Origin of the sequence: Rheinheimera muenzenbergensis, from assembly GCF_036984005.1 — a bacterium.
GTDB classification, from domain to species: domain Bacteria; phylum Pseudomonadota; class Gammaproteobacteria; order Enterobacterales; family Alteromonadaceae; genus Alishewanella; species Alishewanella muenzenbergensis.
In genome coordinates this window covers 25,430-140,772 of the sequence record NZ_JALAAR010000005.1, presented here as the reverse complement: position 1 = coordinate 140,772, position 115,343 = coordinate 25,430, and the positions used below count along the sequence as shown (strand labels likewise).

The following is a 115,343-nucleotide window of genomic DNA, read 5'->3' as shown; positions in this document are numbered from 1 at the left end:
TGCAGGTTGTGCGGCCTATGCAGGCATACCGTTGACACACCGTGACTATGCCCAGAGTGTGCAGTTTGTTACCGGGCATTGCCGGCCGGATGGCGTCGAGCCCGATTGGCACAGCATGAGCAGAGCCAACCAGACACTGGTAATTTATATGGGCCTGATGAAAGCCGGCCATATTCAGCAACAGTTGCTGGCCGCCGGGCGCAGTGCAAACACGCCAGTGGCCATTATTGAAAACGGCACCCGGCCAGAGCAACGCATTGTCAGTGGCACCTTGCAACAACTGGCCGATTTGGTGGCACAACAGCAAATCAGCTCACCGGCCTTGCTGGTGATAGGCGAAGTGGTAGCACTTCAACAAGATTTACATTGGTTTGGTCAAAAGCCGCAAGCGGCGGTATTTGGCCAGACCCTGACCCGGATGGCATGAGGAACAAGAAATGTCTGAGTTAGCAGGTGCCTTGTCGCACTTACAGCAGTTGGAAGCCGAGAGCATCCATATTTTCCGTGAAGTAGCGGCCGAATTTAAAAAGCCGGTAATGCTGTATTCGATTGGCAAAGACTCGTCGGTACTGCTGCATCTGGCGCGTAAAGCCTTCGCGCCGGGTAAAATCCCGTTTCCGCTGCTGCATGTCGATACCGACTGGAAATTTCGCGAGATGATCGAGTTTCGTGACCGCTTAGCCAAAGAGTACAACTTTGAGCTGCTGGTGCATAAAAACCCGGAAGGCTTGGCGATGAATATAAACCCCTTTGTACATGGCAGTGCCAAGCACACCGATATTATGAAAACCCAGGGCTTAAAACAGGCGCTGAATAAGTACGGCTTTGATGCCGCCTTTGGTGGCGCGCGCCGTGATGAAGAGAAATCGCGCGCCAAAGAGCGGGTGTATTCGTTTCGCGATAAACACCACCGCTGGGACCCGAAAAACCAGCGCCCCGAGCTGTGGAATATTTACAACGGTGCCATTAATGAAGGCGAAAGCATCAGGGTGTTTCCGCTGTCAAACTGGACCGAGCTGGATATCTGGCTTTACATCCTGCAGGAGAATATCGACATAGTGCCACTGTATCTGGCCAAGCCACGCCCGGTTGTTGAGCGCAGCGGCACCCTGATCATGGTAGACGATGAGCGTATGCCACTGGAGCCGGGCGAAGTCCCGCAAATGAAATCGGTACGTTTCAGAACACTGGGCTGTTACCCGCTAACCGGTGCCATTGAATCCAGCGCCGACACGCTGGAGGGCATAGTAGAAGAGATGCTGCGCGCCCGCACGTCGGAACGGCAGGGCCGGGTGATTGACCAGGATCAGTCCGGTATGGAATTGAAAAAACGCGAGGGGTACTTCTGATGTCTGTAGTAAATTTAGCCTCTGTTACCTCGTTAAACGAGCAGTTAAACAGTCTGGGTATTCGTGGTTACTTGCAGCAGCATCAGGACAAAGGCCTGCTGCGGGTTTTGACCTGCGGCAGCGTGGATGATGGCAAAAGCACCTTAATCGGCCGCCTGCTACATGACAGCCAACAACTGTATGATGATCAGCTGGATGCGCTAAAACGCGACCATAAAGGCCGCAACAGCGAAGGCGAGTTAGAGCTGGCGATGCTGGTTGACGGCTTACAGGCCGAGCGCGAGCAGGGTATTACCATTGATGTGGCGTACCGCTATTTTTCTACTACCGAGCGCAAGTTTATTCTGGCGGATACACCGGGCCACGAGCAATATACCCGCAATATGGCTACCGGTGCTTCAACCTCAGATGTGGCGATACTGCTGATTGACGCTCGTTATGGCGTGCAAACCCAAACCCGTCGTCACAGCTTTATCTGTGCTTTGCTGGGCATTAAGCACTTAATTGTTGCCGTAAATAAGATGGATATTGTCGGCTACAGCCAGCAAACCTACAACGCCATAGTACAGGACGTGCAGGCGCTGATGGCACAATTGCAGGTGCCAACGGTAGATGTCATACCGATTAGCGCGTTAAAAGGCGAAAACATTTTAACCTTGTCGGCCAATATGCCCTGGTACAGCGGCACCGCTTTGCTACCACGGCTGGAAACCCTGCCAATACCACAACGTGGCGGCGCAGCTACGCGTTTCCCGGTGCAGTATGTAAACCGGCCGGATCTGGATTTTCGCGGTTTTGCCGGCACCCTGGTGAGCGGCCGTTTAGCGGTAGGTCAGGCGGTAACGGCTTATCCGTCCGGTAAAAAAAGTACTATTAAGCAAATCGTTACCTTTGCCGGCGAGCAGCCATCGGCAATCGCCGGTGAAGCCATAACGCTGACGCTGAATGACGAAATCGATATCAGCCGTGGCGACTGGCTGGTGCCGTCAGAAGACAGCGTAAACCTGACTAACCGGGCACTGGCTTATGTGGTGTGGTTTAACGATCAGCCGCTGCAAACCGGCCGCTTGTACGATTTAAAACTGGCGACGCGCAAAAGCAGTGTCAGCATTAACCGGCTGAACCACAAGGTGAATGTGAATACCCTGGCGCAGGAAACAGCTGAGCAGGTGGCAATGAATGATATTGCCCTGGTCGAGCTGGAACTGACCGAGACACTGCCGCTGGATACCTTCCGCACCCAGCCTGGCACCGGTAACTTTGTGTTGATCGACCGCTTAACCAATGCCACCGTTGCAGCAGGTTTAATTCAGAATGTACTGGCTGAAGAAAAAGCCGCCAGCGGCGATATCAGTGCCTTTGAACTGGAATTAAATGCGCTGATCCGTAAGCACTTTCCGCACTGGGGCGCACGCGATGTGCGCGAGCTGTTTAACGCCGAACTGTTTAACACCGAAATGGTTAAGGCTGCGCAGTAATGCTGTATCAGCAGTATGGTGTAGTCGCGCTGTTACTGGCGCTGGTGGCGGGGCTGATTTTCAGCAAACGCTCGCCAGCGCTATGGTTTGGCGGCGCTTTGTTGCTCAGCTATCTGATTGGCTGGCTGCCGCTGGAGCGCGCCTTGCAAAACTTCGCCAATCCGTCGCTTATTACGCTATTACTGCTGCTATTGGTATCCATTGGCATTGAAAAATCGCAACTGGTCAGCTGGTTAAGCCGCGGCTTTCAGGGCAAACATCTGGGTTCAGTAATTACCCGCCTAAGCCTGTCCAGCGCGCTGATGTCGGCTTTTATTAACAACACAGCCGTGGTGTCTACGCTGATGTCGTCGCTCAGGCATCACAACCATTTTGCTGCGTCTAAGTTGCTGTTGCCGTTGTCGTACAGTGCCATTTTAGGCGGCATGCTAACGTTAATCGGCACCTCAACCAACCTTATTGTGAATGGTTTTGTCGAGCAAAGCGGTGAACCGCTGCTGGGGTTCTTTGACTTTACCTTACTGGGCGCCCTGGTACTAACGGCCGGCATAGTCGTGTTGATCATTGGCAGCCGCTGGTTGCCAGACAATAGCAAAGACGCCGGCCAGAGCACGCCCTATTATTTAACCGCCCATGTTCGCGACGACAGCCAGTTAATTGGTAAAACGGTCGAACAAAACCAGCTGCGCGAACTACAAGCCCTGTTTTTGGCTGAAATTCAGCGCGGTAGCGAGCATATTTGCCCGGTCACGCCGGATACACTGATTGCAGCCGGTGACGAGCTGCGCTTTGTCGGCGATTTGGAGGCGGTGTCACGGCTGCAGCAATTTCCCGGTTTAGAGCTGCTGCGCCAGGATCAGCAACAGGGTGAACTGCTGGAAGCGGTGATCAGTTACAGCTCGCGTCTGGTTGGCAAAAGTTTAAAACAACTGCGCTTTCGCCATGAATACGATGCGGTGGTTATTGCCGTACGCCGCGGCCATGAGCGCTTGCAGGGTGGCCTGGGTGATTTGATACTACACGCCGGCGATGTGCTGATTTTATCGATAGGTAAGCATTTTCCCGGCCAGCATCAGCTAAGCCAGGAGTTTATCTACGTAAATGGCTTGGCTATTTCTACGCCACTGGCAAAAAACCGCAGCCATTGGGTGTTACTCGGCTTTGCAACCGCACTGGCCCTGTCGATTGCCGGCATAGCCCCGCTGATTAAAAGCCTGCCGTTATTGTTGCTGGCCTATGTCGCTGCCGGTGCGGTAACCGTCAATGAAATTAAAAACCGCTTCCCGCTGGAGTTGTGGTTAATTGTCGGTTCGGCTATAGGTTTAGCCCAACTGATGATCGAAACCGGCGTCGCCGGCCAAATTGCCGATGGCCTGATCCTGCTGGTTGATGGCAGCGGCGCTTATGGCGCTTTAATCGCGGTTTTTGTCGCTACCTGGCTATTTACCGAGCTGGTAACCAACAATGCCGCGGCCGCGTTAACCTTTCCTATCGCCTTTGCCATAGCACAAAATCTGGGCGTCGATCCGGTACCGTTTTTTATGGCAGTGGCCTTTGGTGCTTCGGCCAGCTTTATTTCGCCTTTTGGTTATCAGACTAACCTGATGGTGTATTCGGCCGGCAATTACCAGTTGCGTGACTATATTCGCCTCGGTGTGCCTATGGCGCTGGTATATTCGTCCGTAGTGTTGGTATTTTTACCGTTGATTTATCCGTTTTAAGTGATGCAGACTAATGACCCATAACGATATTAAGTGGCAACAGCACGATGTAAACGCTGCGCAGCGCGAAGCCTTATTTGGCCACCAAAGTGCGGTGATCTGGTTTACCGGTTTATCCGGCTCGGGCAAGTCGACTGTTGCCAATGCATTGGAGCAGGCGCTGGTTGCGCAAGGCAAGCATACCTATTTGCTGGATGGTGACAATGTGCGCCATGGCTTGTGCGCCGATTTAGGTTTTAGTGCCGAGGACAGAACAGAAAATCTGCGCCGGGTGGGTGCTGTGGCAGGCCTGATGGTAGACGCCGGTTTACTGGTATTAAGTGCCTTTATTTCGCCGTACCGTAATCAGCGCGAGCTGGTAAAAAGCTTTATTGCGCCGGGCAAATTTATTGAAGTGCATATCGCTACTCCGCTGGAGGTGTGCGAGCAGCGCGATGTGAAAGGCTTGTACAAAAAAGCCCGTGCCGGCCAAATCAGCCAGTTTACCGGTATTTCTGATCCGTACGAAGCGCCACAGCACGCCGATTTAGTTCTGGATACCTCAGTCACGTCGCTGCAAGATAGCGTGCAGCAATTGCTGGCCTTGCTGAAAAAAAGGCAGATTATTAGCTAATACGGCAACGCAGCGACAAGGTGTACTTTCGCAGCAGCGGCAGGGATGCCGCGCAGGCTGAGAGGGCACTCTTTTTTCAAGAAGCGGTGATGTGCTCCTTGAAGGCGGCGAAGAAAGTATTGCCTTGTCGCTGAGTTTACGCCTGGTTGAAAACTACGACAGCTAACAACACTCGGGGACGCCGTAAATATGTCCCTATAGGCTCCTCTCCAGCATCCATGCTGGAGACGCCCCGCTTAGCTGTTAGCTGTCTTCGCTTGGGATACCGGTGTAACATCAAATAAAATAATAGGACATCTGCATGAATTATTTGCCGGCCATTATCGATATCGCCGAACAAGCCGGACAGGCGATCCTGGCGGTATATCAGCAAGACAACGCGGCGTTTAATATTACCGGCAAAGCCGATGATTCACCGCTGACAGCTGCCGATTTAGCCGCACACCAGCTGATTGTTAAAGCGTTAACAACACTGACACCAGAGTTGCCGATACTGTCAGAAGAGGCGGCGGATATCAGCTGGCCTATTCGTCAGCAGTGGCAACGTTACTGGCTGGTCGATCCGCTGGATGGCACCAAGGAGTTTATTAAACGCAACGGTGAATTTACCGTGAATATCGCGCTGATTAATAACGGTGAGCCGGTGCTGGGCGTTATCCATGCGCCGGTACTGGGTAAAACATACTCTGCCGCCAAGGGTGCAGGTGCCTTTGTCAAAGCCGCCGGCCAAACACGCGCCATTCAGGTGGCCAAACCCGGCGCGACAATTCGCGTAGTCGGCAGTCGCAGCCATCCCAGCCCGGATCTGGCCGGTTATCTGGCACAATTTGCCCAACACGAAATGGTGCCGGTAGGCAGTTCGCTGAAATTTTGCCTGGTGGCTGAAGGCAGTGCTGATGTCTATCCGCGCTTTGGCCCAACCATGCAGTGGGACACCGGCGCCGGCCATATTATCGCCACAGAAGCCGGCGCCACGGTAAGCTTTGACGGTATCGCCAGCCAGGTGTATCAGCGTGAAAACCTGCGCAACCCCAACTTTATCGTGTCTGCGCTAACGCGGTAAAACGCCACTGAGTTAGCGACGAACCGGGCAATTTTGGTTACACTAAACGCAACAAAAGTAGGTGAATTATGCGTTTAGATAAATTTATATGTGACTGTACCGGCCTGACCCGTAGCCAGGCCGGAAAACTGGTGCGCCAGGGCCTGGTAACGCTAAATGGCGACCCGGTAAAACAAGCCGCACTGCAGGTAAAAGACAGCGACGTGGTGTGCCTTGACGACGAACAACTGCAGCTGATTGGCCTGCGCTATTTTATGCTGCACAAGCCGGACGGGTATATTTGCTCAACTGACGACCCGGATCACCCGACAGTGTTTACCTTAATGGACGAGCCGCTAATTGAACGGCTGCACACTGTCGGCCGGCTCGATTTAGACACTACAGGCTTAGTGCTGATAACAGACGATGGCCAATGGTCACACCGCATTAGCAGCCCGAAGCACCATGTCGCCAAAACCTACCGCGTCTGGACGGCAGATCCGATCCCAACTGCCGCTATCGCCCAGTTTGCGCAGGGCATTATGCTGCGCAATGAAAAAAACGCCACCTTACCGGCAGAACTGGAGATCATCAGTGACACTGAAGCTTTACTGACGATCCATGAAGGCCGTTATCATCAGGTAAAACGCATGTTTGCCGCCATTGGTAACAAGGTAGAGCGGCTGCACCGCGAAAAAATCGGCGGCCTGCAGTTGCCGGATGATTTAGCTGAAGGCGAATACCGTCATTTAACGCCGGCACAATTAGCCCTGCTAAAAGGCTGACGGCAATGCGTCTTTTACTCACGTGTCTGATGTTGTTCAGTGTGGCAATAGCTGCAGAGGAAAAGCCATGGCGGCTATATAAAGCAGTGGCTGAAACCCGGATAGAATATCGTCACAATGCCGATAAGCTGCTGCAAGTTAAAGCCCAGACCGAAGTAAAGGCTACGCCAGGCGCATTTTTACACCTGCTGGAAGATACCGCCAATATTACCAACTGGGCTGCCAATACCGAAAAAGCTGAGTTGCTGGGCCAGCCGGATGCTAAAACGCACTTAGTACACACTTATTTCAGCGCCATCTGGCCGGTGTCGAAGCGGGATATGGTAACGCAGTCAGTGTGGCAGCAAGATGCCAGCAGCGGTGTGTTAACTATGGTTGTTAGCGATATGGGCCAGCATTTCCCGGCGGTAAAAGGCTATGTGCGCATGCAGCAGGTGCAGGCTAGGTGGACATTAACGCCGTTACCCGACGGCCGGATGAAGATTGAGTACCAGGGCCAGGCTGATGCGGCCGGCAAACTGCCACACTTTATCGGTGACAAGGTGGCGTTAAAATCTTTATTTAAAACCTTGCTGCAGTTACAGCAGGTATTGCCGGTCTATCCGCAATCCTATCCGGGCTTAGTGTAATTATGCCGTCCACGTAAACAAAGCCGGCATCACAGCGCCGGCTTTATTGCGGTTTTGGACTGTATTCGCTTGCTGATTAAAACTTAACCAAATCGCCTTTCAGCGCTACACCAGCCATAATATTGCCGGCACCACACTGATACTCAGTAGCACTGCTGAACTCGTTGTTTTTGTAGTTCGAGCGGATATTTACCACGGCATCATAGCCGCGTTTTTGTGCCGCTTCCTGCAATGCTTTAATTGCTGACAACAGCACCCACTGGCAGGCTTCATCGTCTGATTTACCAACAGCGTTGGTTTTTTTATTAGTGCCAATCTCGCCCCATTTGCTTGTTACCTTAGCATGGCTTTGGCCGGCAAAATAAAACGGCACATCAAGTAATGCCTGTTTGGCTTTGTCGGTACCGATAATACTTTCCAGTGGTAGTGTCAGCACGTCGTTACGGGCCTGAGCGGCGCCACTTACTAACACGGCAGATAACGCCATTAGGCTTAAAACTTTATTCATCGAAATATCCTTGTTGGTTAAAAATCCATGCCAGTGCCACGCCAAAGCTGGCGTTATGCTGGCGTTGTAGTAAAGGGCTATCGGCAAAACTGACGCCCTGCAGATTGTCGTAACGGACAAAGGCCCCCAGCCACCAGCGTTTATGCTGCCAGCTAATGCCATTGGACCAGCGCCAGCCAGCATAACCGGCCCGCGCCCTGTACTCTTGCCGTGTCGCCGTGGCATATGCCGGCGCTACGCCATATAAGTACTGATGGTATTCTTTATCGCTCCAGTTTAACGCTAACTGACTGGTCCACTGCAGACTGTTGGCTAGCTTTTGCCGCCAACGCAGTTGTGGTTCCAGCCGCCAGCCGGCATCGTGCCATTGCCGCAGATCAGTGGCGATGGCTTTACGCAGCGGCAGGCGCAGCAATAATTGCTGCCGGTCATTGTTTAGCAGCTGGTAATCCGCCGTCGGGCCAATTTCGGTGAGCCACAGCAGATCCGGCATATCGCGACGGGCCTGGTTGTCGTCACTGTTTACCGGCAATGCCGCAGCCAGGCTTAAATTGAGCGACAGCTTACCGGCGCTGAATAACTGGCCCAAAGCTTCGGAACGGGTTAATTTAACCTTGTCACTGCGATAGGTAAAGTAAGGAAATGGTAACAAATAGTGTTGCTGCCCGGCAGCGCCGGGATAATCTGGCAATTGGCTGTAAGCCAGACCAACACCCAGTTGCCAGGCTGCTTCCTCTGCATTGGCCTGCCAGGGTGCCAGCATAAAACACAGCACTATAATGCCCAAGTAGCGCATCTAGCCGCGCCACCGTTTAAAGATCAGTGAAGTATTAATGCCACCAAAAGCAAAGTTGTTACTCATCACATAATCGGTATCCAGCTCACGGCCACTGTCACGGATATAGTCCAGTTCAGCGCAGGCCGGATCGACTTGCTGCAGATTTAGTGTCGGGGCAAACCAGTTATCGCGTTGCATCATAATGCTGGCCCAGCTTTCAATAGCGCCACAGGCACCCAGCGTATGGCCCAGGTAGCTTTTTAACGAGCTGATAGGCTGTTTGCTGCCAAACACCCGCGCCGTTGCCTGGCTTTCGGCGATATCGCCACGGTCGGTTGAGGTACCATGAGCATTGACATAACCAATAGCGGATGCCGGTAAGCCTGCATCCTGCAGTGCCAGCCGCATTGCGGTTTCCATAGTGCTGTCGGTCGGCTGGGTGACATGTACACCGTCAGAGTTGGTACCATAGCCAACGACTTCGGCGTAAATAGTGGCTCCGCGCGCCAAGGCGTGCTCCAGCTGTTCCAGAATTAATGTGCCGGCACCTTCGCCGATAACCAAACCATCGCGGTTGGCGTCAAAAGGTCTTGGCGTCAGCTTTGGCGTGCTGTTTTTCGTGCTGGTGGCGTACAGGGTATCAAACACCGCAGCTTCGGTTGGGCACAGCTCTTCGGCGCCGCCGGCCACCATCAGCACTTGCTTACCATACTTTATCGCTTCGTACGCATAACCAATACCTTGTGAGCCAGAAGTGCAGGCTGAGCTGGTGGTATGCACCCGGCCTTTAATGCCAAAAAACACCCCGACATTGACGGCCGTAGTGTGGCCCATCATCTGGATATAACTGGTGGCTGTAACGCCGGTCATATCACCGGTAGCCATCATACGGCCAAACGCCAGTACCGGTTCAGTGCTGCCGGTAGACGAGCCATAAGCAATACCGCAACGGCCGTCTGTCAGCGCCGCATGCCCCAGCAAACCGGCGTCCTGCAATGCCAGTTCTGTGGCGCGGGTCGCCATTAACGACACCCGGCCCATTGACCGGATTAACTTACGCGGATAGTGTGCCGGCTTAACAAAATCCGTTACCGGTGCCGCCAGCCGGGTACTCATGTTGCTGTACAGATCCCACTCTGGCATCACCGTTACTGCATTTTGGCCCTGTTGCAGCGCTTGCTTAAACTGAGGCCAGTTATCGCCCAGTGCGGTAACAACTGACATACCGGTTACAACGACCCGCTGCATCAGACTAACCCGCCATTTACAGAGATAACCTGGCGCGTAATGTAGGCGGCCGGCTCGGAACATAAAAATGCCACGGTGGCGGCCACTTCTGCTGCGCTACCGGCGCGGCGTAGCGGGATCATTTTTAACAGCTCTTCCTGCGCCACGTCTTGCAGCATATCGGTATCAATTAACCCCGGCGCCACGCAGTTTACGGTAATTTTGCGTTTCGCCAGTTCCAGTGCCAGCGCTTTGGTGGCACCAATTAAACCGGCTTTGGACGCACTGTAATTCACCTGACCACGGTTGCCGGCAATACCTGATACTGAGGCAATAGTAACGATGCGACCGCCGCTGCGCAGTTGGATCATCGGCATAACCAGCGGCTGCAATACATTGTAAAAGCCGTCCAGATTAGTGTGGATCACGCTGTCCCAGTCATCTTCTGTCAGTGCCGGAAAAGCACCGTCACGGGTGATGCCAGCATTGCACACAGCACCATAATAGGCACCATGACTGGCGATATCCTGCTCCAGTGCCGCCCGCGCAGCTGCTCGGTCAGCCACATCAAACTGTAACAGGCTGGCATGGCAGCCCAGAGCCTGGATCTCAGCCACAACTGCTTCAGCGCTGCTCCGATCACTGCGACAATGCACGGCAATAGCAAAGCCATCTTTGGCCAGTTGCAACGCTATCGCTTTACCAATTCCGCGACCAGAACCAGTGACTAATACTCGTTTCATCGTTACTCCGTTAACCAGATCCGGTAATCTTCCGGTTCAAATACATTAAGTTTGGCGTTTACCAGCACCTCGCCGCGCTGCGCAATCTGGCAATCAAAAACGCTTAGGCCTGATTCATCCATCACCACCTTAGTGGCGCTGATACTAAGTTCGGCCCCTTCAGCAAAGGCCGGCACCTGCGGCTGATATTTACGACAGCCAAGTAAAAACCCCAGCCGCACGCTGTCACCTGCCGCCAGCTTGTGTGCGCCGGCATAGGCGGCAACAGTTTGCGCCATATACTCGATACCGACATAGGCCGGTACTGAACGGCTGGCAGCATCAAAAAATGCACTGTCGGCACTGATATTAACTTTGCATACGGCATGCTCGGCACCGGCTTCGATAAACTCATCAAGCAGGATCATTGGCTGCGCATGCGGCAATACCTGCTCTATCGGATAACCCGTTATCATGCTGTGGTTCCTAAAATTACTGCAACGTTATTACCACCAAAGGCGAAAGAGCTGGATAAACAATAACGTACCTGTTGTTGCTGCCCCTGTTGCACCAGCTTAAGTTGTGGTAACTGCGGGTCAGCTGCGTTATCCCAACAATGCGGGATCAAATAATGTTGTGGATTATAGTCTGACAGCATCAGCCAGCAAAGCGCCGCTTCAAGTGCGCCGGCGGCGCCCAGTGTGTGGCCGGTCATACCCTTGCTGGAACTGGCGGCCACCTGCTGCAAGCCCAGCGTCGCCACAGCGGCGCTTTCCATACTGTCGTTAAGCGCTGTCGCTGTGCCGTGCAAATTAATATAGTCCAGCTGCTGTGGCTTAATACCGGCGCTGTGGCAGGCCTGGTTAATCGCTGCTATTGCGCCCAGCCCCTGCGGTTGTGGCGCCGACATATGGTGAGCATCGCTGCTGGCACCACCGCCAAGCAAAGCAATACCACTATTACCACGCTGCATAACAAATAAGGCGGCCGCTTCGCCGATATTGATGCCATCGCGGTTGGCGCTAAAGGGCTGACACAAGCCGGCAGATACCGCTTCCAGCGCTGAAAAACCGCGCAGCGTCAGCTGACATAATGAATCGACACCACCCACGATCACTGCATCTGCCAGACCGGCTTGCAGCAGGCTATGTGCACTAAGCAGCGCCCGGGCACTGGATGAGCAGGCAGTGGAAATAGCATAAGCCGGGCCGCTGACACCGGCCAGCCAGCTGATAAACTCGGCGGGGGCCACCATCTCCTGCATCTGATAATCAAAGCCGGCGGCAAATTGCTGTTGTTGCATCTGCAACGCCAGCGCTTGCTCACCTTCAGCAATACCTGAAGTGCTACTGCCGATAATAACGCCAATACGCTCAGCACCGAATTGGCTGCGTAGAGCGGCAACCTCACTGGCAATCTGATTAAAGGCTAAAGCAGCCAGCTGATTGTTGCGGCTGCGATACTGCGCCGGCCAGGTGCTGCTGTCCGGTAGTGCCGTCCTGACTTCACCGACGATGACACTCTGGCCTGCGGCCAGTAAATCGGTGCGCGGTTGCATACCGGCGCGGCTGGCGGCCACGGTATTGTGCCAAACTTCGCTTTTGCTGTTGCCTAAAGCGCAGCACAGGCCAAGCGCAGTTAAGCTGCTAAAAGTGGTCATAACAGTTCCTGCTGTAATGTGGTGATCTGTAACTGATAGCCGGTGCTGCTAAGCCCGATCTGACTGCCCGGCTGCAGCAGGCCTGCCTGCGTTATGCTCAGCACTACCGAGCCATCGCTACGTAACAGCCGACGCACACCGTCTTGCTGGCGCAGGCTGAGCTGCTGCAAACGGCCAGTCAGAAATGACGGCTGCAGCAGGGCCAGCTGCATTTCAGCCAGCAAACGGCGGGCAAACTGCGGCTGATTAAACGGCGGCATACCCGTTACGTTTAGCTGATGGCCACGGCTATACTGCATACGCCATATTTCATGCCCCAGCGGCGACAACGCCACCAGTAGGTAACCATCGGCCTGTAGCAACACCGTCAGTAGAAATTGCTGCTGGCGCTCGCCGTCTTGCCAGTGCAGCTGTTGCACCAGTTGCTGAGGCGCACCAGGCCAGCTGTCCAGCAATTGAAAATGGCCCGCATCCAGCGCCACCCAACCCGCCGCTGGCGGCAAGCGCCACTGCTGGCAGCCACTTAGCAGCAACAGGCAAATTGCCAGTATTACTCTGCGTCCAGACATAATTCCCTTAACACGTTTAAACGCCGCTCCGGCTCTGCCACATAAGGGTTGGCCTGATCCCAGGCATAACCGGCCAGTATTGAGCTGATCATCGCCGTGACTTTGGCCTGGCGCTGGCGGCTAAAAATCACATCCTGAAAGCGGCCGTCATACCAGGCCGTGACAAAAATCCGGAAGGTGTCGATGCCCCGGCGCAGGGGCTTGCTGTACTCGGTTTCCCAGTCTGGCTGCTCACCGTTAAGCTGACGCAGCACCAGCGGTACCGCCATCGCTGCTGAGCGCAGTGCTATAGTGACACCGGAAGAAAACACCGGGTCAAGAAATTCGCCGGCATTGCCCAATAAGGCAAAGCGGTTGCCGTACAAAGTACGTACATTAGCGGCATAGCCGGTTAAACTTTGCGCCTCATTTACCGGCTCTGACTGTGCCAGCAATTGTGCCAACTCGGGTGTTTGCTGCACATGTTGCCATAAGTTGTCCGCCGCACTTTGGCTGGCATCAAAGCGCTGTTGTTTACCCACTACGCCCAGGCTGGCAGTGCCATCGCTAAATGGGATCAACCAAAACCAGACATCGGCCAGACTGGAATGCACGGTGATCAGAATTTTATTGCGGTCAAAGCGCGGATCAGTGATGTTGTCGCGGATGTGACAAAAGCTGGCCTGCCGTACCGGAAAATCGGAGGCTTGTTCCAGTTGCAACAGTTTTGGAAATACACGACCAAAGCCGCTAGCATCCAGCACAAAACCGGCACTAAGCTGATACTGCCGGCCGTTATCATCGCTGACATTCAGCAAAGCCTGCGCCGCGCCGGATACATCCACCTGCTCTACCGTCACACCGTAGCGAATTTGCAGACCTTGCTCTGCTGCAGCATCGGCCAGTATTTTATCAAAGGCGGCCCGCTTTACCTGAAAAGTAGTACCGGGGCCAGGGCTGAATTTATCAGTAAAATCAAAGGCTGTCCGAAAATCATTTTTTAAAAAGGCGGCACCGTTTTTAAACTGAAAGCCATGCGCAGCAGCCTGTTGTTGCAGTGCGGTTTCCAGCCCGGCGTCTGCCAAAAACTGCATGCAATGCGGCAACAGGCTTTCACCGATACTAAAACGCGGAAAATGCTGCTTTTCGACACACAACACTGTTTTACCGGCCTTACTTAACATGGCACCGGCACAGGCACCGGCAGGCCCGGCACCAATTATCACGACATCAAAGTGTTCCACCAGAACCAGACTCCTTGTGGCTTAACAGGGTTAATAGTGGCGCTAATAATGCCGATAGCGCCACGCCGGAAAATACCGTAAAACCAAAGCTGGCAACTGCCGGCGTCTGGCTGAAACTTAACATACCAAAGGCCAGGCAGCTGGTGGCCGCTGATAACGTCACAGCTTGCAGCACTTCGGTTTTGCGCAGGGTTGAGGTATAAAACACGGCGTAGTCCAGTGCCAGCGCCAGCACTAAAATTGCCGCTACCAGATTAAACACATTTAGCTGTTGTTGCCGCCATAAACTGAAACACAGCGCCGCCCCTATCGCCAGCGTTAGCAGCAGGGCGCTGGCCAGTGCAGCCTTAATACCGCGGCGCCAGCTTAACACCACAATACTTAGCAGCAGCGCCAATGCCAGCCAGATTAACAGCTGAGCCCGCAGATGCTGCAGGCTGCTGTTGGTGTCGGCTATCGGGTCCAGCAGGTAAACCGCTGGCAACTGCGCTACCGCCTGTTGCAACAAGTCTGCGGCGCTGACATCACGCAACAGCACTACGGCGGCGGTTTGGCGGCCAACACTAAAATGTTGCTTTAGCAGCGGCGAGCTAAAGTTAGCAGGTGTTAAATAGTCACTGCGCACTGCCGGCACGGCTAACTGCAACTGTGTCAGGTAAGCCTGTACCGGTGCGCTTTGATAAGCCTGCTGCAATAACTGCTGGTGCTGCGCCTGTAGTTGTTGCGACGCCAGCTGCTGGCTTAAGCCTTGCCACTGCAAAAACCACCCCTGTTGTTGCCACTGCGCCAACTGAGCCTGCAGTGCCTGCTCCTGTTGCAGCGCCTGCTGCGGATTGTCGGCCAGTATCACCAGAAAACGGCTGTCCCACTGCTGAGCCCCAAGGGCGCGCACTTCCGCTTCCTGCTGTAGCAGACGGGCCGGGCTTTGACTAAACAGGCGCACATCGTCAGAAAAACGGCCTTGCAGCACCAATAGCGCCAGCATGACTGCGCTAATGCCGAGGCCTGCCAGCCAGACCGGTTTGGCCGGTAACCCCAGATAGCCCTGATTAATTCGCTGGCAGCCCTGCTGCAACCACTGGCTGTTGCGTAACTGCTGTGGTGCCAGCAGCAGCGGTAACAGCAGCCAGACACTGATAAAGGCCGCCAGCAGACCGGCGAGCATAAAGAGTGCGACCTGTTGCAGCAATCCAAATGGCAGCCACAGTAACGCCAGATAGCCAAGCAAGGTTGTAAGCAGGCCCAAGGCCAGGCTTGGCAACATGGCGCTAAAGGCCGCTTTGCCCTGATTAGCGGCTAACATACCGTGGAAGGAGTAATCGATCGCGATGCCGATCAGGGTGGTAGCAAAAACCAGTGCCAGCACATGCGGTTGCTCAAACGCCAGTAACAGTGCAGCCAGGCCGGCAATTACCGCAGGCAGCAGCACCAGACTGGCCAGCAACAGCGGCCGGGCGCTGCGAAAACTCAGCACTAACAACAGCAAAATCGCTAACAACGACATGCTGCCATAAAACTGCATTTCAAAACTGGCGTTATCCGCCGCATGCACAGCGTGAAACAAAACGCCGCTGCGCGCTATCTGCAGCGCCGGCCACTGGTTGCCAAGCGCAGAAAGTTGCTGTTGCAGCGCCTGCTGTAAGGCGCTGGCAGGTACCCGGTCGAACGGATCGGCTGCGGTTTCGCCGTACAACACTATGGCATCGCCCTGTCGCGTTTCAAACCAGTGCTGTTGCAATGTCAGGCTGCCCGCGCTTTGCTGCTCCATAAACTGTTGCGTCAACAACAACGGGTCCTGACTCAGGGCGTTGCTTAGCAAGGGCGCCGGGCTGTACAACCGCTGCCAGGCGGCGTCAACCAAGGGCTGATACCGGCCCTGTTGCAGCAAGTCGCTAGCTTGTGCTGACAGCAGTAAAGACTGATGCTGCTGATACTGCTGCTGTAGCTGTGTCAGCATGGCGCCCGGCTGATACCAGCTTAGGCCACTGATGTTGTGCTGCAATAACGCAGAGGCCGCAGCGCGCAGTTGTGGCAAGGGCAGGCCGGATAACTTAAGGGTCAGCTGCCGGCTACTGTTAACCTGTGAAAGTAATTGTTGTTGCCAGGGTTCGGCGGCCGCGGGTAACAAGGCGGTTATGCTGCTGCTCCACTGCCGTTGTGGTAGCTGCAGCAACAAGTAGGCCAGCAGGCACAGCACCAACACCAGCCAACCGGACGCCGCCAGTCTGGCCGGCTTAATCAAGGCCGGCCTCGTGCAGCAACTCTATGGTCGTGCTGTTACCGTTGGTTTCGTGCAGCACAATTTGCTGCAAGGTACTGTCACCACACAGGCGGATCTGCACAAACAATGTATTCAGCGGTGCCTGTAACGGTTGCAATAACTGACAGCCATCATCGTCGCTGAGGGCAAAGTGGCTGCTGATAAACTGATGCTGCTGTTGCAGTATGGCCAGCATTAACTGACCAACAAATTCACTGCCCGACACCGCCACATATTGTTGTTGCTGCCACTGGCTGACGCCGGCCGGGCTAACCTGCAATTTGCTGTCTACCGGCGTAGTGGTATGCCAGAGCAGTTGTTCAGCGGCAAGCTGAATATAACCGCTACTTTTCAGGGCCACCGGTAAACCCTGCAATTGCTTGGTCTGCTTGAACGCCAGCTGGCCCTGCAACGGCTTAAAGCGCAGTTGCGGGCTGTCGGCCGCCTGCGCCGGTATCAGCAGCAGACTTAGCAACAAGCTTACACCAAGCCGCATCATGGCTGCGGCAGCCCAAGTTTTTCAAACAGTACTGCCGGGCTTTCAAAGCACATTTCTTTGCTGTTTATATCGATAGCCACCTGGATGGTACTGGCTTTGGTCAGCTTTTTGCCGCTGGCCAAATCGGTGATCAGGTAGTCTATTTTCAGCCGGTTTTGCCATTCTTTCAGCGTAGCTTTAACCTTGATCTTGTGAGCGAATAACGCCGAACCGACATACTTAATCTGCATATCGACAATAGGCCACATATAGCCCGACGCCGACATATCGGTGTAATCGTAATTAAAGCTGCGCAATAGCTCACAGCGGGCAACTTCCAGATATTTCACATAGTGGCCGTGCCATACCACCTGCATCGCATCAACATCAAAAAATGGCACATCAATAATGATTTCAGCACTGTGCATCAGAGTTCTCCGGATATAGCGGCCAGTGTTGCTGCTGTAACTGGGCTACCAGCTGACGCAGCTCGGCCTCCAGCGGCCGGTCTTCGCTAACCAGCTGATGTTGTTGCTGCAGACTTTGCAGCATTTGCTGTAGTTCAGTGGTTAAACTGCTAAAACATAACTCGCCCTGCGCAATACGAAGCTGCACGGCTTGCTGTACCGCCAATAGTGACGCCGCCACCACCTGCTCGGTTAACTGCAGTACCCGTAGACAATCGCGCGCCGCTATAGTGCCCATACTAACTTTGTCCTGGTTATGACATTCGGTCGAGCGCGAGAACACGCTGGCTGGCATGGTCAGCTTCAGCGCTTCGGCAGTCCAGGCACTGCAGCCGATCTGCACCGCTTTAAAACCATGATTGATATAGCGGCGCTGCGGCGCTGCAGCAGATAAGTTTGATGGCAAACCATTGTTAAATTTAGTGTCCATCAGCAATGCCATCTGACGGTCGTGCAAATCGGCCAGGTTGGCCACCGCCGTTTTCATACTGTCCATTACCATGGCGATATGGCCGCCATAAAAATGGCCGCCGTGCAGCACATGCTCACCGATACCGTCGATAATAGGATTGTCGTTAGCGCTGTTCAGTTCATTTTCGATAGTTTGCTTAAACCAGGGCAGCGCATCGCGCAGCACGCCAATAATATGTGGCGCACAACGAATAGAATAGCGGTCTTGCAAGCGATCGGAATTGCGCGGGTGCTCATAGTGGTTTAAATCGTGGCGGATCCAGCCAGCCACTTCATTTTGTCCCTGGTGCGGCTTAACACTGAACAAAATATCATCAAAGTGATGACTATTGCCTTGCAGAGCCAGACTGGCCAAAGCCGTAATGCGGCTTGACATACGGGTTAAATATTCAGCACGTTGATAGGCCTGACAGGCCAGTGCAGTCATCACCGCAGTGCCGTTCATAATAGCCAGGCCTTCTTTTGGCCTTAACGTCACCGGGTTCAGACCATAAGCGGCCATCACTTCGGCTGATGGGCGGATCTGGCCCTGATGATAAACGTCCCGCTCGCCAATTAAGGCACCGGCAACATAAGACAACGGCGTTAAATCACCACTGGCGCCGACACTGCCTTCCTGTGGAATACAGGGCACAATATCGTTATTTAAAAACGCCACCAGCAGGTTAAGCAGTTCAAAACTAACACCGGAATAGCCCTGACTGAGTGAGCATAAGCGGGTAGCCAGAATGGCCCGGCCCTGTTCAGGCGTAAAGTTTTCTCCCAGGCCACAGCCGTGAAAGCGGGTAAGATGAATGGGCAACTCATACACCTGTGATAACGGCACCTTTACCGTAACACTGTCGCCATAGCCGGTGGTGACACCGTAAATTACGCCATCTTCCTGCAGCAGTTTGTCGAGAAAAGCCACGCCGGCATTAATTTTTTCTGCAAAGTGTGCGTCGTCGCTGAGGCCGACCGGCACTGCCTGACAGGCTATGGCATTGATTTGCTCGATGCTGATACGATCTTTACCAAAGCGAATGGCGGGTTTATCTGACTCGGCTGATTGCGATAAACCGGCTTCAAGTACTGCTGTCACCTGGCGCTTCCTTCTGTTGACTGTGTTGGCTGGACGCTGGCAATTGCCAGAAGTCGTAAAAATTAAACCATTGCAACGGGTAGCGACAGGCTACCTGCTCCAGTTGTTGTGCATATAGCTGCACGGCGCTTTGCAGTGCCTGTTGCCGGTCTTTACGTGGCAGTTTAAGCTGCCCGGCAAAGGGTTCAAACATCAGGTTGTAACCATCATCCTGCTGCATACAAAACATCAGGTAAACCGGACATTGCAGCACGCTGGCAAGTATCCAGGGGCCGATGGCAAAAGGGGCCGGTTTACCCAGGAAGTCAGCCAAGATGGCACGTTCCGGCGCCTGTACTGAAATACGATCGCCAACAATGACCACCAGCTCACCGCGGGCAATACAATCACTTAGCATCACACTAACGGCAGGCGTCAGTTCTGTCACTTCAATCAGTTGCAGATCCACAGCACTATTGCTGTCTTTCAATATACGGTTAAAAGCAGCAGCGTGACGGGTATGAGCCAGTACGTTAATTTTTATTGGGTATTTGCTGCGCACCAGGGCGCGACACACTTCCAGATTACCCAAATGGCTGCCAATTAATACTGCACCTGTACCGCGTTGCGTTATCGTGTCAAAACCAACACTACCGCCGTAATACACCTGCTTACCATCCAGCCGGCCAAGCCAGGCATCTATTTTTGCCAGCGCCGCCATGGCAAATTGCCAGAAGTGGCGAAAACTTTGCCAATAACCCGGCTGACGCTGAAACGGGCTTAACGGCCCTTTATAGGCGTGTACTTGTTGTAAAAACTGTATTGACGCAGTGCGGGCTACGCGATCTTTGACAAAAAAATAGGCCAACACCGGAGCCATGACCAATAAAATCAAATATTTACCACCAAACTTGTACAAGCCCAGCAGCAAACGGATGGCCAGATAACTGCCATTTTCGCGCTTCTGTGCCCAATGACTGCGTTTCGCAGTTGTCATGCCTGGCTCCATTTACGCCACAGCAGCACGGGTGCGCGCCATAACATGCCAAAAAACAGCCGGGTGTGCATTTTGCTGATCAACCAGTTGTCACGCAGCAGATTAAAGTGCGAGCGGCCACCTTGTGGGTACACCACTTTGGTTGCAATAAACTGCACCGGCACGGCTTGCCAGTATAGGCGCACCATAATTTCAATATCAAAATCCATTCGCTGTCCCAGTTTTACCCTGTCCAACAGGGCGACAGTAGCGACCAGCGGATACACCCGCAAGCCCAGCATAGAATCTTTGATATCACGGGACAGGGTTTCAATATGAACCCAAAAATGCGTTATATGCCGGCCAATACGACGGCTGCGCGGCATAGAGTCGTCATATAACGGCGCGCCGCTGATCAGCGCCAGCGGCTGTTGTGCTGATAACTGCCAAAATGCGGGTATATCCTGAGTGTCGTGCTGGCCATCGGCATCAATTTGCAGCGCATGGCTAAAGCCGGCGGCCAGAGCATGCCGCAGGCCGGCGCTTACGGCCGCGCCTTTGCCGCCATTTTCGGCCAGAGTTAGCAACTGCACTGACGGGTACTGCTGTGCCAGTTGCGCCAACACTTGTTTGGTGGCGGTATCCGAGCCGTCGTCGACAATAATCAGCGGTAATTGATAAGGTAACAAGGCCGCCAACGTTGCCGCTATGGTTTCATGATGGTTGTAAATTGGTATCAAAAAGCAATTACGCATCGCTTGTCAGGCTCCATTTTAAACGGCCAGACGCCACCTTTTCACCGTTGCGGCTGTAACTGAACAAGGATGTGTGTTCTGCAGTATGTTCCAGCGTTAACAGCAGTTGCTGCCCCGGTCTGATCATCTGCTGAAACTTCAGCACTTCAACCGCCTGTAGCTGCTGCAACGGAGCAAAGTACTGCCGGCTGAAGTGCACCGCCCAGTCCAGTTGTGCTACGCCCGGCAGTACTGGCGCGTCAGGAAAATGGCCGGCAAACCAGTGAATATCAGCACTGATATCCAGCAATAAGCTAATCTGCTGCTCTGTTTGGCTAAGCACCGTCAGCGTTGGTAATAACTTTGTCATGGCAAAAACAGTGCCTCCAGTTGCGCACGCGGTAATTTACCCTGCGCATTGTACGGCAGCGCCGTTAAATAACGAAACCGCTTTGGCAGTAACACCCGCTCAAAGCGTTGCAGCAGGTGCTGCTTTAACAGCTGATTCAGTGCCAGCTTACCCTGCGTCTGTAATACGGCCTGACCGGCTGCTGACAACACCACGACCAGGGCTAACTGAACCTTAGGTTGTTGCAACAACAGCGCCGCAGCTGCGCTAACCAGTTCACTGTGCTGACAAAACTGCTCCAGTTCCGGCAGCGATAAGCGCTTTTCTTCCAGTTTAACAATGCGATCCAGCCGGCCTTGTAACATAAAGCCGTTGTCCGGCAGTAACTGTACTTTGTCTTCTGTCTGGTAAGGACTGCTATCCGGCAGATGCGGCGATTGCAGCACTAAGGCACCTCGCTCGTCGCAGGCCAGCCTGACACCGTTAAAAGCCTGCCACCGGCCGTCACTATGCAGACGCTGGCGAAAACCAATACCACCGGTTTCAGTACTACCGAACACTTCTGTCGGTACCAGCCCCAGTGCCTGTTGGTAGCGCGGTGGCACCGCATCGGCTAAAGCACCACCAGAACTGAAAATCGCACTGATTTTGTCAGCTTGCGCTGCCAGTGTGGCGATATCATCAAAACGGGCCAGATGCGCCGGGCTGGCGATAAAAACCAGCTGCTGGTGCTGTAATAACGCCTGCCATTGTTCCAGATAACTAAGCTGCTCAGCGTAAAATGGCCGGTTATCGCACAGAGGCCACAACAAGCGAAACAACAAGCCGTAGATGTGCTGCATTGACACGGTGCCGGCAACCAGTGTCGCCTGTTGTAGCTGGCCAGCAAACTGCTGTTGCAGTGTCTGCACCTCGCGCAGCAGCTGTGACAGACTTTTGCTGATCAACTTAGGTGCGCCACTGGAGCCCGAGGTAAAAAAACTCAACCGGCACTGCACGCTTAATTGCAACTGCAACTTTGCCGGGGCTGCTGTTATGTCTGCAACGCCGCTAAATGTTTGCCCGGCCTGCCAGTCACAATGATGTGCTGCCAGTGCCAGTGTTGCCGGTTGGCCATCGGCAGACAGCACTATATGCTTGCCGGCTATTGCCAGTGCCACCAGCCAGATACTAAATTGCAGGCCGTCTGGCTGGTATAGCAACACATTGTCACCATCTTGCTGCAGGATATGCTGATAGCACTGCTGCACATTATGGTACCAACGCTGATAGCTATAATGTTGGCCGAGGTTATCCAGCGCTATAGTTTGCTCAGCCGATGTCCAGCTAAGCTGCCAAACGTTGTTACGTAGCTCTAACACGACGTCGTACCAGCCATTCTGCTGCCATTAATAAGCCCATCAGCAGATAGGCGATAAAGCCGTTGTATAACACCCACAGATCCCAGTCACCCCACCAGGCAGTGAGTGCTGCAATGGCGCCGTTTAACAGAAAAAAACCGCACCAGACCTGCGTCACTTTACGGGTATAGGCCACGCCTTTGGCGTCCAGCTCACCTTCAACCAAACGCGCCAGCCGCTCGACAACCGTCGGCGGATAACACAGCGACCAGCCAAACAGCGCTAACATGCCACCATTTACCCAAACCGGGTAATATAACATGGCTTGCTCGGCTTTACCCAACACACTGGCAGCCAACAGTATTACCGCGCTAAGCAAAAAGAAGCCGCGTTGTGACCACGGGCTTTGGCCAAATATCGCCTTCACCAGCGCTATCAGCGCCAGCGGCGTTAAGGCTGCTGCAGGATGCCAGTGACTGACCGCCCACCAGATATAAAATGGGTAAGCCAGCAGTGCAAGTTGCAACAGCACTTTAACCAGTGGATGTTGCAGCATCAGGCGTCGATCAGGGCGTATACTTCGTCCACTACGTTTGCCACAGTGCGTACGGCTTTAAATGCATCCGGCTCAATTTTTTTGCCGGTCAATTCACGCAGTTTTACCACCAGATCAACGGCATCAATGCTGTCCAGATCCAGATCTTCGTACAGGTGGGCATCAAGCTGTACCTGCTCGGGATCCAGTTCAAATTCCTTTACCATCAGTTGTTGTAAAACGGCAAAGATGTCTTGTTTTGTTTTCATTGTTATAGCTCCGGTTACTGCTGCTGTTGCTGTTGCTGTTGCTGTTGCTGTTGCTGCACATAAAGCGCCAGATTGCTGATGCTGGCGAAGTGCTGCTTATTCTGTTCGGCGTTGGCGTCTGGTTTAATCTGGTATTTTTTCTTTAACGCCTGGCCCAGTTCTAAGGCATCGATTGAATCAAGCCCGAGGCCGTCACCAAACAAGGGCGCATCATCGTCTATATCTGCGGCGGTAATATCTTCCAGCTCCAGCGTTTCGATGATCAGTTGTTTTAATTCGTGTTTTAAAGCGTCCATAGTTAACTCAATACCTGCTGATAAAAACTTTGCAAATCCCTTGTCAGCTGTCTGGCAGCCAGCGAAGGGGACGACAGATTACGGTAGCTATGCACCGCTATCGGTTTAATATAGTGAATAGCCAAGGTTGGCTTACGCTTAGGCACATTATACCAGTGTTCTTCTTTGGTCAGGGTGCTGGGCTGGCAACTGATGCGCAGTGCCAGATAATCACAGCCCGAGCGCAGCGCTATATTGGCTGCGCCGCGCTGAAACTGCAGCGGCTGGCCGGGCTTGCTGCGTGTGCCTTCCGGAAAAATAATCAGGTTGTTGCCCCGGGCCAGTGACGCCGCGCAATCATCCAGCAACTGGTCCGGATCAGCATTACTGATATAGCCGGTACTGCTTATCACACCGCGCATAAAGGGGTTGCGAAACAGCTGCGCTTTTACCACGCAATCAGCGTTGGGCGTCATGGCGATCAGGGCCACTACATCAATCAGACTGGGGTGGTTAGCAATAATAATCTGACCACGCGCCTGGCGCAGTGTTTGCTGAGCAGTAAAATCAAAATTAAAGATCTGTACCCACTGCATCAATTTAATAAAGCTGCGAAAAGTGACATGCACCGTATGACGGGCGCGACGTTTACGCTGTTCAGCATCACGGATAATGCAGCGCTGCAATGGCAAGACGGTGAGCGACAGGATAATGCCGCCGACACCAAAGGCAACAAAACAAAAGCCGGTGGCTAAAATGCGATACCAGTGATTCAGTGTTTGCATTTATCAGCCCCGTTGCCACTGCCACTGGCATTGACGACCTGCAATACTAACAGCGTGGCACTGCTGCTGCAGCCAGGGTAGCAACTGCAGCGTCTGTTGCTCAGACGCCAGCTGCGCCGGTGCACTGTGGCGGCTAAAGCAGACTTTTTCTCCCTGACTGCGGCTAAGCAACAACGCCAGAGCCACCGGCTGTGCCGGATCGTGGCAAAATGACTGATACACTTGCGGAACCGGCTCGTCTGCATACAGCACCAGCACCTGATCGAGGTCGGCTTCGGTTTGCAGCCGTGCAGCAGCTTCCAGCACCGCATAGTGCAGGCTGTCAGCTCCGGCGGCAATGGCGTTGCTGTCAGCGCGGTTTTGGCTGAATAAACTTAACTGGCCAATAATGGCATTGTGCACTGACAACGCAAATTGCGTTGGCGACAATTCTTCCTGTTGTGCTACCTGTTGCAGCAGGCCCAGAGTTTTATGCAGATCGCCGTGGCGGGAAGCAAAGATAGTACTTAGCTGCTGTTGCGCTGCCGGCGTATTATCAGACGCTTGCAGTTGCAAAGCGACGTCAAAGGTTAGCTTAGTCAGCTTACTTAAACGGCGGCGGGTCATTGCCGGTACCTGAGCCAGTTCGGGCGCGGCTAAATCCGGCGTCCATACTGCCCAGTCGGTTAAGAAAAATTCCATCACAAGATACTACCCGGCCGGTTGCAATTTAGACCATCAAAAACGGCGTATCATATATAACATGGTGACTAAAAGTAAATAAAGTCTTTACAACTGTCTGGTTTCCATCAGGATATAATCTGATCCCGCGTGGTAAATTATGTTCAAACAAATTTTATAGCTATGCAGGCTGTAACGTTTACCTTAAATAACCGCTGAGTTGTTGATTATGATCACCCTGGCCTATCGTTTAACCTTGCAGTCAGTTGAGCAATGCCAAAGCTGGCTGACGGCAACTGAGTGGCAATACTGCCAGGCCCTCAGCCGAAACCGACAGTTGGAATTCAGTAACGGCAGAGCCTTAGTCCGCCAGTTATTATCACAAAACCCTGCTCAGGCAATTGTAGATATTGCTATCGATCTGCCATCAGACAAAGCACCGGCATTACTGCTGCAGGGCAAGCCAATACAGTTGAGCATCAGCCATAGTGGCACAGCTATTGCCGTCGCGGTAAGTGAACAGCCAATAGGGCTGGATATAGAGCAGACTAAACTCCGCGACTTTACTGCGCTGGCACAACAGTTTCCTGCGCTGGCAAATGCGACGACGCTACAACAGTTTTACCAGCACTGGACAGGTTGTGAAGCCTACAGCAAATGTACCGGGCTCACTATCTGGCAGGTACTGCAACAGCCTTTACCAGAAGATATCTCTCTGTATTATTTGCCTTTATCGAACTATATGCTTTGCTTATGCTATCAGGATACTAGCCTGCCAATACAAAACCTTGGGGAATTGCGATGAACTTTATTTTGTTTTTAATCATAGGTGCCATTGCCGGCTGGCTGGCGGGTAAAATAATGAAAGGCCGCGGTTTTGGCTTATTGGGGAATATGGTGGTAGGCATTGTAGGGGCTTTCGTCGGCGGCTTATTGTTCCGCGCTATTGGCTTAGCATCCTATGGTTTTATTGGCTCTTTAGTTACTGCTACCGTCGGTGCTGCAGTGCTGTTGTTTTTAATCGGTTTGATAAAAAAAGCCTAACTTAAAACAACTCCAGCGACTCGCCGCTTTGTGGTGAGTCGTTATCCTTTTTCGCTTTAGCCGTTAATCTGGCACGGCGCTGGGTCAGCAGTTTTAAAATATGCGTGCGTTCGGCAACGGGCTTGCCATGCCAGTTAAAGCGTTCCTCGCGGGAGCGTAAACAGCCAATGCAATACCCGCGGCTGTTGCTTTGGCAAACACCGATACAAGGGTTGGGCAGGTCAAACAGCTCTAACTGATCCAAAGGTTACCACGCTGGTTGATGAATAATTTAAGTGTACGTTGCCTATCACTATAGGTGCAAACCGACTATTTTTTAGCAAATCACAAAAACCTGTTGACTTCAGACTGATAGACGGCTATTTCTATTAGCTAATTGCGCTGTTAAACAGTGCTACATAACAAATACAGATTTCAACCAAGCAAATAAGTAAGAATAAAATTATGCGTTTAGCTGCTGTTCTGAACATTATTGTCCTCGTGGTCGTGGTGATTATTAATCTCCGCGGGGGCGGTGTTTTGGAAAAAAAGTAGCGTAAAAAGCGAATTCCAACAAAACCCCCGCTCCGCAAGGACCGGGGGTTTTGTCGTTTCCGGGCCTGGCAAAAAGCGGTTTAGCATACAGAGGATACAACATGAAAGGCGCAGAATTGGTACTTAAGGTGCTGCAACAACACGGGGTCGATACTATTTTCGGCTACCCCGGTGGTGCCATTATGCCGATTTACGATGCACTGTATCAAAGTGACGTGAAACACTACCTGTGCCGGCATGAGCAAGGTGGCGCTTTCTCGGCCATCGGCTATGCCCGCGCCTCAGGTAAAGTGGGTGTCTGTATGGCCACCTCAGGCCCTGGCGCAACTAACTTGATCACCTCACTGGCCGATGCCATGCTGGACTCGGTACCGGTAGTGGCAATCACCGGTCAGGTATCGCAAGCGGTGATGGGCACCGATGCGTTTCAGGAAATTGATGTACTGGGTTTAAGCCTGGCCGTGACTAAACACAGTTTTATGGTACGCAGTGTCGACGAGTTGGCGGCAACATTAAATGAGGCTTTTGCCATTGCGCAAAGCGGCCGGCCGGGCCCGGTGTTAGTCGATATTCCTAAAGATGTGCAGCTGGCCGATATTGATTACCAGGCAGAATGTAGCGCCGCGCAGTCAGCAGCACCAATTTATACCTCGCTGGCCAATGCCGGCAAAGCGCGTGCGTTAATTGCCGCCGCAAAAAAACCGATGGCCTATATCGGCGGTGGCGTGCATATGGCCGGCGCGATGCTGCAGCTACAACAGTTTCTAGCCGCCAACCCTATGCCGTCGGTTACCACCTTAAAAGCTATGGGCTCGGTGGCAAAAGATAACGCGCACTACCTGGGTATGCTGGGTATGCACGGCACTCAGGCGGCAAATTTAGCCGTGCAACAGTGTGATTTACTGATCTGTTTAGGTGCCCGTTTTGATGACCGGGTAACCGGTAACCTGCAAAAATTTGCCCCGCTGGCCAAAGTGATCCACGTTGATATTGACCCGGCCGAAATTAACAAGGTGCGCTTTGCCAATGTGGCGCTACTGGGCGATATGAAGCAAATCTTACCAGCAATGACAGTGGGCACAGATTGTCCCGACTGGCTGGCACATTGTGCGCAGTTAAAACAGCAACATGGCTGGCGTTATGATCATCCCGGTGAGCGCATTTATGCACCTTTGATGTTAAAGCAATTAAGCGAGCGTATGCCGGATAACAGCGTAGTGTGCTGTGACGTTGGCCAGCACCAGATGTGGGTAGCGCAACATATGCGCTTTAGCAGCCCGCGTAATCATTTATCCAGTGGCGGCCTGGGCACTATGGGCTTTGGCTTGCCGGCAGCGATTGGAGCTAAGTTAGCCCGGCCGCAGGATACGGTCATCACGGTATCCGGCGATGGCTCTTTTATGATGAACGTGCAGGAGCTGGCTACCATTAAACGCTTTCGCCTGCCGGTGAAAATTGTCATTGTCGATAACCAGCGTTTAGGCATGGTGAAACAGTGGCAGCAATTGTTTTTTAACGAGCGTTACAGCGAAACCGATTTATCCGACAACCCGGATTTTGTCGCCCTGGCCGCTGCCTTTGCTATACCAGGCCACTGCATTACCCGCAAAGACGAAGTAGAAAGCGCGCTGGAAGCCATGTTTACCTGGCCCGGCCCTTATTTACTGCATGTATGTATTGACGATAAAGACAACGTCTGGCCTTTAGTACCGCCGGGTGCTGCTAATGAAGAGATGATCACGGAGCTAAAAGCATGAACCACGTACTGAATATCACCGCCACTAACACCCCGGCTGTAGTAGAGCGTTTGTTACAGGTTACCCGCTATCGCGGTTATGAGTTAGCCGGCTTACAGCTGACACCACGGCATGATGCGCAAAGTTTAACTATTACCTTAACCGTGCGTAGCGATAAACCTATTCATTTATTAACCAGCCAGTTGCATAAACTGTACGATATTCAGCAACTGGAGCTGGCCGGCAGCGAGCGGGCGGTACTAAGCGCCTGACGCCCGATATTAACAGCAGCTAACCCTATACTTTTTATTTACCGAATACACGGAGTACCGCAATGCCAAAGTTAAGATCCGCCACCGTTACCGAAGGCCGCAATATGGCGGGCGCCCGCGCACTGTGGCGTGCCACCGGCGTTAAAGACACCGATTTTGGCAAGCCGATTATTGCCGTGGTGAATTCCTTCTGCGAGTTTGTACCCGGCCATGTGCACCTGCGGGACTTAGGCAAGCTGGTAGCCAAAAGCATTGAAGAGGCCGGTGGCATCGCCAAAGAGTTTAATACCATAGCAGTAGATGATGGTATTGCCATGGGCCATGGCGGCATGTTGTACAGCCTGCCATCGCGTGAGCTAATAGCCGACTCGGTAGAATATATGGTGAATGCCCATTGCGCCGATGCCATGGTGTGTATCTCCAACTGCGACAAGATCACGCCGGGTATGTTAATGGCCGCCATGCGCTTAAATGTGCCGGCCATTTTTGTCTCGGGTGGGCCGATGGAAGCCGGTAAAACCAAGCTGTCGGATCAAATTATCAAGCTGGACCTGGTGGATGCCATGGTATCGGCCGCCGATCCTAAAGTCACCGACAGCGACAGCGAGCAAATTGAACGCAGCGCCTGCCCCACCTGCGGCAGCTGCTCGGGTATGTTTACCGCTAACTCTATGAACTGTTTGGTTGAGGCTTTAGGTTTAGGCCAGCCGGGCAATGGTTCCTTGCTGGCAACCCATGCCGATCGTAAACAGCTGTTTGTCCAGGCCGGTTTCAGAATAATGGAGCTGTGCAACCGCTGGTACAAACAAGATGATGCCAGCGCCTTACCGCGCAGTATCGGCAATAAAACCGCCTTTGAAAACGCCATGATGCTGGATATTGCCATGGGCGGCTCGACCAATACCGTGCTGCATTTATTGGCCGCGGCGCAGGAAGCCAATGTCGACTTTACCATGGCCGATATCGACCGCTTATCGCGCATCGTGCCGCATTTGTGCAAGGTTGCGCCGTCAACGCAAAAATACCATATGGAAGATGTGCACCGTGCCGGTGGCGTGATCGGCATTTTAGCCGAGCTAAACCGTGCCGGTTTATTAAACCCCAATACGCCGCATGTGTCTGGCAGTTCGCTGGCAGCCGTGCTGGAGCAATGGGATCTGAAAACCAATCCGTCTACCGACGTGCAGCAGTTTTACGCTGCTGGCCCGGCCGGTATCCGCACTACGCAGGCTTTTTCGCAAAATTGCCGCTACCCCAGCGTCGACGATGACCGGGTAGAAGGCTGTATCCGCAGTAAAGAACATGCTTATTCACAAGACGGCGGTTTAGCTGTGTTGTTTGGCAACCTGGCACCGCAAGGCTGTATTGTGAAAACCGCCGGCGTAGAGCCGGAAAACCTGGTATTTAGCGGCCGCGCCCGGGTATTTGAAAGCCAGGACGATGCGGTAGAGGCCATTTTAACCGGCAAAGTTGTGGCTGGCGATGCGGTCGTTATCCGCTATGAGGGCCCCAAAGGCGGGCCGGGTATGCAGGAAATGCTGTATCCCACCAGCTATTTAAAATCGATGGGCTTAGGTAAAGCCTGTGCCTTAATCACCGATGGCCGCTTTTCTGGCGGTACCTCGGGCTTATCAATTGGCCATGTGTCGCCGGAAGCCGCCAGCGGTGGTGCCATCGCGTTGGTGCAGGAAGGCGACAAAATTGAGATTGATATCCCTAACCGCAAAATTGGTATTGCCATCAGCGATGACGAGCTGGCACAGCGGCGTGCAGCGATGGATGCCAAAGGTAAGCTGGGCTGGAAGCCAGAGAACCGCCAGCGCGTTGTCAGCTCTGCGTTAAAAGCCTATGCCCTGCTGGCCAGTAGTGCTGATAAGGGCGCGGTAAGGGATTTAAGCAAGTTAGAAGAATAAACAGCAAGACTTTAAGCGATGGGCAAGGTGTGCTCTTGCAGCAGCGGCAGGGATGCCGCGCAGACTGAGAGGGCACAGGGATGTGCTCCTTGAAGGCGGCGAAAAGAGCATTTCCTTGCCGTGAGCTTTAACATGAGTCGCAGGCTACAACAGGTAACAACACGCGGGGACGTTGTAAATACGTCCATGTAAACTCCTCTCCAGCATCCCTGCTGGAGACGCCCCGCTTAGCTGTTACCCGTCTGCGCTTGATACTTAAGCTTTGCGGATGGTACAAGCAGCATAACTTGAGACGAAGGGACAAGGTGTACTTTCGTAGCAGCGGCAGGGATGCCGCGCAGGCTGAGACAGCACAGGGACGTGCTGTTGAAGGCGGCGAAGAAAGTATTTCCTTGTCGCTGAGTTTGAACCTGACGCGTTTGATGAATTAACAGCAGTGGAGCAACAATGAACAACCTGGCAACAGTACAAACAACACAGACAGATACCGAGTTAATGCAGCAGTATCTGCGTGAGATTTTGCTGTCGCCGGTATATCAGGCTGCGGTAGAAACCCCGCTGGATGCCATGGCAAAGCTCAGCCAGCGACTGGGCCACAATGTGCTGCTAAAACGTGAAGATAAACAGCCGGTGTACTCGTTTAAACTGCGCGGTGCTTTTCATAAACTGCACAAAGTGCAACAGCAAAGCCCAGATGCAAGCGTAGTGTGCGCGTCAGCCGGCAACCATGCCCAGGGTGTGGCGTTATCTGCCAGCAAATTAGGCCTTAACGCCACTATCGTTATGCCGATCACCACGCCAGAGATCAAAGTCGCGGCAGTAAAAGCTTTGGGCGGCAATGTGGTGCTGCATGGCACCGCTTTTGATGAAGCCAACAGCTACGCCATTAACCTGGCCAACACCGAAGGCGCGGTGTATATACCGCCGTTTGATGACAGCGACGTGATTGCCGGCCAGGGCACTGTTGCCAAAGAGCTGCTTAGCCAGCACAACCAGCTAAACGCCGTGTTTATTCCGGTTGGCGGCGGTGGCTTACTGGCCGGTATGGCGGTGTATATCAAAGCCATACAGCCGAATGTCAAAGTAATAGGTGTAGAGCCGGAAGATGCCGCCTGTTTAAAAGCCGCACTTAATGCCGGCGAGCCGGTAACGCTGGAGCGGGTTGGCTTATTTGCTGACGGCGTAGCGGTAAAACGCATCGGCACAGAAAATTTTAATCTGGCCAGACGCTTTTGCGATGAAGTTATTACGGTTAGCAGCGATGAAATCTGCGCCGCGATTAAAGATATCTTTGATGACTTACGCGCCGTAGCAGAGCCCGCCGGCGCACTGGCACTGGCTGGGCTGAAAAAATACAGCCAGCAGCTGAAAAACAGTACCTTAGCCAAACCGCAGCAGTTTGCTGCGGTATTAAGCGGCGCCAATTTAAACTTTGATACCCTGCGCTATGTGTCTGAGCGCTGCGAGCTGGGCGAGAAAAAAGAAGCAGTGTTTGCGGTAACTATTCCGGAAGAAAAAGGCAGTTTCCGCCGTTTTTGCCAAACACTGGGCGGCCGGGCCATTACCGAGTTTAACTACCGCTACGCCAGTGATAATAAAGCCCATATCTTTGTCGGCATTAAACTGCGCCATGGCCAGCAGGAGCTAAACACGGTAAAAGAGCTACTTAGCAAAGCTGGCTATGATTACCAGGATCTGTCCGACGACGAGCTGGCCAAGCTGCATGTGCGGCATATGGTAGGTGGTATGCCACCACGCCAGTTACAGGAGCAGGTGTATCAGTTTAACTTTCCGGAATACCCGGGAGCCTTGATGAATTTTTTAAACACCCTGGGCGAACACTGCAACATCACGCTGTTTCATTATCGTAACCACGGCGCAGCCACCGGCGACGTGCTGGCCGGTTTTGAAGCCGCCAGCCATAACGATATAGCGGCTTATCTGGATAAGTTAGGGTATCAGTATCAGCAGGTTAGCCATAACCGAAGCTATCAGACGTTTTTAACAAGCGGCTGATGGTTTTTCAACCGCTGCCTTAGGTCAACGTGCATACCACCTTGGAGCCGGGCGCCGACTTGGTGCATACTTAGTGCTATGTCTGTTTACATTTTGGCTACCGTGCACGCACTGAGCTCATTTTTATCGCAACCCAGCCGCTGGCGCCACTGGTCGGTGTTACTATGGCTACCGTTGTATAGCGCGTTGTTGCCAGCCCAAGGCATAGCCCAGGCCGGTGGCAAAACCGCGGTACACTATCCTGGCCATCCAAGGCAGGATTACTATGTTGAACTGTTGCAACTGGCGCTTAGCTACCCCTGTGCGGCGCAGTATCAATTACAGGCATCTGGCCTGGATTTACCGAAAAAGCGCGCCTTTGATCTGATGAATGCCAAAGCAGGCATTGATATTATGTACGGCAGCGCCAGCACCGAACGGCTGGAACACTATCAGGCGGTGCCATTTCCGATTTTACGCGGCTTAATGGGCCTTCGAATTGCATTGGTTAGTGATCAAAGCAAACTGTCACAGACGCATAGTGTCGCAGCGTTGGCGAAACTCAGAGTGGGCCAATATATCAGCTGGAGCGACACCGCCATTTTACAGGCCAACCGCTTTAATGTTGAACCGGTCAGCGACGTAGAGGGTTTGTACAAGATGCTTGCACTGGGCCGCATTGATTACTTCCCGCGCTCGGTGCTGGAAGTGCTGCAAAACCAGGCCGAACACGCAGAGCTTAATTTGCAGGTTGACCCACACATCCTGCTGTATTACCCGACAGCAACCTATTTTTACGTTGCCAAAGACAACTCCGGGTTGGCCGAAGCCTTATTATGTGGCCTGGAAAAAGCCCAAACTGATGGCGCTTTAAACCAATTGTTTGAGCGCTACTACGGTGGCTTGTTGCAGCGACTTAATGTTAAGCAGCGCCGCGTGTTTAACCTGCAAAATCCGCTGCTACCCGCCGATGTGCCTTTGCACCGGCAAGAACTATGGTATGAGTTACCCAATAACAAGGTGCCACAGCACGAGTAATCTACTGTTTAAAATTGAGCTGTTGGAAGTGCTAACGCGGGATGATTAATACCGCGCAGCGGCACACTACCAACTAAGGACGCACATGTATATTGGCGCAGTAACACAGCAAACCGGCGCGTCGGCAAAAGCAGTGCGGTTATATGAGGCCTTAGGCTTACTGGGTAAGGTAGAGCGTAAAGGCGTGTATCGCTATTACAGTGCCAGCCAGCTAAACCAAATTATACTCATCCGTCAGGCACAGCAGTTGGGGTTTCGTCTGGCCGAATTAAACCAGGTGTTAGGCCCGGATGCCACAGCCCCCAACTGGCCGGCGTTATTGCAGCATCTGGCAAACAAACAGGCGGCCGTGCAAATAGAAATTACGCGCCTGCAGCAGTTAGAGCAGCAGCTGCAACTGGCTATGCAGGACATAATGCAATGCGCCAGCCTGGTACCGCCGCCACCGCTAACAGCCTGCGCTTGACTCTGCCCTAAAGGGCAGACTGTATGCTGCACTTCGACAGGTACAACTTAGCCTAACGGAGCAGCAACATGAGCAGTAAAAAGGTATTGATTATCAGCGTGCACAGCGACGCCGAACGGCTGGGCCAGGCGTTAGCCTCAGCCTATGCTGATGCCGCAACAGCGGCAGGCCATCACGTAAGATGGCTGCAACTGGACAAGCTGAATTTTAACCCGGTGTTGCCGGGCTATGGCAATGCACTGCCACTGGAGCAGGATTTACAGTCGGCACAGGCTGATCTGCTATGGGCAGAGCATATTAGCCTGGTATATCCCATTTGGTGGGGCAGCGTGCCAGCATTGCTGAAAGGCTTTCTGGATAGGGTGTTACTGCCTGGCTTTGCCTTTAAATACCAGCCAGGTAAAAAATACCCGCAACCACTTTTGACGGGCAAAACTGCGCATTTGCTGCTGACCATGGACACCCCGCCCTGGTACTTTCGCTGGATATACCGCGCACCGGGTTTGCAACAAATCAGCCGTACTACTTTAGCCTTTTGCGGTATTAGGCCGCTAAAGAGCCTGATGCTGGGGCCGGTAATTAGCTCCACAGCCGTGCAGCGCCAACGCTGGCTTAAGCAAGCCGGGCAATTGGCGCAACGTTTATAACAATGACGGTCCAAGTTAACTTATTTACAACACTAAGCCACGCCTATACCTATGCAGGTGTTATCAAATACCTGACAAAGGCTGCAGATATTACAGCCAGCGCGCCATGGCCAGATAGCAGCCCCAGGCGGCTATCGCTGGGGGGCGCGTAAACCACAACGACTGGAATTAGAAGCCAACTACAAAGGTAGCTAACCTGGTAACGTAAATGGAACTTAATGCACTTGCTCTAACCTAACCGCGCAGTTACACTTTGCGCGTTTTTTCAACAGGAGTAGCACGATGAGTAAACCAGCAGCAGCCGAGCATGGCCGCGGCGAAATCCGCGATAATGCGATAAAGGCCTTAGTCACCAGCAAGTTGTTTCAAACCAGAGTGGTAAAGGCGAAGAAGGGCAAAGGCTCATACAACCGCAAAGGGCGTAATTCAAAAGATTACGCCCTTGTTGTTTCTGCCACAGCACACTGATATTACCGCCCTTGTTGTTTCTGCCACAGCACACTGATATTACCGTCCTTTTTCCCGGCTTTTTTACTAACAAACCGCCCTACCTACGCGTTATACTGCGGCAAAATAAACAAACGCCGTAAGCATTATGACTGCTGAAGTAAAAATTGAAGATTTAACCGAAGGCACCGGTAAAGCTGCCGAGCGTGGCGCACTGATCACCGCCCATTACCGCGGCTGGTTAGAAGATGGCACCGAGTTTGACTCCTCCTACAAGCGCGGCGAATCATTTCAAATTGTGCTAAGCAATAACCGCGTGATTCAGGGCTGGATTTTAGGCCTAAAAGGCATGAAAACCGGCGGCAAACGCAAACTCTGGGTACCAGCTGAACTGGCCTACGGCGAGCGCCAGATTGGCAGCATGATCCCTCCAAACAGCAATCTGATTTTTGAAATTGAACTGCTGGAAGTGCTGACCAGAGATGACTAAACAACATTACTTTTACGCCACGCTTTTAATTGCCCTGCTGATTTTTATTGCCTGCCTGATGATGAACGGCCCGATGCGGCCAGGCTTGCCGGTAGGTGATGACCTTGCTACCCGGCTTAATTACATCAATAACAACCTGACGTTATGGCAATGGGGCTGGCTAAGCTGGATGGCCGCCGCCCTGAGTTTACTGGCATTTGCTGTAATGTTGTCTACCGAACTGCAACCGGGTGTCGCCCGCCAGTATGGGGTGTTGTTGGTAGCACTGGGCATGGCACCCGATCTGATGGCTGAAACCCTGTACGCTTTTGTTATGCCGCATATTGCAGTTACTGAACTGGCCTTGTTGCAGTATATTGACTTACTTGCCATGCACCTTACCGGCTTTTTGGGTAACGGCTTATACAATATCGGCGGCATGCTGCTAACGCTGGCGCTGCTAAAGCAACAACCGGCATTAAAACCGTGGCTATATCCCGGCATAGTCGCCTGGCTGCTGGGCTTGGGGTTATCGGTGGCAATTGCGCTACAGCAGCTGAAACTGGCGGAATATTTTACCGCTGCCAGTATGGTGTTAAGTACCGGCTGGTTTGTGCTTATCAGCTGGAAATTGTGGGGTACAAAATATGTACGCCGCGCTTAAGGTTATTCATCTTGGCTCACTGGTGATGTGGTCAGGCCCGGCGTTGGGTTCCTGGCTGGTGCTGCGTTATATGCAGCAGCAAGAAGGCGAGCTATCCGCCGCCACCGCCAAAGTGTACCGGGTGTTTTTCTGGACCTTAACACTGGAACATATCGCTTTAGTCACCCTGCTGCTAAGCGGCGCTACTATGGCCTTTATGTTTGGCTTTATCAGCATGCCGTGGTTGCAGCAAAAGCTGTGGCTGGTACTGTTAATCATAGTGCCGCTGGAAATTGTCGATATCTGGCTGGGTAACTGGAAGGTAAACCGGCTAATCGCCAGGCGCAGCGCCGGTAACGCCTTAACAGCACGCCAGCAGGCGCTGGTACAGTTTTACCATAAAGGCTTTACCAATCTGGCGCTGATCACGCTACCAGCCACCCTGCTGGTGATTATGTGGCTGGCCGTGTCAAAACAAACACTGTGGTGAGGTTGGCTCGCCTTGCGCTAGTCTTGAAGTTTCGACAAACCTTCGCCAACGATTTTTATCAAAGAGTCAGCATATTCATACTCAATGCGAGAGTACTTTGCGATATCTGCCACCAACCTTTCACGTTTTACGGCATCGTCTAAAAGCTGAATGTGCAGATAAGTAAGTGTCAAAGGATGAGCCATAGCGTTTACCTCATCAGCGAGCTTCATCGCGCTGGCTTTTATATCATCGTAATCCTGAGCTTCCATGTAGCCTTGTACATGGAGCAAATCATAAACCGATGGGATCTTGCTGTAGTGTCTGATTAAGTAATAAATATCTGACGCATCTTTGCCTTGAAACTCTTGCCCGCGCTCAATCCAGGCAATAAGTTTGAGTAGCAAGATTCCAGCAGGCGAAGCAACCTTTATCACAAAGCGCGGATCTCCAGTCAGAATAATGTTCCATCCGGTTGCATAAGCCTCAGCAAAACCAAGAACCGTCATCGCAATATCATCAGCAGGAGGCCATAGTATTTGCCCCTGCGGGTCACTCACGTTGCCAAATGGAATCAAGTCTATTTCCCAGGGCATGCCTGCACGATCATGAGTGCTAAAACGATGCGCTTTGTGTGGATGCGCGTTAAACCCCGCTTGTTGCAGCGCCTGTTGCAGTGCCTGATAGTGTTGCCAGCTTTGTACTTCAATACCAAAATCAACGTCTCGGGTACCGCGTTCAATGGCAGCACCAAATCCATGCACCAGAATAATATCTCGCGCCGTAGCGCCCACTATTAAAATGGGAATATCTAATGCAATAGCTACCTGGTGTATCCGGCAATACACCTCAACTATCCCTGCAGGGAGTTTATTGGTCAAATCAAGCGAGATAGTCATGATATAGCCTTTGAGCGGTTTCCAGATTGCGCGGATCGTTACTCATTAATAACTCTGCATAAACCAGTAACGGGTTCGCCATGTCAGGCTTTGTTCCTCTGAGTTTCTCAATAGCAATGGGAGGTTCCACCAGCTCTAAGGCGTTGTCCTCCCCCTCATTCGGCCTTAACTTTCTTAACCTGAAATCTTTTAACAAGGCTTTCTGCGCAATCTGATCGGCATATATCAAGTGCTTTTTGGGTTTCAGATAGTGGGTGTAAGCCTCTGCGGCTACTTCTCCTCCCCACAGCGCATTGTACTGCGCTAAATTGCTATTTTTGATTAGGCTTAAATCATCAACAGTATAGAAAGCATGCTTTAGCTTGCCTGCCAGATTGTGCGGATAAGCATCAAGCCAACGCGTGAGCAATAGCTCTATTTCCGCCAAAACTTTTCCGCCTTTGCCTTTATCTACGATAAAACCGAGCTGTTTAAGATCATCAAGCACTTGCTTCACAGTGCCCAAAGCTATCTCGGCTTGATTGGCTATAACCCGCATCGGTTGATTAACCATTTCTGGCTTTAGCAAAAGCAGCATCACTAACTTCACGCCTTTTGGCTGAAACGCCTTACCAGTTAACTGGCGGCTAACTTGTGCTTGGTGCTCTGGTATCGGCTTACTGCCGCGAATATCGACATATAGCGGTGGGCGGAACAGATAAGCATTACCCGCCAGATCGGCAAAGTTAACCTGCTTTTCGCGACAAAGTTCAGCAAGGTTCTCATTGATATAAGGTGCAACTACTACACTTTCACCATTTCCCAGTATTTGGTCCTGAAAAATCAGCTTTGCCAGCACTGGTCGGGTCAGCCGATTTTTAGCCTCCACTTGCCAGGTATATTTTTGTTCAGCGCAGCAAACTGTTAACCAGCCATCAATGGCATTGCGCCCAAGCCTGACTTCAACCTTCAAATGCGTGTTTTTCGTTAAAACATCTGCTACCTGATGCAGTAAATCATCCATTTGTTCATTTTCGTAATAAGTTCAATATTAATGAACAATAGAACAAATTGAACACACTAGCAAGCTTAGCGTTCATTTATCTTAATTGTTCATGAAAAATGAACACTGCAAAAAATTGAACGAAAATCAGACAAAAAAGCCTAGAATCGGCGCTGCCAACACAGCACCAGCAGGCACTGATGCAGTTTTACAACAAAAGCTTTACAAATTTGGCGCTAATTACCCTGCCAGCCACAGTGCCGATCATTTTGTGGCAGGCAGTGTCAAAACAAGTGCTTTGGTGAGATAGAAGCAACGAACTATACAGTTAAGCTTCCCCTAAATCACGATTTATTGTGAAACAATTAAATCCACAACCATCTTTTACATCACGGAATGTATAATCAGCCTTCTGGATTAAGTTTTTTTAAATAATCTCTTGATATTCTTTTTTCATAGTCTTGATAACTATCAAGAAATTGAATATCTACATGGTGTTTATATTTAGTAGTTATGGCAACGGCTTTGCCTAACGAGTCTTTTCTCTCGGCTGAAGGGAAAAAGAATTTTGAATACCTTCTGGGAGAAACTCCCTCAAAAGCTTCAAAAATTACTTTTGCCGAGTCTTTTCCTGAACTAATCGCATCATCATGTAAATCTAAAGCAAGACTTTTTTCATAAGGTTGAATGTAGAATACTTTAACAATACCAGCGGCAACGATATGTCTCGCACAATTATGACAAGGGTATGTCGTGGTATATAAAATAGAATTTTGTGTCGATGATTTACCACTTCTTGCTATTGAAGTTATTGCATCCATCTCTGCATGAATAGATCTAGAAAACTCAATTAAAGAAGAAATACCTGAACTACAAATTTCATCTGTCAATTCTTCAAAATTTTCTACATTTGCCTTTTCAAGCAACAACTTGATTTTATTTTTTATTTTAAACTTATGAGTATCGTTATAGCACTTGCCACCTTTATGTATACAGCGATGATCTTTCTCTCCGTCATCTGCACTGTATAGCCCGCCAAATGGTTTTGGAACATCATTTTTACCGAGAGCAATAACATTACCCTCGTTGTCGGTTATAGCCGCTCCGACCTGTCTTGATAAACAAGCAGATTGCAAAGATGCCGAAAACGCAGCAAACATACCTTTTTCATGAGATGTTGGAGTTATTCCATTAACACCATGAATTAGTTTTATAAACCTATCAATACTGCTTTGAAGATGCTTGAGGTGATTATGTGTATTTAGAATAAAGATATCTGAATCTAAAATTGTCTTTTCTGTATTTTGGCCATTATTGCCAGCTGACTTTTTATCTCTTTGAATCAAATTTGATATTTTTGGATGTTCAACACCTTCTTCAAGAAGATTTCTAGACCTTTCATCTTCCGGTCTGATAACACCAATCAAATAAAAATTATTTGGATAAACAAGGCGAAACAACTCTAACTCGGCAGGGTTTTTCAGCTGGTCTAATAGATATGCGACTTTCGCTTCGTCTGCTTGAAGCATATCGTTTACATCTCGCTTCATTTGCTTGTTAACAGCGATTTCATTTATCGCAGCTTCGGCGAGAAGTTGAGGAGAATATTTTTCTCTTAAAAAGTCACCTAAATTTTGATACTGATTATATCTTTCAAATGCAGACTCTTTTGCTTTTTTAGCATAAGGAGCAGATTCTGGAAATCTATCCATTAACTGACTCATTCTTATATCAATAACTTCATAACCCAATTGCTCAAGTTGTTTTTTCGTTGTCCTCTTTACAGTTTTGATTCCAGCCCCAATTGCACCACAGAAACCTATAATAAGCTCTTTTGATTGTCTCCCGGAGATAGTTTTAATTGAGCTAACATTTGATGAGTTCGTGGCTATTGTTTGTGGTTTTGGTTTAACAGACAAAGTTGACATAACGCATTTCCCTATATTTGCATATAGGGAAATGTATTACAAATAGGCAAATTTACCAATAAAATTTATTGGCATTTTCGATGATAGCTTGCTCAGCTTTCTTACGCTTATCAACATTAATTTTGCTCTGAGATTTAAACAAAATAATGTTATTTTCCGGTTTAGGCTTAACCGAAGAAGTTTGAGAATTACAAACGTTGTTTTGGGGTAAGTTTGTCATTTTTTCCTCACCGGCCCTTATTTTGGGGGCATATGGTAATTGTTTTTAATTATTTTTCAAACTTGTTTTTAAGCTAGCACTAGTTTGCTTTTTCAGCAATTATTTTCTGTAACCAATGCTAGATCTGTAAAAAATCTCACTGCTTTGTCAAGATCTTCTCTTTTTACTAAATGTGCATTTTTTGGATCAAAGCTCTGGCACACTTGATGAACGGCATCCCCGCGCATTTTTAGCCATTTATCTAACCTTTCTCTAGCATCTTTTGGCGTGTAATTGTTCCAGCGCCAAGATTCTGTAATATCCACACCCAAAAATTCGACGAACAGCTTTTTCACTTTTTCAGATGTCGGGTTATGTAAGCGGTTAATTTCGTGATCCAGCCTGCGTCGAATATACGCCTTGGTAAATTCATCTTCTGAATTAGCTAACTTGGCGTCAACCTGCTCAACGGCAAAGGCTTCAATATAAGTTTCCCATGCAGTAGTCGTCATTACTAAAGCTGCGCGTTTAAGCACTTCGTATTGCTGGCGTTGTTCTGGTGATTCCAAATTGTCGAACAGCTGTATCAGCTTGGCGACATCTTGCATGCCGGTTTCGAAAATGGCGTAAGAACGGCTGGTCATAACTTCCCTTTACTGCTTATGGCACTAAGTCCTTTTAATGTAATGGCTTTAAACTAAGCCAGACAGCGGAAAAAGCAAAGCACTTTTTGGTACAGGGGTAAGCAAGATGTAGCAAGGCCCCGAATTTCAGGGACCTTGGATTGGGTAGGATTACTGCAGTTTAAAAGCGTCTGGCATTAAAGCCTGTTTGGCGAAGCGGCTAATGCCATCTTTGTCGTTGTGGTCCAGGGTTTGCACGCCAAAGGCTGCCAGTTCGCGCTCTACTTCTTTAAATGCGCCGAGCAATTTGCAGTCGTTACTGGTTGGCCCTTGTAATGGCAGCAGAATATGCTCCTTGTGCAACACATTATGATTTACCAGCCGGCGAAAGCGGCCAAGCCATTGCTCAGCATGGTCAAACACGCGAATAGCGGTTTGGTGACGAAAGGCTAATGGCCTAATCACAAAAACATCGTTGGCTTTCGCCACCAACGGCAACGTCACTTCAATAAAGTTGTCGTGAATTTTATCCTGCTTAAAATGCGTTAGCTTTTCATCTTTTAACTGCTGTCGAATTACCTTAACCATCAGGCTTTCCTGATACTCTTCGATCAGGAAAGTACGGTGTACTAACCGCTCAAACAATTGTTCAAGCACGGCCGCTGGCTTTTGCTCCAAATATAAAGAACGCAGTTCAGAGTAGCGTATCAGGGTTTCTCTTGGCCGCACCACTTCCTGCATCTGCTGCGCTAACTCTTTTGCAGTAAGCCGGGTGACATAAGTTTGTAGCCTTTGCAGCTCTTGTTCTACCGTTTGCAGTGTGGCTTTGTAAAGCTTGCCTTCAAGGTCTTCAAAGAAGTCTGTTACACGGGCAAAACGGCTTGGTGCCAGACGAAAATCGAACAGGCCTAATTCCGGGGCGCACAGCACTATGCCGACGTTAGCAAATTCGCCCGTCTCAACATGAGGTAAAAACCGTACTATTGCATACTGATACAGTGTTTTCATATCAGTACCTCCCAAAATTCGTCGCTGTTAAACAAAGATAGTGTGTCGTTTATTTCTGCCAGATAACCTGGCGCGTCTTCCAGCCATACAACCGGTAAAGTGGCAGCATACTGGGCCAGCCCTTGCAACGCAATGGCTAGTTTCGCACTGTAATGCGCTTGCCAGAGTGCATCATGTTGTGAACCAAACCACGCATTGTAAGCTACGTGTAGCTTGGCATTAGCTTTGAAATTATAGCCGCTATCAAAAGCTAAATTATGGTCCAACACTACATATTGCTTTGACGCTGCGCGATAAAATAAGTTTGGGTTGCCGCCGCTTTCCGTCATGGTGCGATCTTCATTTCTAATCCAGTAATCAAACAGAAACAGATCTCGGGCGCATTGCTCTGGTATAGAGACTGCACTGGTTGCTGTTACTTCTAACAGGTCAGGTATCAGCTCTGACGCAAATACTATGCTATCGCCAGCCCCAAAACACGGCTGGCACCCTCATCGAAACGTAATAATCCTTGCGGTAGATGGGCGCAACAGTGTGCAGGCACATTCAGTTGCAAAGCACTGCCAAGATAAGCACACACTGCTTCATTGATTAAACCCTTGGCACCTGCCTGAGGCCCTTTTACGTAGTAGCGCTTGTTGTCAGATAAACGGCACAGATAAGGTTCAGTTCGGCCCTGACTGGCTTTTTGCTGGATTTCAATTACATCAAGCACCTAAACCCTCCGAAAGAGTTGTTTATACACACTGAGTTGAAAACAGCTTTTAACTTAGTCAGTTAATTAACCGCTGGCAAGACGGAAATAAAAAAGGCCATCACAGTAAGCTGTTGATGGCCATATTATTTTTAAGTGTAAATTATTCTACCGTAACACTCTTTGCCAAATTACGCGGCTGGTCTACGTCGGTGCCTTTGATAATGGCAACGTAGTAGCTAAGCAGCTGCAGTGGCAGGGTGTAGACGATAGGTGCCAGGATGTCGGCGACGTGCGGCACGTTGATAACGCGCATGGTGGCATCAGACTGGAAGCGGGCGTCGGTGTCGGCGAAGACGTACAGAATACCACCACGGGCGCGTACTTCTTCAACGTTCGATTGCAGTTTTTCTAATAACTCGTTATTTGGTGCCACCACGATAATCGGCATTTCTGCGTCAATCAGCGCCAGCGGGCCGTGCTTTAACTCGCCGGCGGCATAGGCTTCGGCGTGAATGTACGAGATTTCTTTTAGCTTTAATGCGCCTTCCATCGCGATGGGGTACTGATCGCCACGGCCTAAGAACAAGGCGTGATTTTTATCGGCAAATTCTTCTGCCAGCGCTTCAATTTGTGGTGCCAGGCTTAAGGTTTGCTCCAGTTTAGCCGGCAGGCTCTTTAACGCATCGGTCAGCTCGCGCTGCTGCGCCGCGGTTAAGCCGTTGTACTTACCAATCGCCATGGTCAGCATGGCCAGGCCTACCAACTGCGTAGTAAAGGCTTTGGTTGAGGCGACGCCGATTTCGGCACCGGCGCGGGTCATAAAGGCCAGGTCTGATTCACGTACTAAGGATGAGCCAGCCACGTTACAGATGGTTAAGCTGCCTAAGTAACCGGCATCTTTAGCCAGACGCAGCGCGGCTAAGGTGTCGGCCGTTTCGCCGGATTGCGAAATACTGACCAGCAGGCTGTTTGGCTGCACAAAAGATTTGCGGTAACGGAATTCTGAGGCAATCTCAACGTTACAGGAAATGCCGCCTAACGACTCTAACCAGTAGCGTGCCACCATACCAGAGTGATAGCTGGTACCACAGGCGACGATTTGCACGTGTTTTACCTGTTTAAATAGCTCTGCTGCGCCGTTACCAAAGGTTTCGTCCAGCACGGAGTCGGCACTTAAGCGGCCTTCCAGTGTGTTGTTTATCGCATGCGGCTGCTCGTAGATTTCTTTAAGCATAAAGTGGCGATACTGGCCTTTGTCGCCGGCGTCGTAGCTAACATTCGATTCGTGTACTTCACGCTCTACCGGATTGCCGTCTTTATCGAAAATGGCCACGCTGTGGCGGGTAATTTCGGCCACATCGCCTTCTTCCAGGAAAATAAAACGCCGCGTTACCGGCAGCAGTGCCAGCTGATCGGAGGCGATAAAGTTTTCACCTATACCTAAACCAATTACCAGCGGGCTGCCGGAGCGGGCCACTACCACGCGGCTGCTGTCGGTTTTATCCAGCAATACCGTGCCGTAAGCGCCATGTAACTGCTTAACCGTGGCTTGCACCGCCGCTAACAGTGAACCGGCGGCTTTTAACTCTTCTTCCACTAAATGGGCGATAACTTCGGTGTCGGTGTCCGAGGTAAACACATAGCCTTTGGCTTTTAATGCTTCACGCAGTGGCGCGTGGTTTTCGATAATGCCGTTATGCACCACAGTAATATTGCTGGACACATGCGGGTGAGCATTGCGCTCGCTTGGCTCGCCATGGGTGGCCCAACGGGTATGAGCAATACCGGTACCGCCCACAACCGGGCTTGCTGCTACCGCGTCGCTGAGCTCTTTCACTTTGCCTAAACGGCGCAAACGGGTGAGGTTGCCCGCTTCGGTAACCACGGCCACACCGGCTGAGTCATAACCGCGGTACTCGAGGCGACGCAGGCCTTCTACCAGAATATCTACTACATCACGCTGCGCTACAGCGCCAACTATGCCACACATAAGCTCTCTCCAAATAGTCCGTTATCAGTATGTATTTATGTCAAAGGCCGCTAAGTTATCCGGCAACGCGGATTACCTTCACACCCTGTTGTTCAATTTGTGCGGCATCGGCCGCGGCTAAACCTTCATCGGTAATCAGTACCTTTACCATGGCCCAGGGCAGCTCAAGGTTATGTATTTTGCGCCCCAGTTTGTCAGACTCCAGCATGACGATGACTTCACGCGCCACTTCGGCCATCACCCGGCTTAAACTGTACAGTTCATTATAGGTGGTGGTGCCGCGCGTTAAGTCGATACCGTCGGCACCGATAAAAAGCTGGTCAAAGTCGTAATTGCGTAGCATCTGCTCGGCCAGCTGGCCCTGAAAGGCTTCAGACTGCGGATCCCAGGTACCGCCGGTCATCAGCAGCGTAGGCTCGTTTTCCAGCTCGCGCAGCGCATTGGCAATAGCCAGCGAGTTGGTCATTACCACCAGGCCGCGCTTAGTTGCCAGCTCAGGCAATAGCGCGGCGGTGGTGCGGCCGCTGTCGATAATAATGCGGTAGTGATCTTTAATCAGGCCGGCAGCGGCTTTGGCAATGGCTAACTTTCGCTTTGAAACTTTTTCCAGGCTTGAATCGCTGACAAAATCTTGCGGTACCGGTACAGCGCCACCGTAACGGCGCAGCAATAAGCCTGCTTGCTCCAATACCGTCAAATCTTTGCGGATAGTGACTTCTGAGGTATTAAATTGCTCGGCCAATTGCTCTACCGACAGTTCGCCCTGCTGCTGAAGCTGACTCACAATTAAATGCCGTCGTTGTTGAGTGTTACGTTTATTCATAACTTCCGCTTATGTTTCGTTTCGAAAGTTATTTTAACGTTGTTTGTTATTTTTGCAAGTTAGCTGTTGCGACCAGCATAAATATTTAGCGGCAAACGTATAAAGTACTGTAAACCTAAACCCGGTGGGCTGCTGACAGTAATCTGGCCTTTTAACCGCACTGTGACCAGATTATACACAATATGGCTGCCCAGCCCGGTACCGCCCTGATGCCGCTTGGTGGTAAAAAACGGATCGAATAGCCGTGCCAAATCAGCCTCATTCATACCGCAGCCGTTGTCGTAGAACAGTAATTGCAGCTGGCCCTCAACCAGATGTAATACAATCGAAATTTTTGGCGCGGCTGTTGCCTGCAAGCCATGATGTAGGCTGTTTACCACCAGATTAGTAATAATTTGCGCAATAGCGCCGGCGTCGGTATGCATAGTGAGGGTGTCGGGTGTGTCCAGCTCGACACTACAACCAATTTGGCGCAGCTTGGGTTGCAGCGACAGCAATACGTCCCGCAGATAAGCCACCAGCTCGATGTCGCGCACACTGTCACTGGACTGATCGACCGACACTTGCTTAAAGCTTTGCACCAGATCGGCGGCACGGCGGGTATTGCTGTGCAAAATCTTCAGGCCATCGGAAAATTGCTGTAAAAAGCGTTCAAACTGGCTTTTTTGAATGCCACCCTGCTGATAACTGCTGTTAAGTAACTCAAGTTCATTGTGTAAATGGCTGGTAGCCGTAACACAGATACCAAGCGGGGTATTAATTTCGTGCGCTACACCGGCAACTAAGGCGCCGAGCGACGCCATTTTTTCCTGCGTAACCAATTGCTGTTGAGCCGTTTTCAGCTCGGCGTATGAGTCTTGTAATGCCTGGTGCTGGGTTTTAATTTCTTCGGTACGAGCCAGCACTTCGCGCTCCAGTTGCTGGCGGTGACAACGTTCATTATCAAAACGCCAGAAAATAACGCCACCCACGGCGGCCAGGGTCAGCGCAACTGACAAACTAAGAAACCACCAGCTTAGCCACCAGGGAGGGAGTACCGACACCTGCAACGTAAGCGGCGGCTGCCAGACGCCGCCCAGATAACGGGCACTTAACTGAAACTGATAGTTACCGGCCGGCAAACGGGTGTAGGTTGCCACCCGGTTGTTTGCACTGATCCCCAGCCAATCCCGGTCGAAACCTTCTAAGCGGTAACGATATTCTAATTGCTGCGGCTGTAAAAAATCCGGCGCGGAAAAATGTAAACTGAACATATCCTGCAAATGGTTAAATGTCAGCTGCTTTGTTTGGCTTAACGCCTGGGATAACAGGCTGTCGGGGCCGGGCAACACCGGTTGATTAAACATACTCAGTTGATACAACATTAATGCCGGTGGTGGCAGCTGATGTTTGGCCAGCTGTAAAGGGTAAATATCCAGCCCTTGCCGCCCGCCGCGATACACATTTCCAAATGCAACCGCACTGGCAGCAATCCAGGTCGCTTCCTGCACGCCATGGCCGGCCGTCAGTTGTATAAAGCCCTGGTTCGCCGCCGACCAGACAAAACGGTACATCAGATTAAAGGCGGTTGCCTGTTGCAATTCGCTATCTGTGTCTTCAGCGCCGCGGTACGCTTTAAAGCCCAGGATCCGCTGCGGCTGTGTCGGGTGGCGTAATACCCGGTGATTAAGGTTGCCGGCGCGGACAAATAAATGGCCATTTTCTTCCAGTAGTGCCTGCACCCCGTTGTAGACCGGGCCCTGGCCTGCCGGCATGGCCTGATGCCAGTGCTGAATAGTGTCGAAAGAGGCTGAGATACGCGCTAAGCCCTGATCGACGGAACCCAGCCAGATATCACCAAACTGGTCCTCATACAGTACCGTTACCACATGAAAAGGCAGTGTATACGCCGGGTTTTCCGGATGAAAATGCGCCAGCAATTGCCAGCGGCTATCCATCACAAAAACGCCATCCGTGCGGCTGCCCAGCCAGATGCGCTGGCGGGAATCACGGTAAATAGCGCTGATGTGCGGCTGGCGTGGTACCGGCAGCTGAAACGGCTGCCATTGCTGATCCGGCATTAGCCGGAACAGCCCATGATCGGTACCCAACCAGAGTGTATCATCCAGTTGCTTAACTACCCGTGCCAGCGACGGTGCTATGCCACTGGCCGGTTGCGGCAGGGGCCATTTTAGCAACTCACCACTTTGTGGATTGTACCGCGCCACCCCAGACTCCCGGTTTGCCAGCCAGATGCGATCCGGCGCCACCGCGTCTATACCAAATACATCATTGCTGCCAAGTAAACCGTCTTTATCCGCCACAGCCGGTAGTACCTTTACCTTGCGGGCAAAAGCGCTAAGCTGGCTAAAGCCGGTTTGGCTGACAAACCATAAACTGTCGGCGTTATCCAGATACATGGCCAGAACGGCATTCGTTTGCAAGCCATACCTCAGCATCGGCTCATGGCTGAAATGACGCCAGATACCGCTTGCGCTGTGGTAATGCCAGACGCCACTGTCATAAGTGCTAAGCCAGAGTCCGCCCTGCTTGTCTGCTAATATATCGGTTAACTGGCTGTGTTGTAGTTCGGCCGGTGCAGCAAAACGCTGCAGGCTGTCATCGGCCTGCAGTAACCAAAGGCCGGCACCAAAGCTGGCAGCCGCCAACTGGCCCGATGGCAGCCAACGTAAACGGGTAAGATGATCCAATGTCAGGGCAGAGTTATGTTGATGCCAGTGAGTCAGTTGGCCGTTAGCAAGTTGCACTCTGACTAAACCGGCGAAATCGTTACCGGGCCGCCGCTGCGGCGCTTCACCCAGCGCCAGGTACAGGTTGTCGTTATGCACCAGCAGATGATTAATATAACGAAACTCGGCCAGTTGTTCTGGCATAAAAGACGCCAGCTGTGCGTTATCCGCTGTCAGCCTGGCTACACCGGCACCGTAACCGGACACCCACAGCTGGCCGTTCTGATCTAATGCTAAAGCGGTAATTTCGCTACTGCCATGACCGTCAGGCCAGGGATAGCGGCGAAACTGCTCGGTAACCGGGTCAAGCCGGTTTAAGCCGCCATAACGGGTACCTACCCACAACATACCCTGATTATCGATCAGCAGGCTGGTGATCCAGTCCGACGACAGCCGGTTTGGGTTGCTACTGTCGGCCGGATAGTGCTGCAGGGTTACGCCATCAAATCGATACAAGCCGTGGTGCGTGCCCAACCATATAAACCCCTGGTTGTCCTGCACCATGCTGGTTGCAAAAGGCGAGACAGGCTGACGTTCAGTCAAATGGGTAAAGCGGGCATAAGCAGGAATGGCTGTGAGATCAGCCACACAGCGCCAGCTGCAAAACACCAGTAAACTCCAACATAACAGCCGTATCACTGGCTTCAATCCTTTGTCACAGCAGATTTGTTAAATTTTAGCCGGAGCTGGCTATAACGCCAGTGAGAAAAATTTAACCGAAGCATTGCAATTGAGAACTATTCGCATTATATTCTCAACCAGTGCGATGGAGCGCATGTAGTTCTGGCCCGGGATGGGCTTCTCTGGTCGTTGTTTTACTTGTCTTGCACGTTAAGGGGTGGGTTTTGCCACCCCTTCTTTTTATTGGAAGGTATTATGCTATCTCGCTGGCAAAGCGCGCTGGAGCGACTCCAGATCCTGCTGTTGTTATGCAGCGCGATATTCTGCCTGTACCAAGTTCCTGCCAATCTTAACCACACTGTACTGCTGTACGGCGTATTACTGCTGTGCACCGTTAGCAGCCTGCGCTTAAAAGCAGCCTGCCGCCCGGTTGCACCTTTGCGCGGCTTTGCCTGGCTGGAACAATACATGGCGCTGGCGCTGCTGCTCACACTGCTGTGCTGGTTTTACCTGCCACAGGCGCCATACGCTGATGCGGCTACAGCGTTATTGTGGCTGGCCTGTCAGCTGGCCTTAGCCGGGCTAGCAGTAAGACTGTTAATGGTATGGCGCCAACAACGCCAGGCTGCCAGCCACAGCTCAGCGCCGCATTGGCTTATCGGTTACGCCAGTCAGTCGGGTATGGCACAACAACTGGCCAGCCACAGCGCAACCCAGCTAATACAAGCGGGTATCCGGGTCACGCTGGCAGAGCTTAACCAGTTAACACAACAACAACTGCAGCAATATCAGAAGGCCTTGTTTGTTGTTAGCACCTATGGCGAGGGCGAGCCACCAGACAACGCCAGTCAGTTTTACCGGCTGGCGCAACACTGGCAGCACAATTTTCAGCAATTAGAATATGCGGTACTGGCGCTGGGCGATCGCGGCTACCAGCAGTTTTGTGCCTTTGGCCACTGGCTGCACGGCTGGCTGGCGCATAGCCAGGCCAAAGCATTGCAGCCATTACTGGAGCTGGACAGCAGCCAGCGGCAAAGCCCGGCCTTAAATCACTGGCAACAAATGCTGGTACAAATCAGCGGTGGCCACAGCCTTGTTACAGCAACACCCGCTACTAGCCAACCCTGGCAGCACGCACAGCTGCTTAGCCGTTATGTGGCAAACCCTGGCAGCAGTGGCGCACCCTGCTATATCGTAAAACTGCAACCGGCTGAACACAGCCAGTGGCAAGCCGGTGATTTAATCGATATCCAGCCGGAAAACAGCAAATGCCATGTCGCCTTATGGTTGACCAAGCACCAGATTAACGGCTGCCAAAGTGTCAGCTACCGTCAGCGCCAGGTGCCACTATGCTGGGCGTTGGCAGAGCTGCAGCTAGATCAGGTGCAGCCACCGGGTGCCGGCGAAACGCTGGCGGATTGGCTAACCAGACAACCCTTGTTGCCACTGCGCAGCTATTCGATCGCTTCGGTGCCGGCAGAGGGCCATTTAACGTTGTTGGTGCGCCAGGTGCAACAACCGGATGGCAGCCTGGGCGTAGGCTCTGGCTGGCTTACCGCCTGGGCCATGGAGCAGCAGCCGGTGCAATTGCGTTTGCGTAGTCACAGCAGCTTTCATCTACCGGATGATGACAGGCCAATCATTTTTATTGCTAATGGCACCGGCATTGCCGGTATCCGTGCTTTATTGGCCGAAAGAGCCCAACGCGGCCACAGCCGCAACTGGTTGCTGTATGGCGAACGCAAACAACAGTTCGACAGCTTTTTTGCCCGTGATCTGCAGCTGTGGCAGCAGCAAGGCATGCTCAGCCACTGCGACCTGGCCTTTTCACAAGATCAGGCAGAAAAACGCTATGTACAACACCTGCTAGCCGGGCAACAAAGCCGTTTACTGCAGTGGCTGGAACAAGGTGCGGCTATTTATGTTTGTGGCAGCCTGCACGGCATGGGCGATGGCGTGCACCAGGTATTGCTACAGGCAGTTGGCGCTGGCGGTTTAGCGCTGCTGCAACAGCAAGGCCGTTACCGGCGCGATCTGTATTAGTTTTTCCCGGGGGTAAAACTGATACGGCCTTGTTGCACTGCCATATTCAGCGGCATAGCGCTGATTAGTTTTACTGTCGGGTTAGACATATCCAGTTTATACACCGGATTATTCGCCAGATAGCCATTTACCAGTTGTAACAGCTCATTGCTTACCGGTGCCAGATTGCCGCGATAACCAGCGGCTTCAATGCCAGAATTCAGCAACTTTACCGAGCGCAAATAAATCGCCTTTTGCTCACTATCATAATATGGCACTCCTTCCACCTGCAGTTGCAGGCTGGCCGGATAAGTTAAACCAAATAAGGACAAAACCGCACTGCCGGCGGTATTTAGCCGCACAACGTCAGAGTTATCCGGGCCAATTTGCACTTGCATAGTGTCTACCTGCATTTTCAGCGGAATACCGGCAACTCGGGCCTGCCGTGTTAACTTAGAAATTTGCTGACGCAACAACTGCTCTACGTCAGTCTCGCTTACGGTATAGGCCGACATCTGTTGCAACTGGCTGCAGGCAGCAATAAGCAAGACGCAGGCTAACAAAACAATTTTTCTCATAGCTATAACGGCCTTTTAAACAGGTTTGGGCTACCGCTGTGACAGCCTCTGCTGAAAACTAATTTAACATCGCAACTTACCTGGTGCCAGCTGACTTGTTGCTGAACCAACTGTGCTCCACGTGAAACACCGCAGACCAGCATGTAGCACCCAGCGGCATGAAGTTATGTTATGCTCTGCGGCGATTCATTCGAGGTTTCACAACTTATAACGATAACTTTTATAACGAGAAGAGTATGGCGCTAATACTTAAACTGATTGCCGGTATTGTACTGGGTATGCTGTGCGGGCTGTATGCTCCGCATGATTTAACCCGCCTGTTAATTACTTTTAAAGGCCTGTTCGGCGAGTTATTGTTTTTTACCGTTCCGCTGCTGATTTTATTCTTTATTACCAGTGGTATTGCTGCATTACCGCGCAACTCGGGTAAATTACTCAGCCGCACTGTTGGCTTTGCCTACTTATCCACCATCATTGCCGGCACCCTGGCCTTTTTGGTAGCCAGCGTGGTTGTGCCGTTACTGACGCAAGCTAACAGCGCGGCCACTGGCGCTGATGTTGCCCATTTAACCGCCTTTATTGAGATGGATATTCCACCGGCGATCAGCGTAATGACAGCCTTAGTGTTAGCCTTTATTTTTGGTTTGGGTATAGCGGCCACTCAGGCGCAGCAGTTAAAGCAATTATCGGATCAGGGCCGGGATGTTATTCAGCTGATGCTAGAAAAGGTCATTATCCCGTTGCTGCCTGTCTATATCGCCGGTGAGTTTGCCCAAATGGCTGCTGCAGGTACCGTTTTTGCTACATTAAAAACCTTCGGCATAGTGCTGTTGCTGGCTGTAGCTATGCATTGGGTGTGGATTATTACCCTTTACAGCATCGCTGGTATTAAAGCCGGGAAGTCACCTTTTGCGCTGATTAAAAACATGCTGCCAGCCTATTTTACTGCGCTTGGTACCATGTCCAGCGCTGCCACCATACCGGTATCACTGCAGGCAACCAAAGCCAATGGCGTTAAACCGGATGTCGCTAACTTTACCGTACCTTTATGTGCAACTATTCACCTGTCAGGCTCTACCATTACCATAGTAAGTTGCGCTATGGCAGTAGTAACCATGGTTAACGGCCTGGAAATGCCGTCGTTTTTCACCGTACTGCCATTTATCTTTATGCTGGGCGTTGTGATGCTGGCAGCACCGGGTGTACCAGGCGGTGCCGTAATGTCGGCAGTGGGTTTGCTGGGTTCCATGCTGGGCTTTGGTGAAGCGGCAATAGCGCTGATGATAGCGTTGTATATGGCGCAAGACAGCTTCGGTACTGCCTGTAACGTTACCGGCGATGGCGCTATAGCCGTGCTGGTAGATAAAGCGGATTAGCCGTTATTAATTATACCGGTTGCAATTTCCGATCCGGGATCCCAACCTACTAATCATATTGAACCTAAACAAAACAGCCCGCAAATGCGGGCTGTTTTTTAACTCACTTTTTAATTTTTACCGGCCGTTGCCAATCGGCAATATGCCGCTGTTTAGCGCGGGCTACCACCAACTCACCATCTGCAGCGTCACGGGTCAAGACCGAGCCAGCTCCAACAGTGGCGTTTACGCCAACGGTTACCGGCGCCACTAAGGCGCTATTGGAGCCAATAAAGGCGCCGTCTTTAATAGTGGTGACAAATTTATTTGCGCCATCGTAGTTGCAGGTAATAGTGCCGGCGCCAACGTTCACTTTACTGCCGATCACCGCATCACCCAGGTAGGTTAAATGGTTGGCCTTAGAGCCCTTACCCAGGGTGGTTTTTTTCATCTCAACAAAATTGCCAACATGGCTATCGTCAAGCATAACGCTGTCTGGTCGCAGACGGGCGTAAGGACCAACTGAACAATTTGCACCGACGTTGGCTTTTTCAATCATCGAATTTGGCTTAATTTCGGTGTTATCGGCAACAACACAATCTTTTAAAATACAGTTGGCGCCAATGGTTACGCCTTTACCCAGAACAACTCTGCCTTCAAATATCACGTTAATGTCGATCATCACATCATTGCCAACGCTAACTTCTCCACGCACGTCAATCCGGGCCGGGTCGCGTAAGTTAGCACCCGCCAGCATTAGCTCCTCAGCCTTACGTAGCTGATAAGCCCGTTCCAGCGCCGCCAGTTGCACACGATTGTTAGCGCCTTCCACTTCCATTGCGTTATGTGGCTGCGCTGTAGCAATGTCTACGCCTTCACTGTGCGCCATGGCGATAACGTCGGTTAAATAGTATTCGCCCTGCGCATTACTGTTAGATAAACGACCCAGCCAGTTTTTCAGCTGCTTGCCCGGTAGCGCCATAATGCCGCTGTTAATTTCAGTGATCTGCAGTTGCTCGGGCGTGGCATCTTTCTGTTCAACGATGCCGACAACTTTACCGTTGTCGCGCACAATGCGACCATAGCCGGTCGGGTTAGCTAAGTTAACTGTCAAAATTGCCAGGCCATTGGCCGGTTTAACGGCCAGTAATTGTTGCAGGGTTTCTAAACGGGTTAACGGCACATCGCCATATAGCACTAACACGGTGTCGTCATCAGCAATATTGGGTATAGCTTGTGCCACCGCATGGCCGGTACCCAGCTGTTCAGCCTGTAATACCCAATGCAGCTGTTGGTCGCCCATCGCAGCTTTTAAGGCGTCGGCACCATAGCCGTATACCAGCTGCGGTTTCGCCGCACCCAAGGCGCGGGCAGTGTCAATTACATGCTGCACCATTGGCCGCTCAGCCACTTTGTGCAATACCTTAGGTAAGTCTGATTTCATCCGTGTGCCTTTACCGGCCGCCAGAATCACTACATTTAATGCCATAAAAGAAAAACCCCTGTCATCCTAATAGCGCTATTCTACTGAATAACGCTACAGATTACAGGGGCAGGGTGAAGATTGGCTGAATGTTTACATTATAAGCAGCTAATTAAAGTGCTCTACCTTGTAGCCTGCTTTTTTCAGCAACGCCAGTACGCTGTCATTGCCAGCCAAATGACCGCCGCCTACCAACACCAGCTCTTTACTGCTATTGCCAAACATCTGCTCTATTTTTGGCAGCCAGGCGGTATTGCGCTGCACGAACAGCGACTGATATAACACCGGATCTAAATCGCGGGCAGGTACGACAACTAGCTTGTCCAATTCAGTCATATCACCGGCACGCCAGGCCGCAATCATGGCATTAAAGTAATTTTTAAAATCCTCTACCTGTACCAGATTCATTTTTATAAAGGCATCTTCATAACCCTCGCCCATATTGGCCAGCAGGTTAATTTGGCTTTCGACGCTTTCCAGATATGCCAGCGTTTTGCCATCGGCCTTAGCCCGCTTATCAAAATGGCTGTCTACGCCGTCGCCGGCCATTTGCGCTTTCATCATTTCCAATGCCAGCATTTGCAACATCACAAAACCAGGTTTATAAGCATCCAGCTGTGTTAGCTGGATGCCATAAGGGGTAAAATAATCGCTTAACTGCTGATACACCTCAGCCGACAACACCTTAGATAAACTGCGGCCATCGGTGTAAGACATAGCTTTTAGCATGGCAGTTTGCAGCTCGGTATCGGTTTGCTCTGGCATCTTGGTTTCCAACACCAGCGTGTCAGTTGCAGCATAGGCTTGATCAAACTCTGCCGGTAATGGAAAGGCAGACTCGGGTAACAAATGCACAGTACCGCCAATATACAGGTAGTCTCCGCCTTTACTCACTTTCCACATTGAAGTTTCTGCCAGCGCCGGCGCAGAAGCCAACACCGAACCTAACAACACCACAGAACAAGTTGCTTTAAAAATCTTATTGAATGTCATTTTGTTACCCTTTTATGTTTTTATTTGATAAAGCTAATTGCCGATAAAGCCGCTGTTGCTACAGCAGCTGTTTGATCGATTCAGCCAAACTTTGCAGGGTCTGGCTTACCTGCTGCTTAATATTACTGCTTAGCTGCTGCTGAAATTCATTGAGCATGTGTTCTGTCACATCGCTAACATTCTGCTGCACTTCAGTTTGTATAGGTTGGCGGCTGTCAGTTGGTTCTGGCTGTTGCGCCAGCGCCGCTGAACTGGCCAGTAAGCCCGCTAGTATAATTACAGTGTTAACAGTGGTGTTAAATTTAGTCATTTTGCTATTCCTTCTGGTTCAGTAAGTATGTTTGTCTGTCGACAACAGCGGACTCACTGCCTGTCCGTTTCGTTGTTGAGCTCACTGTAGGCGCTGAGCAGAAAAAAGTCGCTTATCAGAAGCTAAGCAATTTATTGCTAATAAAACCACCACTAACTAACTGTATTTAAATCAAATATTAATTCTTATCTAAACCTTATGATGCTTTCATAAGGTTTTTATGTTGCAACCAGAATTGTGTTGAATCAACTTTTACATCTGTTAAAGTTACAACCAGTTTAAAACAACAAGAATAATTAACATATGCAAAAGTTTCAGCTGGGCCCCTGGACTTTTATCCCGGCCGATTTCAGCATTTATGATGGCGACAAGCGCACAGAACTGGAACCTTTGTTATGTAAACTGCTGCAATGCTTTGCCGCTAACCCCGGCACTATAGTGCCGCGCCAGCAGCTGGTTGAAACCATCTGGCAACAAAGCTTTGTTGATGACAACGCAATAAACCGTGCTATTTCAGAATTACGCAAGGCACTGCAACATGATAGCCTGAGCGAATCACCAATAAAAACGCATCACCGCAAAGGCTATAGTCTGCAGCTTACTGCAGCAGTTAACAACCTTACAGTTGCAGCACAACAAGACACGCCAGGCTTATCAAGCAGCATAACCTTGCCCGAACGCCGGCATTTACATATTGCAGCTATGGTTACCGCGCTCTTGGTGCTAGTTAGCCTTGCATTTTTTGGCTATAAGATGCTGCCAGACCCAACCACTCAGCAACCGGCCGTTGCAGCAAAAAGCGCCGCCGCCCCCACCGAACTGACCATTAGCAGCCAACAAAAAATAACCTGGTTTAAAGGTATCGAATCACGGCCGCTGGTGTCGCCGGACAAACAGCTATTGGCGTACAGCCACTCACAACCTGACGGCAGTATCCGCACCATGGTACGCAAACTGGGTATTAACACCGGCAATCTGTTACAGGAAGTGGCGCTTGAAGACCTAGGCAAAATTTACAGTGTGCAAACCTGGCAGCCACAAAGCAGCAAACTATTAGTGCAGGTCGTTACTGAAGATGGCAGCCATTGCGAGTACCAAAGTTACGACTTTAGCCAGTTTCCGGCTTATAACCTGGCGCCTTTAGCCAGCTGTAACGGTATGACGCTTGGCACTGCACAGGTGAGCCTGGATGGCGAGTGGTTGTATTACAGTAAAAGCAAAGCCGGTATATATTCTGGCAATGCTTTATTAGCGCAGAACCTGATTAACGGTAATGTGCAAACGCTGCTAGATGCGCCTTCGGCAGGTTTAGGCGTGACGTTGCTGGCATTGTCGGCCGATGGCAGCAAGTTGGCTTATATTCTGATGCCGGAATCGAACAAGCCGGACATTTATATTTATGACCCGGCCAGCCGCGAGCATAGCCGCGTAGCCAGCCTGTCAATGCCGATATTACTACTGGGATTAGAATGGAGCGCCGATCAAAGCAGTTTACTGTTGCCAGGCGGCAACGGCATTTTGCAAGTTAATCTGGCCGATAAAAGCCGCAGCCTGCTAAAGCTGCCGGACGATGTCATCGTTGGTGAGTTGTCTCTGCTAACAGAAAACCAGGCGTATACTTCACCGATGACCGCCAACACCACTACTCAGGGCGGTATGCAGTTAATCAAGGTGACCAATGCTTTTGATGCCAGCAAGCGCCAGATAAGCTTTTTAAATAACGCCGCCGGCAGCGACATAGCTATTGCAATATCGCCAACTGATGCCAACCGCTATGCCTTTGCCGCAAACTGGACCGGCAACTGGCAGCTGTGGCTGCACACCGATGGCCAGAATAAACAACTAACTGAGTTAACAGCAGATAATCAACCGGTCAATGGCATTAGCTGGTCGGGCGATGGTCGTTATATCGCTTTTGTACAGCACGGCAATCTGCATTTATATGATACCCAGCGTAAGCAGTTAATAACCAAGCTGGAAAACAACAATATTGGCCAACCTGTCTGGCTGCCTGACAACAGCGGTTTAGTGCTGACACGACTGCAGGAAAACAGTCAGAATTTGTGGCAATTTGACCTGATTAGTAACGAGTTAACTCAATTGACCTTCTCAGCCGGTAGCTTTGCGCAATATGATCAGCACGGCGTGTTGCATTATCACCGCGACGGCAAGTTGTATCGCTACGTCGACGGTACAAAAAATGACATTGAAGTTAACAGTAGCAGCGACAACAGCTTTGTCGGTGTGTGGCTATTGCAAAGTGGATTGCAGTATCGCTTTAGCATGCTGGGCCATATAGAGCAGTTTAATGCAGTAAGTGGTGAAACCCGTAAAACCCAGTTGCCTCAGCGCTTAATTTCGTTGCACCCAGACCCGCACAATCCGGATAATCTGTATGCTACTGTCTTTGTCACTCCCGAGTTAGCACTGGAGTTTATTCAGTGGCAGACTGAAAAATAACAGCCAGCTTAATAGCGATAATCAGGTGACGGAAGCGACTTAGTTAACAGGGTGGCAATAGCCATAGATTAGCTAAGTTGCGTTGCAGTGGCATCAGATAAATATTGCTCTCAGCGAGTGGATTAAGCAAGTTTGCTTGGTATACATCAATAAACTCCAACCCCAAACTAAGGCGTTTTGTTCCCGGTAGCTTCACCAGTGATCTGAGCTTAGCCTCTGCTTGAACAGTATTATGCATGACCAGTACCCGCTCACCCAAACACCACAAATCCTGATTGGGCACTAAGTATTGATAATAATGCTGTGCTGATTCCCGTACCAGGCTAACCAATTCTGGTTGTAAATTTTGCCGGTAGAATATCCAACCAGCATACGGAAGTGGCTGTTCTGCTGCTTGCAACCTGTCTTCTTTGGTGACATAACTACCTGATGCGAAAAGCAATGGTTGCTCTGACTTTATCTGAAGCACTGCGACTGCCTGTTGGTGCAACTGAGCCGGTTGCCGCAGCAGTTTAAGTCGCACAGCGGGTAGTGGCAGAATAACGACAACAGTAACAATCAACAATCCCAGCATCCATCCGCTAGTTTGCCATAATCGCCACCGATTAAACCGAAGCATCAGCACCTCAACTGTTTTGGTAGGTGCCGCAGTTCATGCTTTGCTACTTCAGCCAAGAACGATAACACAAACTGATGATAGTCCGGGCGCAGTGGTATAACCTGCACTAGCGGCGCAGCAGCAGCAAATCTAGTTTCACTGCCAGCTCCCGTGACTGACCACACGCTGCAACTAAATAGTAAAACAACGCAACCCACTACTGCACGCATAGGCGTTCCTTATATATTGACAGCAGCAAGGCCGACAAGGTCTGGCACTTTAATTTGGTTCTGTTGTTGCAATTGACGGCGATACCAACTGGCAAAGCCAGCACTGTCTGCTTCTAACATGGTATAGTCTCCCGGCTGATAAAAGCGTGAACTGGTCCCCTGACGCGCCAACTCAATTATCTCCAGATCCTGTTGCACTGTGGTCAGCCAAAACCAGCTTACTTCAGCAAACTGATAATCTTTACCTTCAACCGCATCACCTGCTACAAACCAAGTTAGAATCAACTCGGTTTCATCTACACTAATTGGATTCAATCTCAGGCTATAGCCGTAGTCGTTATATATGTTCAGCAGCGTTAAGGGCCCAAGGTAGCCAAAGGTTTCGCCGCCATCGGCAACTTTTGCCTGCCCCATTAAAGGAGCAACCAGTTGACCTGTTTTAGACAAGGTTAAACTGACACTATCGACCGGCACCCGGTACATAACACTGAAATGTTCCTGCTCTGGCATTAACGATTGCCGTTCGCCAACCGGATGTCCCAGAGCAGCAACTTTTTCATACCAATCCTGTGCGACCGCCATATACTGTTCATGCTGTACTGCAGAAATAGTAGAAGTAATTTTTGGATGAACTGCCAGTTCGCACATTTCCGGATGAAGTACGCGACAGTGGTAACACTCAAAAAAATTGTCGGCAAACAATTTCCAGTTGCCTTTAGCGACAAAACGTTTGCTACCGGCAATTTTTGCTGCACTGGTGTTATGCCATGCCAGAAAAGGGGCAAACAATTCCGCTGAGGCAGAAAAAGTACTGTGTTCTGCCTGCAGGGAAGCAAAAATCAGTCCGGCTTCAACACGCACCGAAACCTCTTTTAAACGCGATTCACCAACCGTAATTCGCTTAGACGTGCAAGCCGTTGCCTGCTGCAGCACGCCAGTTAAGTCGTAACGCCATGCATGATAAGGGCAGGTAAACGCAGATTGCCTCCCGTGACTTTTGTTACATAACTTTGCTCCCCGATGCAGACAAAAATTCAGAAAGCCAGAAAAGCCCTGTTCGTTGCGTACAATTACAACTGACTCACCAGCCAACTGAAAAACTTTGTAATCACCAACAGCAGAAAAACTGGAAATGTGATCCAACAGCACCCATTGCCGGGCCAGTATTTTTAAATCTGCTTCAAAGTTTTCAACTGACTGTAGTTCGTGTCGGGAAAATGATGGGACACTAGCATCAAAATCTTGGTAATAATTTGCCATATAATCTCCGCTAAATATTTTAGTCTTTTTTAACCCAGATAAACATTTTGAATGCAACAAAACCCGACAGAACACACCAGCCAAGCAATGTTAAAACCGAGCCAGAATATAAAATTAAATCTCTACCAACAAAATAAACTGAATAAAACATATCTGAATACCCTCGTAACGGGGAGTTGTTTGAAACAAAATTCAGAAACTTGCTGTCAGATAGCACAGGGAAAAATATCCCACTGGTGAAAATCAAAGGGAAATAAACAAGATTTATCAAACCGTTTACTGCACCCACCGAGGTTAATCTAGATGCTAGCAGTACTCCCAAACTAACGAATGTAGCGGAGCCAATTGACACCATAAAAATAAACTTTAAGAAATATTCGGCAGAAAAATTAATATCCAGTTCGAATGTAAAATTAGATACAAGCAAAAAAAACAAAGCAAAAACATTAATAATTACAACCCGACTTAAAGTGAAGGCACTAATAAATACCGATTTACGCACAGGCATAACCTGAAAGAATTTCAATCCATCATTTTGCCGCAATTCAACTAATATCACTGAAAAACCAAACAAACAAATTGAAACAATATTTAAGCAAATTAGACCAATGGTTAACTGCCGTGCTTTTTGCAGCCACTTGACCTGTGATTTATGATCAATATTTTGCTCAACGTACCGCCATAAAACACTTTCACTGGGAACTAAAAACTGTTGATTCTGCCGTAGAATATTCAAAATCATTAGGGTTAAATCATCTGGAGACGATGCATAGTAGACATCAACACCTGCGCAGGATAAACCAACATCAGCGCAAGCACTAACATCAACAACAATATTATTGCGTTTAAAATCTGACAGAACATTTTCTAAACCTGATGATACGAAATTTACACTTGAATTGGTTAACTCTGGAAACACCTGGTCTATTCGTGAAGAAATATCAGTTACATCCATTCTTTCTTCGACCAGCACAACTATTCTCGGAAGCTCTACCGATTCATGCTTTCCCGAAGTTGACATGACTGTAAACAAAATTATAAATGGGAATAAAAACGTCCAGAATATTGCGATGGGATCTCGGCAAAATGTTTTCAATTCAATTTTGAAAAACTCAAGAAATATCTTCATGGCTGGCCACTCTAATTAGCGATCATGTCAGAAACAGAGCTTTCACAGAGCGCTATCTTTGAAAACAGCTCTGAGCCAAAATCATTTACCAAAGCATTAATGATATTTGTTCTGGTAAAAATAAGACCTTTGTTGTGTTGAGTAAGCTGAGCTCTGACAACAGAATCCATAACACGGGCTTTGCAGATGATTTCATCGGCTATACGGCTTTCATAACATTCAAACTCAATTTTATGTGTACCAACAAACTGCTTAACCAAGGCTGCAGCAGGAGCAAAGTGCACCACTTTGCCGGCCTGAAGTACCAGGGTACGATGAGACAACAGAATTTCGCTTTCCTGATGTGACACCATTAACACTCCGGCTGATTTACCAATGACCTGTTGTAACAGCTGGATAAAAGCGTTGCGGAATTCGGCGTCTAACCCGGTGCCAGGCTCATCCAGCAGGATGAACTCCGGCTGATGTGCAAATGCCAAATACAAATCAACACGTTGCTTCTGTCCCCGCGATAAACGCTCATATCGCATTGGCAGCAGCGCTTTTAACTGAAATAGTTCAGCGATATCTTTGCAGGACCGGCGGTAAACTACTTTGTGCAGGCTAATTAAGTCACTTACTAATAACTTTCGGTTGAACTGAGATTTCTGCAATTGCACACCAAGTTTCCGGCGCAGCTGAAAATCACGCTCATCCATGCAGGTGGGCTGACCAAACAGCCATACGTCACGTTGCAAAGTTGGAGCCATGCCCAACACTGACTCCAACAATGTAGTTTTACCGCTGCCATTAGCACCAACCACACTAACGCATTCCATTGGCTCTATAACAATATCAGCCAGATCCAACTTGAAGTTCTGCCGTGGTTTAGTAGCTATCCGCTTAATTTGCAAACTCATACCGTTGCCTCTCTTAACGATTGGCAACGCTGCAGCAATGGCTGAACTTCTGCTTGAAAGCGACTACTCAATTTTACAGAACTTAGTAAATGAGCTGCTCTTTGTCTGTTTTGCTCTATGTTTACTGGTGTATGCAGACAAAAGCTGGCATAGTCCAAATGCGCTTCATTGCCAACCCAGGGCGAAGCCAATCCTGCTTCATAACCGTTTACAACCTGTTCAAACCAATGAGCCTGTTGCAAAAAATCTTCACAGTAAAACGCATACAGTAGTGCCAGCCTGGCATTCAGATAGGCTGATTCGGCTGGACATCCCAATTGCTGCAGTTGTGCGCTGTACTGCTTAACCTGTCCACTATCAAACTCTTCTATCATCCGTTGGTGATGAAAATCACTATACATTTTGCTAAGTAGTAGTCGGGCGAGTAGTAACAAATGCTGTATTGCCGTTTCGGACGGGACTGCGGTAACTTTACTCAGCTCTGCGTAACAGCGTTGATATGCCACACTAGTGTTATTAAGACGATCCTGGCAAATCAATAATTCAATATCCGCCAGCTCTTGTAAAACTGTTGCTGCGTTACTCTGCACCGATAAGGCTAGCTCTTTTGGTGGCGACGTCAGGCTAAGGTAGGTTGGCAGTACTTCAGCTGCAGGATCAGCTAACAACCTAACCAAAGTGGCAATACCTGCTACAGTATTTGTAGCTACCAGTGTAGCGATCAGTAAAAATCCGGCTTGATAAATAAACTGCTGCTCAGCAGTTGAACTGGTGGTTTGTTTAAAAAGCACATCCTGATCAAAATGGGCAGACATTAACAGTTCAAGCTTAGGCTTAGTGCCAGAATAATAAGCCAGTTGCTGCCGCACCTGCTCTGGAGGTCCCAACAGAGCCACTGCCGGATACAGCGACCATTCCAGGTAAAGCGCTATTCCTTCTGACAAAACTCTATTTTTACACGGAAATACAACATGGGCTAATTCATGAGCTATACGTGCTGGTACCAGCTCTGGTGAATGTGGGTGATACTCAATCTGCACATAAGAAACGCCACTAAGCCTTTGATCAAGAAAAGAAAAAATACCTGGCATTAGCTGTATCACCAGCAGTTCTTTAAGCCCGGCAGGCTCTAGCTGCAACAAGAAATCCAGAATATGGTCTATCTGTTTACAAATTAGGCTAATAGCATTACTACCCATCTGCGCCGGCGCTAGCAGATAATAGCGTTCAAAAAACATGATCTGCTGTTGGCCAGTCTGCAATTGTTCAGCCATCACAGCAAATTGCAACGGATCAGGTAAACGCTTTAATATATTTAACGCTTGCTGCTGCGTTTTACCGCATCCGGTAACGGAGCTGTGCAGCAATTGTTGAATGACCAAATCAAAACGATAAGGATCGCGGGCTAATTCTATTTTCAACTGATCTAACGTTGGCGCGATAGTCATACTGCCGCTCCGCAATGCCCAATAAAAGCCATATGAACTGGCGGTTCAGCCAGTACATCGGTTTGCAGTAAGCTGGCTAAATGATTGTCCTGATAAGCCCCCCAGCACAGATTTCCCAGGCCTTGAGCTGTGGCAGTCAGCAGCAAGTTTTGCATCAAATGGCCAGCTTCCAGTAAAGCCAATCGGTAACCTCTGTCACCATACTTGGTCACTGTACGTTCAAAAACCGATGTTATAACCAGTGCACAGGCTATATGCGGAAAGTATTGAGTTGCTAGACATTGTGTTGCTAACTGAGCAATACCACTGGCATCAGCAATGGGATCCAAGCCGTGACGAGCGTTGTCATAGTGATAAAAGCCGGCTGCGAGCCCCTCAACATTGATCGCAACGACATACAACTCGCAGGGATACAAGCCACCACCCGAAGGGTAACTGCGTGATGCAAGTACTTCATCTGGCAATTGTCTGGATAATGGTCTTTTAATAGTGACACCAGCCGCAGCACCAAGCAAATCAGATAAGTCAGCAAAACTCAGCGCTTCACCGTTAAAATTATAAGAACTACGACGAGTTTTTAACGCTTCGGATAAAGGCTGTTTCAGCAATTGAATATCAGATAGCTGGATCTGGCGGAAAACATCATATTCTTTATAGTTACGACCTGTTTCCTGAATACATTTCAAGTCAGATAAATATGTGCGTATACGCGGCGTTTTCTTGATTAATTCTACCTGGGTATGCTTTGTTTGCTCGTGAAATACTGCAGCTTCTGAACCGGTCCAGTGATCTTCGGCAAACGAAGTTTTGTTTTTTCTAGCCAGTAATGACATGTCGTTATACCTCAGTGTTAAGGGAAAGGGTGGGGTTCAAGATTAAGCGAGGCTGGCAGTGATGTTTGCCAATAATCACATAATTGTCGCAAGCGACGATCGTCAAGAAATTCAGTACCTACACCTACATGCAGTGGCTGCAAACCCGGAATAACAGCTTTTACTGCATAGATACTCAGCTCAGTAAATTCCGGCTTGGAGATATCAACATAGCAGGACCGAAATCCAGCATTTGCGATTCTTTTTGTCAGTTCAGCCAGATGGCTGTCATGATCGGTAACTTTGAACTGATGACGAGACAGCTCGGCAGCATCCAGATCAGCGCCTTGTCGCAAGAAGGCGACATACTGATGATTTTCAGGCTGCAGGTAAAACCGGACATGATGTTCAAAATCACGTAATTGTTCGCGCGGCAAACTAGTTAAACCGCTGCGACGCATTTCAAGGATCCAATTGTACGTATGAAAAGCTTCAACTATGGCTTTTTCTGCCGCTACAGCTGCATTTAAATGTGTCGACATGCCAACTGCTAAACCCCGGCATTCTGGCAGTTGCAACAAACATAAAATTGACGGTACCTGTATATCTGTTTCCAGCCACAACAGATCCAGCGTTAAACCAGATCGTTCAATCATAGCTTCCAAAGCTGAGCCCGCAGGGACCAGTAATTCAGGTCGAATACGCCGTGGTGTTTTTTGTAATAACCAGTAACTGGTAAAAGCATCGCGCTCTATTACTTCGCGTAAACCAGTTAACGCAGCATGAGCAATACTTTCGCCAGCAGCCAAACCAGTGCTGATTTGAGGGAAAAACCGCTCTTGCCCAGTCAAAAAATGCTGATTTAACCAAACCAGTTGTGCAGGGATCGGCACTTGTTGCTGCGAGTTAAGGCATACACCATGCGCCCAGTGGATATCTGCCTCACTATCAACCGGCAGAAAAGGAAAGCTGGTCTGCTGATATTGCTCTTTTGAAAAAGCTATATAATCTGCCAACTTAATTGGTAGGTTACTAAAGCTTTTTTCACTGGCAACAAATGACTCATTAGCAAAGTGGTAAGTAGCTATATACCGCTCACAGGCTTCGCCAACCGTCGACCACAAGGCTTCCTCTTTGCTTAAACCGGCACCGGAAGCTATTGCCTCCATTTTTGGTCTGACGCCATGCTGTAACTGCAACAGGTAGTTAATGTCAGAACAACCTGCGGTGTAAATATGCAGTTCATGTTCAGAGGCTTGTAACGGCACCTCATGCAATCGGGTAATCACACCGGTTTTGCTATCGACCAGCTGATTAATCACGTTTTGGAGCTTTTCTGAAAGTTCGGTCTGGTTATGCAATCTCATGATTCTAACCTTACAGTAACGCGCGTACAGCGGCTTTGGGTTTCAAACGGTGCTGGCTGTAACATGCCGGACAATGAGGGATCCGTAAGACCGGACGTATATCCGTGGCATAATCAAGCAGGTTGATTTCAAGGACTTCGTTCACTAAACACAATTCGTAAGCTCTGTTGAAAAACTTCAATATCTGACTAATTATCTGAAAGCTAGCTGCTATGGCGTAGACTCCAGGTTTAGAGCGAGGTTTGATAAGGTTGCCATGTTGGAATTGGCTGGCGATAGTCTCCTCGACAAAATGCATGTTCGGAGCCAACCGATGCTCATAACAACTAAAGCAGCTACTTTCTCCCGGTATAACCAGAGGGCCAACTAAAGCAATGTGTTCATTTAACACAGCAAACAGCGCTGGCAGTTGTCGGGCTATTGCCAGAGCATTTATTTTTTTGTTTAGAGTAAAGTTCAGATTATCACTGCAGGTTATCAATAACAGTCGCTCACAGGCACTTTCTTCAGGGTTTTCCAGTACAGAAAAATCCAATGCCCGCAATTCAGCCACAACGCGGCTGAACAACTCACCCTGGCCAAAAATCGCCACACTGTTAGGTCGCACATTCTCATATCCAGCCAATGGGCCTTTTAACTCTCCGTCCTGCCCGGTGACTTGCAATAGGGCTAAGTCCAACATCATTTTGTCAGTAACGGCAAATGACTGAAGGCTGGCGAACTGGTGCTCTGTGAGAAATTCCAAGATGGCGTAGAAAGTCTCGAGGTCTGGATCTTGCTGTTGTAATAATTCAGCAAGCGTCCCGGTCTGAATAGCCTGCAACACTCGCTTTAAATTCTGGTTCTGTCCTTCAATAGTGATTTGATGAGCCAGGTTAGCCAAATGCACTTTATCCGGTGACACTTCGGTCACAGTTAAATTTGGATGCAAAAAATAATTCATCATTAGTACTCTTTTGACGCTAAAGAAAGTAGAAGCGGACTGTGCAGCAGAAATTACAATCTGATTCAGCTGTATAATTATTCAAACTGGCAACTAAAGCTGGCAAACACAGCTTGTTGTTGAGAAATAAAGAGATTGATTAGAGCATAAGAACATTTTTAACAACGCTCTAATCAATCCAATTGTTATGCCGGCCTGATGCTAGTACAGCAGCAGCTACCTGCCATCTTGACAGTGTTGCTTGCCTTACTGCTTAAGCTGTAAAACTGTAAATTTTTCATTTTTAGTCCTGTTCAAAAAACGATGAGTAAATTTTTACTCATCGTTCTGTAACATAGAGTACTGAGCAGTTATTGCTGATCTGCCCAGTCACCCCAGCAGCAGCAGCTGCAGCGGCCAGCCATACGTACAGCTTCTACTTGGTTTTTTTGCTCGTTTGCGTTGTAGAATTTTAAAGTTTTCATCTTAGTTTCCTTTTAGGTTTGATAATGGCCAGAAGCGGCCGTTTTTTTAAATGCACCGATGTTGCCAAAGCGACATGTTTAGGTGCAAATTCGCCAGTTGGCAGTAAAACTGCCAGCCACAGATTTAACTTTGCTCAGCGCTTACAGCTACTCAGCGCTGGATGCAGTGAAATCCGGGCGAATACAGGTACAAGTACAACGACCAGCCATATGAACTCGATATGGCTTGGCATTGTTCTTACTGGTGCAATAAAACTTCAGTGTCGAAACTCGCATTTTCAATTCCTTAGCTAGTCTGTTGTGGTGTGAGTGTTTTCTATCTGCAGCCTGCATCCATAAGCTGCAGGCAGAAAACATTCATGCAGTCACTTCCACAAAGGTACTGGGAAGTGTTTGCTATCACATGCCACAACAAAAACTAAGTTACTGTTGTGCCCTGTATTCGAAGTCCAATTTATAGCCGCCCATTACATTGTGCGATAACCAGAACGTGACCAATTGCGGATGAAAAACACACTTTTTTTATAACCAAGAAAAAAAATTTAAAATAAAATGCAGTTATTAATCAGTGTATTAAGTTATCAGCTGATTCAGCGTGTAAAGTTATGACGGTTTAAACGGAAGTAACAGGCTGAGTAGTAGAATTTGTGGTTTAATGCGGCGCATGACCAAGGCCAGGTTAAAAACGGTATGCACATTGGAATAACCTGAGAATAAAAGCACAAAGGAGCTGCCAGGCAGCTCCTTTGTGCTTTTATTCTCTTACAGCTATGGCTTATAGAATAGCAAACTTACAGTTACCGTTGTTTTAATATCCCGGCGGACATTGCATAACATCAATAATTTCACACATCGGTTTATTCGGCTCTTGTGGCGGTATCATTGGAGGAATTACCGGCTGAGTTGGCGAAGGGGTATATTCAACGCCTTTTGCTGATGTAGTTGGCGAAAAACTGGCTGCGACTACAAAAGTAAAAGCCAAACTCGATGCAAAGATAGTTTTCAACATTACAGTTTCCTCTGGTTGGTAGACCAGCTTACTGTGGCATAAACCCAGCAAAATCAAACAACCAGGATGTAGTTTTTTAAGTACTTTTTTATAACTTTTGCACCTGCTAACACCTCAGTGTGACAGTGATATGTTTCTCAGACTTGATTGGTAACTGATTCTTTGAGTAATAAAAAAACGATTATCTACTGAAAAGTCAAAACTAACCAAAGTCTGGGACTCTACTATTGTTTCCTGGCCGTTAAGTAAGTTGAAGGCTGCCAACTGGTAATGTCCATCCCGCACTTGCCGCTGGTACACCAAAGGGTAGCGCAGCTGAAATTCTTCGTACAAATCTAACGGTGCTACCGCTAATGGTTCAGGTTTTCCATTGGTGCTTTTCAACTGAAACAAATGCCCTTCAATTCCTTGCAACGCGTAGCCCTGTGGCATTCTTTTAACCCTGACATAATCTTCAATCCATACACTACTTTGTTGGGTAGCTAAATCGTGCTTCACAATGCGCCAGCGTCCGCCAAACTTTTCACCATATAATAAAAAGCTATTGTCATGGCTGAATTCGCCAAGCCCGGCAACTTGTTGTGCTTCATTAGTAATAAAATACAAGCTAGCCGTTTCTTGATTAAAAATAGCCAACCGCTTATCTATGCTTAAATGCACGGTATTTCCATCTGGTGAAATGGCTAAATCATTGATAGTACCTTGTGTTTTCATCAACAATGATTCTTTACCTGTTTGTTTGTCCAATACACTCAGCATCGAACCAGCAGCATCTCTGCTACATAACAATAGCTTGTCCTCACTATGGGTAAATTTAACTCTGTATACCATCTCAGGTATATTTAGTAGTGGTGCCTTTCCCGTTTGCTGGTGCAAATAAAATTGGCGCTGCATAGCGGTGTTTTCAAGCAACAGAAATTTATTATTGTGCCAGGACTGGAGTTTTAGATAAGTTGTATTTTCGGCAGTATTTTCTAAGCGTTTTAGCTTCCCTGAGGCTAACTTAGCTACTAATATCTGATCGGTGTACAGCAGTAGTAATTCGTCTTCATCATACCACTGCAAGTCTCGGAGCCTGCCTTTAGGCAAGGTTACTTGTTTAAGTGTCTTACCATTTTGATAATCCTGCGCCATTAATATTGGATTACCACTGGCTTGAGTTCTAATGTAATACAAGGTGTCTGTCTGATGGTTGAACAGCGGAAACTCATCATAGGTACCGGTATCACGAGGGAAAGTCACCGCCTTTGTCGTCAAGCTATTGCGGTCAAACTGATAAATGGCCGCTGTTTGCAAAGAACTATATATCGTTAAAAAAATTTCCGCCTGATCATCAACATATAGATTGGTTATCGGTAAGCTCTGCTCCAGCAATAAGTTGCTTTCCATTTCTACGGCAGCGGCATTCTGTATATCGATTTGACGAAGCTGATAATTTTTATAATCCCAGCTTATGTACAGCAAAGTATTGCCCTGATCAGTAAAAGCAGCTGCGATATACTTTTTCTTTCCTCTTGTAAGCTGTTGTACAAAGCCAGTATTTAAATCTTTTAAAAACAGCTGATATCCATCCAAGCCGCTTAAATCTGCGGCATACACAATAAAGCGCTTATCTTGTGACAAAACAAACGTCTGAATTTTGTCAGAATTGAGTTGGATTGTTTCCGCATTATCAGAAAAAGTTGGTACCAAAGCAGCCAGAACCAAAACAGCCAGCAGCAGCAACAATAAATAAAATGTCATCCAACGATTAGTAAACAATACTGGCGATGCTGTATTTTTGGTAACGGGAACAATTTCTGATACCGCTTCAGTGGCTTGTTGCCTGACATCAATAACATCAATTGCAACAACATCAGGCTGCCCAAAGACATCGCCACCTGTCTGACACTCATTAACATCCTGATTTTTATCGTTTAAACTATCTATAACTAATTTATAACCACGTTTCGATAACGAACGAATACAACCATCTGCCGAAGCTTCATCAGCCAGTAAAGATCGAAGTTTGCTAATGGTTCGGCGTACAGCAGTGTCACTAACTACCCTGCCACACCACAACGCCTCATGCAGCTCATGTAAACTTACATATCTGTCCCGGTTTTGATACAAGTAAGTGAGTAATTCACACACCTTTGGTTCAGCACGGACTTCCTGCTCACCTTTAAAAAACTGCTGATTCTTTATACAAAAATGTAGTTCACCGAATGAAATTAGATTTACCCTGTGACTCACGCTGAAGTACCTTTATTATTATAACTTTGCAAAAAAACCATTGTAATTACAAAATTCTTTCATCAAAGATACATTCACAAAGTCTAATTATCAACTTTTTGTAGTTTTTTTATCACGGCATAAACATGAGTACGAGATTATTGGCGCGCATTACTAAAACTTTACCCAAGCCGGGCCCAGCGCAAAACAATAAGTCGGCAGTAAAAGACCGAGCAACGGCAAAACAGTAATGGCGAAACGCCTAGTTACCTTTTAATTAACCTGATAATTGCCGAATACCAGCCGATTCTTTCCCGATAAATAGAAAACCTCAGATCCTATTCATCCGTTTTCAACGGCGGCCCATGAAAACGCACTATTGGGCTGCTAACCTGGGTCCAGTTAGCGTACAGCAGCTCACCGTCTTTTATACTGATTTCCCACGCTGAACGAACCGGCCTGACCGGTAACTCTGTCTGCTGCAGCTCGCGAGTAACTAAGTCAAGCTGACTCAATTGCCAGGTAAGCTCTGTGGTGTAGTTTATCGCTATCACATTATCTTGTTGCAAAAACACACGCATATGAGAAATGTCTTCGCCAAGTTGCAGAGGCAGTTTTTGCACAGCGCTGTAATCTGCAGCTAATAACCAAAATTGCCCCTGCTGATCCACAGCCACATATTGTTGTTGCCAGGCAGCAAGATAACGATAACCGCGCAATAAAATTGTCTGTCTCTGCTGCTGCAAATCGAAACGGCTTACCTGCCATTTTCCTGATACTTGTTCGGTGAAATTAACAGTGTTGTCAGCTTGCTGGAAATGGCCATCAAAAACATCTTGCTGTGAAGACGAGATGTACTGATATTCACCGGTTTCTGTATTTAACAGGGCCAAACGGTTTTGAATTCTTAACAGCAGTAAGGCTTGCTCCGGGTGCTGGTCCAGTACCCGAAAACGCTCGGGGTGAGAAAATAATTTCGTTTTGTTGCCGTCAGCACCGTTATAGAGAAACAAATTAAATTGCTCTTCATCGCGCTCAACCAGCCAATAATGATTTTGCAGCTGGCTAAAGGTCATGCTTAAAGGGCGCTCTGGTAAACTGAAAATACGCTGGATACTACCTTGCCAATCTAGCCGGGTTAAATTAAAGCGGGGAGCCTGTACATTAGGCGCATAAATACCAAACCAGTCGCCATGTTTACTGCGCCGAAGTTCGGCAAAAGCGGTCGACGTATCAACTTTATCTAACTGCTCGGTTTCAATATCCAGTTGGTAAAGAAAGCGGCCAAAATTGGGCGAGGTAAGCACTAGCTGATTGTCGCTAAGCCATTCCAGATTAAAGAAATACTGTGGAAAAGAGATGTCTTTTAATAACTCAGCACTGCTAACGTCGAAAATCAGGATCTGTGTCAGTACATCCGATGAAAAGTTAACCCGCATTAAGGCGAGTTTCTGTCCATCAGCCGATACTCTTGCTTTCATATCGCCCTGTCCTGCCCGATGGTTATAGCTAAACGGCGTCCACTGCTCTGTTAGAATGTTATAGCGATAATAAGTAAGGCTTTCGGTAAGATTTCGGCTGGCACTAAACAATATTTCATTATCACCAAGTGCTACCGGATAGCCAATCAAAGCAAATTCACTGGTGTCAATCTGCCTGGCAGGAAGTGAAAGATCGGGCAGTGGTTGTAAGTAGAATGCATGCTGCTCTCCGGCGCTACCATATAGCAGCTGCTTGTCATTCTGAACAAACTCGGAAAACGGTACTGCAGCCGCAGGCGCGGGAATACGTTGCATTGCACCGGTTTGTGTATTCAACAAGTAGATATTCAGCTCATTGTCATTGTCCAGCATACCGGTAAATGTCAGCCACTCTCCGCTCTGGCTGACACTCAGCACTGATTTAGCTCCAGGCATTTCTAATACGACGTCATAGCCTGAAGCGACAGGATGCGCCGTGTTACTGGTTAACCACCATGTGGCGGTCAACAACGAAACGATAAGCGCCAAAATAAGCAGACTGTACCGGAAGCCTTTTGATAAACTCTCTGGCAGCTGTGTCGTCTGTGTTGTGCTTTTTAGTTCGCTGTCATCAGACATTATGTGTAGAGGTGCAGCAAAAGGCAAAGACACTGGTTCGAGCAACAACTGATAACCCAGCTTCATCTGCGTTTTCAGATAACGTGGGTTCTCACTGTCCGTATCGCCTAGCGCGGCACGTAGTTTGCTGATAGTACGCCGTACGGCGGTATCGGTAACGATCCGGCCAGCCCATACTTGTTGGTGCAGCTCGGCTAACGACACGAAACGCTGTGAATGTGCTACTAAATAACACAATAAATCATAGACTTTGGGTTCAAGCAGCGTTACGGTTTCGCCGTGGATCAGCTGACGCTGCACAGTATCAAAAACAACGTCTCCTAATTGTACTTTGGCGGATAATTGGTTGGACAACGGCAATCTCAGATGCAATAGCTACTATTAATAATGCATTGATTATACTGACGAATGACATAGATGATACAACTAAGGCGCAATATTAACAGCTAAGTTGCTACAGCAACTTAGTGCCGCTGCTGTAACAGTGCTGTTTGCTGACGTAAGATAAACTCTTTATCTGCGGTGTTTGTCAGCTCGAAATCGACCCGGATAGCCGTGGGGTAAAATGTTGGGTAGCTGATGGCGGTAAACCGAACTGCTATGGTTTTATCTTCAGTTTTCAACTCATATGCCTGGGTAAGGTTTAACTTAGCAGCATGGCGGCGATGCAGCCATAAACTCTGAACAGGGTTGGCTGAGCGGTATAAAATGGCTTTGTTTGCCCAATGTGTTGGATTTATCTTGGCCACAGGCTGCCAAAACCAATGCCAGCAATAGACCAAAACGACAATTAGCATAAATACCCCCAAGGCCGCTTTTAGCCATTGCCTGCCAGAACGTGTCAGATGAGCCATTGCTATACCTTGCCAATAATCAAGACAACGTTAAGTGCTGCCATCAGGCCATAATTGGTCGCCAACCACAGCATTAACCAGATACTACAACCCAATACCAAGCGTAATTTTTCCAACTGCGTTTTCATACCGACCTACTTTTTTAGCTTAAAAGAGCAGGCCCTTTTGTCAGAGCCTGCAAGTCAAAAACACCAAGGTAGATGGTTAGAACTGCTGATTGAAAGCAGCCACATCGTCAATCATGCTGAAACCAGGTAGCGTTTCGTCAGATTGTGACTGTGCATTACCTTGCAGCACTACTTGCAGCACTGCTGAGGTATCGGCTGCAGCGGCTTGCTGATAAAACTGTTGTAGCTGGTTCAAAGTCAGCGCCTCAACGGCAGCGATAAGCTGTTGTTTGTCGGTAAAGTCCAGCCGGTTACGTAGCCAGTCGCGGCTAAAGCTGTCAGATTCTTCCTCCAGATTGGCGGGGGCGCGTTGCAATTCCAGCAGCTGTGCTTGTTTCAGGTTGTTGAATTCGGCTTCGGTTAATTTTGCCAGTTGCTCACCGTATTGCTGCAAAAATAAATCGACCCGTTGCTGCAGCTGCAAGCCAGATAACACCGGACTTTGAATAATCAGCCCCAAACCAGCATGCTTGTTTAGCGGCGTAGCAAAGGCCTGCACTATATAGCCAAGTTGCTCTTCGGTACGCAGCTGATTAAAAAACGCCTGATGCAAATGGCCAGATAGTACTTTTGCCGCGGCTTTACCGCTATAGCCGCCATCAACCAAAAACTGCATCCGAAACACTGAGCTGTCGTTTTGCGGATTTGCCCGCAGCACGGTCCGACGCTGGCCAGGCTTAGGTTGCCAGCTGCCAAAGCTTTGATACTGACGCGCAGTTTTCTTCTCACCCACTAACGCTTTGGCAAAGGCCGCAACATCGTCTTTGCTGTAATTACCCTGCGCCAGTAGCCGTAATTGGCTAGCGGCAAGTGTTTGTTGAATATAGTTATTAAGTTCCGATAAGCTGATCTGCTCAGCAGCAGCCAGTAACGCCGGTAACTCATAGCGTCCGCTAGATAGCACCGTTTTAGCCAGCTCGTTTGCCTGCCTGGCCTGCACTTGCTGCTCCGACGAGCGCAAGCTGCGCAGCAGTAAGTCTTTACTCTGGTTAAATTGCTGCTCACTAACCGTTGCCGACAGTGCTTTACCAACATGCGCTGTTAACACGGCTTGTTTATCGGTAAAACCTGACAGTTTTAATACTAAATCATACTCATCGTCTTCCGGCGCCAGCGTCATACCGGCAGCGCTCGCTTCCTGCAGCAGCGCCTGGTTACTAATTATGAAGCTATATAACCACAAATTATGCAATACAGCGTCTTTAGCGGTTTGCTTTGCGTGCGGTTGGTGCCACTGCATCAGCAACTGGCCACGTGGTTGATCGGCAAAATGTTGGCTGCCGGCCAACCAGCCCATTACGCCGTCAGCATCAAGTACTTTTAAAGGTGTGGTATTGCTACTGTGTTTTACCGCAAAGCTTTCTGGCTGAAAGCGGTTTAGCGCCGGTAAACTCAGTGGCATCATAGGTTGTTGCCAGCTGTGTATTTCTTCCTGACTGATAGCAGCAACCGAGTAGCGGCCGCTAAAGTGCTGCATTGTCTGCTCAGCCGGTTCACTACGGCTGATATGCCACACGGTTAAACGCTCTGGTACCAGTTGCGCCAACAGGGAGTTAATGGCTTTCTGGTCAAATTTGTCATATTGATAAGGTGCGCTAATTACTGATGGTAGCGGATAATATTGCATCGCTTCGCTTAAATTGGCGGCGTAGCTAAAACCATCAGTTTTTTCCAGAAAATTAAACTGGTTTTGCAGTGAGGTGCGAATTTCATTGTAGTATTTCGCATCTACACCTTTGCTGCGGATAAGATCAAGATACTGCAGCATAATCGCGGTAATAACCGGCCGCTGCTGCATACCGGCTTCGGTCAGCGCCATGATAATTTGCAAGGTGCCGTAGTTGCCATACCATTTCGGGTCGTAATTTACCTGTACCGCATCCAGCAAGCCCATGGCTTTTAACTGCTGCGCCGGTGTACCTGGCATCTCAGAACTTAACAGGTGAGCAATAAATTCATTTGGTTTTACACCAAAATCACTGAGGTTGTTATCAATGGTAAATTCCAACTGCAGCAGCTGCGCTTCGGTATTTGGTACGTAATGCACCCGTTTAGGGCCAAACTGGCTAAAATCAATTTTTGCGGTTGGCCTTGGGCTGTCTATAGCTTTATTTTTGATACCGGCGAAGTAACGCTGCGCCAGCAATTGCATTTGTGGCAGCGGTTGCGGGCTAATTAATACCAGCTTCATCCGGTTGGCTGAGTAATGCTGTTGATAAAACGCCACCAGCTCTGCGTGCAATTTGCTGTTGGTTTTATCACTCAACGTATCCAAATTCCCGATCCAGAATTGATTTGCCGGATGCCGGCCCAATAACTGCGCGGCTATTTGCCGCTGTGCCCAGCCATCCTGGTTACGGTTTAACGACCATTCTGAATTAACGGCGTTTCGTTCTTTATCAACGTACTCTGGTAACAATAACGGCGCTTTGAAAAAGTCGGCGAAACGATCTAATGCTTCCTCATATTTGTTGTTATTAATCTCAAACATATAGTTGGTTAGTTGGTTGGTAAACGCATTACGTGAACCACCATTCTGGTCCATAAACTTCATAAAGCCATCCGACTCTGGGAAGCGCTCCGTGCCCATAAACAGCATATGCTCAAGAAAATGCGCCAAACCCTGCTGTTGTTTCGGATCGTTTAACCAGCCTACATCGACACTTAGTGCCGCAGATGACTTCTCTGCAGTAGGGTCTGATACCAGGACAACCTCAAGCTGATTCGGTAGTGTAATAGCCTGATACTGACGCTGATCATTAGGGCTTTTGCTAATCTGCTGGCTGGCGGCAATGCTGGTTGCGGCTTGTGCAGCACTGCCAACAGTTTTGCCGCTGGCAATTGTATTGCCGGAAAATAATAAACCACCGCTGATAATAGCAATGGTTAGTGGCGTTACTGACAAGGATTTGTGGTTCATATAATACTCCGTGTTTTAGTGTGTTAGTTTGCAATCAGGTGTTGCTGCAAACTAACCACAGAGCATCAAATTTTCGATAACCGCCTAGCGACTTCGCTGTAATATATCGCCTGAAAAAGTTATAACCAAAGTTATAACCAAATTAAACTATTGATTTTAATTAAATTAAAATTCAAACATCAATAAAAAAGCCACCCTAAGGTGGCTTTTTCTATTTCGGAACCCGAACTTATTTTTTACGCATTTTTTGGATTATGCGTAACTGGGCAATGGCTTCGGCCAGTTGCGCCGCAGCTTCAGCATAGTTGAAGTCTGCGCCAGCGTGCTGCATCGCTTCTTCGGCACGTTTTTGTGCTGCCAAAGCGGCTTGCTCGTCTAAGTCTTCGCCGCGTACCGCGACATCGGCCAGTACGGTGATGGTATCGGGTTGTACTTCAAGTACACCACCGGCTACGTATATCACGTGTTCTTCGCCAAATTGTTTCACGATACGGACCATGCCAGGTTTCAGGGTGGTCAGTAACGGGGCGTGAAAAGGTAAAATACCTAACTCGCCCTCACTGCCTGTGACCTGCACGGATTCGACAAGGCCGGAGAAGATTTTTTCTTCGGCACTTACTACATCCAGTTGCACTGTCATCGCCATCTCGCTCTCCTAAAGCCTGAACTTACAGTTTCTTCGCTTTTTCGATCGCTTCGTCGATTGAACCAACCATGTAGAACGCCTGCTCTGGCATATGGTCGAACTCGCCGTCCAGAATGCCTTTAAAGCCACGGATAGTTTCTTTCAGCGGTACGTATTTACCTGGTGAACCAGTGAATACTTCAGCTACGAAGAATGGCTGCGACAGGAAGCGCTGAATTTTACGCGCACGGTATACGGTAGTACGGTCTTCATCAGACAGTTCGTCCATACCCAAAATGGCGATGATATCTTTCAGCTCTTTGTAACGCTGCAGTACAGACTGTACGCCACGCGCTACTTCATAGTGCTCTTTACCGATAACCAGTGGATCTAACTGACGTGAAGTCGAATCCAGCGGGTCGATCGCCGGGTAAATACCCAGTGACGCGATATTACGGCTCAGTACTACGGTCGCATCTAAGTGCGAGAACGTGGTGGCTGGAGACGGATCCGTTAAGTCATCCGCAGGTACGTATACGGCCTGGATTGACGTGATAGAACCTGTCTTAGTAGAAGTGATACGCTCTTGCAGTGCGCCCATCTCTTCTGCCAGCGTTGGCTGGTAACCTACCGCAGATGGCATACGGCCCAGCAGTGCTGATACCTCAGTACCGGCCAGGGTGTAACGGTAGATGTTATCAACGAAGAACAGTACGTCACGGCCTTCATCACGGAATTTTTCCGCCATGGTTAAGCCGGTTAACGCAACGCGCAGACGGTTGCCTGGTGGCTCGTTCATCTGGCCGTACACTAACGATACTTTATCCAGTACGTTAGAGTCTTTCATCTCGTGATAGAAGTCGTTACCTTCACGGGTACGCTCACCTACACCGGCGAATACAGAGTAACCGCTGTGCTCGATCGCGATGTTACGGATCAGTTCCATCATGTTTACGGTTTTACCTACACCGGCACCACCGAACAGACCAACTTTACCACCTTTAGCGAACGGGCAAACCAGGTCGATAACCTTGATACCGGTTTCCAGCAGGGCGTTTGACGCGGCCTGATCTTCGTAGCTTGGTGCAGCACGGTGAATAGGCATACGCTCTTCTTCACCGATTGGGCCCGCTTCGTCGATTGGCTCGCCTAATACGTTCATAATACGGCCCAGTGTGGCTTTACCCACCGGAACGTGAATTGCTTTACCGGTGTTAGACACGGCAGCGCCGCGACGTAAACCGTCTGTAGTACCTAACGCGATAGTACGTACTGTACCGCCACCCAGCTGCTGCTGCACTTCCAGCACTAAACCAGCCAGATCACCGTCAGTCACGTTTAACGCGTCATAGATACCAGGTACCGCATCTTGTGGAAAATCGATATCCACAACGGCGCCAATGATTTGGACGACCTTACCTTGACTCATGATGTTTCCTCAAATTTCTCAAAACTGTTTACCTTAGCCTACAGCTGCCGCACCTGCGACGATCTCGCTAAGCTCCTGGGTAATCGCGGCCTGACGTGCTTTGTTGTACACCAGCTTCAGGTCGTCCATCAGGTTACCGGCGTTGTCGGTTGCAGCCTTCATTGCTACCATCCGCGCCGCGTGCTCGCTGGCAGAATTCTCTACCACGCCCTGATAAACCTGCGACTCAACAAAACGGTCCAACAACATATCTAAAATAGGTTTTGGATCCGGCTCGTACAGGTAATCCCAGTTATGTGCTTTTTGCTCAATATCTGCTTTTGGCAAAGGTAAGAGTTGATCGATCACTGGCTCTTGCTTCATGGTGTTTACAAACTTGTTGTACACCAGAAATAAGCGGTCAATCCGGCCTTCGTTAAATGCGTTAAGCATTACTTTTACCGAACCGAGCACATCAGCCAAACGTGGTACGTCACCTGAACCCGCCTGTTGCGCAACTACCTTACCACCGAAACGCTTGAAAAAGGCCGTCGCTTTGTTGCCGATAACAGCAAATTGCGCATCTACACCTTTGTCTTTCCAGCTTTTCAGCTCCAGGGCAACTTTCTTAAACTCGTTGGTATTCAGGCCACCGCAAAGACCACGATCAGTAGAAATGACAATATAGCCAACCCGTTTTATCTCACGATCCGCTAAATACGGATGGCGGTATTCCAGGCTGCCATTGGCAAGGTTACCAATCACTTTGCGCATACCTTCAGCGTATGGGCGTGTTGCAGCTACACGGTCTTGCGCTTTGCGCATTTTGCTGACCGCAACTTTTTCCATAGCACTGGTGATCTTGCGAGTATTGTTAATACTCCCGATCTTACTTTTTATCTCTTTACCACCGGCCATGACTGTATCTCCGTTTCATTCAACGAATGGGGTGGCATAGCCACCCGCATTGCTTACCAGGTCTGCGTTGCCTTGAATTTCTCAATGGCAGCTTTGAACGTAGACTCGATTTGGTCGTTGTAGTTACCGGTTTTATCGATATCAGCCATCAGCTCAGCGTGTTCTGCTTTCATGAAAGCGATTAAGCCGGCTTCAAAATCGAGGATTTTGGCAACGTCGACATCTTTCATAAAGCCTTTTTCGATAGCGAAAATAGACACACCCATTTCAGCAACGCTCATCGGGCTGTACTGCAGCTGTTTCATCAGCTCAGTAACCTTTTGGCCGTGCTCTAACTGGGCGCGGGTCGCTTCGTCAAGGTCAGAAGCAAACTGCGCGAACGCTGCCAGCTCTGAGTACTGGGCTAATGCCAGACGAATACCACCGCCTAATTTCTTGATGATCTTGGTTTGTGCTGCACCACCTACCCGCGATACCGAAATACCGGCGTTCACCGCAGGACGGATACCGGCATTGAATAAGTCAGTTTCTAAGAAGATCTGACCATCAGTAATCGAAATTACGTTAGTAGGTACGAACGCAGAAACGTCACCAGCCTGAGTTTCAATAATTGGCAGCGCGGTTAACGAACCGGTTTTACCTTTTACTTCACCCTTGGTGTATTTTTCTACGTAGTCAGCATTAACGCGTGATGCCCGCTCCAGCAGACGTGAGTGTAAATAGAATACGTCGCCCGGGTAAGCTTCACGGCCTGGTGGACGGCGTAACAGTAACGAGATCTGACGGTAAGCTACTGCTTGCTTTGACAAATCATCGTATACGATCAGCGCATCTTCACCGCGGTCACGGAAGTATTCGCCCATGGTACAGCCTGAGTACGGTGCCAGGAACTGCAGTGCAGCAGCTTCAGACGCAGAGGCAACAACCACGATAGTGTGGGCCAGGGCGCCGTGCTCTTCCAGCTTACGTACTACGTTAGCGATAGTAGAAGCTTTTTGACCTACAGCAACATACACACACTTAACGCCAGTGCCTTTCTGGTTGATGATCGCATCGATAGCCAGTGCGGTTTTACCCGTCTGACGGTCACCGATCAGCAATTCACGCTGACCACGGCCGATAGGGATCATCGCATCAACCGACTTATAACCAGTCTGCATTGGCTGGTCTACCGATTGACGTTCAATTACGCCAGGGGCGATTTTTTCTACTGGCTCAAAACCAGCAGCGTCAATCGGGCCTTTACCGTCGATAGGTGCACCTAAGGTGTTAACCACACGGCCTAACAATGCCGGGCCAACCGGTACTTCTAAAATACGGCCGGTGCTTTTTACTTTAGTGCCTTCAGTTAAGTCCGCGTACGGGCCCATAACTACAGCACCAACTGAGTTGCGCTCTAAGTTCAGCGCGATAGCATAACGGTTGCCAGGAAGCTCAATCATCTCGCCCTGCATACAATCTGCAAGACCATTGATACGGATAATACCGTCAGTTACCTGAACGATAGTACCTTCGTTACGAGCTTCACTGACCACTTCGAACTGAGCAATACGACTTTTGATCAGTTCTGATATTTCAGTGGAATTCAGTTGCATTCTCTGTTCCCCAATTAAGACTGCAGCGCAGTTGCTAAACGGTCCAGCTTACCGCGGACCGAGCCATCAATTACCATGTCACCTGCTTTGATTAGCATACCGCCAACCACTGCAGGATCTTCGCTACAGTTCAATTTAACTTTGCGTGCCAAACGTTGCGATAATGCCGTGGCCAGCTTGTCTTGTTGTGCTTTGGACAGTTTGGTAGCAGAAACGACTGTTACGTCGACTTCTTTTTCAAACTCTGCTTTAAGCGCAACAAAGGCAGCTAACACTTCAGGCAACGCCAACAAGCGATGATTTTCTGCCATCACTTTAATAAAGTTCTGGCCGTGCTCATTGAGTTGCTCACCACATACCTGAATAAACAGACCGGCCTGCTTGTCAGCAGCACCGTTGGCGCCCAAACAAGCACCAACCTGGTCGTTCTTTGCTACTTCAGCAGCAAAGGCCAACATCTGCAGCCAGGCGTCTAACGCTTTTTGCTCAACAGCAAAATCGAAAGCCGCTTTGGCGTACGGACGAGCAATATTAGTCAAATCAGACATAGCTCATCCTCTTACAGTTCTTGAACCAGTTTTTCCAGAATGTCGCTGTGAGCAGCTTCATCAATAGAACGTTGCAGAATTTTTTCTGCGCCGGCTACTGCTAAAGCAGCAACTTGTTTGCGCAGCTCTTCACGTAAACGGTTACGCTCAGCTTCTAATTCTGCCCGGCCAATCGCCAGAATGTTTTCACGTTCGGCATTAGCTTTGTGCACGGCTTCATCAATCATTTTGGCTTCGCGTTTTTTCGCTTGCTCAATAATGTCTGCTGCTTGTGCTTTAGCATCTTTTAACTGATCTTTGGCTTTGTCCTGGGCTAAAGCCAGGTCTTTTTCTGCCCGATCAGAGGCCGCTAAACCGTCAGCAATTTTTTTCTGGCGCGCTTCAATAGCGTTGTTCAGTGGCGGCCATACAAATTTCATACAGAACAGCACGAACACCGCAAATGCGATTAATTCGCCTAGCAGAGTGGCGTTTAAATTCACGACCGCTCCTCCTTAGTTAACAGTTGTTCGGAATAACACAAACCTTCGATTACAGAGCGAACAACATGTACATAGCGATACCAACACCGATCATCGCAACAGCATCGATCAGACCTGCCAGGATGAACATTTTAACTTGCAGTGAAGGAGCCAGTTCTGGTTGACGCGCACAGGCTTCTAAGAACTTACCACCCATGTTACCGAAGCCCAGTGCAGTACCGATAGCACCGAAACCGATTAACAGAGCAACTGCGATTAATTTGATAGCTACTGCAATTTCCATTTTTATCTCCAGAGTTTTTAAAGTTAAAGTTAAAGTAAAAAATTAATGGTTATCTGAACTGGCCATGCTTAGGTAAACAATGGTCAGCATCATAAATACAAAGGCCTGCAGCACTATTACCAGTATATGGAATACTGCCCAGACAAAGTGCAGTGGTAACTGTGCTAAACCGATGGCACCAATCAGGATAAAGATCATTTCACCGGCATACAGGTTACCGAATAACCGCAGCGCCAGTGAAAACGGCTTCGCCACTAAGGCAATAGTTTCCAGGATCAGGTTAGCCGGGATCAGTAAAATCTGCAGAGGTACACTTTTACTGCTAAAAGGGTGCAGGGTTAATTCTTTAATAAAGCCCAACACACCTTTAATGCGGATTGAATACCCGATCATCAGAATAAACACACCGATAGCTAATGCTGCTGTCAGGTTGACATCAGTAGTAGGTACAATTTTCATGTACACATCATGTGAGTCCATACCGAAAGCCTGCTCACCAACCAAGCCGGCAAAGGCGGGCAGGAAGTCGACCGGAATTAAATCCATCAGGTTCATTAAAAACACCCAGACAAAGATAGTCAGTGCCAGTGGTGCAATAAGTTTGCTTTTACCGTGGTAAGTGTCTTTAACGTTGGTGGCAACCAGCTCGATAATCATTTCAATAAAGCATTGAAACTTACCCGGTACGCCAATAGTGGCTTTGTTGGCCGCACTGCGGAAGATCCACAGAAACAACAAACCAAGGCCGATAGACCACGCTAATGTATCAATATGCCATGTCCAGAACCCGGCCTCGCTACACGCTTTGTTAAATGCGACACTGCCGTCGACAGTACACATTTTGGCGTTAGTAAGGTGGTGCTGAATATGGCCAGAGAGGGTTAACTCTTCACCTGCAGCCATGTTTCATCCCATTGTTAATGTTTAAAAAAAACTGGTGCTGTCCATTGTGTTAAAAGCGTTAGAACAAAACCGGTAAAAAATGCTTCTGCGACCAGTTCTGGCTGAGACAATACGACGCCAAGTAACACAGCGGTTAAAATTAATTTTACTGACTGCCCCCGCATAAAGGCCGCCAGTACAAGGTTTGCGTTATTTAATGCACTGAAACGAAACGCAAAAAACGCAAACACACAATTTGGTACTACTGCAACCAAACCGCCTTTAAAGGCTGATTTGGCCGCGGCTGCATCGGCAGCTAAAAAAAAAGCCAGTGCGATAAGCCCGGCTACTGCTAACTGGCACATTGCCAGTTTGTAGGCTGATTTACGCGCAATTGCAGCACTTTTATCAGTCACTGTAAGTCCCCCTGAAATAACCCGTGAAGGGGGTATAAAAAGCTTGCGAAAGTATACTTATCTGCCTTTAATTTGCAACAAAAAGCGGCAGCTGCCCCGCGAAAGTACAGTGCTGGTACAGTTAATTGGTACAATTTGGTGCAATATTTACTCAGCGAGGTTTAACTTGCTGATTATGCCATCTAACTCATCCAAGCTGCTATAAGCTATTTCCAGCTTGCCTTTACCTTTATTGTTGTAGCTAATTTGCACCGCTGCGGCAAAACGTTCACTTAAGCGTTGTTCCAGTGCCAGCACATCCGGGTCGCGTGGTTTCTCTGCTACCGCCGGTTTGGGTTCCAGAATACGCCGGACTAAATTTTCGGTTTCGCGCACCGTCAATTGCTTTGCTGCCACCAAACGTGCCGCATCCGATTGCTCGGTATCTTTAAGCGCTAACAAGGCTCTGGCATGGCCCATTTCGATATCGCCATGCTCTAACAACAGTTTAACGTCTTCGTTTAACTGGTTTAAGCGCAGTAAATTGGTCACTGAAGCCCGGGATTTACCCACCGCATCGGCTACCTGTTGATGCGTTAAAGCGAATTCGGTTAACAAGCGATCCAGTGCTACCGCTTCTTCCATCGCGTTTAAATCTTCACGCTGAATGTTTTCTATCAGCGCTATGGCAACGGCGGCTTCGTCGGGCACATCTTTGACAATACAAGGTACTTCGGCCAACTGTGCTAACTGGCTGGCCCGCCAGCGCCGCTCACCAGCGATAATTTCAAACTTATTCTTCGCCAAAGGCCGCACAACGATGGGCTGAATAATACCCTGCGCCCGGATAGAGCTGGCCAGATCTTCAAGCGCTTCTTGCGACATATCTTTGCGTGGCTGGTATTTTCCAGGCTGCAGATATTCTACCGGCAACAATTGCAACTCGCTGCTGCTAACATTAGCGTTTTCACTGCCAGAGGTACGGTTTGATGTGAGTAAGGCATCAAGACCCCGGCCCAGGCCGCGTTTTTTAACCGACATGCAGAATAATTTCCCTAAAAGTGTTCAGTTCAGACAGAAGTTGCCGCTGTTACCGTTCTTTTATCAGCCCGGCGTAACATCTCACCGGCTAATGCCAGATAGGCTTTTGCGCCGGTTGAGCTTTTATCGTAATACATTACCGGTGCGCCAAAGCTTGGAGCTTCAGCCAGGCGGACATTGCGCGGGATCACCGCACGATACACCTTGTCACCAAAATGTTGCTTGAGCTGCTCGGACACGTCATTTGCCAGCCGGTTGCGCGGATCGTACATGGTTCGTAAAATGCCTTCGATCTTTAATTCCGGATTAACCGCCGCGGCCAGTTGATTAATGGTTTCGACCAGTGCAGTTAAACCTTCCAGGGCAAAATACTCACATTGCATCGGCACCAGCACAGTGTCAGCTGCCGCCATTGCATTAACGGTCAGCATATTCAATGAAGGCGGGCAGTCAATAAAGATAAAATCATAGCTATTGCGATACTCTTTTAACGCATTACGTAAACGCAATTCACGGGCAAACAGGTTCATTAACCGCACTTCAGCCGCGGTTAAATCGGCATTAGCACCTACCAGGTGGTAACCCCCACTGGTATCTTTTACCAAAACTTCCAGTAGCGGTTTATCGTCAACCAGTAAATCATAGGCAGTAGCAGGCAGTTCATATTTATCTACACCGCTGCCCATAGTGGCATTACCTTGCGGATCCAGATCGATCAGTAACACCTTGCGTTTGGTTGCAGCCAGTGACGCGGCCAGGTTTACTGCTGTGGTTGTTTTACCCACGCCGCCTTTCTGGTTAGCTATTGCGATCACTTTCGCCACAAGATGTCCTCGTTATCAGTTAGCAGGGGTCCAGTATTACCAAATGCCGCTGTGCTTGCAACTGCGGTACAACAAGTGGTTGAACGGACGCTACTTTAACAAAATCGGGCAAAGCTGCAATTTCTTCTTGTACTGCAGCACCCTTCATGGCGAAAAAGCGGCCATTTTTCGCCGGTAAGTGCCGGCACCAACCGAGCATATCATTGATTGAAGCAAAAGCGCGGCTTATTACCCCGTCATAACCGGTTTGCGGTTGATGATCTTCCACCCGGCTTTGCAATGGTTGAATATTGTCCAGTTTTAACTGCAATTTCACCTGATTTAAAAACCGGATGCGTTTGCCCAGGCTATCCAGCAGGGTAAAGTGTTTATCAGGATAGTAAATGGCCAACAGTACGCCGGGTAACCCAGGTCCGGTACCTACATCAATAAAACGTGAACCCGTTAAGTAGGGCGCGACGACCAGACTGTCCATTACATGTTTGATCAGCATCTCGTGCGGATCCCGTACAGATGTCAGGTTATAGGCACTGTTCCATTTATCCAGTAATTGCAAATAGGCGATACACTGCTGTAATTGCTGTTCAGACAACTGTAATTCAGTTTGACTTACCAATGCCTTAAGTTTTTCTAACATCTTGATCCTTTAACTGTTTACGCTGATTTTCGCAGTAAGCCCTGTTTCTTTAAATACACCAGTAACAATGAAATAGCCGCTGGCGTAATACCGGAAATACGTGATGCCTGGCCTACCGTTTCAGGTTGCGTTTGGTTCAGCTTAACGATCACTTCGTTTGATAAACCTTTAACTGCTTTATAATCAAATTGTTGTGGCAACAGCGTTTGTTCATTACGTTGTTGTTTAGCAATTTCATCTTGCTGGCGATGAATATAACCTTCGTATTTAATTTGGATTTCAACCTGCTCAGCTGCAGCCTGATCATTAAGCCCCGGGCCCAGATCATTGATTTGCATCAGCTGGGCATAAGTGACTTCAGGCCGGCGCACTAATTCTTCCAGACTGGCTTCTTTGCTTAGCGGCGTTTTAACCAGGGCATTAACGGCTGTAAGAGCAGCATGTTGCGGATGGATCCAGCTTTGTTTTAAGCGTTGGCGCTCAATTGCAATCTGCTCCATTTTTTCGTTAAAAGCCGCCCAACGTGCATCGTCTACCAGGCCAAATTCGCGGCCTTTTTCGGTTAAACGTGAATCGGCATTGTCTTCTCGCAGCATTAAGCGGTATTCAGCGCGGCTGGTAAACATGCGGTACGGCTCTTTTGTACCCATAGTGGTTAAGTCGTCGACCAATACACCCAGGTAAGCTTGCTCGCGGCCAGGTGACCAACTCTCTTTGTCCTGACTTAACAGAGCGGCGTTTAAACCGGCCAACAAACCCTGGGCACCGGCTTCTTCGTAACCTGTGGTGCCGTTAATCTGGCCGGCAAAAAACAAGCCTTTAATGAATTTTGTTTCTAGTGAGCTTTTCAGATCGCGCGGATCGAAGAAGTCATACTGAATTGCATAACCAGGCCGGGTTATATGAGCGTTTTCCATACCTTTAATTGAACGCACTATACTCAGTTGTACGTCAAATGGCAGGCTGGTCGAAATACCGTTTGGATACACTTCGTGAGTAGTTAAACCCTCAGGTTCAATAAAGATCTGGTGCTTATCTTTATCGGCAAAGCGGGTAATTTTATCTTCAATAGATGGGCAATAACGAGGGCCTATGCCTTCGATCACGCCGGTATACATAGGTGATCTATCCAGATTATTGCGGATCACCTCATGGGTGTGTTCATTGGTGTAAGTGATATAACACGGAATTTGTGTTGGATGATCGCTATGTTTACCCATAAAAGAAAATAACGGTGTTGGGTTATCACCAGGCTGGGTTTGCATTTGAGAAAAATCAATAGTACGGGCGTCAATCCTCGGTGGTGTACCGGTTTTTAACCGATCTACCCGAAACGGCAGTTCACGCAAGCGTTTTGCTAATGCAATTGACGGTGGATCACCAGCTCTGCCACCGGAATGGCTTTGTAAGCCGATATGAATTTGGCCGCCTAAAAAGGTACCAACGGTAAGTACTACCGACTTAGCTTTAAATTTTAAGCCCATCTGGGTTACCACGCCGGTAACCTGATCATTTTCAACAATTAAATCATCACAGGCTTGCTGGAAAATACTTAAATTGGGCTGGTTTTCCAGTATTTGCCGGATAGCAGCACGATAAAGTTGCCGGTCTGCCTGAGCACGTGTAGCACGCACCGCCGGGCCTTTAGAGCTGTTTAAGGTGCGAAATTGAATACCGCCTTTATCTGCGGCAATAGCCATAGCACCGCCAAGTGCATCAATTTCTTTAACCAGATGACCTTTACCTATACCGCCAATAGCAGGGTTGCATGACATCTGACCCAGGGTTTCGACATTATGGGTTAGTAATAAGGTTTTGCGTCCCATGCGAGCAGCTGCCAGAGCGGCTTCGGTGCCTGCATGGCCACCGCCTACAACGATCACGTCGAATGTCTCTTGGTACAGCATAGGTGCCTCGGTATCTGGTTAATCAAGTCAAACGAAAAAGGGTTGCTATTGTACCGTGATCTTCAGTGAAGGGGAATGCTGCAGCGGGGATCGGATCTTCTAAATTAAATAAGATCTTTTTAGAGATCTTTTTATTATGTTTATTACTAAGCAAAGGGTTTTCAGTGGATAACAGGATCTTTAAACGAAGGATCAGCAAGTTATAAAGGATCAGATCCTGTGATCAAGCTAGGATCTAATCGCATTAAACCCGTGATCAAAATGGTAGTTTATCCACATGTCAGAAAAATATTTTTTTTATATCTAGGATAAATACAGCTTAATCACCGCATTAACCGGTACTTATACACATTAAAATTTTCTGGAAGCTAAATTTGTGTATAAGGTTGTATAACAGGATCTTGTTCGCCTTTGCGCTTTTATCATGGCTTTATCATCAGCTTATCAAGACGGTGGAATGGATTCGTTTTACAGTAGCGCCAAGTTGGTTTTATTGCTGAGGCCAACTTGGGAGAGACTAAGGTTATTCCGTTCTTCCTGAGATATACTTGTGTTTGCGGGTGCCAGTCACCCGCTTTTTTTTGGTAATACTTTTATCAATTCCGGTAGCCAGCGCAGCGCGATATCCTCAGGTAGCTCTGTTTGTTGCGCATCAATCTCCAGCGCGTTAATCAGGCTAATAGCACCGCGGCCAGATAATAAAGCGGCGAGTTTTCGTCCGGCTTCGCAAAAAGTATCGTATCCAGAGTCACCTAAAGTGATCACGGCATAGAAAAGTGTGGTAAGATCACGCCGATCTTGTGCTAATTGATCCGCAAAGGGTTGAATATTATCAGGCAGATCTCCTGCGCCATAGGTGGATGTGATCACTAACCAGACCCCGGAAGGGTTAAGGTGATCCAGTTCGGGTTTCAGATGGAGCTTAGCTTCATAGCCCGCTTGTACCAGTGTTTCAGCAACTTGTTCTGCCACATATTCCGCTGCGCCCATTTGGCTGCCAACGAGGATGTCTATCATGATATGCCTCTTGTCATATGAATGTTTGGCTATACTACTGGAATAAAATCTGTCAACGCTATGGCTTTGACATGATTTACGTGTTTTTACTGCTCTGCAGGCTAAGTAAAAACAACAATAGCACTACCACTACGCCTGCGTGTTATTGAGGTTTAAACAACGTATGTCTGACACTGTGTCATTTTCCCAGCTAATGCTGCCTGAAGCTATTGTTCGTGCTGTTACTGAACTTGGCTATGAAACGCCGTCGCCTATTCAGGCGGCAGCTATCCCTAAATTGTTAGCTGGCGAAGATGTATTAGGCCAGGCGCAAACCGGTACCGGTAAAACCGGCGCCTTCGCGCTGCCTTTATTAGCACGGCTTGACCCTGCACAAAATGATCCACAAATTCTGGTGTTGGCACCAACCCGTGAATTAGCGATTCAGGTTGCTGAAGCCTTCCAGGCTTATGCCCGCTATATGCCGGCATTTCATGTATTGCCATTGTACGGTGGTCAAAGCTATACCAATCAGCTGAAGTCATTAAAGCGTGGCTCGCAGGTTATCGTTGGTACGCCGGGCCGTATTCTCGATCACTTGGATCGTGGCACCTTAAAGCTGGATAAGCTACGTGCCATCGTACTTGATGAAGCCGACGAAATGCTGCGCATGGGCTTTATCGACGACGTGCAAACCATTATGGATGCCACGCCAGCCGGTCGTCAGGTGGCGATGTTCTCTGCTACCATGCCGCCGCAAATTCGTGCTATTGCACAAAAGCACTTAAAAAATGCTGAAGAAATTAAAATTGCCTCAAAAACCAGCACTGTTGAGCGAATTACTCAGCGTTATGTGATGTTAGACGGTAATCAGAAGCTGGATGCGTTAACCCGCTTGCTGGAAGGCGAAGAGTACGATGCCACTATAGTGTTTGTCCGTACCAAAAGTGCCACTGAAGAAATCTCCGAAAAACTGGGCGCCCGCGGTTATGCGGTGGCTTGCTTAAATGGCGATATGAACCAGGCGCACCGCGAGTTGACTATTCGTAAAATGAAAGCGAATCAGCTGGACGTTATTGTTGCGACTGACGTAGCCGCCCGTGGTCTGGACGTAGAACGTATCAGCCTGGTAGTAAACTATGATATTCCGTACGACAGTGAAGCCTATGTACACCGTATCGGCCGCACCGGTCGTGCTGGTCGTGAAGGTAAAGCGATCTTATTTGTGTCGCCACGTGAACGTCGTTTACTGCGCACCATTGAACACGCCACCAAGCAACCGATTGAGCAAATGTCACTGCCAACAGGCCGTGTTATTGAGCAGCGCCGTATTGAGTCGTTCCGTGAGCAATTAGCCCAAACCATCGAGAACCAGGATCTGAGTTTCTTCCAGGCGTTAATTAACGACTGGCGCGATAAAATTGAAACAACAGAGAATGATCTGGCCGCCGCTTTGTTATTTTTAGCGCAAAAAGATCAGCCATTGAATGTGGCAAACCAGTTCCCGGAAATCCGTGAGCCGCATGCCCGCGGTGGTGATCGTGACGACCGTCCACGTCGTGATCGGCCTGAACGCAGCGGCGACCGTCCTGATCGTGGCCCGCGTGTTAAGCGTGAAATGAAAGGCGATTATCAGACTTACCGCATTGAAGTGGGTAAAGAGCACGGTGTACGCGCTGGTGATATCGTTGGCGCTATCGCCAATGAAGCCAATATTGACAGCCAGTTTATCGGCAATATCAAATTGTTTGATCATTTCAGCACGGTAGAGCTACCTGCAGCTATCCCGAACGAAATTTTTCAACATCTGAAAAAAGTCTATGTGCGTAAGCAAAAGCTGAATATCACCGTAGACAGCGGCGCTGCGCCAGCCGGCGATCGTCGTCCGTCTAATGGACCAGGCCCACGCCCGGGAGCCGCACCGCGCGCTCCGCGTAAGCCACGTGACTAAAGCTGTTAGCGTTTAACAAAACCCTGCCGCGGCAGGGTTTTTTATTGGCGATAGATTAACCACTGTACGTGTTGAACAGCGCTTGTTTGTACTGCGGAAGTTTTTTATTGTAGAGGGCTAACTTCAGCTGGTTAAATTAATAACAGAGTCATTTTTATGTCCGATGTAATATCCCGCCTGGCCGCACGCCGGTTATCGCTTATTAGTCTGGTTGCGACACTACTTTGTAGCACTGCTGCAGGCGCTGATGCCATTCGTCAAACCAAAGGTGACTTTGAAGATAAGTTTCGTCAATTAGACGAAGTACTGCCAACCCCTAATGTGTATCGCAACGCTGCCGGTGAACCGGGCCAGCAATACTGGCAGCAACAGGTGAATTACAAAATGGACGTAAAGCTTGATGAAGCCAAGCGCCGTTTAAGTACCAACCAGCAAATTCACTATAAAAACAACTCGCCTTATACGTTGAAGTACCTGTGGCTGCATCTGGATCAGAACATCTTTAAAAATGACTCTATGGCTGAGATGAGCACCGACTTTGGCGGTATTGGCCGTCGTGGCCCTGCTACCTCTATGGGTGATGGTGATATTACCGCCCGCTTAAGCCTGGAAGAGCTGCGCCGGCAGCAGTTTATGGCCGACAATGAACTGGGTTTTGTCATCAGCAATGTGAAAAGCAGCAGTGGTAAAGCATTGCCGGTAACCCTGGTCGGTACCTTAATGCGGATAGATTTAGATAAACCGCTAAAACCAGGCCAGGCTACAGATGTCAGCCTGGATTTTGCATTTAACATCGTCGAAGAAGATGCGGTATCAGCCCGCTCTGGCTATGAACATTTCCCGAAAGATGCCCGCGAAGGCGGTAATGATATTTTCTTGTTGGCACAGTGGTTTCCGCGATTAGTGGCCTATACCGACTACGAAGCCTGGACCAATAAAGAATTTTTAGGCCGGGGTGAGTTTACGCTGGAGTTTGGTGATTATGACGTCAAGTTAACAGTACCAGGCGACCATATTGTCTCGTCGACCGGTGAGCTGCAAAACAGCAGTAAGGTATTAAGCAAACAGCAGTTAGCGCGGCTGGAGCAAGCTAAATCGGCCAAGCGTCCGGTGTTTATTGTTACCGAAGCTGAAGCATTAGAAAACGAAAAAGAGGGCACTGACAGCAGCAAAACCTGGCATTTTAAAGCCAAAAATGTACGTGATTTTGCCTGGGCCTCATCGCGTAAGTTTATCTGGGATGCCAAAGGTTACCAGCAGGGCGGCACTGAGCAGCCATTTGTCATGGCAATGTCGTTCTACCCGAAAGAAGGCGGTGATTTATGGCAGAAATATTCCACCGAAGCCATAGTGCATACCATGGAGGTTTATTCACGCTTCTCGTTTGATTATCCGTATCCGGTGGCGCAGTCGGTCAATGGCCCGGTTGGCGGTATGGAATATCCGATGATCACCTTTAACGGCCCGCGCACTAAATTGCAGGATGATGGCAGCCGCACTTACTCACAAGCCGAAAAGCGCTTTTTAATCGGCGTGGTAATTCATGAGGTGGGCCATATTTATTTCCCGATGGTGGTCAATTCTGACGAACGGCAGTGGACCTGGATGGATGAAGGCTTAAACAGCTTTTTAGACGGCGTTGCCGGCCGCGAGTGGGACCCAACCATTCCGTGGGGCGTTGAACCACGCGACATTGTCGACTATATGAAATCTGACGTGCAGGTGCCGATAATGACGCAGTCAGACAGTGTGTTACGGCTAGGACCTAATGCTTATACCAAACCTGCGGCGGCGCTGAATATTCTGCGCGAAGTGATTTTAGGCCGTGAGTTGTTTGATTTTGCCTTTAAAGAATATGCCACGCGCTGGAAATTCAAACGCCCGACACCAGCCGACTTTTTCCGCACTATGGAAGAGGCCAGTGGCGTTGACTTAGACTGGTTTTGGCGTGGCTGGTTTTACAGCACCGATCATGTCGATATCTCGCTGGATAAGGTGTTTCAATTACGCTTAGACACCAAGAACCCGGATATTGATTTCGAGCGTCAGCGCCAGCAAGAGCAGGATAAGCCGATGCCACTGTTTGTTGAGCGTAACAAAGCCGAAGGTAAAGTACTGTGGATAGATAAAAATCCGGATGTGCGCGATTTTTACGATGAAAACGACCGCTTTACCGTAACCAATAAAGAGCGCAATGCTTATAACAAGTTTTTGCATGAGTTAGAACCGTGGGAACGCACCGCTTTTGAGCGTGCGGTGGCCGAAGATAAAAATTACTATGTACTCCAGTTTAGTAACAAAGGCGGCCTGGTAATGCCAATTTTGCTGCAGCTTAATTACACCGATGGCAGCAGTGAGCAGCAATATATTCCGGCCGAGATCTGGCGGCGCAGCCCGAAAGCGGTAAATAAGCTGATCGTTACCGCCAAAGATAAAGTGCTGCAGGACGTGGTGGTCGATCCGAAGTGGGAAACCGCAGATGTCGATATTGAAAATAACTTTTATCCGCGTCGTATTATTCCGTCCCGTATCGAGGCATACAAAGCGGATAAGAGCAAAGCCAAAGTCAGCCGCGATATTATGCAGGACAGTAAAACCAAACTAAAAGATCCGGCGAAAAAGTTGGATGACAATAACAAGGACAATAACTGATGCTGCGGATGTTGGCATTTTTGCTGGTACTGGCCGCCTGTAGCGGCCCGTTAGCAGCGCATGAAATGAAAGCCGCGCTGACAAAGCTGGTGTTTAACGATCGCAGTGGCAATATTGAAGTGATGCACCGTTTTTATGTGCACGATGCCGAGCATGGTGTAAAACAGTTATTTGATAAAAACGCTGATCTGCTAAACAGTGAGCAAACACAGCAGACATTTAGCCAGTATGTCAGTGAGCATTTTACCCTGACTACGCTGGCGGGTGACGTCATCAGTTTAACGCTGGTTGGTGGCCAACTGGAAGGTCGGTTCTTTTGGGTGTATCAGGAGGCACCGATCCCTGCTGAGCTACAGGGTTTGCGTATTAAACACCAGGCATTACAGGCGTTGTGGCCGGCGCAAGTTAATACTGTCAACATTGAAGGCCGTGGCGAGGTTAAAAGTTTAAGATTTGACAGTAAAACCGGCTGGCAGCAACTGAGTTTTTAGCACAGCCTTTAATTCCGGCCCATCAGGCGCTATATAGCAGAAAGTAGCATACAGATGATAGCTAAAATGCCGGAGCCCAAAATGATAGTTGCCTGTCCAGCTTGTAATGGATTAAACCGTTTACCCGCTAATAAAGTCGCGCAGAACGGCCATTGCGGTAAGTGTAAGCAAGCGCTGTTTCTGGGCGAGCCACTGGAACTAACTACGGCTAATTTTGCCGCCCATGCGCAAAAAGCAGAGCTGCCGCTGGTGGTGGATTTTTGGGCCAGTTGGTGTGGCCCTTGTCAGAGTTTTGCGCCGGTTTTCAGCCAGGCGGCCAGTGAGCTGGAGCCGCATTTCCGCTTTGGCAAAATTAATACTGAGCAACAGCAACAGTTGGCGGCGCAGTTTAATATCCGCTCTATCCCAACCTTAATGATCTTTAAGCAGGGTAAGGTCGTGGCGCAGCAAGCCGGTGCCTTTCCCAAGCAAGCCTTTTATCAATGGCTATCTCAAAATAAGTAAGTATTTACTCACATTGGAGGCGTTATGACAAAACAGGTTTTCACCCTTAGCAGCCCGGATATTAAAGAAGGTCATTTTATGGCCAAAGATCACGAGTTTGATGGTTTTGGTTGCAGCGGCAAAAATGTGTCGCCTGAACTGCAGTGGGCTAATGCACCGGCAGGCACGAAAAGCTTTGCTATTACCGTATTTGACCCGGACGCGCCAACTTGCTCTGGCTTCTGGCACTGGCTGGTCACCGATATTCCGCAAGCGGCCAGCGGTTTAGCCCGCGGTGCCGGTAAAGGCAGTTTGCCACCGGGCAGCCGTAGTTTTAATAATGACTATGGCAGTAAAGACTTTGGCGGCGCCTGCCCGCCAGAGGGGCATGGTATGCACCGCTATCAGTTTACCGTTTGGGCCTTACCGGAAGAGGCTCTGCCCGCTGCCGATGGCGCCAGCGCTGCGGTGGTGGGTTTTATGCTTAATGCCATGGCGCTGGGCAAAGCTACACTAACCGCCACTTACGCCCGTTAAGCGTTAAAAAAGGGACTTCAGACTAAGGCCGTATATCGCGGCCTTTTTAGTTATATTAAGCTGGTTTTTTATTTCAGGGATGCGCTAAACAGATGAGCATACCGCAGCGGTATTATGTGCTACTGGCCGGATTTTTCAGCCAGCTACTTTGTTTAGGGGTAGCGCGTTTTGCTTACACACCGCTGTTGCCGTTAATGCAGCAACAAAGCGTGCTGGATGACGCCAGCGGCGGTTATCTGGCAGCGGTGAATTATCTGGGATATATGGCCGGCGCATTGCTGGCAGCCAATCTGACTAACCTTAAACTAAAAGACAGCCTGTACCGGCTGGGGCTGATATTAGCGGTGCTAAGCACCTTAGGTATGGCGTTAACCACTAGCGTCTGGCTGTGGTCGCTGTGGCGCTTTATTGCCGGCTTAAGCAGTGCCGGCTCTATGCTGATTGCTTCGGGCCTGATTATGCACTGGCTGTTAAGCCATAAACAGCGTGCAGAGCTTGGTATTCACTTTGCCGGCTTGGGTTTTGGTATTGCGCTGGCGGCACTGTTGGTTGAGCTTTTGCTTAGTTTGCAGCTGGACTGGCGTAGTCAGTGGCAGTACTTCGCCGGTTTTGCCGTGTTGCTGGCGATTCCGGCCTGGCGCTGGTTGCCACGCCCAGCCGCCGTTTCTGCTGCCGCGCAAAGCCGTTCAGCCGATACACAACCATCTACACGCTTTTATCGCCTGATGCTGGCCAGTTATTTCTGCGCCGGTTATGGCTATGTGATCAGCGCGACCTTTATAGTAACCATTGTCGAGCGAATGCCGGGCTTAACTGGCAGCGGTAACTTAAGTTTTATTGTGTTAGGTTTGGCGGCGACGCCGGCGGTAATGCTATGGGATTTAATCGCCCGTAAAACCGGCTATTTAAAAGCCATTATGCTGGCGCTGCTGGCGCAAAGTGCCGCTATTTTACTGCCACTGTGGTTTAGCTCTTTAACTGCAGTGTTGCTAAGCGCAGCCTTATTTGGCGCGACCTTTGTTGGTGTGGTCAGTTTAGTTCTGACCATGGCCGGGCGCTTGTACCCGAGTAAACCAGCGAAATTAATGGGTAAGATGACACTGGCTTACGGCAGTGCCCAGGTGCTGGCGCCGGCGTTAACCGGCTATCTGGCCGAAGCCAGCGGCCAGTATGATATAGGCCTGTATCTGGCGGCTGGATTTGTTACGCTGGGGGCATTACTGATAGCGGTGTTGATAGTAACGGACAACACCGCGCAGCGCTTAGATGCGCTGAAGTAATTATTTACCGATACAAAACGAGCTGAAAATTTTACCGAGCAAATCATCCGAGCTAAACTCGCCGGTAATTTCATTTAAGTGCTGTTGGGTAAGCCGCAACTCTTCGGCCAGTATTTCGCCGGCGATAAAGCTGTGCAGTTGTTCCTGACCTATAGCAAGGTGTTCTGCGGCGCGATCCAGTGCGTCTAAATGGCGGCGGCGGGCGAGGAAGCTGCCTTCGGTACTGGCATCAAAGCCGATACATTGTTTTAAATGCTCGCGCAGTGCGTCGATACCATCGCCGGTTTTGGCTGATAAACGATAAACCGGTGCTTTAGCAGTCAGATCAGCTTTCATTGGCTCGCCGGTAATATCAGCTTTATTGCGGATCACGGTTACGCCTAAGCCTTCAGGCAGGCGATCGATAAAGTCCGGCCAGATATCGTGTGGGTCGGTAGCGTTGGTTGTGGTGCCGTCGACCATAAACAATACCCGGTCGGCTTGGGCTATTTCTTTCCAGGCCCGTTCAATACCAATTTGCTCAACCTGATCAGTAGCGTCACGTAAACCGGCGGTATCGATAATATGCAGTGGCATGCCATCGATATGAATATGCTCGCGCAGTACGTCGCGGGTGGTGCCGGCTATTTCGGTAACAATAGCCGCTTCGCGACCAGCAAGGGCATTTAACAAGCTGGATTTGCCAGCATTGGGCCGGCCGGCGATGACGACCTTCATCCCTTCACGTAAAATACTGCCCTGAGTGGCCTGTTTTTTAACTGTCGCCAGATACTCGATAATCTCTGCTAAATCGGCAGCGACTTTACCATCGGATAAAAAGTCGATTTCTTCATCCGGGAAGTCTATGGCCGCTTCGACATACATACGCAGGTGAATCACTTTTTCGACCAGCTGGTGAATACGGTTAGAAAACTCGCCCTGTAATGACTGCATCGCACTGCGTGCGGCCTGTTCGCTGCTGGCGTCAATTAGGTCGGCAATGGCTTCGGCCTGGGCTAAATCGAGTTTGTCATTTAAAAACGCGCGCTCAGAGAATTCACCTGGCCGGGCAATACGCACATTGGGTAAGGCCAGCACCTGCTTTAACAGCATATCCAATAGCACCGGTCCGCCGTGGCCTTGTAGCTCCAGCACGTCTTCGCCGGTAAACGAATTTGGCCCTGGGAACAGTAGGGCGATTCCCTGATCCAGCACCTTAGCCTTACTATCAAAAAACGGTAAATACTCAGCGTAGCGCGGTTTAGGCAGTTTGTGCAGTATGGCCTCGGCCACCGCTTTGGTGTCGGGGCCAGAAATGCGGATAATACCAACACCGGCGCGGCCGGGGGCGGTGGCTAAAGCGGCGATAGTGTCAGTAGTAAACATGGGTTGCCTCTTAATAGAAAAAGCCTGTCAGCACAAGGCGACAGGCCATTGGTATTGTTCAGGGTATGAACCGGGAGATTCCTGCTTCGCCGCCTTCGACAGTACGTCCTTGTACTGTCTCAGCCTGCGCGGCATCCCTGCCGCTGCTACGCAGGAACACCCGGTTCACACCTCATGGTATTTCAATCAAGCTTTCTTCGTATGCAAGCCTTTCTTTTCCATACCTTTGTAGATGTATAACATCTGCGCCAGTGAAATCAGGTTACTAACGAACCAGTACAGTACCAGGCCACTTGGGAACCACAGGAAGAATACTGAGAACGCCACCGGCATCCACATCATGATCTTCTGCTGCATAGGGTCGGTAACCTGCATTGGAGTCAGCTTTTGCATTAAAAACATGCTTAAACCAAACAGTACCGGCAATACATAGTACGGGTCTTGCGCTGACAGGTCGTTAATCCACAACATAAAGGGCGCGTGACGTAATTCAACGCTTTCAACAAATACCCAGTACAGCGCCAGGAAGATAGGCATCTGGATCAGCATCGGTAAGCAGCCACCCATAGGGTTCACTTTCTCTTTGCGATACAGTTCCATCATGGCCGGGCCCATTTTCTGCCGGTCATCTTTGTAGCGTGCCTGTAGCTCGTCAATTTTTGGCTTTAAGTTACGCATCTTGGCCATTGACTCGTACTGTACTTTAGTCAGCGGATACATAGCGCCTTTCACGATCAGCGTGATACAGATAATGGCCACACCCCAGTTCACTACAAAACCCTGGATAAGTGTTAGTAACCAGAATAAAGGTTGTGAGATAAACCACAGGAAACCGTAATCTACCGTTAAGTCTAAACCATTAGCCAGTTTTGCCAGGTTGTCCTGTGATTTAGGGCCAGCATAAAAAGAGCTGCTTAAGGTTTCAGAGCTGCCTGGTTCAATATTAACAGCAGGGCCTTTAGCACCGATTACGCCCTGGCCGTTACGTACCATACTGTATAACTGGTTGTCGGCTTGCTGATCCGGGATCCAGGCCGCAACGAAATAATGCTCCAGCATGGCAACCCAGCCGCCGTTGGTGGCTTCCAGCAGGTTTTTCTCTGCCATATCATCAAAAGCATATTTGTTGTAACGCTCAGAAGTGGTACCAAAGGCCGCACCACGGTAAATCGGCATCATCATGCTGGCGCTTTCGCCATTATCAATACTTTGCACCAGGTGCTGATATGGCTGGACGGTTTTAACTTCGTCGCTTTGGTTCTGGATAAAATATTCTACCCGGACATCATATTGGCCGGCGGTAAAAGTAAAGCGTTTTTCTATCTGCAGTCCGTTATGAGTAAAGGTTAAAGGGACTACTAACTCGGTTGCGCCAGCCGCCAGCTGATAGCTGTGTTGCGCTGTGCTATATACCGGCCGAGCATTACGGCTGTCGTCCGGACCATCACGACCAATCAGGCCACTTTGTGCCACATATTCGAACCCGTTCAGGCGGCGCATTAACGGGTAAGCATCGCCTTCACCTTTGTTTAACTCAAAGGCCGGTAGTTGCAAATCAACGATATCGCCGCCACGGCTATCAATGCTTAATTGCAGTACATCAGTACTAACCGTTACGGTGCGTGCCGCAGCTGCTACTGCAGTAGCGGGTTGCTCAGCATCTGCAGTGGTTAATTGTAAGTCGGCAGAGCCGCCAGCACTGTTGTTGCTTTGCTGAGTTACCGCTGCGACAGGCTTAGGCGCGGTGTCGATATTCCACTGCTGCCAGAGTAAAAAACTGACCAGTGCCAGACCTATAACTAATAAACTACGTTGTGATTCCATGGCTTAGCTTTTCTCATTGTGCTTTTCAGGAACAGGATCATCACCGCCTGCATGCAAGGGGTGACATTTCAGTATACGTTTTGCTGCTAACCAACAGCCCTTAAATACGCCGAAGCGTTCAATGGCGGCAATAGCGTAATGTGAGCAGGTTGGCTGAAAACGGCAGTTTTGCCCCAATAACGGGCTTATCAGTCGTTGATAGCCCCGCAGTAGCAATAAGGCTAGACAGATTGCAGAGCGGTGTATTGCCGAGCGATCTTGCGCCATAACTTTTCCAGTTGCCTATGTAACTCATCATTAGCGGTGTTGCTAATATCGCCTTTTACCATCAGTACCAAATCGACACCAGGCAACTCATGTTGATGCAAACGAAAACTGTCACGCACGCAGCGCTTAATGCGATTGCGGTGCACGGCTAATTTAACACGTTTTTTCGCGATAGTAAGGCCTAATCGGGGATGAGGCAGTAGATTGGCTTTGGCTAAAATGGTAAACAGAGGGGAAGAAACCCGAAATGGGAGTTGGAAAACATTATCGAACTGACCGGGAGTTAGCAGACGTAACTCCCGACCAAATTTCAGGCTGACCACGCAGCGGCTAACCGCTGATTAAGCAGATAAACGCTGACGGCCTTTAGCACGGCGACGCGCTAACACCTGACGACCACCTTTAGTGGCCATGCGAGCACGGAAACCGTGGTTACGCTTGCGTTTTAATACGCTTGGTTGAAACGTTCTTTTACTCATAATCTCATCCGTCCGGTCGAAATATTTACTAAAGGTTTCTGTGTTTTAGCAAATACACCAAAACGCAGCTGACAAAAATGAGCGCGAATTTTAAGTAGTTCGCCAGCCAAAGTCAATCAGATCCTGTGTTTTATTGCAGCAGATCTTTTGTATTGCAGTTTTGCATTAAGTTTTCCACAGGGTGGGGTATGTAATATGAATAAAGTGTGGGTTAAATTTTCTTTAGTCTGATTAGCTACAGCATAAACTCTGGGTATTATTAAAAGGAATAAGAGAAATATAAAGTTTAAATACAATGCGTTAGCGTTATTTGTGCTGATCTTTTGCTAAATTGAAAAAGTCAAGATTGAAGTTGTGGATAAGATAGTACGATAATGTGGCCTTAGTTAATTTACGCCAGCCTTTTTAATCATAATAATTAAGGCTTCAGGAGATATGGTGTATCAGTCCGTTTGGCAAAATTGCCTGCAGGCGCTACAGGCCGAATTGCCCGCGCAACATTTCAGTATGTGGATCCGCCCATTGCAAGCTGATAGCTCTGACACAGGGCTAACCTTATATGCGCCAAACCGCTTTGTATTAGATTGGGTACGCGAAAAGTACTTAAGTCGGATCTTGGAGCTGATCCAGGATTACTGTGGTGATGATGCACCCAGATTAAAGTTTGACGTTGGTTCCAGCCAGAGTAATAAAGCGCGTTCTAATACGCCAGCCCCGGCATTGGCTGCTGTAGCTCCTGTTGCACCAGTACAAAAAGAAGCGCCAGAGCCAGCGCCAAAGAGCATCGTTACCAGTAATGTGCGGGCTAACTATACTTTTACTAATTTTGTTGAGGGTAAATCTAACCAGTTAGCCCGTGCTGCTGCCAGTCAGGTTGCCGACAATCCGGGTACCGCCTATAACCCGTTGTTTATTTATGGTGGCACTGGTTTAGGTAAAACGCACTTACTGCACGCGGTAGGTAATGGCATTTTGGCCAAAAAGCCAGATGCCAAAGTGATTTATATGCACTCCGAACGTTTTGTGCAAGATATGGTAAAAGCGTTACAAAACAACGCGATAGAAGAGTTTAAGCGCTATTATCGCTCTGTCGACGCCCTGCTCATCGACGATATTCAATTTTTTGCCAATAAAGAGCGCTCACAGGAGGAGTTTTTTCATACCTTTAACGCGCTGCTTGAAGGTAATCAGCAAATCATACTTACCAGTGATCGTTATCCGAAAGAAATTGATGGTGTTGAAGATCGGCTTAAATCACGTTTTGGCTGGGGCTTAACAATAGCAATAGAACCACCAGAGCTGGAAACCCGGGTCGCGATCCTGATGCGCAAGGCGCATGAAAACCAGATCCGCCTGCCGGAAGAAGTCGCGTTTTTTATTGCCAAGCGCCTGCGCTCAAACGTACGTGAACTGGAAGGCGCATTAAACCGCGTTATAGCCAATGCTAACTTTACCGGCCGGCCTATTACCATAGACTTTGTCCGTGAAGCGCTGCGTGATTTACTTGCGCTGCAAGATAAGCTGGTTACCATCGAAAACATCCAGAAAACCGTAGCCGAATATTATAAAATCCGTGTCGCCGATTTGTTGTCAAAACGCCGTTCGCGTTCGGTAGCCCGGCCACGGCAAATGGCCATGGCGCTGTCCAAAGAGTTAACCAACCACAGCTTGCCGGAAATTGGTGATGCTTTTGGTGGCCGCGATCACACTACAGTGTTACATGCCTGTCGCAAGATAGAGTCGCTAAAAGAAGAAACACACGAAATAAAAGAAGACTTCCAGAATTTAATCCGTACTTTGTCATCGTAAAGGGACTTGGTCATGCAATTTACTATTAACAGAGACGCCTTACTCAAACCATTACAAATGGTGTCTGGTGCTATTGAGCGCCGCCATACGTTGCCAATTTTGTCTAATGTGCTGCTGGAAGTAAGTGACGCAGCCTTGTCGCTGACAGGTACAGATTTAGAGGTGGAGCTGGTAGCAACGACTGACAGTTTAACCGTGCAAAGCCCTGGCCGTATTACCGTACCGGCGAAAAAGCTGCTGGATATATGCCGCAGTTTGCCAGAAAGTGCCGATATGCGTGTGCAGTTGCAAGGCGACAACTGTATTTTGACCTGTGGTAAAACCAAGTTTACGTTATCTACCTTAAGTGCAGCCGAATACCCAAATCTGGAAAGTTGGCAGGGCGAAGTGGATATTCAGCTGACGCGGTCACAATTGCGCAAGCTGCTGGATGACACCGCTTTTTCGATGGCGAATCAGGATGTGCGCTATTACCTGAATGGTTTGCTGTTTGAAGTGGATAACGGCGCGGTAAAAGCAGTTGCCACTGACGGCCACCGATTGGCACTCAGCAGCCTGGAATTGCCAGGTTTTAGCGCTCAGCAAAAGCAAATTATTATTCCGCGTAAAGGTGTGTTGGAAGTGATGCGCTTGTTGGCCAGTGATGATCAGTTAATCACCTTAAGCCTGGGGCAGAACCACATCCGCCTGACAGACAGCAACTATGTGTTTAGCAGTAAATTAATTGACGGCCGCTTCCCCGATTACCGGCGGGTATTGCCACGCAATAGCACCAAGCTGGTTACTGCTCATCGCAGCGTGTTAAAAGACGCCTGCACCCGGGCTTCTATTTTGTCTAACGAAAAGTACCGTGGCGTGCGTTTTACCCTAAGCAGTGGCGAGCTGCAAATTGTAGCGAATAACCCAGAGCACGAGCAGGCAGAAGAGATCATCGAAGTTGAATATCAGGGCGATAACCTGGAAATTGGTTTTAATGTCGGCTATTTGCTGGATGTGCTGAATACGCTGGCAACTGATTTGGTGCAGCTGCATTTAAATGATGCCAATTCCAGCGCGCTGGTTGAGGGCGTTGGTAATGTGGGTGCCTGCTACGTTGTTATGCCAATGCGTCTGTAAGCGATGTCACTGTTGTCAGTTAGCGCCAGTCAGTTTCGCAATCTGACGGCAGTGTCATTAAACGCGCATGCCCAGTTTAATTTAATAACTGGCATGAACGGCAGTGGCAAAACCAGCTTGCTTGAAGCGATTTACTATCTGGCCCATGGCCGTTCATTTCGTACCAGCCGGCCGCAGCGTTTAATTCAGCATGAGACTAATGCCTTTGTGTTACATGCTAAGGTTTCGGCGCAGAAGCAGATTCATAGCCTGGGGTTGCAGCGCGACAAGCAGGGTGAGCTGGTGCTGCGACTAAACGGCGGCAATGTAAACCGACTTGCTGAGTTTGCCAGTTTGTTGCCGGTGCAGCTGATTACGCCAGACAGTTTTCGTTTGTTTTTTGGCGGGCCGAAAGAGCGACGGCAGTTTTTCGATATGGGATTGTTCCACGTGGAACCTCAATTCTTCGATAGCTGGCTGCGCTTTAATAAAGTGCTTAAGCAGCGCAACGCCTTACTTAAAACCAGCCGCCAATATGATAGTCAATTCGAGTTTTGGGATCAGCAGTTTGTCCAGTTAGCTTTTCAACTGCAGCAGTTACGCCAGACTTATGTTAGCCAACTTGAAGCGGCGTTTCGGCAACTTACCGGTAACGACGATATAATGCAGTCGTTGAGTTTTCAACTGCAGCAGGGCTGGCCGGATAAGATTGACAGTCCGGCAGAGCTACAGCAACTGTTGCAGCATAGCTTTGGCCAGGACTGCCGCATGGGGTTTACCCAGTATGGCCCGCAAAAAGCCGATTTAAAGCTTAAAAAAGACCAATGGACAGCAGAAGAAGTGTTATCCCGTGGTCAGTTAAAAGTGTTATTATTTGCGCTTAAAATTGCGCAAAATAATGTTATTCGTGATAACGGCCATAAACAGCCGCTGTTATTGATCGATGATTTGGCGTCGGAGTTAGACACGCAGTCAACCCGACAGATATTTAGCTATTTACGCGATATAAACTCACAGGTTTTTATTACTGCAATTAACGCTGAACAGGTTTCACCTTTTATCGCCGCCGAACAGCAGGCGATGTTTCACGTGGAACACGGGCAGCTAACAGCACGGACAGATAACGATGGCCGAACAACATAACTACGATTCCTCGAGCATAAAAGTATTAAAAGGACTGGATGCAGTTCGTAAAAGACCCGGCATGTACATCGGCGATACCGATGACGGTTCAGGCCTGCACCACATGGTATTTGAAGTGGTCGATAATTCTATCGATGAAACCTTAGCCGGCCACTGTTCGGACATCTGGGTTACTATTCACAGTGACGGGTCGGTGTCGGTACGCGACAATGGCCGTGGTATTCCGACCGATATGCACGAAGAAGGCGTATCGGCCGCAGAAGTTATTATGACAGTGCTGCATGCCGGCGGTAAGTTTGACGACAACTCTTATAAAGTGTCTGGCGGCTTACACGGCGTGGGTGTGTCTGTCGTAAACGCTTTGTCTGACAAGCTCGAGCTGACGATCCGCCGTAAGGGCCAGGTGCATCAACAAATCTATCATTTGGGTGTACCACAAGCGCCACTGGCGGTGATAGGTGAAACTGAAGACAAGGGTACCACCATCCGGTTTTGGCCCAGCCCAACGGTGTTTACCGACATCAATTATCACTTTGATATTCTGGCCAAGCGTTTGCGTGAACTGTCATTCTTAAACTCGGGCGTGAGTATCATTCTGACCGATGAACGGACTGATAAAAAAGACCACTTTAAATACGAAGGTGGTATCGAAGCCTTTGTACAGTATTTAAACCGTACCAAAACCAGCGTGCACCCTAAGGCTTTTTACTTCACTGACCAACGCGACGACGGCATAGCCGTTGAAGTAGCCATGCAATGGAATGACAGCTATCAGGAAAACGTGTTTTGTTTCACCAATAACATTCCACAACGCGACGGTGGTACGCACCTGGCAGGTTTCCGTGGTGCTTTAACGCGGGTATTAAACACCTATATCGAGCAGGAAGGCTACGCCAAGAAGATGAAGGTACAGGCCTCGGGTGACGATGCCCGTGAAGGTTTAACCGCTGTAATCAGCGTTAAAGTTCCTGATCCGAAGTTCAGCTCACAAACGAAAGACAAACTGGTGTCATCAGAAGTGCGTTCTGCGGTTGAAAGCGTCATGGCCGAGCGCCTGAACGAATATCTGCTGGAAAACCCCGGTGATGCCAAAATCATTGTTGGTAAAATTGTTGATGCCGCCCGTGCCCGTGATGCCGCCCGTAAAGCGCGCGAAATGACACGACGCAAAGGTGCGCTGGACATTGCCGGCTTACCAGGCAAGCTGGCTGATTGCCAGGAAAAAGACCCGGCGTTATCTGAACTGTATATAGTAGAGGGTGACTCTGCGGGTGGTTCTGCCAAACAGGGCCGTAACCGCAAAAACCAGGCTATTCTGCCACTTAAAGGTAAAATTCTTAACGTCGAAAAAGCCCGTTTTGACAAGATGTTGTCATCACAGGAAGTCGGCACCCTGATTACCGCTTTAGGTTGTGGTATAGGCCGCGAAGAATACAACCCGGATAAAACCCGCTATCACAGCATTATCCTGATGACGGATGCTGACGTCGACGGTTCGCACATTCGTACGCTGCTGTTGACCTTCTTTTATCGCCAGATGCCAGAGCTGATTGAGCGCGGTTATATCTATATAGCGCAGCCACCACTGTACAAAGTGAAAAAGGGCAAGCAAGAGCAATACATTAAAGATGAAGCAGCGTTAACGGAATACCTGACCACGCTGGCACTGGACGAAGCCTCTCTGCACGTCAATGCAGAAGCGCCAGGCATCGGTGGTGAAGCGTTGGAGAAGCTGGTACGCCAGTATCACAAGGTGTCGGCGACTATCTTACGTTTAACCCGTAAGATCCCGTACAACCTGTTAAACGAATTGATTTATGTTCCAACACTGGATGTGGCGCAGACGAAATCGGCTGAATACAGTGAGCAGTGGGCGAAAAACCTGGTGCAGCGGCTGGATGCCAAAGAAGGTGATGGTTCAAGTTACAGCTATGCCATACATGAAGACCGTGAACGTCAGTTATTTTTACCTAAGGTCATTATTCGTCAGCACGGTATCGACAACGAGTATCTGTTGCATCATGACTTTGTTACCTCGCGGGATTATCTGAGCATAGCAGCGCTGGGTGATGAAATCCGTGATCTGATCGAAGAAGGTGGCTATATCCGCCGTGGTGAAAAAGTTAAACCGGTAGAAAGCTTCCTGGAAGCTTTGGATTGGCTGATGAGCGAATCGAAGCGCGGTCTGTATATTCAGCGCTATAAAGGTTTGGGTGAAATGAACCCTGAGCAGCTATGGGAAACCACCATGGACCCGCAAAGTCGTCGTATGCTGCAGGTTACCATTGAAGACGCTATCGGTGCCGACCAGCTGTTTGCCACGCTAATGGGCGACCACGTTGAACCACGCCGGGCCTTTATTGAAGAAAACGCGCTCTATGTCGCCAACCTGGACGTGTAGTTTTACCAATTAACAGCAAAGGGGCTTCGGCCCCTCAGTCATTTTAGCGAGTTAGAAGCGCATGCATAAATATGATATTAAAACCTTTCAGGGCCTGATTTTAGCTCTGCAGGATTACTGGGCGCGGCAGGGTTGCGTTATTGTGCAGCCGCTGGATTTAGAAGTGGGTGCCGGTACTTTCCACCCTATGACGTTTTTACGCTCTTTAGGGCCAGAACCTACCAACGTTGCTTATGTGCAACCGTGCCGCCGGCCCACTGATGGCCGCTATGGTGAAAACCCGAACCGGTTACAACATTACTACCAGTTTCAGGTGATCTTAAAGCCGTCGCCAGACAATATTCAGGAGCTGTATTTAGGCTCGTTACGCGAATTGGGTATTGATACGCTGGTACACGACATCCGCTTTGTGGAAGACAACTGGGAGTCACCCACACTGGGGGCCTGGGGTTTAGGCTGGGAAGTCTGGCTCAATGGTATGGAAGTTACCCAGTTTACTTACTTCCAACAAGTGGGCGGATTAGAGTGTCGTCCGGTAACCGGTGAGATCACGTACGGTTTAGAACGATTGGCCATGTATATCCAGGGCGTCGATTCTATTTACGACCTGGTCTGGACTGATGGCCCGCTGGGCCGGGTAACTTATGGCGATGTGTTCCACCAAAACGAAGTGGAGCAGAGCACTTATAACTTTGAACACGCTGACGTACCTGCACTGTTTGCGTACTTTGACCAGTGTGAGAAAGAAAGCCAGTATTTAATTGAACAAGGTCTGGCACTGCCGGCTTATGAAAAAGTAATGAAAGCATCGCATGCGTTTAACTTGCTGGATGCGCGCCATGCTATATCCGTTACTGAGCGCCAGCGCTACATCCTGCGGGTGCGTGCACTGGCCAAGGCCTGCGCAGAGGCTTACTATGCCACGCGTGAGAAGCTGGGTTTCCCGCTGTGTAAAAATAACAACAGTGTTAAGCAGGAGGCATAATGTCGGTGCAAGATTTTTTTGTTGAAATTGGCACCGAAGAGCTGCCACCAAAAGCGTTAAAGACCCTGGCTACAGCGTTTACGGACAACTTGCAGGCTGAGCTGGCCAAATTAGAACTCAGCCATACAGACGTGCAATGGTATGCCGCTCCACGGCGTTTAGCGGTGCGTATTAATGCTTTGGCTGCACAGCAAGCTGATAAGGTAGTGGAAAAGCGTGGCCCGGCTATCGCTTCCGCCTTTGATGTCGACGGTAAGCCTACCAAGGCTGCACAGGGCTGGGCTGCCGGTTGTGGCATTAGCGTAGAGCAGGCCGAAAAGCTGGAAACAGATAAAGGTGCCTGGCTACTGCATAAAGCTAAAGTAAGTGGTGCTGCCACTGTTAGTTTACTGCCAGAGGTGGTACAGCAGGCGCTGGCTAAATTGCCAATTGCTAAGCCAATGCGCTGGGGTAACTCTACTGCAGAGTTTATCCGCCCGGTACATACCATCATAATGCTATATGGTACAGATGTAGTACCGGCAACCATACTAGGCCGTGACAGTGGCAACCAAACTCACGGTCATCGCTTTCATGCGCCGGAAAAAGTCGCTATCAAGCATGCTGATGATTATCTGGCTACATTACGCAGTGCCTTTGTTGTTGCTGACTTTGCTGAACGTAAAGCCTTTATCGCGGCAGAAGTCGCTAAAACCGCGGCTGCGCTCAATGGTAAAGCTCTGATGGACGATGCCTTACTGGAAGAAGTTACAGCGCTGGTAGAATGGCCGGTTGTACTGGTAGGTAGTTTTGAGGAAAGCTTCCTGCAGGTGCCGGCTGAGCCGTTAATTTCAACCATGAAAGATAACCAAAAGTACTTTCCGTTACTGGATCAGAACGGTAAGCTGCTGAACAAATTTATTTTTGTTACCAACATCGCCAGCAAAGATCCGCAGCAGATTATCAGTGGCAACGAAAAAGTGGTGCGCCCGCGTTTATCTGATGCACAGTTCTTCTTCAATACTGACCGTAAGCAAAAGCTGGCTGACCGATTAGATAGCCTGAAAACGGTATTGTTTCAGCAGCAACTGGGTACGCTGGCCGAGAAATCCGAGCGTATCAGCAAGGTTGCCGGCTTTATTGCAGCGAAAATTGGCGCTGATGTAGCTGCAGCTGAACGCGCCGGCTTGCTGTCTAAAGCTGACTTAATGACCAATATGGTGGGTGAATTCCCGGAAGTGCAGGGCATTATGGGTATGCACTATGCCCGGCTGGATGGTGAAGCTGAAGCCGTTGCATTGGCGCTGAACGAGCAGTATATGCCGCGTTTTGCCGGCGACGAGCTACCGAGCCGGTTAGAGGGCGCTGCCGTAGCCATTGCTGATAAACTGGATACCCTGGTGGGGATCTTTGGTATTGGCCAGGCACCGAAGGGTGACAAAGACCCCTTTGCCCTGCGCCGCGCCGCTATAGGTGCGCTACGCATCATGGTCGATAAACAATTGCCAATTGATCTGGTTGATGCCATAGCGTTCAGCCAGCAAACGTTTGGTACTAAGTTAAGCAATGCCAACGTAGCAGACGACGTGCTGGAGTTTATGCTGGGCCGGTTCCGCGCCTGGTATGAAGCCGAAGGTTATCGTGTCGATGTGATCCAGGCGGTTTTAGCCCGTCGACCAACCGCACCAGCCGATTTTGACCGTCGCGTTAAAGCTGTGGCCAGCTTTAGCAAACTGGAAGCCGCGGCTGCACTGGCTGCTGCCAATAAGCGGGTAGCCAATATCCTGGCAAAAGTTGACGGCGACATTGCGATTAACGTCAATGCTGCACTGCTGCAGGAAGATGCTGAGCAAGCGCTGCATAAGGCTATAGTAGCAGAGCAGGCGTTTCAGGCCGGTACAGCAAGCTATGCCGATGGCTTAGCGCATTTAGCGCAGATGCGAGAAGTGATCGATACCTTCTTCGATAAAGTCATGGTAAATGCCGAGGACGCTGCTGTACGGGCTAATCGTCAGGCGCTATTAAAACAACTGCGCGATTTGTTTTTACAGGTCGCAGACATTTCTGTTTTGCAGTAATGTATTGAAACCAAACAAAAAGCCAGCTAAACGCTGGCTTTTTTTATACCGCAACAGGCTTAATGTTCCAGCAGACGATATAGCAACTGTTTAACGGCTTCCGGTTCAAATGGCTTGTCGCACATGGCGTTAACACCACTTTGGGCAATGTTAGACAGGTGGGTATCATTAGCCTCACTGGTGACCATCAGCACCGGTATATGTGACAAGGTACTGTGTTCACGGATAAACTCGGTCAGCTCGCGGCCGTTTACTTCCGGCATATTGTAATCAGTAACCACTAAATCAAACATCTGTTGCTGTAATTGGCCAATAGCTTGCTGGCCGTCTTCGGCTTCAACGATATGCTGCATACCTAAGTTGGTTAATACCCGGCGGATATGGTTACGGGCCAGCCGGCTGTCATCAACCACCAACACGCGTACATCATGCACGTCAAACAACGTCAGTTCCAACTCAGCCGGGCTAAGCAAATCGACAGCAGCGTTCAGTGCTTTGCCAAGTTGCATCGCATCGAATGGCTTGGGCAAAATGGCGACTACGCCAGATTGTTTAAAAGCTTCAAGCTGAGCTTTACGGGTTTCGCTGGAAACCAGTAAAAACGGGATCTCTGCAGTGCTGGCATCAGCCTTAAGCTGTTTTAACAGCTGTTCAGCCGTGCCATCGGCCAGGTGCAAGGCGCAGGCAATGGCATCAGGTTTATGTTCAGCAATTTTAGCCAGTGCACTGCTCAGGCTATCGGCTTCTTCAACCTGGGTTACCTGTTCTTCCGCCAGTTTTTTGCGGATAATTTTACGCTGCACTTCGGAAGGTTCAACCAGCAGAATGTGTAGATCAGCAGGGGACAGTTGCATAGCGGCTCCGCAACAAAACTAAAAAACCTATTTTGCCATAACCAAAGCAAATGCGGCAGCAACAAATAAACTGCGCTGACTGCTTTAGGCATTTGAAAATGCGATTGGACACATTTTGCAACATCTTTATGCTACCTTAGGGTTGCAATGTGATACCCCTGGGTTATATATTGAAACCCTAAGGTATCAGTAACGAGGTGGAGAATGAAAAATTGGGATCCGGAACAACAAATTAGGGCGTTAAAATTCGGTGCATACAGTACGCTGTTTGCCAGCGGCATGTTTGCCTCAAGCCTGGCAAGAAATATTTCGCAAGATCTGCAGTGGCAGCATACAAGTTGGCTAGCAATACTAACCGGCGTCTTCGCCATTGGCTTTGTCATAACTTGCATAAGCTGGAGTCTTAAAAACCGTCCCAGCGGTGGCTGGCGTGAACTTATTGGTGTATATAGTGAAGAGTTTGCCCGCGAGGTTAACCGCAAAGCAAACAGCAATGCATTTTTGGTCACTATGCTGATGCTGGTACCGGCTTATATTCTAGGCGATGCGCCAATGCTGGAAAATTTAGGCCCGGCAGCTGAGCTAACAATTAATATGAGTAACTTCGCTTTATTTTTACTGGCATTAAGTGCCGCAGTATGGAGTATTACGGTGTTGCTGCACCTGCGCGATGAGGCTGATGCCTGATGGAAGAGTTAACCAATACCATCGCCGTGCTACGAGCTGCACGGCAGTTATCGCAAACCGAGCTGGCAGAAGCGATAGGCGTATCGCGGAAAACCATTAGCACTGTGGAAACCGGCCGCTTTACGCCTTCAGTTGTTATCGCGCTAAAACTGGCTAAGTTTTTTGAGGTACCGGTAGAGCAAATATTTAGCCTTAACATGCAGCGATAAGTTTAATCCAGATTAAAGCAAATTGTGCCGAGCCCCGGGGGGAAGTTACCCTCGGGTACGCCAATAACTCTACATAACCCCTTACATTTAAAGGCTTAATTGTTACAAGCTTTTCTGCCAATCTGGTATCTATCTAAGCCCCGTCAGGATACACAAATGCGCAACAACACCCATTTAAAGTTGCTAAGCCTTAGTTTGCTGATAAGTAGCGGTATTATCAGCGCCCCGGCGTCAGCCATTGTTATTCGTCATGACAAACCGGCCGAGCAGTATCTTGCCGCTAAAACAGATTTTCCACCGTTGGCCACGTTTTACAATATCGGCGTGCGCGGCACCTTGATAGCGCCTGAATGGGTGTTAACAGCAGCGCATACAGTGTTTTGCCTGAATCCGGGCCAGCCTATTGCGGTAGGCGATGAATTGGTTGAGGTACAGGCGCGTTATAGCTACCCATCTTACCAACTAGGCAAACAGAATGATTTGGCGCTTATTAAGCTGGCAAAACCGGTGCAAAGTGTTGAGCCTGCTAAACTATACCGCCAACAGGACGAACGAGACCAGGTGCTGTGGTTTATCGGCAGTGGCGGCACGGGAACAGGATTAACTGGCGAAACTGTCGGCTACAAAGACAACAATGGCGTACTGCGTAAGGCGCAGAATAAAGTAACCGCCGTGACAAAATCCGATTTGAGATTTGTGTTTGAATCCGGGCAAAACGGGCTTGAGCTGGAGGGGGTATCGGGCAATGGCGATAGCGGTGGCCCAGCCTATCTGAAAAAAGATGATGGTTACTACCTGCTTGGCATAAGCTCCAGAGTAGATTCATGGTTTAAAGATGTTGGCGAGTACGGCGTTAAAGAGCTGTATACCCGCGTATCCAGCCATGCCAATTGGATCGATCAGGTAATGGCCGCAGACAACAGTGATAGAGCCAAACTCAGCTCATCTGACGGCTTCCTGCAAGATGGCATGACGGCTGAAAATTTACCGGGTATTTGTGCATCAATAAGTTTAAAAACGCCGGTTTAGCGGGTAGTACTGCTTAAAAGCGTTATTTTTGCTAATTACTTGTTCAGTGCTACTACAGTGGTTAGCTATAGCGCTTTAAAGCCGGCCTATGCTTGACTGTAAAGGTACTCTTCCAGATACTTGTAATTATTTTTTGTGTACAGCCTTGGAAGTAAACATGGACAGCGCCAGCTTTGAAGCGTTATTTAAGCGACTAGATTTTGATCGTCCTCTCGATTACGCCAATCCGCAAGATCAGCGGCTGTATGTAGATAATTTGCATAGCGCCAACGGTATAGAGCCGATTGAAGAGCTTCAGATTAACATTGAGATGTCGGAAAATCCGACCTCCTGGTTATTTACGGGTCATCGAGGAGTTGGTAAATCGACGGAGCTTCGTCGTATGGCTGTAGCGCTGCGAGACAATAAGCATATGGTCATCGTTGCCGATATGGGGGAATATCTTAACCTCGCGGAGCCTATCACTACCGAGATGTTATTACTAACGATGGTGGCGGCACTAGCCGATGGTGCTGATGCGTTGTTAAAGCCAGAGAAAGACAAACCAAGTTATGTGCGAAGACTATGGGATTGTTTGAATAATACTGAAGTTAACATCAGTGAGATTGACTTTGAGGCGGCCGGTTTTACGTTAAAAGCGGTACTTAAACAGAATGACAATTTAAAACAAAAAGTTATGCAAGCCATTGCTGGCGCACCTGCAAAGTTGGCGCAACAAGTCAGAGAATTTGCAAAGCAAATTTCAGAGGATGCTCGAAAGACTAGTAGGGAAGATACTAAAGTTATTTTGATTTTAGATTCTTTAGAGCGATTACGTGTAACAGGGGGCGATGCAAGGGTATGTTATGACGCTATCACCCGAACCTTTGAAACAAATGGCGACTATCTTAAGTTACAACATATTCACGTTGTATATAGCGTACCGCCTTACTTGCCGTTTTTATGCCCCCGCATCGGGTCATATTATGGTGTAGAGGTATGCACTTTGCCTCATGTTAAAGTATTTGAAACGCCGGAAATAAATAAAAGAGAAATCACAGACGTAAAACCTTTCGATGAAGGTTTAAACTTGCTCGTTCAATGTGTACGTAATCGCTATCCGGATGTAGAGCAGCTTATTCCAAACGCTATGTTGAAGGAGCTGGCGCTTGCTTCAAGCGGTAGTGTGCGAGACTATTTTCGCTTGATTAAATCGGTATGTACCAAGGCTCGGGTTGCAAAAGCGCCAGTTCCACTTGAAAGTAGTTCGCCTTTATCTCAGCTTGCAACTCAGGTGTTAATGAATGAAATGCCACTAGCGGAGGAAGACAAACAGTGGTTGCTCAATGTGCGCAAAACACATGGTACAGGTTTAGACTCAATCAGTAATCTACATGAATTAGCGCGTTTGTTTGATAGCGGTATCATTTTAAACTATCGCAATGGACGGGACTGGTGTGATGTTCATTATTTATTGCACAGCGAGTTAGCATTATACGGTGAAATCGGTGAATGAAAACGGTATGCCAGACCAAACTCCAGCAGACATATGGCCGGAAATGCGGCTGCATATTGAATGGAGTGAGCGCTTTAGCCTTTGCTTTTTATTTTGCCCGGACAGCAAGGCAATTGAGGACATAGTTCAGTGGCTCGATGATTCAAGCGCAATGCGCACCGCGCCGTTAAGCAGGTTCGTTCCGGATAGCCCCCGCACTGCAGTTGCTGAAGTACTGACAAAGCTTGAAGAACACAGCAACCGTATCGCGAAATATCATGCGCCTGTTTGGCTACAAATACTTACTCTGGATAATGAAAACGATACAAGCCAATGGGATGCCGCTCGGGCTGCTCTGCTGGCCAGATTAAATGAACGACGGGAATGGTTATCAAACAATTTTGCTTGTCCATTGGTGATATGTTTACCTTTGCATTGGCAAACAAAAGTGATTCAAATAGCACCTGATCTTTGGCACATCCGCTCTTACAGTTCAGCAGTTGAAGCAAAATTGGCCGTGCAACAACAAGAACAGTACCCGGACTTATTACCGCATTTCTTGCAATCTCAGCCAGATACTGACAACGCAGCCTTTATTGCTAAGGTTGAATTAGCACGGAAAAAATTACAGCAAAAACCTGACGCTGTCAGCTTACAACGCGAGTTATTGATGGCAATTTCCGAATTGGGTGATGCCGAGCGAGATACAGGGCGTGCAGAAAGCGCATTGTCGGCCTATCGGGAAAGCCTGGCGATGTCTCGGCAGCTGCAGGCGCAATTGGGCGACCAGCCGCAGGTATTGCTGGATTTAAGTGTGTCGCTCAGTAAACTCGGTGATGCTGAGCGCGATACCGGGCGTGCAGAAGCTGCGTTGTCAGCCTATCGGGAAAGTCTGTCGATTGACCGGCAGCTGCAGGCGCAATTGGGCGACCAGCCGCAGGTATTGCTGGATTTAAGTGTGTCGCTCAGTAAACTCGGTGA

General features: G+C 49.2%; 114 protein-coding genes (1 of these 114 cut by a window edge). 43 read left to right on the top strand and 71 right to left on the bottom strand.

Annotated elements, in window-relative coordinates; genetic code table 11:
* From cysG to MN202_RS07855, 8 genes are all read left to right on the top strand, one after another.
* Window positions 1-427, top strand: partial view of a siroheme synthase CysG gene (cysG, locus tag MN202_RS07890; protein WP_335735553.1) — the 3' end only. Its footprint begins 995 nt before the window's first position; the window shows 427 of its 1,422 coding nt (coding positions 996-1,422); the start codon falls outside the window, past its left edge; the stop codon is at window positions 425-427.
* A gap of 10 nt (window positions 428-437) precedes the next feature.
* Window positions 438-1,349, top strand: a complete 912-nt coding sequence (gene cysD, locus MN202_RS07885) for a sulfate adenylyltransferase subunit CysD (protein ID WP_335735552.1) — start codon at window positions 438-440, stop codon at window positions 1,347-1,349.
* The gene (gene cysN, locus MN202_RS07880; protein ID WP_335735551.1) at window positions 1,349-2,827 is read left to right on the top strand and encodes a sulfate adenylyltransferase subunit CysN; all 1,479 of its coding nucleotides are present in this window, start codon (window positions 1,349-1,351) and stop codon (window positions 2,825-2,827) included. Before cysD ends, cysN begins: the two co-directional genes overlap by 1 nt.
* The gene (locus MN202_RS07875) at window positions 2,827-4,548 is read left to right on the top strand and encodes an SLC13 family permease (protein ID WP_335735550.1); all 1,722 of its coding nucleotides are present in this window, start codon (window positions 2,827-2,829) and stop codon (window positions 4,546-4,548) included. Before cysN ends, MN202_RS07875 begins: the two co-directional genes overlap by 1 nt.
* Before the next feature lie 13 nt (window positions 4,549-4,561).
* Entirely contained in the window at window positions 4,562-5,161 is a 600-nt protein-coding gene (gene cysC, locus MN202_RS07870; RefSeq protein ID WP_335735549.1) for an adenylyl-sulfate kinase, read from the top strand.
* A gap of 301 nt (window positions 5,162-5,462) precedes the next feature.
* Window positions 5,463-6,224, top strand: coding sequence for a 3'(2'),5'-bisphosphate nucleotidase CysQ (gene cysQ, locus MN202_RS07865; RefSeq protein ID WP_335735548.1), 762 nt, complete (start codon window positions 5,463-5,465; stop codon window positions 6,222-6,224).
* Window positions 6,225-6,292: 68 nt separating this feature from the next.
* A complete protein-coding gene (rsuA, locus tag MN202_RS07860) occupies window positions 6,293-6,988 on the top strand; it encodes a 16S rRNA pseudouridine(516) synthase RsuA (protein WP_335735547.1) in 696 nt (231 codons plus the stop codon).
* 5 nt (window positions 6,989-6,993) lie between these two features.
* Window positions 6,994-7,617 carry an START domain-containing protein gene (locus MN202_RS07855; RefSeq protein WP_335735546.1) on the top strand — a complete coding sequence of 208 codons (624 nt, stop codon included), beginning with the start codon at window positions 6,994-6,996 and terminating at the stop codon, window positions 7,615-7,617.
* Window positions 7,618-7,693: 76 nt separating this feature from the next.
* Here MN202_RS07855 and MN202_RS07850 read toward each other — a convergent pair whose 3' ends face one another.
* The 21 genes from MN202_RS07850 to MN202_RS07750 are packed head-to-tail and all read right to left on the bottom strand — an operon-like array spanning window position 7,694 to window position 24,984.
* Entirely contained in the window at window positions 7,694-8,125 is a 432-nt protein-coding gene (locus MN202_RS07850) for an excinuclease ABC subunit A (protein WP_335735545.1), read from the bottom strand.
* Complete coding sequence (locus tag MN202_RS07845; protein WP_335735544.1) at window positions 8,118-8,921, bottom strand: MipA/OmpV family protein; 804 nt, start codon at window positions 8,919-8,921, stop codon at window positions 8,118-8,120. The genes MN202_RS07850 and MN202_RS07845 overlap by 8 nt, the downstream gene beginning before the upstream one ends.
* Window positions 8,922-10,151 (bottom strand): beta-ketoacyl-ACP synthase, encoded by a 1,230-nt coding sequence (locus MN202_RS07840; protein ID WP_335735543.1) that lies wholly within the window; start codon window positions 10,149-10,151, stop codon window positions 8,922-8,924. It lies immediately after the preceding gene.
* Window positions 10,151-10,873: a 3-ketoacyl-ACP reductase FabG2 gene (locus tag MN202_RS07835; RefSeq protein ID WP_335735542.1), complete on the bottom strand. Its 723-nt coding sequence runs from the start codon at window positions 10,871-10,873 to the stop codon at window positions 10,151-10,153. Before MN202_RS07835 ends, MN202_RS07840 begins: the two co-directional genes overlap by 1 nt.
* 2 nt (window positions 10,874-10,875) lie before the next feature.
* Window positions 10,876-11,328 (bottom strand): hotdog family protein, encoded by a 453-nt coding sequence (locus MN202_RS07830; protein ID WP_335735541.1) that lies wholly within the window; start codon window positions 11,326-11,328, stop codon window positions 10,876-10,878.
* Window positions 11,325-12,512 (bottom strand): beta-ketoacyl-ACP synthase, encoded by a 1,188-nt coding sequence (locus tag MN202_RS07825; protein ID WP_335735540.1) that lies wholly within the window; start codon window positions 12,510-12,512, stop codon window positions 11,325-11,327. The genes MN202_RS07830 and MN202_RS07825 overlap by 4 nt, the downstream gene beginning before the upstream one ends.
* Window positions 12,509-13,081: a DUF3261 domain-containing protein gene (locus MN202_RS07820; RefSeq protein ID WP_335735539.1), complete on the bottom strand. Its 573-nt coding sequence runs from the start codon at window positions 13,079-13,081 to the stop codon at window positions 12,509-12,511. Before MN202_RS07820 ends, MN202_RS07825 begins: the two co-directional genes overlap by 4 nt.
* Window positions 13,063-14,304 (bottom strand): NAD(P)/FAD-dependent oxidoreductase, encoded by a 1,242-nt coding sequence (locus tag MN202_RS07815; protein ID WP_335735538.1) that lies wholly within the window; start codon window positions 14,302-14,304, stop codon window positions 13,063-13,065. Before MN202_RS07815 ends, MN202_RS07820 begins: the two co-directional genes overlap by 19 nt.
* The gene (locus tag MN202_RS07810) at window positions 14,291-16,546 is read right to left on the bottom strand and encodes an MMPL family transporter (protein WP_335735537.1); all 2,256 of its coding nucleotides are present in this window, start codon (window positions 16,544-16,546) and stop codon (window positions 14,291-14,293) included. The genes MN202_RS07815 and MN202_RS07810 overlap by 14 nt, the downstream gene beginning before the upstream one ends.
* A complete protein-coding gene (locus tag MN202_RS07805) occupies window positions 16,539-17,063 on the bottom strand; it encodes an outer membrane lipoprotein carrier protein LolA (protein ID WP_335735536.1) in 525 nt (174 codons plus the stop codon). Before MN202_RS07805 ends, MN202_RS07810 begins: the two co-directional genes overlap by 8 nt.
* Complete coding sequence (locus tag MN202_RS07800) at window positions 17,060-17,470, bottom strand: acyl-CoA thioesterase (protein ID WP_335735535.1); 411 nt, start codon at window positions 17,468-17,470, stop codon at window positions 17,060-17,062. Before MN202_RS07800 ends, MN202_RS07805 begins: the two co-directional genes overlap by 4 nt.
* Window positions 17,457-19,061 (bottom strand): HAL/PAL/TAL family ammonia-lyase, encoded by a 1,605-nt coding sequence (locus MN202_RS07795; RefSeq protein WP_335735534.1) that lies wholly within the window; start codon window positions 19,059-19,061, stop codon window positions 17,457-17,459. The genes MN202_RS07800 and MN202_RS07795 overlap by 14 nt, the downstream gene beginning before the upstream one ends.
* On the bottom strand, window positions 19,045-20,037 hold the full coding sequence (locus tag MN202_RS07790) for an LpxL/LpxP family acyltransferase (protein ID WP_335735533.1): 993 nt from the start codon (window positions 20,035-20,037) through the stop codon (window positions 19,045-19,047). The genes MN202_RS07795 and MN202_RS07790 overlap by 17 nt, the downstream gene beginning before the upstream one ends.
* Window positions 20,034-20,771, bottom strand: a complete 738-nt coding sequence (locus MN202_RS07785; RefSeq protein WP_335735532.1) for a glycosyltransferase family 2 protein — start codon at window positions 20,769-20,771, stop codon at window positions 20,034-20,036. The genes MN202_RS07790 and MN202_RS07785 overlap by 4 nt, the downstream gene beginning before the upstream one ends.
* Window positions 20,764-21,120, bottom strand: coding sequence for a 3-hydroxyacyl-ACP dehydratase FabZ family protein (locus MN202_RS07780; RefSeq protein ID WP_335735531.1), 357 nt, complete (start codon window positions 21,118-21,120; stop codon window positions 20,764-20,766). Before MN202_RS07780 ends, MN202_RS07785 begins: the two co-directional genes overlap by 8 nt.
* On the bottom strand, window positions 21,117-22,460 hold the full coding sequence (locus MN202_RS07775) for an AMP-binding protein (RefSeq protein ID WP_335735530.1): 1,344 nt from the start codon (window positions 22,458-22,460) through the stop codon (window positions 21,117-21,119). Before MN202_RS07775 ends, MN202_RS07780 begins: the two co-directional genes overlap by 4 nt.
* Window positions 22,444-22,995 (bottom strand): COG4648 family protein, encoded by a 552-nt coding sequence (locus MN202_RS07770; RefSeq protein ID WP_335735529.1) that lies wholly within the window; start codon window positions 22,993-22,995, stop codon window positions 22,444-22,446. The genes MN202_RS07775 and MN202_RS07770 overlap by 17 nt, the downstream gene beginning before the upstream one ends.
* Complete coding sequence (locus MN202_RS07765; protein ID WP_335735528.1) at window positions 22,995-23,243, bottom strand: acyl carrier protein; 249 nt, start codon at window positions 23,241-23,243, stop codon at window positions 22,995-22,997. The genes MN202_RS07770 and MN202_RS07765 overlap by 1 nt, the downstream gene beginning before the upstream one ends.
* Before the next feature lie 14 nt (window positions 23,244-23,257).
* On the bottom strand, window positions 23,258-23,539 hold the full coding sequence (locus MN202_RS07760; RefSeq protein WP_335735527.1) for a phosphopantetheine-binding protein: 282 nt from the start codon (window positions 23,537-23,539) through the stop codon (window positions 23,258-23,260).
* Window positions 23,540-23,541: 2 nt separating this feature from the next.
* The gene (locus MN202_RS07755) at window positions 23,542-24,303 is read right to left on the bottom strand and encodes a lysophospholipid acyltransferase family protein (protein WP_335735526.1); all 762 of its coding nucleotides are present in this window, start codon (window positions 24,301-24,303) and stop codon (window positions 23,542-23,544) included.
* A gap of 3 nt (window positions 24,304-24,306) precedes the next feature.
* Entirely contained in the window at window positions 24,307-24,984 is a 678-nt protein-coding gene (locus MN202_RS07750; protein ID WP_335735525.1) for a beta-ketoacyl synthase chain length factor, read from the bottom strand.
* Between the two features lie 208 nt (window positions 24,985-25,192).
* Between MN202_RS07750 and MN202_RS07745 the strand changes: the two genes are divergently transcribed.
* A complete protein-coding gene (locus MN202_RS07745; RefSeq protein ID WP_335735524.1) occupies window positions 25,193-25,768 on the top strand; it encodes a 4'-phosphopantetheinyl transferase family protein in 576 nt (191 codons plus the stop codon).
* Window positions 25,765-26,007 carry a GlsB/YeaQ/YmgE family stress response membrane protein gene (locus MN202_RS07740; RefSeq protein WP_335735523.1) on the top strand — a complete coding sequence of 81 codons (243 nt, stop codon included), beginning with the start codon at window positions 25,765-25,767 and terminating at the stop codon, window positions 26,005-26,007. The genes MN202_RS07745 and MN202_RS07740 overlap by 4 nt, the downstream gene beginning before the upstream one ends.
* 1 nt (window position 26,008) lies before the next feature.
* Here MN202_RS07740 and MN202_RS07735 read toward each other — a convergent pair whose 3' ends face one another.
* The gene (locus tag MN202_RS07735; protein ID WP_335735522.1) at window positions 26,009-26,251 is read right to left on the bottom strand and encodes a DUF1289 domain-containing protein; all 243 of its coding nucleotides are present in this window, start codon (window positions 26,249-26,251) and stop codon (window positions 26,009-26,011) included.
* A 391-nt stretch (window positions 26,252-26,642) separates the two neighbouring features.
* Here MN202_RS07735 and ilvG point away from each other — a divergent pair, with 391 nt between their 5' ends.
* The 12 genes from ilvG (at window position 26,643) to MN202_RS07675 (ending at window position 36,657) form a co-directional block, all read left to right on the top strand.
* Window positions 26,643-28,298 (top strand): acetolactate synthase 2 catalytic subunit, encoded by a 1,656-nt coding sequence (gene ilvG / locus MN202_RS07730; RefSeq protein WP_335735521.1) that lies wholly within the window; start codon window positions 26,643-26,645, stop codon window positions 28,296-28,298.
* The gene (ilvM, locus tag MN202_RS07725) at window positions 28,295-28,549 is read left to right on the top strand and encodes an acetolactate synthase 2 small subunit (protein WP_335735520.1); all 255 of its coding nucleotides are present in this window, start codon (window positions 28,295-28,297) and stop codon (window positions 28,547-28,549) included. Before ilvG ends, ilvM begins: the two co-directional genes overlap by 4 nt.
* 62 nt (window positions 28,550-28,611) lie before the next feature.
* Entirely contained in the window at window positions 28,612-30,462 is a 1,851-nt protein-coding gene (gene ilvD, locus MN202_RS07720; protein WP_335735519.1) for a dihydroxy-acid dehydratase, read from the top strand.
* Between the two features lie 287 nt (window positions 30,463-30,749).
* Complete coding sequence (locus tag MN202_RS07715) at window positions 30,750-30,893, top strand: hypothetical protein (RefSeq protein ID WP_335735518.1); 144 nt, start codon at window positions 30,750-30,752, stop codon at window positions 30,891-30,893.
* Between the two features lie 16 nt (window positions 30,894-30,909).
* Complete coding sequence (gene ilvA, locus MN202_RS07710; RefSeq protein WP_335735517.1) at window positions 30,910-32,478, top strand: threonine ammonia-lyase, biosynthetic; 1,569 nt, start codon at window positions 30,910-30,912, stop codon at window positions 32,476-32,478.
* Window positions 32,479-32,556: 78 nt separating this feature from the next.
* Window positions 32,557-33,495, top strand: a complete 939-nt coding sequence (locus MN202_RS07705) for a substrate-binding periplasmic protein (protein ID WP_335735516.1) — start codon at window positions 32,557-32,559, stop codon at window positions 33,493-33,495.
* 85 nt (window positions 33,496-33,580) lie between these two features.
* On the top strand, window positions 33,581-33,961 hold the full coding sequence (locus tag MN202_RS07700; RefSeq protein WP_335735515.1) for a MerR family transcriptional regulator: 381 nt from the start codon (window positions 33,581-33,583) through the stop codon (window positions 33,959-33,961).
* A gap of 68 nt (window positions 33,962-34,029) precedes the next feature.
* The gene (locus tag MN202_RS07695) at window positions 34,030-34,608 is read left to right on the top strand and encodes an NAD(P)H-dependent oxidoreductase (protein WP_335735514.1); all 579 of its coding nucleotides are present in this window, start codon (window positions 34,030-34,032) and stop codon (window positions 34,606-34,608) included.
* Between the two features lie 282 nt (window positions 34,609-34,890).
* The gene (locus MN202_RS07690; RefSeq protein WP_335735513.1) at window positions 34,891-35,076 is read left to right on the top strand and encodes an alternative ribosome-rescue factor A; all 186 of its coding nucleotides are present in this window, start codon (window positions 34,891-34,893) and stop codon (window positions 35,074-35,076) included.
* A 127-nt stretch (window positions 35,077-35,203) separates the two neighbouring features.
* The gene (locus tag MN202_RS07685) at window positions 35,204-35,545 is read left to right on the top strand and encodes an FKBP-type peptidyl-prolyl cis-trans isomerase (protein WP_335735512.1); all 342 of its coding nucleotides are present in this window, start codon (window positions 35,204-35,206) and stop codon (window positions 35,543-35,545) included.
* Window positions 35,538-36,188, top strand: coding sequence for a hypothetical protein (locus tag MN202_RS07680; protein WP_335735511.1), 651 nt, complete (start codon window positions 35,538-35,540; stop codon window positions 36,186-36,188). The genes MN202_RS07685 and MN202_RS07680 overlap by 8 nt, the downstream gene beginning before the upstream one ends.
* The gene (locus tag MN202_RS07675) at window positions 36,172-36,657 is read left to right on the top strand and encodes a DUF2269 family protein (RefSeq protein ID WP_335735510.1); all 486 of its coding nucleotides are present in this window, start codon (window positions 36,172-36,174) and stop codon (window positions 36,655-36,657) included. Before MN202_RS07680 ends, MN202_RS07675 begins: the two co-directional genes overlap by 17 nt.
* A 17-nt stretch (window positions 36,658-36,674) precedes the next feature.
* Here the strand turns inward: MN202_RS07675 and MN202_RS07670 are convergent, their stop codons facing one another.
* Window positions 36,675-37,535, bottom strand: coding sequence for a nucleotidyl transferase AbiEii/AbiGii toxin family protein (locus MN202_RS07670; protein WP_335735509.1), 861 nt, complete (start codon window positions 37,533-37,535; stop codon window positions 36,675-36,677).
* Entirely contained in the window at window positions 37,519-38,538 is a 1,020-nt protein-coding gene (locus MN202_RS07665; RefSeq protein WP_335735508.1) for a type IV toxin-antitoxin system AbiEi family antitoxin, read from the bottom strand. Before MN202_RS07665 ends, MN202_RS07670 begins: the two co-directional genes overlap by 17 nt.
* Window positions 38,539-38,629: 91 nt before the next feature.
* Between MN202_RS07665 and MN202_RS07660 the strand changes: the two genes are divergently transcribed.
* A complete protein-coding gene (locus tag MN202_RS07660; RefSeq protein ID WP_335735507.1) occupies window positions 38,630-38,827 on the top strand; it encodes a hypothetical protein in 198 nt (65 codons plus the stop codon).
* Window positions 38,828-38,921: 94 nt separating this feature from the next.
* Here MN202_RS07660 and MN202_RS07655 read toward each other — a convergent pair whose 3' ends face one another.
* The 9 genes from MN202_RS07655 to MN202_RS07615 all read right to left on the bottom strand — a co-directional run bounded on the left by MN202_RS07655 (window position 38,922) and on the right by MN202_RS07615 (window position 49,102).
* Window positions 38,922-40,445 (bottom strand): anti-phage dCTP deaminase, encoded by a 1,524-nt coding sequence (locus tag MN202_RS07655; RefSeq protein WP_335735506.1) that lies wholly within the window; start codon window positions 40,443-40,445, stop codon window positions 38,922-38,924.
* A 52-nt stretch (window positions 40,446-40,497) separates the two neighbouring features.
* Window positions 40,498-40,665: a hypothetical protein gene (locus MN202_RS07650; RefSeq protein ID WP_335735505.1), complete on the bottom strand. Its 168-nt coding sequence runs from the start codon at window positions 40,663-40,665 to the stop codon at window positions 40,498-40,500.
* A 92-nt stretch (window positions 40,666-40,757) separates the two neighbouring features.
* Complete coding sequence (locus MN202_RS07645; protein ID WP_335735504.1) at window positions 40,758-41,288, bottom strand: HEPN domain-containing protein; 531 nt, start codon at window positions 41,286-41,288, stop codon at window positions 40,758-40,760.
* Window positions 41,289-41,438: 150 nt separating this feature from the next.
* Entirely contained in the window at window positions 41,439-42,275 is an 837-nt protein-coding gene (locus MN202_RS07640) for a DUF3037 domain-containing protein (RefSeq protein ID WP_335735503.1), read from the bottom strand.
* On the bottom strand, window positions 42,272-42,703 hold the full coding sequence (locus tag MN202_RS07635; RefSeq protein WP_335735661.1) for a HipA family kinase: 432 nt from the start codon (window positions 42,701-42,703) through the stop codon (window positions 42,272-42,274). The genes MN202_RS07640 and MN202_RS07635 overlap by 4 nt, the downstream gene beginning before the upstream one ends.
* A 26-nt stretch (window positions 42,704-42,729) precedes the next feature.
* Window positions 42,730-42,990 carry a HipA family kinase gene (locus MN202_RS07630; RefSeq protein WP_335735502.1) on the bottom strand — a complete coding sequence of 87 codons (261 nt, stop codon included), beginning with the start codon at window positions 42,988-42,990 and terminating at the stop codon, window positions 42,730-42,732.
* Between the two features lie 142 nt (window positions 42,991-43,132).
* Complete coding sequence (gene glmS, locus MN202_RS07625) at window positions 43,133-44,962, bottom strand: glutamine--fructose-6-phosphate transaminase (isomerizing) (protein ID WP_335735501.1); 1,830 nt, start codon at window positions 44,960-44,962, stop codon at window positions 43,133-43,135.
* A 55-nt stretch (window positions 44,963-45,017) separates the two neighbouring features.
* Window positions 45,018-45,785, bottom strand: coding sequence for a DeoR/GlpR family DNA-binding transcription regulator (locus tag MN202_RS07620; protein WP_335735500.1), 768 nt, complete (start codon window positions 45,783-45,785; stop codon window positions 45,018-45,020).
* A 59-nt stretch (window positions 45,786-45,844) separates the two neighbouring features.
* Window positions 45,845-49,102 (bottom strand): sensor histidine kinase, encoded by a 3,258-nt coding sequence (locus MN202_RS07615; protein ID WP_335735499.1) that lies wholly within the window; start codon window positions 49,100-49,102, stop codon window positions 45,845-45,847.
* A gap of 288 nt (window positions 49,103-49,390) precedes the next feature.
* Here MN202_RS07615 and MN202_RS07610 point away from each other — a divergent pair, with 288 nt between their 5' ends.
* Window positions 49,391-51,178 carry a flavodoxin domain-containing protein gene (locus tag MN202_RS07610; protein WP_335735498.1) on the top strand — a complete coding sequence of 596 codons (1,788 nt, stop codon included), beginning with the start codon at window positions 49,391-49,393 and terminating at the stop codon, window positions 51,176-51,178.
* Here MN202_RS07610 and MN202_RS07605 read toward each other — a convergent pair.
* The gene (locus MN202_RS07605; protein ID WP_335735497.1) at window positions 51,175-51,735 is read right to left on the bottom strand and encodes a YceB family lipoprotein; all 561 of its coding nucleotides are present in this window, start codon (window positions 51,733-51,735) and stop codon (window positions 51,175-51,177) included. The genes MN202_RS07610 and MN202_RS07605 overlap by 4 nt on opposite strands.
* A 236-nt stretch (window positions 51,736-51,971) precedes the next feature.
* On the opposite strand from MN202_RS07605, the gene MN202_RS07600 reads away from it, so the two are divergent.
* Window positions 51,972-53,111, top strand: a complete 1,140-nt coding sequence (locus tag MN202_RS07600; protein WP_335735496.1) for a dicarboxylate/amino acid:cation symporter — start codon at window positions 51,972-51,974, stop codon at window positions 53,109-53,111.
* Window positions 53,112-53,214: 103 nt separating this feature from the next.
* Here the strand turns inward: MN202_RS07600 and glmU are convergent, their stop codons facing one another.
* The 3 genes from glmU to MN202_RS07585 all read right to left on the bottom strand — a co-directional run bounded on the left by glmU (window position 53,215) and on the right by MN202_RS07585 (window position 55,876).
* Window positions 53,215-54,579, bottom strand: coding sequence for a bifunctional UDP-N-acetylglucosamine diphosphorylase/glucosamine-1-phosphate N-acetyltransferase GlmU (glmU, locus tag MN202_RS07595; RefSeq protein WP_335735495.1), 1,365 nt, complete (start codon window positions 54,577-54,579; stop codon window positions 53,215-53,217).
* Window positions 54,580-54,681: 102 nt separating this feature from the next.
* The gene (locus MN202_RS07590; RefSeq protein WP_335735494.1) at window positions 54,682-55,566 is read right to left on the bottom strand and encodes a TraB/GumN family protein; all 885 of its coding nucleotides are present in this window, start codon (window positions 55,564-55,566) and stop codon (window positions 54,682-54,684) included.
* 58 nt (window positions 55,567-55,624) lie between these two features.
* Window positions 55,625-55,876, bottom strand: coding sequence for a hypothetical protein (locus MN202_RS07585; RefSeq protein WP_335735493.1), 252 nt, complete (start codon window positions 55,874-55,876; stop codon window positions 55,625-55,627).
* A gap of 303 nt (window positions 55,877-56,179) precedes the next feature.
* Between MN202_RS07585 and MN202_RS07580 the strand changes: the two genes are divergently transcribed.
* Window positions 56,180-58,336, top strand: coding sequence for a winged helix-turn-helix domain-containing protein (locus tag MN202_RS07580; protein ID WP_335735492.1), 2,157 nt, complete (start codon window positions 56,180-56,182; stop codon window positions 58,334-58,336).
* 43 nt (window positions 58,337-58,379) lie between these two features.
* Here MN202_RS07580 and MN202_RS07575 read toward each other — a convergent pair whose 3' ends face one another.
* The 28 genes from MN202_RS07575 to mioC form a co-directional block, all read right to left on the bottom strand.
* Window positions 58,380-58,805, bottom strand: a complete 426-nt coding sequence (locus MN202_RS07575; protein ID WP_335735491.1) for a hypothetical protein — start codon at window positions 58,803-58,805, stop codon at window positions 58,380-58,382.
* A 368-nt stretch (window positions 58,806-59,173) separates the two neighbouring features.
* Entirely contained in the window at window positions 59,174-60,484 is a 1,311-nt protein-coding gene (locus MN202_RS07570) for an aromatic ring-hydroxylating oxygenase subunit alpha (protein ID WP_335735490.1), read from the bottom strand.
* Window positions 60,444-61,553 (bottom strand): ABC transporter permease, encoded by a 1,110-nt coding sequence (locus MN202_RS07565; protein WP_335735489.1) that lies wholly within the window; start codon window positions 61,551-61,553, stop codon window positions 60,444-60,446. Before MN202_RS07565 ends, MN202_RS07570 begins: the two co-directional genes overlap by 41 nt.
* Before the next feature lie 11 nt (window positions 61,554-61,564).
* Window positions 61,565-62,452, bottom strand: coding sequence for an ATP-binding cassette domain-containing protein (locus MN202_RS07560; RefSeq protein ID WP_335735488.1), 888 nt, complete (start codon window positions 62,450-62,452; stop codon window positions 61,565-61,567).
* Window positions 62,449-63,900 (bottom strand): hypothetical protein, encoded by a 1,452-nt coding sequence (locus MN202_RS07555; RefSeq protein WP_335735487.1) that lies wholly within the window; start codon window positions 63,898-63,900, stop codon window positions 62,449-62,451. Before MN202_RS07555 ends, MN202_RS07560 begins: the two co-directional genes overlap by 4 nt.
* The gene (locus MN202_RS07550; RefSeq protein ID WP_335735486.1) at window positions 63,897-64,733 is read right to left on the bottom strand and encodes a SagB/ThcOx family dehydrogenase; all 837 of its coding nucleotides are present in this window, start codon (window positions 64,731-64,733) and stop codon (window positions 63,897-63,899) included. Before MN202_RS07550 ends, MN202_RS07555 begins: the two co-directional genes overlap by 4 nt.
* A 17-nt stretch (window positions 64,734-64,750) precedes the next feature.
* A complete protein-coding gene (locus MN202_RS07545) occupies window positions 64,751-66,079 on the bottom strand; it encodes a YcaO-like family protein (protein WP_335735485.1) in 1,329 nt (442 codons plus the stop codon).
* Window positions 66,080-66,089: 10 nt separating this feature from the next.
* On the bottom strand, window positions 66,090-67,025 hold the full coding sequence (locus MN202_RS07540) for a TOMM precursor leader peptide-binding protein (protein WP_335735484.1): 936 nt from the start codon (window positions 67,023-67,025) through the stop codon (window positions 66,090-66,092).
* A gap of 1,269 nt (window positions 67,026-68,294) precedes the next feature.
* Window positions 68,295-68,495: a hypothetical protein gene (locus tag MN202_RS07535; protein WP_335735483.1), complete on the bottom strand. Its 201-nt coding sequence runs from the start codon at window positions 68,493-68,495 to the stop codon at window positions 68,295-68,297.
* A gap of 114 nt (window positions 68,496-68,609) precedes the next feature.
* Complete coding sequence (locus MN202_RS07530) at window positions 68,610-70,730, bottom strand: winged helix-turn-helix domain-containing protein (protein ID WP_335735482.1); 2,121 nt, start codon at window positions 70,728-70,730, stop codon at window positions 68,610-68,612.
* Between the two features lie 317 nt (window positions 70,731-71,047).
* A complete protein-coding gene (locus MN202_RS07525; RefSeq protein ID WP_335735481.1) occupies window positions 71,048-73,162 on the bottom strand; it encodes a winged helix-turn-helix domain-containing protein in 2,115 nt (704 codons plus the stop codon).
* Between the two features lie 110 nt (window positions 73,163-73,272).
* Complete coding sequence (locus MN202_RS07520; RefSeq protein WP_335735480.1) at window positions 73,273-73,662, bottom strand: hypothetical protein; 390 nt, start codon at window positions 73,660-73,662, stop codon at window positions 73,273-73,275.
* Window positions 73,663-73,664: 2 nt separating this feature from the next.
* On the bottom strand, window positions 73,665-73,790 hold the full coding sequence (locus MN202_RS07515; protein ID WP_335735479.1) for a hypothetical protein: 126 nt from the start codon (window positions 73,788-73,790) through the stop codon (window positions 73,665-73,667).
* Between the two features lie 76 nt (window positions 73,791-73,866).
* Window positions 73,867-76,749 (bottom strand): insulinase family protein, encoded by a 2,883-nt coding sequence (locus tag MN202_RS07510; RefSeq protein ID WP_335735478.1) that lies wholly within the window; start codon window positions 76,747-76,749, stop codon window positions 73,867-73,869.
* A gap of 229 nt (window positions 76,750-76,978) precedes the next feature.
* Window positions 76,979-77,395, bottom strand: coding sequence for a F0F1 ATP synthase subunit epsilon (locus MN202_RS07505; protein ID WP_173502590.1), 417 nt, complete (start codon window positions 77,393-77,395; stop codon window positions 76,979-76,981).
* 22 nt (window positions 77,396-77,417) lie between these two features.
* On the bottom strand, window positions 77,418-78,803 hold the full coding sequence (gene atpD / locus MN202_RS07500; RefSeq protein ID WP_173502589.1) for a F0F1 ATP synthase subunit beta: 1,386 nt from the start codon (window positions 78,801-78,803) through the stop codon (window positions 77,418-77,420).
* Window positions 78,804-78,836: 33 nt separating this feature from the next.
* Window positions 78,837-79,700, bottom strand: a complete 864-nt coding sequence (gene atpG, locus MN202_RS07495) for a F0F1 ATP synthase subunit gamma (protein WP_335735477.1) — start codon at window positions 79,698-79,700, stop codon at window positions 78,837-78,839.
* A gap of 53 nt (window positions 79,701-79,753) precedes the next feature.
* Window positions 79,754-81,295: a F0F1 ATP synthase subunit alpha gene (gene atpA, locus MN202_RS07490; RefSeq protein WP_335735476.1), complete on the bottom strand. Its 1,542-nt coding sequence runs from the start codon at window positions 81,293-81,295 to the stop codon at window positions 79,754-79,756.
* A gap of 14 nt (window positions 81,296-81,309) precedes the next feature.
* Window positions 81,310-81,843, bottom strand: coding sequence for a F0F1 ATP synthase subunit delta (atpH, locus tag MN202_RS07485; protein WP_335735475.1), 534 nt, complete (start codon window positions 81,841-81,843; stop codon window positions 81,310-81,312).
* An 11-nt stretch (window positions 81,844-81,854) separates the two neighbouring features.
* Window positions 81,855-82,325: a F0F1 ATP synthase subunit B gene (gene atpF, locus MN202_RS07480; protein WP_335735474.1), complete on the bottom strand. Its 471-nt coding sequence runs from the start codon at window positions 82,323-82,325 to the stop codon at window positions 81,855-81,857.
* 49 nt (window positions 82,326-82,374) lie between these two features.
* On the bottom strand, window positions 82,375-82,608 hold the full coding sequence (gene atpE / locus MN202_RS07475) for a F0F1 ATP synthase subunit C (protein WP_010376881.1): 234 nt from the start codon (window positions 82,606-82,608) through the stop codon (window positions 82,375-82,377).
* A 42-nt stretch (window positions 82,609-82,650) separates the two neighbouring features.
* Window positions 82,651-83,511: a F0F1 ATP synthase subunit A gene (atpB, locus tag MN202_RS07470; RefSeq protein WP_335735473.1), complete on the bottom strand. Its 861-nt coding sequence runs from the start codon at window positions 83,509-83,511 to the stop codon at window positions 82,651-82,653.
* A 14-nt stretch (window positions 83,512-83,525) separates the two neighbouring features.
* The gene (locus MN202_RS07465) at window positions 83,526-83,855 is read right to left on the bottom strand and encodes an ATP synthase subunit I (protein WP_335735660.1); all 330 of its coding nucleotides are present in this window, start codon (window positions 83,853-83,855) and stop codon (window positions 83,526-83,528) included.
* A 198-nt stretch (window positions 83,856-84,053) separates the two neighbouring features.
* Window positions 84,054-84,926 carry a ParB/RepB/Spo0J family partition protein gene (locus MN202_RS07460; RefSeq protein ID WP_335735472.1) on the bottom strand — a complete coding sequence of 291 codons (873 nt, stop codon included), beginning with the start codon at window positions 84,924-84,926 and terminating at the stop codon, window positions 84,054-84,056.
* A gap of 29 nt (window positions 84,927-84,955) precedes the next feature.
* Window positions 84,956-85,750: a ParA family protein gene (locus tag MN202_RS07455; protein WP_335735471.1), complete on the bottom strand. Its 795-nt coding sequence runs from the start codon at window positions 85,748-85,750 to the stop codon at window positions 84,956-84,958.
* Window positions 85,751-85,769: 19 nt separating this feature from the next.
* The gene (rsmG, locus tag MN202_RS07450; RefSeq protein ID WP_335735470.1) at window positions 85,770-86,387 is read right to left on the bottom strand and encodes a 16S rRNA (guanine(527)-N(7))-methyltransferase RsmG; all 618 of its coding nucleotides are present in this window, start codon (window positions 86,385-86,387) and stop codon (window positions 85,770-85,772) included.
* Window positions 86,388-86,404: 17 nt separating this feature from the next.
* The gene (gene mnmG, locus MN202_RS07445; RefSeq protein WP_335735469.1) at window positions 86,405-88,294 is read right to left on the bottom strand and encodes a tRNA uridine-5-carboxymethylaminomethyl(34) synthesis enzyme MnmG; all 1,890 of its coding nucleotides are present in this window, start codon (window positions 88,292-88,294) and stop codon (window positions 86,405-86,407) included.
* A 567-nt stretch (window positions 88,295-88,861) separates the two neighbouring features.
* Window positions 88,862-89,311 (bottom strand): FMN-binding protein MioC, encoded by a 450-nt coding sequence (gene mioC / locus MN202_RS07440; protein WP_335735468.1) that lies wholly within the window; start codon window positions 89,309-89,311, stop codon window positions 88,862-88,864.
* A 163-nt stretch (window positions 89,312-89,474) separates the two neighbouring features.
* On the opposite strand from mioC, the gene MN202_RS07435 reads away from it, so the two are divergent.
* From MN202_RS07435 to MN202_RS07410, 6 genes are all read left to right on the top strand, one after another.
* Entirely contained in the window at window positions 89,475-91,241 is a 1,767-nt protein-coding gene (locus tag MN202_RS07435; RefSeq protein ID WP_335735467.1) for a DEAD/DEAH box helicase, read from the top strand.
* Between the two features lie 156 nt (window positions 91,242-91,397).
* The gene (locus tag MN202_RS07430; RefSeq protein WP_335735466.1) at window positions 91,398-93,893 is read left to right on the top strand and encodes a M1 family metallopeptidase; all 2,496 of its coding nucleotides are present in this window, start codon (window positions 91,398-91,400) and stop codon (window positions 93,891-93,893) included.
* Window positions 93,893-94,384: a DUF6702 family protein gene (locus tag MN202_RS07425; RefSeq protein ID WP_335735465.1), complete on the top strand. Its 492-nt coding sequence runs from the start codon at window positions 93,893-93,895 to the stop codon at window positions 94,382-94,384. The genes MN202_RS07430 and MN202_RS07425 overlap by 1 nt, the downstream gene beginning before the upstream one ends.
* A gap of 81 nt (window positions 94,385-94,465) precedes the next feature.
* A complete protein-coding gene (gene trxC / locus MN202_RS07420) occupies window positions 94,466-94,888 on the top strand; it encodes a thioredoxin TrxC (RefSeq protein ID WP_335735464.1) in 423 nt (140 codons plus the stop codon).
* A gap of 24 nt (window positions 94,889-94,912) precedes the next feature.
* On the top strand, window positions 94,913-95,404 hold the full coding sequence (locus MN202_RS07415; protein ID WP_335735463.1) for a YbhB/YbcL family Raf kinase inhibitor-like protein: 492 nt from the start codon (window positions 94,913-94,915) through the stop codon (window positions 95,402-95,404).
* Between the two features lie 92 nt (window positions 95,405-95,496).
* Window positions 95,497-96,684, top strand: coding sequence for a YbfB/YjiJ family MFS transporter (locus MN202_RS07410; RefSeq protein ID WP_335735462.1), 1,188 nt, complete (start codon window positions 95,497-95,499; stop codon window positions 96,682-96,684).
* Here the strand turns inward: MN202_RS07410 and mnmE are convergent, their stop codons facing one another.
* From mnmE to rpmH, 5 genes are all read right to left on the bottom strand, one after another.
* The gene (gene mnmE / locus MN202_RS07405; RefSeq protein WP_335735461.1) at window positions 96,685-98,049 is read right to left on the bottom strand and encodes a tRNA uridine-5-carboxymethylaminomethyl(34) synthesis GTPase MnmE; all 1,365 of its coding nucleotides are present in this window, start codon (window positions 98,047-98,049) and stop codon (window positions 96,685-96,687) included.
* Between the two features lie 186 nt (window positions 98,050-98,235).
* Window positions 98,236-99,873 carry a membrane protein insertase YidC gene (gene yidC / locus MN202_RS07400; RefSeq protein WP_335735460.1) on the bottom strand — a complete coding sequence of 546 codons (1,638 nt, stop codon included), beginning with the start codon at window positions 99,871-99,873 and terminating at the stop codon, window positions 98,236-98,238.
* Window positions 99,874-99,876: 3 nt separating this feature from the next.
* The gene (gene yidD, locus MN202_RS07395) at window positions 99,877-100,140 is read right to left on the bottom strand and encodes a membrane protein insertion efficiency factor YidD (protein WP_335735459.1); all 264 of its coding nucleotides are present in this window, start codon (window positions 100,138-100,140) and stop codon (window positions 99,877-99,879) included.
* Window positions 100,095-100,463 carry a ribonuclease P protein component gene (gene rnpA, locus MN202_RS07390; protein ID WP_335735458.1) on the bottom strand — a complete coding sequence of 123 codons (369 nt, stop codon included), beginning with the start codon at window positions 100,461-100,463 and terminating at the stop codon, window positions 100,095-100,097. The genes yidD and rnpA overlap by 46 nt, the downstream gene beginning before the upstream one ends.
* Before the next feature lie 18 nt (window positions 100,464-100,481).
* On the bottom strand, window positions 100,482-100,619 hold the full coding sequence (rpmH, locus tag MN202_RS07385; protein WP_068237138.1) for a 50S ribosomal protein L34: 138 nt from the start codon (window positions 100,617-100,619) through the stop codon (window positions 100,482-100,484).
* A gap of 438 nt (window positions 100,620-101,057) precedes the next feature.
* Here rpmH and dnaA point away from each other — a divergent pair, with 438 nt between their 5' ends.
* The 6 genes from dnaA to glyS all read left to right on the top strand — a co-directional run bounded on the left by dnaA (window position 101,058) and on the right by glyS (window position 110,109).
* Window positions 101,058-102,428, top strand: a complete 1,371-nt coding sequence (gene dnaA, locus MN202_RS07380; RefSeq protein WP_335735659.1) for a chromosomal replication initiator protein DnaA — start codon at window positions 101,058-101,060, stop codon at window positions 102,426-102,428.
* A gap of 12 nt (window positions 102,429-102,440) precedes the next feature.
* Window positions 102,441-103,544: a DNA polymerase III subunit beta gene (gene dnaN, locus MN202_RS07375; protein ID WP_335735457.1), complete on the top strand. Its 1,104-nt coding sequence runs from the start codon at window positions 102,441-102,443 to the stop codon at window positions 103,542-103,544.
* Window positions 103,545-103,547: 3 nt separating this feature from the next.
* Window positions 103,548-104,666, top strand: a complete 1,119-nt coding sequence (gene recF / locus MN202_RS07370; RefSeq protein ID WP_335735456.1) for a DNA replication/repair protein RecF — start codon at window positions 103,548-103,550, stop codon at window positions 104,664-104,666.
* Complete coding sequence (gene gyrB, locus MN202_RS07365; protein WP_335735455.1) at window positions 104,650-107,067, top strand: DNA topoisomerase (ATP-hydrolyzing) subunit B; 2,418 nt, start codon at window positions 104,650-104,652, stop codon at window positions 107,065-107,067. Before recF ends, gyrB begins: the two co-directional genes overlap by 17 nt.
* Window positions 107,068-107,128: 61 nt before the next feature.
* Complete coding sequence (gene glyQ / locus MN202_RS07360; RefSeq protein ID WP_335735454.1) at window positions 107,129-108,052, top strand: glycine--tRNA ligase subunit alpha; 924 nt, start codon at window positions 107,129-107,131, stop codon at window positions 108,050-108,052.
* A complete protein-coding gene (gene glyS / locus MN202_RS07355; protein ID WP_335735453.1) occupies window positions 108,052-110,109 on the top strand; it encodes a glycine--tRNA ligase subunit beta in 2,058 nt (685 codons plus the stop codon). Before glyQ ends, glyS begins: the two co-directional genes overlap by 1 nt.
* A gap of 59 nt (window positions 110,110-110,168) precedes the next feature.
* On the opposite strand, the gene MN202_RS07350 is transcribed toward glyS, so the two are convergent.
* A complete protein-coding gene (locus tag MN202_RS07350; RefSeq protein WP_335735452.1) occupies window positions 110,169-110,963 on the bottom strand; it encodes a response regulator in 795 nt (264 codons plus the stop codon).
* Between the two features lie 204 nt (window positions 110,964-111,167).
* Between MN202_RS07350 and MN202_RS07345 the strand changes: the two genes are divergently transcribed.
* From MN202_RS07345 to MN202_RS07325, 5 genes are all read left to right on the top strand, one after another.
* Entirely contained in the window at window positions 111,168-111,650 is a 483-nt protein-coding gene (locus tag MN202_RS07345) for a hypothetical protein (RefSeq protein WP_335735451.1), read from the top strand.
* Entirely contained in the window at window positions 111,650-111,859 is a 210-nt protein-coding gene (locus tag MN202_RS07340) for a helix-turn-helix transcriptional regulator (RefSeq protein WP_335735450.1), read from the top strand. The genes MN202_RS07345 and MN202_RS07340 overlap by 1 nt, the downstream gene beginning before the upstream one ends.
* 156 nt (window positions 111,860-112,015) lie before the next feature.
* Window positions 112,016-112,888, top strand: coding sequence for a S1 family peptidase (locus MN202_RS07335; RefSeq protein ID WP_335735449.1), 873 nt, complete (start codon window positions 112,016-112,018; stop codon window positions 112,886-112,888).
* 157 nt (window positions 112,889-113,045) lie between these two features.
* Window positions 113,046-114,383: a P-loop NTPase family protein gene (locus MN202_RS07330; RefSeq protein ID WP_335735448.1), complete on the top strand. Its 1,338-nt coding sequence runs from the start codon at window positions 113,046-113,048 to the stop codon at window positions 114,381-114,383.
* 7 nt (window positions 114,384-114,390) lie between these two features.
* Window positions 114,391-115,343 (top strand): tetratricopeptide repeat protein (locus MN202_RS07325; protein WP_335735447.1); only part of this gene is annotated, 953 nt, incomplete at its 3' end.

Excerpts from the sequence above, each read along its gene's own strand:
- MN202_RS07655 (WP_335735506.1), bottom strand. The coding sequence starts at position 40,445 with ATGTCAACTTTGTCTGTTAAACCAAAACCACAAACAATAGCCACGAAC.
- MN202_RS07670 (WP_335735509.1), bottom strand. The coding sequence starts at position 37,535 with ATGACTATCTCGCTTGATTTGACCAATAAACTCCCTGCAGGGATAGTT.
- MN202_RS07800 (WP_335735535.1), bottom strand. The coding sequence starts at position 17,470 with ATGCACAGTGCTGAAATCATTATTGATGTGCCATTTTTTGATGTTGAT.
- ilvG (WP_335735521.1), top strand. The coding sequence starts at position 26,643 with ATGAAAGGCGCAGAATTGGTACTTAAGGTGCTGCAACAACACGGGGTC.
- MN202_RS07830 (WP_335735541.1), bottom strand. The coding sequence starts at position 11,328 with ATGATAACGGGTTATCCGATAGAGCAGGTATTGCCGCATGCGCAGCCA.
- MN202_RS07660 (WP_335735507.1), top strand. The coding sequence starts at position 38,630 with ATGAAAAATGAACACTGCAAAAAATTGAACGAAAATCAGACAAAAAAG.
- MN202_RS07505 (WP_173502590.1), bottom strand. The coding sequence starts at position 77,395 with ATGGCGATGACAGTGCAACTGGATGTAGTAAGTGCCGAAGAAAAAATC.
- MN202_RS07620 (WP_335735500.1), bottom strand. The coding sequence starts at position 45,785 with ATGAATAAACGTAACACTCAACAACGACGGCATTTAATTGTGAGTCAG.
- MN202_RS07650 (WP_335735505.1), bottom strand. The coding sequence starts at position 40,665 with ATGACAAACTTACCCCAAAACAACGTTTGTAATTCTCAAACTTCTTCG.
- cysD (WP_335735552.1), top strand. The coding sequence starts at position 438 with ATGTCTGAGTTAGCAGGTGCCTTGTCGCACTTACAGCAGTTGGAAGCC.
- gyrB (WP_335735455.1), top strand. The coding sequence starts at position 104,650 with ATGGCCGAACAACATAACTACGATTCCTCGAGCATAAAAGTATTAAAA.
- dnaN (WP_335735457.1), top strand. The coding sequence starts at position 102,441 with ATGCAATTTACTATTAACAGAGACGCCTTACTCAAACCATTACAAATG.
- MN202_RS07745 (WP_335735524.1), top strand. The coding sequence starts at position 25,193 with ATGATCACCCTGGCCTATCGTTTAACCTTGCAGTCAGTTGAGCAATGC.
- MN202_RS07330 (WP_335735448.1), top strand. The coding sequence starts at position 113,046 with ATGGACAGCGCCAGCTTTGAAGCGTTATTTAAGCGACTAGATTTTGAT.
- MN202_RS07545 (WP_335735485.1), bottom strand. The coding sequence starts at position 66,079 with ATGAGATTGCATAACCAGACCGAACTTTCAGAAAAGCTCCAAAACGTG.
- cysQ (WP_335735548.1), top strand. The coding sequence starts at position 5,463 with ATGAATTATTTGCCGGCCATTATCGATATCGCCGAACAAGCCGGACAG.
- MN202_RS07510 (WP_335735478.1), bottom strand. The coding sequence starts at position 76,749 with ATGAACCACAAATCCTTGTCAGTAACGCCACTAACCATTGCTATTATC.
- MN202_RS07875 (WP_335735550.1), top strand. The coding sequence starts at position 2,827 with ATGCTGTATCAGCAGTATGGTGTAGTCGCGCTGTTACTGGCGCTGGTG.
- MN202_RS07835 (WP_335735542.1), bottom strand. The coding sequence starts at position 10,873 with ATGAAACGAGTATTAGTCACTGGTTCTGGTCGCGGAATTGGTAAAGCG.
- MN202_RS07435 (WP_335735467.1), top strand. The coding sequence starts at position 89,475 with ATGTCTGACACTGTGTCATTTTCCCAGCTAATGCTGCCTGAAGCTATT.
- glyS (WP_335735453.1), top strand. The coding sequence starts at position 108,052 with ATGTCGGTGCAAGATTTTTTTGTTGAAATTGGCACCGAAGAGCTGCCA.
- cysC (WP_335735549.1), top strand. The coding sequence starts at position 4,562 with ATGACCCATAACGATATTAAGTGGCAACAGCACGATGTAAACGCTGCG.
- MN202_RS07640 (WP_335735503.1), bottom strand. The coding sequence starts at position 42,275 with ATGAAAACACTGTATCAGTATGCAATAGTACGGTTTTTACCTCATGTT.
- rsuA (WP_335735547.1), top strand. The coding sequence starts at position 6,293 with ATGCGTTTAGATAAATTTATATGTGACTGTACCGGCCTGACCCGTAGC.
- cysN (WP_335735551.1), top strand. The coding sequence starts at position 1,349 with ATGTCTGTAGTAAATTTAGCCTCTGTTACCTCGTTAAACGAGCAGTTA.
- mioC (WP_335735468.1), bottom strand. The coding sequence starts at position 89,311 with ATGATAGACATCCTCGTTGGCAGCCAAATGGGCGCAGCGGAATATGTG.
- MN202_RS07695 (WP_335735514.1), top strand. The coding sequence starts at position 34,030 with ATGAGCAGTAAAAAGGTATTGATTATCAGCGTGCACAGCGACGCCGAA.
- atpB (WP_335735473.1), bottom strand. The coding sequence starts at position 83,511 with ATGGCTGCAGGTGAAGAGTTAACCCTCTCTGGCCATATTCAGCACCAC.
- atpH (WP_335735475.1), bottom strand. The coding sequence starts at position 81,843 with ATGTCTGATTTGACTAATATTGCTCGTCCGTACGCCAAAGCGGCTTTC.
- yidD (WP_335735459.1), bottom strand. The coding sequence starts at position 100,140 with ATGGCGCAAGATCGCTCGGCAATACACCGCTCTGCAATCTGTCTAGCC.
- MN202_RS07520 (WP_335735480.1), bottom strand. The coding sequence starts at position 73,662 with ATGGCTCATCTGACACGTTCTGGCAGGCAATGGCTAAAAGCGGCCTTG.
- MN202_RS07680 (WP_335735511.1), top strand. The coding sequence starts at position 35,538 with ATGACTAAACAACATTACTTTTACGCCACGCTTTTAATTGCCCTGCTG.
- MN202_RS07850 (WP_335735545.1), bottom strand. The coding sequence starts at position 8,125 with ATGAATAAAGTTTTAAGCCTAATGGCGTTATCTGCCGTGTTAGTAAGT.
- MN202_RS07415 (WP_335735463.1), top strand. The coding sequence starts at position 94,913 with ATGACAAAACAGGTTTTCACCCTTAGCAGCCCGGATATTAAAGAAGGT.
- MN202_RS07335 (WP_335735449.1), top strand. The coding sequence starts at position 112,016 with ATGCGCAACAACACCCATTTAAAGTTGCTAAGCCTTAGTTTGCTGATA.
- MN202_RS07840 (WP_335735543.1), bottom strand. The coding sequence starts at position 10,151 with ATGCAGCGGGTCGTTGTAACCGGTATGTCAGTTGTTACCGCACTGGGC.
- MN202_RS07805 (WP_335735536.1), bottom strand. The coding sequence starts at position 17,063 with ATGATGCGGCTTGGTGTAAGCTTGTTGCTAAGTCTGCTGCTGATACCG.
- atpD (WP_173502589.1), bottom strand. The coding sequence starts at position 78,803 with ATGAGTCAAGGTAAGGTCGTCCAAATCATTGGCGCCGTTGTGGATATC.
- MN202_RS07465 (WP_335735660.1), bottom strand. The coding sequence starts at position 83,855 with ATGTGCCAGTTAGCAGTAGCCGGGCTTATCGCACTGGCTTTTTTTTTA.
- MN202_RS07765 (WP_335735528.1), bottom strand. The coding sequence starts at position 23,243 with ATGAAAACAAAACAAGACATCTTTGCCGTTTTACAACAACTGATGGTA.
- rsmG (WP_335735470.1), bottom strand. The coding sequence starts at position 86,387 with ATGTTAGAAAAACTTAAGGCATTGGTAAGTCAAACTGAATTACAGTTG.
- yidC (WP_335735460.1), bottom strand. The coding sequence starts at position 99,873 with ATGGAATCACAACGTAGTTTATTAGTTATAGGTCTGGCACTGGTCAGT.
- MN202_RS07750 (WP_335735525.1), bottom strand. The coding sequence starts at position 24,984 with ATGGAATTTTTCTTAACCGACTGGGCAGTATGGACGCCGGATTTAGCC.
- MN202_RS07685 (WP_335735512.1), top strand. The coding sequence starts at position 35,204 with ATGACTGCTGAAGTAAAAATTGAAGATTTAACCGAAGGCACCGGTAAA.
- MN202_RS07550 (WP_335735486.1), bottom strand. The coding sequence starts at position 64,733 with ATGTCATTACTGGCTAGAAAAAACAAAACTTCGTTTGCCGAAGATCAC.
- recF (WP_335735456.1), top strand. The coding sequence starts at position 103,548 with ATGTCACTGTTGTCAGTTAGCGCCAGTCAGTTTCGCAATCTGACGGCA.
- MN202_RS07340 (WP_335735450.1), top strand. The coding sequence starts at position 111,650 with ATGGAAGAGTTAACCAATACCATCGCCGTGCTACGAGCTGCACGGCAG.
- MN202_RS07645 (WP_335735504.1), bottom strand. The coding sequence starts at position 41,288 with ATGACCAGCCGTTCTTACGCCATTTTCGAAACCGGCATGCAAGATGTC.
- atpG (WP_335735477.1), bottom strand. The coding sequence starts at position 79,700 with ATGGCCGGTGGTAAAGAGATAAAAAGTAAGATCGGGAGTATTAACAAT.
- mnmE (WP_335735461.1), bottom strand. The coding sequence starts at position 98,049 with ATGTTTACTACTGACACTATCGCCGCTTTAGCCACCGCCCCCGGCCGC.
- ilvD (WP_335735519.1), top strand. The coding sequence starts at position 28,612 with ATGCCAAAGTTAAGATCCGCCACCGTTACCGAAGGCCGCAATATGGCG.
- MN202_RS07605 (WP_335735497.1), bottom strand. The coding sequence starts at position 51,735 with ATGAGAAAAATTGTTTTGTTAGCCTGCGTCTTGCTTATTGCTGCCTGC.
- MN202_RS07345 (WP_335735451.1), top strand. The coding sequence starts at position 111,168 with ATGAAAAATTGGGATCCGGAACAACAAATTAGGGCGTTAAAATTCGGT.
- MN202_RS07790 (WP_335735533.1), bottom strand. The coding sequence starts at position 20,037 with ATGACAACTGCGAAACGCAGTCATTGGGCACAGAAGCGCGAAAATGGC.
- MN202_RS07410 (WP_335735462.1), top strand. The coding sequence starts at position 95,497 with ATGAGCATACCGCAGCGGTATTATGTGCTACTGGCCGGATTTTTCAGC.
- atpE (WP_010376881.1), bottom strand. The coding sequence starts at position 82,608 with ATGGAAATTGCAGTAGCTATCAAATTAATCGCAGTTGCTCTGTTAATC.
- MN202_RS07460 (WP_335735472.1), bottom strand. The coding sequence starts at position 84,926 with ATGTCGGTTAAAAAACGCGGCCTGGGCCGGGGTCTTGATGCCTTACTC.
- MN202_RS07820 (WP_335735539.1), bottom strand. The coding sequence starts at position 13,081 with ATGTCTGGACGCAGAGTAATACTGGCAATTTGCCTGTTGCTGCTAAGT.
- glmS (WP_335735501.1), bottom strand. The coding sequence starts at position 44,962 with ATGTGTGGCATAGTTGGCGCTGTAGCGCAGCGTGATGTAGTAGATATT.
- MN202_RS07675 (WP_335735510.1), top strand. The coding sequence starts at position 36,172 with ATGTACGCCGCGCTTAAGGTTATTCATCTTGGCTCACTGGTGATGTGG.
- MN202_RS07755 (WP_335735526.1), bottom strand. The coding sequence starts at position 24,303 with ATGCAAACACTGAATCACTGGTATCGCATTTTAGCCACCGGCTTTTGT.
- MN202_RS07425 (WP_335735465.1), top strand. The coding sequence starts at position 93,893 with ATGCTGCGGATGTTGGCATTTTTGCTGGTACTGGCCGCCTGTAGCGGC.
- MN202_RS07560 (WP_335735488.1), bottom strand. The coding sequence starts at position 62,452 with ATGAGTTTGCAAATTAAGCGGATAGCTACTAAACCACGGCAGAACTTC.
- MN202_RS07760 (WP_335735527.1), bottom strand. The coding sequence starts at position 23,539 with ATGGACGCTTTAAAACACGAATTAAAACAACTGATCATCGAAACGCTG.
- MN202_RS07515 (WP_335735479.1), bottom strand. The coding sequence starts at position 73,790 with ATGAAAACGCAGTTGGAAAAATTACGCTTGGTATTGGGTTGTAGTATC.
- rpmH (WP_068237138.1), bottom strand. The coding sequence starts at position 100,619 with ATGAGTAAAAGAACGTTTCAACCAAGCGTATTAAAACGCAAGCGTAAC.
- MN202_RS07600 (WP_335735496.1), top strand. The coding sequence starts at position 51,972 with ATGGCGCTAATACTTAAACTGATTGCCGGTATTGTACTGGGTATGCTG.
- MN202_RS07785 (WP_335735532.1), bottom strand. The coding sequence starts at position 20,771 with ATGCGTAATTGCTTTTTGATACCAATTTACAACCATCATGAAACCATA.
- MN202_RS07700 (WP_335735515.1), top strand. The coding sequence starts at position 33,581 with ATGTATATTGGCGCAGTAACACAGCAAACCGGCGCGTCGGCAAAAGCA.
- mnmG (WP_335735469.1), bottom strand. The coding sequence starts at position 88,294 with ATGCTGTACCAAGAGACATTCGACGTGATCGTTGTAGGCGGTGGCCAT.
- MN202_RS07585 (WP_335735493.1), bottom strand. The coding sequence starts at position 55,876 with ATGACTAAATTTAACACCACTGTTAACACTGTAATTATACTAGCGGGC.
- MN202_RS07590 (WP_335735494.1), bottom strand. The coding sequence starts at position 55,566 with ATGACATTCAATAAGATTTTTAAAGCAACTTGTTCTGTGGTGTTGTTA.
- MN202_RS07845 (WP_335735544.1), bottom strand. The coding sequence starts at position 8,921 with ATGCGCTACTTGGGCATTATAGTGCTGTGTTTTATGCTGGCACCCTGG.
- MN202_RS07740 (WP_335735523.1), top strand. The coding sequence starts at position 25,765 with ATGAACTTTATTTTGTTTTTAATCATAGGTGCCATTGCCGGCTGGCTG.
- MN202_RS07665 (WP_335735508.1), bottom strand. The coding sequence starts at position 38,538 with ATGGATGATTTACTGCATCAGGTAGCAGATGTTTTAACGAAAAACACG.
- MN202_RS07690 (WP_335735513.1), top strand. The coding sequence starts at position 34,891 with ATGAGTAAACCAGCAGCAGCCGAGCATGGCCGCGGCGAAATCCGCGAT.
- glyQ (WP_335735454.1), top strand. The coding sequence starts at position 107,129 with ATGCATAAATATGATATTAAAACCTTTCAGGGCCTGATTTTAGCTCTG.
- glmU (WP_335735495.1), bottom strand. The coding sequence starts at position 54,579 with ATGGCATTAAATGTAGTGATTCTGGCGGCCGGTAAAGGCACACGGATG.
- MN202_RS07350 (WP_335735452.1), bottom strand. The coding sequence starts at position 110,963 with ATGCAACTGTCCCCTGCTGATCTACACATTCTGCTGGTTGAACCTTCC.
- atpA (WP_335735476.1), bottom strand. The coding sequence starts at position 81,295 with ATGCAACTGAATTCCACTGAAATATCAGAACTGATCAAAAGTCGTATT.
- MN202_RS07855 (WP_335735546.1), top strand. The coding sequence starts at position 6,994 with ATGCGTCTTTTACTCACGTGTCTGATGTTGTTCAGTGTGGCAATAGCT.
- MN202_RS07540 (WP_335735484.1), bottom strand. The coding sequence starts at position 67,025 with ATGATGAATTATTTTTTGCATCCAAATTTAACTGTGACCGAAGTGTCA.
- trxC (WP_335735464.1), top strand. The coding sequence starts at position 94,466 with ATGATAGTTGCCTGTCCAGCTTGTAATGGATTAAACCGTTTACCCGCT.
- MN202_RS07580 (WP_335735492.1), top strand. The coding sequence starts at position 56,180 with ATGCAAAAGTTTCAGCTGGGCCCCTGGACTTTTATCCCGGCCGATTTC.
- MN202_RS07535 (WP_335735483.1), bottom strand. The coding sequence starts at position 68,495 with ATGTTGAAAACTATCTTTGCATCGAGTTTGGCTTTTACTTTTGTAGTC.
- MN202_RS07780 (WP_335735531.1), bottom strand. The coding sequence starts at position 21,120 with ATGACAAAGTTATTACCAACGCTGACGGTGCTTAGCCAAACAGAGCAG.
- MN202_RS07705 (WP_335735516.1), top strand. The coding sequence starts at position 32,557 with ATGTCTGTTTACATTTTGGCTACCGTGCACGCACTGAGCTCATTTTTA.
- MN202_RS07555 (WP_335735487.1), bottom strand. The coding sequence starts at position 63,900 with ATGACTATCGCGCCAACGTTAGATCAGTTGAAAATAGAATTAGCCCGC.
- MN202_RS07770 (WP_335735529.1), bottom strand. The coding sequence starts at position 22,995 with ATGCTGCAACATCCACTGGTTAAAGTGCTGTTGCAACTTGCACTGCTG.
- ilvA (WP_335735517.1), top strand. The coding sequence starts at position 30,910 with ATGAACAACCTGGCAACAGTACAAACAACACAGACAGATACCGAGTTA.
- MN202_RS07565 (WP_335735489.1), bottom strand. The coding sequence starts at position 61,553 with ATGAAGATATTTCTTGAGTTTTTCAAAATTGAATTGAAAACATTTTGC.
- ilvM (WP_335735520.1), top strand. The coding sequence starts at position 28,295 with ATGAACCACGTACTGAATATCACCGCCACTAACACCCCGGCTGTAGTA.
- MN202_RS07430 (WP_335735466.1), top strand. The coding sequence starts at position 91,398 with ATGTCCGATGTAATATCCCGCCTGGCCGCACGCCGGTTATCGCTTATT.
- MN202_RS07610 (WP_335735498.1), top strand. The coding sequence starts at position 49,391 with ATGCTATCTCGCTGGCAAAGCGCGCTGGAGCGACTCCAGATCCTGCTG.
- MN202_RS07825 (WP_335735540.1), bottom strand. The coding sequence starts at position 12,512 with ATGACCACTTTTAGCAGCTTAACTGCGCTTGGCCTGTGCTGCGCTTTA.